General features: G+C 73.2%; 75 protein-coding genes and 3 pseudogenes. 35 read left to right on the top strand and 43 right to left on the bottom strand.

Annotated elements, in window-relative coordinates:
* The 3 genes and pseudogenes from ACGFWJ_RS25795 to ACGFWJ_RS25785 form a co-directional block, all read left to right on the top strand.
* Positions 1–150: pseudogene (locus tag ACGFWJ_RS25795) on the top strand (thioredoxin-disulfide reductase); the annotation flags it as partial.
* Positions 151–431: 281 nt separating this feature from the next.
* Positions 432–665 carry a DUF6223 family protein gene (locus ACGFWJ_RS25790; protein WP_392953729.1) on the top strand — a complete coding sequence of 78 codons (234 nt, stop codon included), beginning with the start codon at positions 432–434 and terminating at the stop codon, positions 663–665.
* Positions 666–708: 43 nt separating this feature from the next.
* Positions 709–1,224 (top strand): DinB family protein, encoded by a 516-nt coding sequence (locus ACGFWJ_RS25785; RefSeq protein WP_392953726.1) that lies wholly within the window; start codon positions 709–711, stop codon positions 1,222–1,224.
* A 47-nt stretch (positions 1,225–1,271) separates the two neighbouring features.
* On the opposite strand, the gene sigJ is transcribed toward ACGFWJ_RS25785, so the two are convergent.
* Positions 1,272–2,150 (bottom strand): RNA polymerase sigma factor SigJ, encoded by an 879-nt coding sequence (gene sigJ / locus ACGFWJ_RS25780; protein WP_392953741.1) that lies wholly within the window; start codon positions 2,148–2,150, stop codon positions 1,272–1,274.
* A 195-nt stretch (positions 2,151–2,345) separates the two neighbouring features.
* On the opposite strand from sigJ, the gene ACGFWJ_RS25775 reads away from it, so the two are divergent.
* Complete coding sequence (locus ACGFWJ_RS25775; RefSeq protein WP_392953724.1) at positions 2,346–3,410, top strand: LUD domain-containing protein; 1,065 nt, start codon at positions 2,346–2,348, stop codon at positions 3,408–3,410.
* Between the two features lie 73 nt (positions 3,411–3,483).
* Here the strand turns inward: ACGFWJ_RS25775 and ACGFWJ_RS25770 are convergent, their stop codons facing one another.
* From ACGFWJ_RS25770 to ACGFWJ_RS25745, 6 genes are all read right to left on the bottom strand, one after another.
* Positions 3,484–4,074 (bottom strand): O-methyltransferase, encoded by a 591-nt coding sequence (locus ACGFWJ_RS25770; RefSeq protein ID WP_392953722.1) that lies wholly within the window; start codon positions 4,072–4,074, stop codon positions 3,484–3,486.
* A 4-nt stretch (positions 4,075–4,078) separates the two neighbouring features.
* The gene (locus ACGFWJ_RS25765) at positions 4,079–4,618 is read right to left on the bottom strand and encodes a hypothetical protein (RefSeq protein WP_392953719.1); all 540 of its coding nucleotides are present in this window, start codon (positions 4,616–4,618) and stop codon (positions 4,079–4,081) included.
* A 303-nt stretch (positions 4,619–4,921) separates the two neighbouring features.
* On the bottom strand, positions 4,922–6,475 hold the full coding sequence (locus ACGFWJ_RS25760; RefSeq protein WP_392953717.1) for a hypothetical protein: 1,554 nt from the start codon (positions 6,473–6,475) through the stop codon (positions 4,922–4,924).
* Positions 6,476–7,055: 580 nt separating this feature from the next.
* The gene (locus ACGFWJ_RS25755) at positions 7,056–7,562 is read right to left on the bottom strand and encodes an NUDIX hydrolase (protein WP_392953714.1); all 507 of its coding nucleotides are present in this window, start codon (positions 7,560–7,562) and stop codon (positions 7,056–7,058) included.
* On the bottom strand, positions 7,559–9,058 hold the full coding sequence (locus tag ACGFWJ_RS25750) for an SDR family NAD(P)-dependent oxidoreductase (RefSeq protein WP_392953711.1): 1,500 nt from the start codon (positions 9,056–9,058) through the stop codon (positions 7,559–7,561). The genes ACGFWJ_RS25755 and ACGFWJ_RS25750 overlap by 4 nt, the downstream gene beginning before the upstream one ends.
* 112 nt (positions 9,059–9,170) lie before the next feature.
* Positions 9,171–10,112, bottom strand: a complete 942-nt coding sequence (locus ACGFWJ_RS25745) for an AEC family transporter (RefSeq protein WP_392953708.1) — start codon at positions 10,110–10,112, stop codon at positions 9,171–9,173.
* Between the two features lie 753 nt (positions 10,113–10,865).
* On the opposite strand from ACGFWJ_RS25745, the gene ACGFWJ_RS25740 reads away from it, so the two are divergent.
* The 4 genes from ACGFWJ_RS25740 to ACGFWJ_RS25725 all read left to right on the top strand — a co-directional run bounded on the left by ACGFWJ_RS25740 (position 10,866) and on the right by ACGFWJ_RS25725 (position 14,472).
* Positions 10,866–11,612: a transglycosylase SLT domain-containing protein gene (locus ACGFWJ_RS25740; RefSeq protein ID WP_392953706.1), complete on the top strand. Its 747-nt coding sequence runs from the start codon at positions 10,866–10,868 to the stop codon at positions 11,610–11,612.
* Between the two features lie 215 nt (positions 11,613–11,827).
* The gene (locus ACGFWJ_RS25735) at positions 11,828–12,502 is read left to right on the top strand and encodes a DedA family protein (RefSeq protein ID WP_392953704.1); all 675 of its coding nucleotides are present in this window, start codon (positions 11,828–11,830) and stop codon (positions 12,500–12,502) included.
* 162 nt (positions 12,503–12,664) lie between these two features.
* Complete coding sequence (locus tag ACGFWJ_RS25730; RefSeq protein ID WP_392953701.1) at positions 12,665–13,837, top strand: sensor histidine kinase; 1,173 nt, start codon at positions 12,665–12,667, stop codon at positions 13,835–13,837.
* Positions 13,828–14,472 carry a response regulator gene (locus tag ACGFWJ_RS25725; RefSeq protein ID WP_392953698.1) on the top strand — a complete coding sequence of 215 codons (645 nt, stop codon included), beginning with the start codon at positions 13,828–13,830 and terminating at the stop codon, positions 14,470–14,472. Before ACGFWJ_RS25730 ends, ACGFWJ_RS25725 begins: the two co-directional genes overlap by 10 nt.
* A 59-nt stretch (positions 14,473–14,531) precedes the next feature.
* Here the strand turns inward: ACGFWJ_RS25725 and ACGFWJ_RS25720 are convergent, their stop codons facing one another.
* Positions 14,532–15,815 carry a hypothetical protein gene (locus tag ACGFWJ_RS25720; protein WP_392953696.1) on the bottom strand — a complete coding sequence of 428 codons (1,284 nt, stop codon included), beginning with the start codon at positions 15,813–15,815 and terminating at the stop codon, positions 14,532–14,534.
* Between the two features lie 203 nt (positions 15,816–16,018).
* On the opposite strand from ACGFWJ_RS25720, the gene ACGFWJ_RS25715 reads away from it, so the two are divergent.
* Positions 16,019–16,648, top strand: coding sequence for a hypothetical protein (locus ACGFWJ_RS25715; protein ID WP_392953693.1), 630 nt, complete (start codon positions 16,019–16,021; stop codon positions 16,646–16,648).
* A 190-nt stretch (positions 16,649–16,838) separates the two neighbouring features.
* The gene (locus ACGFWJ_RS25710) at positions 16,839–18,278 is read left to right on the top strand and encodes a GuaB1 family IMP dehydrogenase-related protein (RefSeq protein ID WP_392953690.1); all 1,440 of its coding nucleotides are present in this window, start codon (positions 16,839–16,841) and stop codon (positions 18,276–18,278) included.
* Positions 18,279–18,367: 89 nt separating this feature from the next.
* Here the strand turns inward: ACGFWJ_RS25710 and ACGFWJ_RS25705 are convergent, their stop codons facing one another.
* Complete coding sequence (locus tag ACGFWJ_RS25705) at positions 18,368–19,042, bottom strand: DUF5995 family protein (RefSeq protein ID WP_392953687.1); 675 nt, start codon at positions 19,040–19,042, stop codon at positions 18,368–18,370.
* 870 nt (positions 19,043–19,912) lie between these two features.
* On the opposite strand from ACGFWJ_RS25705, the gene tyrS reads away from it, so the two are divergent.
* Positions 19,913–21,286 carry a tyrosine--tRNA ligase gene (gene tyrS / locus ACGFWJ_RS25700; protein WP_392953684.1) on the top strand — a complete coding sequence of 458 codons (1,374 nt, stop codon included), beginning with the start codon at positions 19,913–19,915 and terminating at the stop codon, positions 21,284–21,286.
* Positions 21,287–21,400: 114 nt separating this feature from the next.
* Positions 21,401–23,590, top strand: coding sequence for a WD40 repeat domain-containing protein (locus ACGFWJ_RS25695; RefSeq protein WP_392953681.1), 2,190 nt, complete (start codon positions 21,401–21,403; stop codon positions 23,588–23,590).
* Positions 23,591–23,594: 4 nt separating this feature from the next.
* Here ACGFWJ_RS25695 and ACGFWJ_RS25690 read toward each other — a convergent pair whose 3' ends face one another.
* Positions 23,595–24,032 carry a MarR family winged helix-turn-helix transcriptional regulator gene (locus ACGFWJ_RS25690; RefSeq protein WP_392953678.1) on the bottom strand — a complete coding sequence of 146 codons (438 nt, stop codon included), beginning with the start codon at positions 24,030–24,032 and terminating at the stop codon, positions 23,595–23,597.
* 87 nt (positions 24,033–24,119) lie between these two features.
* Between ACGFWJ_RS25690 and ACGFWJ_RS25685 the strand changes: the two genes are divergently transcribed.
* Positions 24,120–25,031 (top strand): zinc-binding alcohol dehydrogenase family protein, encoded by a 912-nt coding sequence (locus tag ACGFWJ_RS25685; protein ID WP_392953676.1) that lies wholly within the window; start codon positions 24,120–24,122, stop codon positions 25,029–25,031.
* Positions 25,032–25,115: 84 nt separating this feature from the next.
* On the opposite strand, the gene ACGFWJ_RS25680 is transcribed toward ACGFWJ_RS25685, so the two are convergent.
* The gene (locus tag ACGFWJ_RS25680) at positions 25,116–27,326 is read right to left on the bottom strand and encodes a HEAT repeat domain-containing protein (protein ID WP_392953674.1); all 2,211 of its coding nucleotides are present in this window, start codon (positions 27,324–27,326) and stop codon (positions 25,116–25,118) included.
* 116 nt (positions 27,327–27,442) lie between these two features.
* Positions 27,443–29,002: a CehA/McbA family metallohydrolase gene (locus tag ACGFWJ_RS25675; protein ID WP_392953671.1), complete on the bottom strand. Its 1,560-nt coding sequence runs from the start codon at positions 29,000–29,002 to the stop codon at positions 27,443–27,445.
* A gap of 433 nt (positions 29,003–29,435) precedes the next feature.
* Between ACGFWJ_RS25675 and ACGFWJ_RS25670 the strand changes: the two genes are divergently transcribed.
* From ACGFWJ_RS25670 to ACGFWJ_RS25640, 7 genes are all read left to right on the top strand, one after another.
* A complete protein-coding gene (locus ACGFWJ_RS25670) occupies positions 29,436–31,199 on the top strand; it encodes an ATP-binding protein (protein WP_392953668.1) in 1,764 nt (587 codons plus the stop codon).
* Positions 31,196–31,603, top strand: a complete 408-nt coding sequence (locus ACGFWJ_RS25665) for a roadblock/LC7 domain-containing protein (protein ID WP_387642822.1) — start codon at positions 31,196–31,198, stop codon at positions 31,601–31,603. Before ACGFWJ_RS25670 ends, ACGFWJ_RS25665 begins: the two co-directional genes overlap by 4 nt.
* 13 nt (positions 31,604–31,616) lie before the next feature.
* Positions 31,617–31,970 carry a DUF742 domain-containing protein gene (locus ACGFWJ_RS25660; RefSeq protein WP_392953664.1) on the top strand — a complete coding sequence of 118 codons (354 nt, stop codon included), beginning with the start codon at positions 31,617–31,619 and terminating at the stop codon, positions 31,968–31,970.
* Positions 31,951–32,568, top strand: a complete 618-nt coding sequence (locus ACGFWJ_RS25655) for an ATP/GTP-binding protein (protein WP_387642820.1) — start codon at positions 31,951–31,953, stop codon at positions 32,566–32,568. The genes ACGFWJ_RS25660 and ACGFWJ_RS25655 overlap by 20 nt, the downstream gene beginning before the upstream one ends.
* 88 nt (positions 32,569–32,656) lie before the next feature.
* The gene (locus ACGFWJ_RS25650; protein ID WP_392953661.1) at positions 32,657–34,102 is read left to right on the top strand and encodes a cytochrome P450; all 1,446 of its coding nucleotides are present in this window, start codon (positions 32,657–32,659) and stop codon (positions 34,100–34,102) included.
* A gap of 554 nt (positions 34,103–34,656) precedes the next feature.
* A complete protein-coding gene (locus ACGFWJ_RS25645; RefSeq protein WP_392953658.1) occupies positions 34,657–35,535 on the top strand; it encodes a helix-turn-helix domain-containing protein in 879 nt (292 codons plus the stop codon).
* 217 nt (positions 35,536–35,752) lie between these two features.
* Positions 35,753–38,566: an ATP-binding protein gene (locus tag ACGFWJ_RS25640; protein ID WP_392953655.1), complete on the top strand. Its 2,814-nt coding sequence runs from the start codon at positions 35,753–35,755 to the stop codon at positions 38,564–38,566.
* Positions 38,567–38,643: 77 nt separating this feature from the next.
* Here ACGFWJ_RS25640 and ACGFWJ_RS25635 read toward each other — a convergent pair whose 3' ends face one another.
* Complete coding sequence (locus tag ACGFWJ_RS25635) at positions 38,644–39,354, bottom strand: lytic polysaccharide monooxygenase (RefSeq protein WP_392953653.1); 711 nt, start codon at positions 39,352–39,354, stop codon at positions 38,644–38,646.
* Between the two features lie 129 nt (positions 39,355–39,483).
* On the bottom strand, positions 39,484–40,167 hold the full coding sequence (locus tag ACGFWJ_RS25630) for a class I SAM-dependent methyltransferase (protein WP_387861750.1): 684 nt from the start codon (positions 40,165–40,167) through the stop codon (positions 39,484–39,486).
* Between the two features lie 123 nt (positions 40,168–40,290).
* On the opposite strand from ACGFWJ_RS25630, the gene ACGFWJ_RS25625 reads away from it, so the two are divergent.
* Positions 40,291–41,430 carry a sensor histidine kinase gene (locus ACGFWJ_RS25625; RefSeq protein ID WP_392953651.1) on the top strand — a complete coding sequence of 380 codons (1,140 nt, stop codon included), beginning with the start codon at positions 40,291–40,293 and terminating at the stop codon, positions 41,428–41,430.
* Positions 41,431–41,512: 82 nt separating this feature from the next.
* Positions 41,513–42,157 (top strand): response regulator, encoded by a 645-nt coding sequence (locus tag ACGFWJ_RS25620; RefSeq protein WP_392953648.1) that lies wholly within the window; start codon positions 41,513–41,515, stop codon positions 42,155–42,157.
* A gap of 68 nt (positions 42,158–42,225) precedes the next feature.
* On the opposite strand, the gene ACGFWJ_RS25615 is transcribed toward ACGFWJ_RS25620, so the two are convergent.
* Positions 42,226–43,626 carry a uracil-xanthine permease family protein gene (locus tag ACGFWJ_RS25615; protein WP_392953645.1) on the bottom strand — a complete coding sequence of 467 codons (1,401 nt, stop codon included), beginning with the start codon at positions 43,624–43,626 and terminating at the stop codon, positions 42,226–42,228.
* 579 nt (positions 43,627–44,205) lie between these two features.
* Between ACGFWJ_RS25615 and ACGFWJ_RS25610 the strand changes: the two genes are divergently transcribed.
* A complete protein-coding gene (locus ACGFWJ_RS25610) occupies positions 44,206–46,773 on the top strand; it encodes a collagenase (RefSeq protein WP_392953642.1) in 2,568 nt (855 codons plus the stop codon).
* A gap of 163 nt (positions 46,774–46,936) precedes the next feature.
* On the opposite strand, the gene ACGFWJ_RS25605 is transcribed toward ACGFWJ_RS25610, so the two are convergent.
* Entirely contained in the window at positions 46,937–47,395 is a 459-nt protein-coding gene (locus ACGFWJ_RS25605; RefSeq protein ID WP_392953639.1) for a hypothetical protein, read from the bottom strand.
* Positions 47,396–47,914: 519 nt separating this feature from the next.
* Between ACGFWJ_RS25605 and ACGFWJ_RS25600 the strand changes: the two genes are divergently transcribed.
* Positions 47,915–48,220 carry a hypothetical protein gene (locus tag ACGFWJ_RS25600; protein WP_392953636.1) on the top strand — a complete coding sequence of 102 codons (306 nt, stop codon included), beginning with the start codon at positions 47,915–47,917 and terminating at the stop codon, positions 48,218–48,220.
* A 58-nt stretch (positions 48,221–48,278) separates the two neighbouring features.
* Here the strand turns inward: ACGFWJ_RS25600 and ACGFWJ_RS25595 are convergent.
* The 4 genes and pseudogenes from ACGFWJ_RS25595 to ACGFWJ_RS25580 form a co-directional block, all read right to left on the bottom strand.
* Positions 48,279–48,434 (bottom strand): annotated as a pseudogene (locus ACGFWJ_RS25595) (nitrate reductase); the annotation flags it as partial.
* Between the two features lie 127 nt (positions 48,435–48,561).
* Positions 48,562–50,736: an RICIN domain-containing protein gene (locus tag ACGFWJ_RS25590; RefSeq protein ID WP_392953633.1), complete on the bottom strand. Its 2,175-nt coding sequence runs from the start codon at positions 50,734–50,736 to the stop codon at positions 48,562–48,564.
* A gap of 149 nt (positions 50,737–50,885) precedes the next feature.
* On the bottom strand, positions 50,886–52,307 hold the full coding sequence (locus tag ACGFWJ_RS25585) for an RICIN domain-containing protein (RefSeq protein WP_392953630.1): 1,422 nt from the start codon (positions 52,305–52,307) through the stop codon (positions 50,886–50,888).
* 313 nt (positions 52,308–52,620) lie between these two features.
* On the bottom strand, positions 52,621–53,886 hold the full coding sequence (locus ACGFWJ_RS25580; RefSeq protein ID WP_392953627.1) for a ThuA domain-containing protein: 1,266 nt from the start codon (positions 53,884–53,886) through the stop codon (positions 52,621–52,623).
* 457 nt (positions 53,887–54,343) lie between these two features.
* On the opposite strand from ACGFWJ_RS25580, the pseudogene ACGFWJ_RS25575 reads away from it, so the two are divergent.
* Positions 54,344–54,478: pseudogene (locus ACGFWJ_RS25575) on the top strand (LacI family DNA-binding transcriptional regulator); the annotation flags it as partial.
* On the opposite strand, the gene ACGFWJ_RS25570 reads toward ACGFWJ_RS25575, so the two are convergent.
* Positions 54,478–54,603: a hypothetical protein gene (locus ACGFWJ_RS25570; protein ID WP_392953624.1), complete on the bottom strand. Its 126-nt coding sequence runs from the start codon at positions 54,601–54,603 to the stop codon at positions 54,478–54,480. The pseudogene ACGFWJ_RS25575 and the gene ACGFWJ_RS25570 sit on opposite strands and share 1 nt — an antisense overlap.
* Before the next feature lie 103 nt (positions 54,604–54,706).
* Between ACGFWJ_RS25570 and ACGFWJ_RS25565 the strand changes: the two genes are divergently transcribed.
* Positions 54,707–55,204 carry a DUF6531 domain-containing protein gene (locus ACGFWJ_RS25565; RefSeq protein ID WP_392953621.1) on the top strand — a complete coding sequence of 166 codons (498 nt, stop codon included), beginning with the start codon at positions 54,707–54,709 and terminating at the stop codon, positions 55,202–55,204.
* Positions 55,205–55,284: 80 nt separating this feature from the next.
* On the opposite strand, the gene ACGFWJ_RS25560 is transcribed toward ACGFWJ_RS25565, so the two are convergent.
* From ACGFWJ_RS25560 to ACGFWJ_RS25550, 3 genes are read right to left on the bottom strand one after another with little or no spacing between them, the layout of a single operon-like run.
* Complete coding sequence (locus ACGFWJ_RS25560) at positions 55,285–56,340, bottom strand: ABC transporter substrate-binding protein (RefSeq protein WP_387861766.1); 1,056 nt, start codon at positions 56,338–56,340, stop codon at positions 55,285–55,287.
* A gap of 46 nt (positions 56,341–56,386) precedes the next feature.
* A complete protein-coding gene (locus ACGFWJ_RS25555) occupies positions 56,387–57,247 on the bottom strand; it encodes an ABC transporter permease (protein ID WP_387642802.1) in 861 nt (286 codons plus the stop codon).
* Positions 57,237–58,061 (bottom strand): ABC transporter ATP-binding protein, encoded by an 825-nt coding sequence (locus tag ACGFWJ_RS25550; RefSeq protein ID WP_387642801.1) that lies wholly within the window; start codon positions 58,059–58,061, stop codon positions 57,237–57,239. Before ACGFWJ_RS25550 ends, ACGFWJ_RS25555 begins: the two co-directional genes overlap by 11 nt.
* 235 nt (positions 58,062–58,296) lie before the next feature.
* On the opposite strand from ACGFWJ_RS25550, the gene ACGFWJ_RS25545 reads away from it, so the two are divergent.
* From ACGFWJ_RS25545 to ACGFWJ_RS25535, 3 genes are read left to right on the top strand one after another with little or no spacing between them, the layout of a single operon-like run.
* Complete coding sequence (locus ACGFWJ_RS25545) at positions 58,297–59,877, top strand: ATP-binding protein (protein WP_392953616.1); 1,581 nt, start codon at positions 58,297–58,299, stop codon at positions 59,875–59,877.
* Positions 59,874–60,560, top strand: coding sequence for a response regulator (locus tag ACGFWJ_RS25540; protein ID WP_387861771.1), 687 nt, complete (start codon positions 59,874–59,876; stop codon positions 60,558–60,560). The genes ACGFWJ_RS25545 and ACGFWJ_RS25540 overlap by 4 nt, the downstream gene beginning before the upstream one ends.
* Before the next feature lie 38 nt (positions 60,561–60,598).
* Positions 60,599–60,730 carry a hypothetical protein gene (locus tag ACGFWJ_RS25535; RefSeq protein ID WP_392953613.1) on the top strand — a complete coding sequence of 44 codons (132 nt, stop codon included), beginning with the start codon at positions 60,599–60,601 and terminating at the stop codon, positions 60,728–60,730.
* Between the two features lie 9 nt (positions 60,731–60,739).
* Here the strand turns inward: ACGFWJ_RS25535 and ACGFWJ_RS25530 are convergent, their stop codons facing one another.
* Positions 60,740–61,246 carry a MarR family winged helix-turn-helix transcriptional regulator gene (locus tag ACGFWJ_RS25530; protein ID WP_392953610.1) on the bottom strand — a complete coding sequence of 169 codons (507 nt, stop codon included), beginning with the start codon at positions 61,244–61,246 and terminating at the stop codon, positions 60,740–60,742.
* 203 nt (positions 61,247–61,449) lie between these two features.
* Between ACGFWJ_RS25530 and ACGFWJ_RS25525 the strand changes: the two genes are divergently transcribed.
* Positions 61,450–62,061 carry a flavodoxin family protein gene (locus ACGFWJ_RS25525; protein ID WP_392953607.1) on the top strand — a complete coding sequence of 204 codons (612 nt, stop codon included), beginning with the start codon at positions 61,450–61,452 and terminating at the stop codon, positions 62,059–62,061.
* 97 nt (positions 62,062–62,158) lie between these two features.
* Positions 62,159–62,977, top strand: coding sequence for a methyltransferase domain-containing protein (locus ACGFWJ_RS25520; protein WP_392953604.1), 819 nt, complete (start codon positions 62,159–62,161; stop codon positions 62,975–62,977).
* A 112-nt stretch (positions 62,978–63,089) separates the two neighbouring features.
* Here the strand turns inward: ACGFWJ_RS25520 and ACGFWJ_RS25515 are convergent, their stop codons facing one another.
* Positions 63,090–63,641: a GNAT family N-acetyltransferase gene (locus tag ACGFWJ_RS25515; RefSeq protein ID WP_387642797.1), complete on the bottom strand. Its 552-nt coding sequence runs from the start codon at positions 63,639–63,641 to the stop codon at positions 63,090–63,092.
* A gap of 85 nt (positions 63,642–63,726) precedes the next feature.
* Positions 63,727–64,722, bottom strand: coding sequence for an aldo/keto reductase (locus tag ACGFWJ_RS25510; protein WP_392953600.1), 996 nt, complete (start codon positions 64,720–64,722; stop codon positions 63,727–63,729).
* A gap of 93 nt (positions 64,723–64,815) precedes the next feature.
* Between ACGFWJ_RS25510 and ACGFWJ_RS25505 the strand changes: the two genes are divergently transcribed.
* Entirely contained in the window at positions 64,816–65,526 is a 711-nt protein-coding gene (locus ACGFWJ_RS25505) for a TetR/AcrR family transcriptional regulator (RefSeq protein WP_392953597.1), read from the top strand.
* A gap of 4 nt (positions 65,527–65,530) precedes the next feature.
* On the opposite strand, the gene ACGFWJ_RS25500 is transcribed toward ACGFWJ_RS25505, so the two are convergent.
* From ACGFWJ_RS25500 to ACGFWJ_RS25445, 12 genes are all read right to left on the bottom strand, one after another.
* Positions 65,531–66,679, bottom strand: coding sequence for a helix-turn-helix transcriptional regulator (locus ACGFWJ_RS25500; protein WP_392953594.1), 1,149 nt, complete (start codon positions 66,677–66,679; stop codon positions 65,531–65,533).
* Between the two features lie 88 nt (positions 66,680–66,767).
* A complete protein-coding gene (gene lanKC, locus ACGFWJ_RS25495; protein ID WP_392953592.1) occupies positions 66,768–69,338 on the bottom strand; it encodes a class III lanthionine synthetase LanKC in 2,571 nt (856 codons plus the stop codon).
* Positions 69,339–69,371: 33 nt separating this feature from the next.
* Positions 69,372–69,527, bottom strand: coding sequence for a hypothetical protein (locus ACGFWJ_RS25490; protein WP_392953589.1), 156 nt, complete (start codon positions 69,525–69,527; stop codon positions 69,372–69,374).
* 34 nt (positions 69,528–69,561) lie between these two features.
* Entirely contained in the window at positions 69,562–69,717 is a 156-nt protein-coding gene (locus ACGFWJ_RS25485; protein ID WP_387642791.1) for a hypothetical protein, read from the bottom strand.
* A gap of 5 nt (positions 69,718–69,722) precedes the next feature.
* Complete coding sequence (locus tag ACGFWJ_RS25480; protein WP_392953586.1) at positions 69,723–69,881, bottom strand: hypothetical protein; 159 nt, start codon at positions 69,879–69,881, stop codon at positions 69,723–69,725.
* Positions 69,882–69,896: 15 nt separating this feature from the next.
* Entirely contained in the window at positions 69,897–70,052 is a 156-nt protein-coding gene (locus tag ACGFWJ_RS25475; protein ID WP_387909761.1) for a hypothetical protein, read from the bottom strand.
* An 87-nt stretch (positions 70,053–70,139) separates the two neighbouring features.
* Positions 70,140–70,715, bottom strand: coding sequence for a GAF domain-containing protein (locus ACGFWJ_RS25470; RefSeq protein ID WP_392953583.1), 576 nt, complete (start codon positions 70,713–70,715; stop codon positions 70,140–70,142).
* A gap of 40 nt (positions 70,716–70,755) precedes the next feature.
* Positions 70,756–71,610 (bottom strand): S8 family serine peptidase, encoded by an 855-nt coding sequence (locus tag ACGFWJ_RS25465; protein ID WP_392953580.1) that lies wholly within the window; start codon positions 71,608–71,610, stop codon positions 70,756–70,758.
* Positions 71,610–74,675: an adenylate/guanylate cyclase domain-containing protein gene (locus tag ACGFWJ_RS25460; protein WP_392953577.1), complete on the bottom strand. Its 3,066-nt coding sequence runs from the start codon at positions 74,673–74,675 to the stop codon at positions 71,610–71,612. Before ACGFWJ_RS25460 ends, ACGFWJ_RS25465 begins: the two co-directional genes overlap by 1 nt.
* Positions 74,662–74,865, bottom strand: a complete 204-nt coding sequence (locus ACGFWJ_RS25455) for an aroma-sacti cluster domain-containing protein (protein WP_392953574.1) — start codon at positions 74,863–74,865, stop codon at positions 74,662–74,664. Before ACGFWJ_RS25455 ends, ACGFWJ_RS25460 begins: the two co-directional genes overlap by 14 nt.
* The gene (locus ACGFWJ_RS25450) at positions 74,862–75,530 is read right to left on the bottom strand and encodes an iron-containing redox enzyme family protein (RefSeq protein WP_392953571.1); all 669 of its coding nucleotides are present in this window, start codon (positions 75,528–75,530) and stop codon (positions 74,862–74,864) included. Before ACGFWJ_RS25450 ends, ACGFWJ_RS25455 begins: the two co-directional genes overlap by 4 nt.
* Entirely contained in the window at positions 75,527–76,582 is a 1,056-nt protein-coding gene (locus ACGFWJ_RS25445; protein WP_392953568.1) for a radical SAM/SPASM domain-containing protein, read from the bottom strand. Before ACGFWJ_RS25445 ends, ACGFWJ_RS25450 begins: the two co-directional genes overlap by 4 nt.
* Before the next feature lie 357 nt (positions 76,583–76,939).
* Between ACGFWJ_RS25445 and ACGFWJ_RS25440 the strand changes: the two genes are divergently transcribed.
* Both ACGFWJ_RS25440 and ACGFWJ_RS25435 read left to right on the top strand, forming a co-directional pair.
* The gene (locus ACGFWJ_RS25440; RefSeq protein WP_392953565.1) at positions 76,940–77,137 is read left to right on the top strand and encodes a hypothetical protein; all 198 of its coding nucleotides are present in this window, start codon (positions 76,940–76,942) and stop codon (positions 77,135–77,137) included.
* 9 nt (positions 77,138–77,146) lie between these two features.
* Positions 77,147–77,551: a type II toxin-antitoxin system VapC family toxin gene (locus ACGFWJ_RS25435; RefSeq protein ID WP_392953563.1), complete on the top strand. Its 405-nt coding sequence runs from the start codon at positions 77,147–77,149 to the stop codon at positions 77,549–77,551.
* Positions 77,552–77,689: 138 nt separating this feature from the next.
* On the opposite strand, the gene ACGFWJ_RS25430 is transcribed toward ACGFWJ_RS25435, so the two are convergent.
* The gene (locus ACGFWJ_RS25430) at positions 77,690–78,700 is read right to left on the bottom strand and encodes a hypothetical protein (RefSeq protein ID WP_392953560.1); all 1,011 of its coding nucleotides are present in this window, start codon (positions 78,698–78,700) and stop codon (positions 77,690–77,692) included.
* 159 nt (positions 78,701–78,859) lie between these two features.
* On the opposite strand from ACGFWJ_RS25430, the gene ACGFWJ_RS25425 reads away from it, so the two are divergent.
* Positions 78,860–79,204 (top strand): hypothetical protein, encoded by a 345-nt coding sequence (locus ACGFWJ_RS25425; protein ID WP_392953557.1) that lies wholly within the window; start codon positions 78,860–78,862, stop codon positions 79,202–79,204.
* Between the two features lie 121 nt (positions 79,205–79,325).
* On the opposite strand, the gene ACGFWJ_RS25420 is transcribed toward ACGFWJ_RS25425, so the two are convergent.
* The 3 genes from ACGFWJ_RS25420 to ACGFWJ_RS25410 all read right to left on the bottom strand — a co-directional run bounded on the left by ACGFWJ_RS25420 (position 79,326) and on the right by ACGFWJ_RS25410 (position 82,573).
* The gene (locus tag ACGFWJ_RS25420; RefSeq protein ID WP_392953554.1) at positions 79,326–79,502 is read right to left on the bottom strand and encodes a hypothetical protein; all 177 of its coding nucleotides are present in this window, start codon (positions 79,500–79,502) and stop codon (positions 79,326–79,328) included.
* Positions 79,503–79,565: 63 nt separating this feature from the next.
* Positions 79,566–81,365, bottom strand: coding sequence for a BTAD domain-containing putative transcriptional regulator (locus ACGFWJ_RS25415; protein WP_392953552.1), 1,800 nt, complete (start codon positions 81,363–81,365; stop codon positions 79,566–79,568).
* A gap of 59 nt (positions 81,366–81,424) precedes the next feature.
* A complete protein-coding gene (locus tag ACGFWJ_RS25410; RefSeq protein ID WP_392953550.1) occupies positions 81,425–82,573 on the bottom strand; it encodes a PP2C family protein-serine/threonine phosphatase in 1,149 nt (382 codons plus the stop codon).
* Between the last annotated feature and the right edge of the window lie 87 nt (positions 82,574–82,660).

Genomic DNA, 82,660 nt, shown 5'->3' with positions numbered 1-82,660 from the left:
TTCGCCGCCGGCGACGTGGTCGACCACACCTACCGCCAGGCGATCACCGCCGCCGGCACCGGCTGCTCCGCCGCGCTGGACGCCGAGCGCTACCTTGCCGCGCTGACCGACGCCGAGACCGTGGCCGAGAGCGCCGCCGTCGCGGTCTGACACCTGCTGTCGGGCATCACGCGGGGAGCAACTGCCACTGGCGGTTCCGGTGGCCGCGGTCCGCCCGGTGCTGCTTGATCGCGGTGGGGGTGGTGACGTCGAGCGATTCCAGAAAGTCAGACGCGCCCCGGGTTGGCAAGATCGCTTCCGGGTGTTCCGCGTGGCGGTGAGTTGACGAAACCCGGAGCGGGGCGGGGAGTTGGGGTCCGGGCGCTGCGCCCGTTCGGCGGGATCCGGGCCGTCGTGGCGGCGCGGAGCGGCCGCTGCCTTGGGTGCGGCGATTGCCGGCACGGCCTTCGGCGCCGTGGTCGCCGCTGTCGTGGCGGCGCGGAGCCGCCGCTGCCCTGGGCGCGGCGATCGCCGGCACGGCACTCGGCGCCGTGGTCGCGGCCACCGCGTCCGGCGGACTCGGCACCGGCAACGGTCTCGGCGGCGCCTTCGTGGCCATGCTGGTGGGCCTGGCCGGCACGGTGCTGTGCGCACGGGAGTTGAGGCGCTTCCGCCGCGTCGGCTGAAATCTCGTCGACCGATCGTCAGCGGTCGGGCAGACTACGCGCGATGACTGAGCGAACCGATACGCCTCCCGCCTGGGACGAGCGCACGCAGCTGACCACCTTCCTCGACTACGCCCGGGCCACCGCACGGTCCAAGTGCGAGGGAATCTCCGCGGAGGACGCCCGGCGTTCGCCGCTGCCCGACTCCCCGCTGATGACGGTGTGCGGGCTGATCAGCCACCTGCGGTGGGTGGAGCACTGGTGGCTCCACGTGGTCTTCTTCGGCGGGGAGGACGCCGGCCCGCTGGTCGACGCCACCGAGGAGGATCCCGACCCGGAGATGCGGACGGCCGTCGACGTACCGCTGGAGCAGCTGCTCGCGGAGTACGAGGAACAGGCCGTCCGCTTCCGGAAGTTGGTCGCCGAGCACGACCTCGACGCGAGGGCCGTCCGCCCGATGCGCGGCGGCCTGCACATGGACCTGCGGTGGGTCCTGCTGCACCTGATCGAGGAGACCGCCCGGCACAACGGGCACCTCGACATCGTGCGCGAGCTGCTGGACGGCCGGACCGGCAAATAGGCCGATTCGGCACCCGGGCCAAGTCGGTATCTAGGCCAAGTCGGTATCTAGGCCGGAGCGTCCGCGTCCGTCCACGGGCGGAGCTTCTCCGGGTTGCGGACGCCCCAGATGTGGGTGATCCGGTCGTCGACGATCCGGAACGCGAACACCGTGACGGTGACGCCGTCGAGTTGGGCGATCAGGCCCGGCTGGCCGTTCACGGTGCGTTCCAGGAACGTCATGGCGGGGATGAAGTGAGCGATGCTGAGGTAGGCGCGGACGATGTTGTCGCGGCCGGTGAGCGGCTCCAGCAGGGCGCCGACCAGGCCGCCGCCGTCGGCGATCACCGTGGCGTCGGGGTCGAGCAGGTCCATCAGCGACCGGACGTCCTGGCTCTCCCAGGCCCGTTTGAAGCTCCGCACGATGCCCGCCTGCGCGCCGGCCGGCGTGGTCGGCGACGGCGAGGAGCGGATCCGGCGGCGGGCCGAGGTGGCCAACTGGCGGCAGGCCGCGGCGGATCGGCCCAGCACCTGCGCCACCTCGGCGAACGGGTACTGGAACACGTCGTGCAGCACGAACGCGACCCGCTCGGCCGGCGTCATCGACTCCAGCACCACCAGGAACGCCATGTGGACCGACTCGTCGAGGGTGATCCGGTCCGCCGGGTCGGCCGCCGCGCCGCCCGCTCCCTCGCGATGGGCGGGCAACGGCTCCGGGATCCACTCGCCCACATAACGCTCCCGGCGCACCCGGGCCGAGCCCAGCAGGTTGAGGCAGATCCGGCCCGCCACCGTCGTCAACCACCCGCCCGGTGACTCGATTTCGGCCCGCTGCCGCTCGGACTGCGCGAACCAGCGGGCGTACGTCTCCTGCACGACGTCCTCGGCGTCGGCCAGCGAACCGAGCAGCCGGTACGCCAGATTGGTCAGCCGGCGACGCTCGCCCATGATCGCGTCCAGGTCGTCGCGGTCGTTGTCCGGCTGGTGGTCCAGGGGGTTCCGCACGCGTCCGTCTCCTTCTCGGTGGCTCTCGTCTCTCATCGGTACGACCGCGCAGGGCGTCGGAATGTGACGTCGCGCCGCCGCGTCACATTTCGCGCGGCTGCTCTGTCGTACTGGTCAGGAAGACGAACGGAGAATCCGATGACCACGTTTCAGGCGATCGCCGACCGCGTCGAGATCCAGGCGTTGCAGGCCGAGTTCACCGACGCGGTGACGATGCGCGACCGCCCCCGCCTCGCCGCGCTGTTCACCGCGGACGGCGTGCTGCGGATGCCCAACATCCCGATCGAGCTCACCGGCCCCGAGGAGATCCGGCTCGGCGGCGAGAAGCTCCAGGAGCAGTGGGTGTTCTTCGTCCAGAACACCCACCCGGGCGCCATCACCATCGACGGCGACACCGCCACCGGCCGCGCCCACATGCACGAGATCGCCCGCACCCGCAACGGCATCGAAGGACTCAACTACGCCATCTACCACGACAGTTACCGGCGCACCTCGGAGGGCTGGCGATTCACCGAGCGGGTCTACGAACTCCGCTACCTGGACACCACCCCGCTCGCCGGATCCGCCCCCGGCGAGACCGCCGAGGCGCCCGCGGCCCGCTGGACCGAACCGGCCGACGCAGACCGCCTGGAGCGGGCGGCCGACGCACTCGCCGCCCGCGGCTTCGGAGTCGAGATCCTGCCGGACCTCGAAGCCGCCCGCGCCCGCGTCCGGGAACTCGTCCCGGAGAAGGCGAGCGTGTTCACCACGGCCAGCGAGACGCTCCGGCTGTCCGGCATCGACGACGACCTCAACAGCGACCAGTACCCCCACTCCGTCAAGCCCCGCGTGCTGACCATGGACCGGGAGACCGAGGCCGACGGGATCCGGCACCTGCTCGCCACCCCCGACGTGGTCATCGGCAGCGTCGCCGCGCTCACCGAGACCGGCTCCCTGGTGGTCGCCTCCGGCAGCGGAAGCCAACTGCCCGCCTACACCGGCGGCGCCGCCCGGGTGATCTGGATCATCGGCGCGCAGAAGATCGTCCCCGACCTGCCCACCGCGCTGCGCCGCCTGGAGGAGCACTCCCTCCCGCTGGAGACCGCCCGCACCGAGGCCGCCTACGGGGTGCCCAGCGCCGTCAACCAGCTGGTGGTGTTCAACAGCCCGACCCGGTTCAGCGAGGGCATCGTGCTGCTGCTCCGGGAGGCGGTCGGGTACTGACGGCGGGCCTCACGCCTCACGGGCCTTACGCCTCACGGTCCTCACGCCTCACGGTCCTCACGCCTCACGGGTTTCACGGGCGGCGGGTGGCCAGCAGGGTGGCGAGGTCCGGGGCGAGCCGGACCTCGGTGGTGAGCAGGGACGGGTGGTCGTACCAGGCGGTGCGGCCGGCGTCCGGACGGCCCTGGTGGGTCGGCGGCCAGGCGGTGAGGGGAGTCAGGTCGTCGACCACCAGGGTGCCCGCCGGGGCCAGCAGGAGATCCGGGTCGGCGGGCGGCGACTGCTTGCCGTTGCCGCCGCCGTCCAGGACCAGCAGGTCGAACGGGCCGTGCGGCGCGATGGAGGTCCAGTCGCCGTGCACGATCTCCAGGTCGGGTACGTCGGCGAACAACTCCCGTACGGCCGCCACTCGTTCGGCCTCGCGCTCCACGCTCACCACCCGCACCCCCGGCCGCCGCCCCGCCAGCAGCCAGCCGAGGCCGACACCGCAGCCCGTGCCCGTCTCGCCGATCCGGCCGGCCGCGCCTGCCGCCAGCGCCTGGAGCAGCCGGCCCTGCTCCGGGCGGCAGGACTGCGTGAAGCCCAGCCGCTCGGCCAACTCGACCGCCCGGACGACAAGTTGGGGGAGGGCGGTGCGGTCGGCGTAGGTTCCGGGAATCGACATGCCGTCAGCATGCCCGACGCAGCAGGATGCCGCGACTGCCCGGGGCCGGGCGGCGGGTGGCGGCGCGCGGGGCTGCGAGATCGATCTCCTCGACCAGCAGCCAGCCCTGCTGGGCGGAGAGCCAGGGGCGCAGGCACACGTCCAGCGCGGTCGGGGCGAGCGCGACGAACAGCAGGTCGGTGGGCAGGGCGTGCAGCAACTCCAGGTCCTGGCCGGCCTGCAGGGCCTCGATCAGCAGCACGGCACCGAAACGGCGGCGCACCGGCGGTGGGGCGGCGAGATCGGCCGCGCTCAGGCGCAGGCGGGTGCGGCGGCCGAAAGCCGACAGCAGGCGCTGGCGCAGTGCCGGGTCGGGCTCGGCGGCGTGCACGGTGTAGCCCGCCCTGAGTAAGCGGCCGGTCAACGCGCCGTCCCGGGCGCCGAGTTCGGCGAGCGCCCCACTGCCGGGCGGACGGTGCCGGGCCACCCAGGCGGCGGTCGCGTCGAGCCGGTCGGCTTCGTAGCGGGCGCCGTCGGCGTCGGGTGCCGCCAGAGTGTCGGTCACGGACATGTCCCGTCGCAGGTTCGAGGGTGCGGGCCGGAATCGACCCTAGCCACCGCCTTCGTTCGTGGTCCACACCACCAGGGGGAAAGTTTACCGTTCACGGTCAATTCAAGGGAAGTGGTACAGAGGAAACATGGGGGAGGGAAGAGAGGAACGCAGGGGGTGTGATGAGGCGTGAGGGGCGGTAGTGGGGGATAGGGCGTGCGATGAATTGACCGGCCGTCAGGCCCGTTGCCGGGGCATGCCGAAGGCCCCGCGCCCGGGCGGTGGCCCGGGCGCGGGGCCCTTGGGGTGGTGCGGTGATCAGGCGGGGTCGGAGAACTCGGTGAAGTCCGGGAGGTCGGAGAGGTCCGCGTCGAAGTCGTCGTCGTAGCGGTCGTCGCGTTCGGCGCGTTCCTCGCCGGGCTCCTTGCGGGCCGGGGCGACCCGGCCGAGTTGCAGGGAGGAGTGCATGCCCGCGCCGACCGAGCTCGCGTCGGCGATGACGCCGTCGGCGGGGTTCTCGCCGTTCGCACCGCTGCCGCCGGCACTGTCGCCGGCGACCTGGCCGCCGCGCCGTTGGGCGCCGCGGATGCCGCTGCCGCCGCCGACCGGGCCGTAGCCGCCGCCGGCCATGGGCATGCCCATCATGCCGCCGGCCATCGGGGGACGGCCGGACAGGCCCGCGGTGCTGGTGCCGGTGCCGCCGCTGCCGCCGGAGCCGCTGCCGCCGACGCCGGAAGCGCCGTCGTGGCCGTTGTCCAGGTTGGTGCCCAGGCGCAGGGCGCCACCCTTGGAGCCGGCGCCGCCGGGAGCGGAGAGCCGGGTGACGAAGCCGCCCGCCATGCCCTCGCCCGAACCCGAGGAGCCGGATCCGGAGCCGCCGCCCGCCCCGCCGCCACCGCCGCCGCCGCCACCGCCGTGGCTGCCGGAGCCGACGGCGCCGAGGTTCGGCCTCTTCAGGCCCAGCATGTCGAGCCCGCTGCCACTGCTGCCGCCGCGCGAGCCTCCGCCGCCGATCGGGCCGAGCTTGGGCGACAGCGCGGCGAACGCGGCGAGTCCGGCGTCGGCCGAGCCGCGGCCTCCGCCGATATGCGAGCCGCTGCCGACCGAGTTGACCCCGGTGCCGGTCGCGAGGTTGGGGCTGAGCGGGTTCGCCACCAGGGAGGCGATGCTGTTCAGCGAGGTCCGGTTGCTGTCCTCGTTGTCGCTGAGGTTGCCGGCCATCTTGTCCATCTTGGCCGCGGTGTCGCGGAACGAGCCCAGGATGCGCTTGAGCACGTCCTCGGCGATGGTCTGCAGGATCTTCTCCGCGATCTGGATGGCCAACCGGCCGAACGGGTCGCCGGACTCGCCCAGCTTCAGGCCCGAGACGATGCGCTTGAAGTCCAGGCCGTGCGACTCGATGTCGTCCGCGCCGCGGCGCAGATCGGCCGCGCAGGAGGCGACCTGGTCGAGGTCGACGCTGAAGCCCTGTCCGTTGGAGTTGTTGGACGGGGTCGGCGCGATCTGCTGCGCCGCCTTGACGATCATGTCCTCGATCGGCTGGAGCAGCGTGTGGGCGAGCCGGCTGACCGCCTGGTTCAGCAGCTGCTTCATGATCTCGCGGCCGAGCCGCAGGACCGCCGCGGAGCTCCACGGACCGGTCGAGGAGGCGGCTGCGAAGCTCGCCTGGATGCTGGCCAGTTGGACGATCGACGCGGTCTTCGCTCCCTCGACCACCAGGGCTGCGGCCCGCAGCACCTTGGATATCGTGTGGCAGGCCTCGACGATCACCTTGGAGTATTTGGTGATGGTGCTCCACAGCTCCGCCAGCCGGTCGGCCGAGGATCCCTGGTACACCTCGTGGAGCATCGTCAGCGCTCTGTCGGCCGTCATCTGGGCGGAGTCCAAAGCGCCCGCGAACTTCTCCAACTGGTCTGCCAGTCGGTTCAGTTCATCTTCATTGGCACCGGGGAACCGTACGCCCAGTAGGCCCACGATGGCATTGAGCCCCGGTGGTAGTTGGATTGCCATGGCCGCCCCCAGCTGCTGCCCGCGGTAAGTCCCTGATAGCGCATTGCGACGATACACATACCGCACGCCGCCGACCACCTGGTAAGCCCCAGTGTTTGCCGCATCGTCAGCGAACCGGTACCTGGCGGCGGTGTGCGCGTGGCGTGGAGATCATGGGGGCGCGGCCGGTCCGGAGCCGGTCCGGGCGCCGCGCGGAAAAGTGCTGAACGGTCGTTCGCGCAGGTCGTGTTGGGTGCGGCAGTAGGCGAACTTTCGGCGTTGCGCGGCGAGCGGTGGCGGGACGAGGGGGTCGTGGGCCGGAGGTGTGCGGCCCGGGAGGCGCGGCGGGCCGGCTCGCAGAATCGGACGATCCGCATCCGCACCATCTGGACCCGGTGTTGCGCGGCGGGAGGGGGGTTTCGCGGCGCGGCGCTACGCGCGGTGAGCGGGAGCTGACGGACCGTCAGGTCGCGTAGCGCCAAGTACCGCCGGGGGCCGGGTGATTCGGCAGCCAGGCGGCCAGGACCTGGGCGGACGGGTAGAACATCGGCTCGGGGAGCGCGTCCACCGGGAAGCGTTCCCAGCCGGCGCACGCGTGCGGCTCGGTGACCAGCGCCTCGGCCAGGCTCGGCGGGGCCAGCACTGCCGCCGTCACCCGGGTGCGGCCCAGCTCGTGGTCGAGCAGCACCGCCAGCACCCGCATCTCCTCGGCGGGCAGCACGATGCCGGTCTCCTCGGCCAACTCCCGTGCCGCGGCCTGCTCGAAGGACTCGCCGGGGTGGTCGACCTTGCCGCCCGGCAGGCTCCAGGTCGGCGGCTCGCCGGCCGTGGTGCGCCGTCCGATCAGCACCCGGCCGTCCCCGGTCGGCACGATCACACCCGCGCCGACCAGCGGCGGAACCGGGTGCGGGCCACCCGCGCCGACCAGCGGCAACGGGTGCGGACCGACCGGGAGTTGAGCTTCCGTCACCACTTGCCCTTCTGGTAGTCCTTCAGGAAGCAACCGTACAGGTCCTCGCCCAGCTCGCCGCGGACGATCGGGTCGTACACCCGGGCCGCGCCGTCCACCAGGTCGAGCGGGGCGTGGAAGCCCTCCTCGTGCAGGCGCATCTTGTCGGGGTGCGGGCGCTCGTCGGTGATCCAGCCGGTGTCCACGGCGGTCATCAGGATGCCGTCGGTCTCGAACATCTCCTGCGCGCTGGTGCGGGTCAGCATGTTCAGCGCGGCCTTCGCCATGTTGGTGTGCGGGTGGCCGGCGCCCTTGTAGCCGCGGTCGAACACGCCCTCCATCGCGGACACGTTCACCACGTACTTGCGGCGGGCCGGGGACGCGGCCATCGCCGGGCGCAGCTGGCTGATCAGGATGAACGGGGCGGTGGAGTTGCACAGTTGCACCTCCAGCAGCTCGATCGGGCCGACCTCGGAGACGGTCTGCACCCAGCTGTTGGTGTCCGCCAGGTCCGGCACCAGGCCGCCGGCGTCGATCGCGGTGCCCGCCGCGATCCGCTCCGGCGAGGCCGAACCCGTCACCAGCGCCAGCGAGGTGACCTCCTCGGCGCTCACCGCGGGCTGCTCGGTGCGGCTCTGCCCGGGCAGCGCGGGCACGTCCACCGCGCCCGAACCGTACCGGCCGATGACCGTGGAGGCGGGCAGCACGCCGGCGGGCAGCGGCGCCGACTCGGCGGCGATCAGCTCGCGGTACGCGGCGGGGGAGCGGCGCACGGTCTGCGCGGCGTTGTTGATCAGGATGTCCAGCGGGCCGTCCGCGGCGACCTCGTCGGCCAGCGCCATCACCTGCGCCGGGTCGCGCAGGTCGATGCCGACCACCTTCAGGCGGTGGATCCAGTCGGCGCTGTCCGGCATCGCCGAGAAACGGCGGATCGCGTCGTTCGGGAACCGGGTGGTGATGGTGGTGTGCGCGCCGTCGCGCAGCAGGCACAGCGCGATGTACATGCCGATCTTGGCGCGGCCGCCGGTCAGCAGCGCGCGCTTGCCGGTCAGGTCGGCGCGGGCGGTCCGCCGCTGCCGGCTGAGCGCGGCGCAGTTGCGGCACAGCTGGTGGTAGAACGCGTCCACCTCGGTGTACCGCTGCTTGCACATGTAGCAGGAGCGGGCCCGCTCCAGGATGCCCGCCAGCTCGCTGGTGGTCTCGGTGCTCAGACCGAACACACCCGCCGTCTCGTCGTCGATCCGGCCCGGCGCACCCGTCGCGGTCCGGGACGTCACCGCGCGGTCGTTGGCGGTCTTGCGGGCCCGGGTCTCCTGGCGGCGGCGCTGCTTCAGCGTGCGGAAGATCCCGCCGACGGCCATCCGGACCCGGATCGCGTCCGGGTGGTCCACGTGGATCTCGTCCAGCTCGGCGATCACGCTCAGGCACAGCTCAAGGCGGTCGGGGTCGATGCCCTTGCCGTAGTCGATGTCGTCCTCGACCGGTTCGGTGCCCGGCTGGCTCTGCGCGTTCGTCACTGCGGATGCTTCCTCTATCTCCCCATGGATACCGGCGAACTCTACGTGAGCGGGCCGGGCCGGGGCGAAGCCTGTGACCTGCCGCACTTCGGTGCAGCACGCCCGAGAGGGCTCAACGTCCGCCCAGTGCCCAGGCGATGCCCGACAGCGTGAGCATCGACAGCACCGTGGAGACCAGGACGGAGGAGCGTGCCAGCACCGGCGCCGCCCCGTACAGCCGGGCGTACACGTACACGTTCTGCGCGGTCGGCAGCGCCGACAGGAGCACCACCGCCAGCAGCTGCGGCCCCGGCAGACGAAGCAGCAGCGCGCCCACCGCCAGCGCGGCCAGCGGCTGGGCGACGGTCTTCACCAATACCGTGACGGCCAGCTCGGCACGGTCCGGACGCTGCGCCGCCGCGCCGGGCGGGGTGTGCAGGGACAGGCCGAGGGTGACCAGCGCCGCCGGGACGGCCGCGCCGCCCAGCAGTTCCACGGAGTGCGCCAGCGGCCCGGGCAGGTGCCAGTGGGCCGCCGAGAACACCGCGCCCAGCCCCGCACCGAGGATCACCGGGTTGCGCAGCGGCAGCAGCGCCAGGCGCCGCAGCCGCTCGGCCGGTCGGGCGGCGGAACCGGTCGCGGAGTCCAGCAGGGCCAGCATGACGGGCGTCACCAGCAGCACCTGGAACAGCAGCACCGGCGCGACGAAGGACGCGTCGCCGAGCACCTGCGCGGCCACCGGGATACCGAGGTTGCCCGAGTTCACGTAGCCCGCCGCCATCACGGCCATGGTCCGCTCGGCGGGTCCGCGCTTGAACAGTCGGCGGCCCGCCAGCAGGGCCAGCGCCGAGGCGGCCAGCGTTCCGGCGGCGAACGCCAGCATCGAGGTGTTGGCGAACCCCGCCAGATCGGTGCGGGCGACCACCGTGAACAGCGCGGCCGGCATCGCCACGTGGAACACGAACCGGCCGAGCACCGACTCGGCGTCCGCACCCAGCAGCCCCGTCCGTGCCGCCAGCCACCCGACCGCAGTCAGCACCCAGATCGGCGCGAACGCCGCGACCAACGCTTCCACCTGACCTCCCGCCGCAGTCAACCAGGCGTGCCCGAACGGTCGTTCGGCGGGGTCGGCGGTGGCCCCCGTCACAGCCGGGCGGCGGCCGTCGGCCGGTTCGGGTGGCCCGGGCCACAGTCGGGTGCGGGTGTGCGGCAGGGCGGTCGGTGGCCCCCGTCACAGCCGGGCAGGGGTGGCCGGTGGCCCCCGTCACAGCCCCGCCGCGACGGGTGGCCGGGCGGCTGCGGTGGGTGGTCGGGGTGAGGGCCGGGTCACAGCGGACGGGCGGTGGCCGGGGTCACAGGGCCCCGCCGCCCGGGGCGGGCGGGAGACCGGTCGGCGATGGCGCGGAACCCTTGGCAGGACTGGGCTCCGGCCCAAATTCCGTGGCGCCGGGCGGGGTTGGCGCTTCCTGGGAGCGGGCTGTGAGGCTGCTCATAAGCAGCTGGGAAAACCGGCCGCGACGACGTGCCAATTCCCTTGGGGCGCAAGGGATGCGGGCCGGTCGCCCGGCCCGGGTCGTCCCATTTCGGGGTGTTTGCAGCCGGGTTGGGCGCTCAGGCAATGTCGTGGTTGTGCCCCGAGCCGTTCAGCTGCTCACGGGGCTTCACGGCGCAGCAGACCGCAGCACGCATGCGGCGCAGCGTCCCCGGTGAGCACGAGCCGCCGGGCCGGCCGTCCCGGGCCGAGGAACCCCCGCAGTCCTGCGGAGGTCCCCCCTTGGCAAAACCGGGTGCGGCGTGACCTGGAACACGACTCTCGGAGGTACCCGAAATGCGACGCATCAAGAACAACCTGGGCCGACTGCCGCAGATCCGCCAGATCCGCATGGGCCACCACCGCATGCCCGACGCCTTCCTCGGCGTGGGCCTGGCCGGTGCCATCGCCGTCGGCGCCCTGCTGCCCGCCACCCAGGCGTTCGCCAGCCCGTCGCCCGCCCCCGCCGCGACCGCTGCGGTCGCCACCGACAGCCAGAGCGCCGCGCAGCAGCCGGCCGCGCCGCAGCCTGCCGAGCAGCCGCAGCAGCAGCCTGCCGAGCAGCCGCAGCCGCAGCAGCAGCCTGCCGAGCAGCCGCAGCCGCAGCCCGAGCCGGCCCCCGCTCCCGCTCCCGCTCCCGCCCCGGCCCCGGCCCCGGCCCCGGCGCCCGCCCCCGCGCCGGCCAAGCCGACCTACGCCAACAACCTGGACGGCTGGATCGCCGAGGCCCGCGACGCGCTGGCCGCCGCCGGCAAGCCCGTCCCGTCCGCGAAGGCGATGCACGCCGCGGCGATCGCCGAGTCCTCCGGCAACCCGAACGCCGTCAACAACTGGGACATCAACGCCAAGAAGGGCACCCCGTCGATCGGCCTGACCCAGATGATCGAGCCGACCTTCCGCGCCTACTCGCTGCCCGGCCACAAGGACATCCGGAACCCCGTCGACAACCTGATCGCCAGCTCGCGCTACTGCGACGCCCGCTACGGCTCCATGGACAACATGGCCGCCGCCCGCGGCTACGGCGCCTACTGGAAGGGCTACTAAGCCGGCTTCCGGGCCAGCTCTGCCCTTCGGCCCCCTGCGGACTCGTTCCGCAGGGGGCCGCGGCATGTCCGGGACCGTTCCGGACGGGGGTGCGGAAACCCGTAATCGGAGTGGGTGGGAAACCGCGTACCGCCGGTGAGCTGCGGATTCCAGGATGAGTGACGACCCCGGGCGAACGGCCCGCGGGCCACCCACTCGTGAGGAGAACCCCGGCGATGCAGCTCATTTCCCTGGCGACCGCTTCCCTGGCGACCGAGCAGGCACCCACCGACGGCGTCGCCGGCTGGGCGGCCGGCCTGGTCGACACCCTCGGCGGGCCCGGCGCCGGACTCGCCATCGCGCTGGAGAACCTGTTCCCGCCACTGCCCAGCGAGGTGATCCTCCCGCTCACCGGCTTCGCCGCCGGGCGCGGCACCCTCAGCCTGCAGTCCGCACTCGGCTGGACCACGGCCGGCTCGGTGGCCGGCGCCCTCGCCCTCTACCTGCTCGGCGCCGTCTTCGGCCGTGACCGGATGCACGCGATCTGGGCCCGGCTGCCCCTGGTCAAGGCCTCCGACCTGGAACGCACCGAGGCCTGGTTCGCCCGCCACGGCACCAAAGCCGTCCTGCTCGGCCGGATGGTGCCGATCTTCCGTAGCCTGATCTCGGTCCCCGCCGGCGTCGAACGCATGGCCCTGGCCCGCTTCACCGCACTCACCGCCATCGGCAGCCTCGCCTGGAACAGCGTGCTGGTCCTGGCCGGCTACGTACTCGGCGACCGCTGGGACGTGGTCGAGGGCTACGTCGGAATCTTCTCCAAGACCGTCCTGGTGCTCGCCCTGATCGCGATCGCCGTCTACCTCGGCCTGCGCCTGCGCGGCCGCGACGCCCGCCACCGCCGCGCCCGCTGACGCCTGCGGCGGGCGGTAGGGGTGGGGGCCGGCGGTGGGTGGTGGGGCGATCGCTGCGGGCAACCGGGGTGTCGCCGATGGCCGGTGGTGGCGATGGTGGCTGTGGCGGCTCAAGTGGCCCGTGGGGGTGGGGTGATCGTGGTGGACAGTAGGCTCCCGTCCATGGGGGAGGGATCGATCGTGGTGGGGGACAGCGTCGCACCGGCGCCGTGGCCGCGGCGCGCTCTCGGCGGGCTGCTGGGGGTGCTGACCGCGCCGCCGGCCGCGCTGTACCTGGTGTTGGCGGGTGCGCTGCTGGGTCCGTTGCTGCCGTGGCCGGGGATCGGGCCGCGGGCCCGGGCCGCGTTGCAGGGCGGGGCCGTCCGGCTGGCCGCCGTGGAACGGGCGCGCCGGGCCGTCTGGTTCGGTGACCGCTTCCCCGTTCACTACCGCGCCGAGGACCGCGAGTTGCTGCGCTACCTGGCCCGTCGCACCGGGGTCGGGCTGGTGGCGGGGCTGGTGCTCGGTCTGATCGGGTTCGGCGCCGTTCTGGTGGTGCTGCTCGCGGCGGGGGCGCTGCGCGGCACGCTGAGTGTGGCCGATCTGTTCGGGCAGGTGCTGCTCGGCGGTGTGCTGCTCTTTCTCGCCGTTCAGGGCCTGGCCTCGCTCGCCGACCTGGACGCCCGGCTGGCCCGCGACTGTTTCGGCCCGTCCGAGGCCGAGCTGCTGCGCCACCGGATCGCCGAACTCGCCGACAGCCGGGCCGCGGTGCTGCACGCCGTGGACGCCGAACGCCGCCGGATCGAACGTGACCTGCACGACGGCGTCCAGCAGCGGCTGGTCGCGTTGCGGCTGCTGCTCGGCCGGGCCCGGCGCGGCGGTGACCCGCAGCGCACCGACGAGCTGCTGCGCCAGGCGCATCGGGAGGCGGCCGAGGTGCTGACCGAGCTGCGCGAGGTCGCCTGGCGGGTCTTCCCGTCCGCGCTGGACACCCTCGGGCTGGACGAGGCGCTGGCCGGCCTCGCCGAGCGCTGCCCGATCCCGCTGCAGGTGCACTGCCCCCGGGAGGCCGGGACGCTGCCCCAACCGGTGCTCACCGCCGCGTACTTCGTGGTCAGCGAGTGCGTCACCAATGCCGCCAAGCACTCCGCCGCCAACACCCTCGAGGTCGTCGTGGAGCGGGACGGCGCCAAGCTCACCGTCCGGGTCGAGGACAACGGGCGGGGCGGCGCGGACCCGGCGGGCGGCGGCCTGTCGGGGCTGCGCGGCCGGGTCGCCGCGCTCGACGGGACACTGCACGTCCACAGCCCCGCCGGGGGCCCCACCGTCGTCACTGCGGAGCTGCCATGCGGGTGATCGTCGCCGAGGATTCGACCCTGCTGCGGGAGGGCCTGGTCCGGCTGCTCGCCGAGGAGGGCCACCAGGTGCTGGCCGCCGTCGGCGATGCCGAGGCCCTGCTCGCGGCGGTCGACGCCGACCCGCCGGACGTCGTGGTGGTCGACATCCGGATGCCGCCCACGCACACCGACGAAGGGGTGCGGGCCGCGGTGCGGATCCGCGGGAGCCGGCCCGAGGTCGGCGTGCTGGTGCTCTCCCAGCACATCGAACGCGGTTACGCCGCCCAGCTGTTGGCGTCCGGCGCGGAGCGGGTCGGCTACCTGCTCAAGGACCGGGTCGCCGAGGTGGACGAGTTCCTGGACGCCCTCACCCGGGTCGGCTCCGGCGGTACGGTGATCGACCCCGAGGTGGTGCGCCGTCTGGTCGTCCGCACCGAGCACGCCGACCCGCTGGCCCGCCTCACCCCCCGCGAACGCACCGTCCTGGAGGCCCTCGCCGAGGGCCACACCAACACCGCGATCGCCGCCCGCCTGCACCTCTCCCTGAGCGCCGTCGAAAAACACCTCAACGCCCTGTTCGACAAACTCGACCTCCCCCGCACCGCCGGCTACAGCCGCCGCGTCCTGGCCGTCCTGCGCTACCTCGGCGCCTGAGCCACGCCTGCGGCCGGTTCAGCGCGAACGATCCGACCGTCCGCGGGTGGCCCGAAGGTTCAGGGACGGTGGGTGAGCACCCGCAGGCGGCAGGGTGCGCAGGCGTGGATGCCGTACGGGCCGTAGCGGTTGATGGGTTCTCCGCAGCCGGCGCACGGGCCGAGGTCGGCGAGGTCGCAGCCGAGGGCGGCCGCGGCCCGGTGGCGTTCTTCGGGGGTGAGGGCGAGGCGGCGGAGTTGTCGGGGGATGGCCAGCAGCCGGTCGGGGACGGTGTCGAAGGTGTGCAGGGACGCGGCGTCGGCGTTGCCCCGGCGGGGGCGCGGGTCGTTGAAGGTGAAGGTCTCCTCGCCGTAGCGGCAGACGGGGTCGAGTTCCTCGCGGGTGTAGGTGATCGCGGCGTCGGCCGGGGCCTGCTCGTCGGTGCCCGGCTCGCTGTCCTCGGCGAAGGTCGCCCTCCAGCGGTCCCGGTCGGCGGCCGGCACCCACATCCTGGAGACGGTGCTGCCGTCGGTCTGCATCGGCACCCGCATCGGAACGAACTCGCCGGTGGCGCTGGCCCCGACCAGCTCGTCCACCTGGGTCGGTGCCTTCTCCGGCAGGCACAGTGCCGGCAGGTACCAGCCGGTGTGCATCTTCCCGCACCACGATCCGTTCACCGGGCAGGTTCGTACGCTGCTCGCGGTGCATTTCCACTGCTGCAGGTGTCGGATTCCGGCGCGGACCACCATCGCCAGCGGTGAGGCGATCTGCCGCCACGACAGGTCGTCGACCCGTGCCCACGGTGCCCGGTCGATCAGTGCGGCACGGTCGCTGCTGGTCACCCACAGCGGCACGATCCCGTGCGCGGCCGCGTTCCGGGAGCGCCGGCGCACCGTCTCCGCGGTGATCGGCGAGTACTGCGCCTCCCAGCCGATCCGGAGCCCGCCCGGCCCGGTGACGAGGACGTCGGTGCGCACCTTGCCGTCGGCGGTGCGGGCCTCGAGCTCCCAGGTGCAGCCGTGGCGGTCGGCGGCGCGGGCGATGCGTTCCTTCATCGCCTTGTGCTTGTCGCTCTCCTCCGCCGTCGGCGTGCGGCGGATCGGCAGGTGTGCGGCGACCCAGGTGGTGCGACCGCGGACGGTGCGGCGCCGGATCGTCATCCAGGGTGAGCGTTCCGCGTCGTGTTCTTCTGCCTCGCACCGGCCTTCGTAGTGGTGCTGGAGGCATTCGAGGAGTTCGCGTTCGCGCTGGTCGATCGGTGCGGTGATCTGGGCCAGGAGCTCTGGTCGGTCGCGGTGGCCGAGGTCGGGCTCGGTCAGGTTGATTTCGATGCCGTATCCGGTGTGGAACACGCCGTTCGCCATGACGAAAGATTGGGAGCTGGGCCGACCCTTTAAACGGATCGTCAAATAATCGAATTCCAGATCGAATCAATGTCGCCATCTCGCCCAGTGGCCGCGGGCCCGCCGGGGGTCGCGCCGCGGCCGCACCGCATCGGCCCGTCCGGCAGCCGGATCGGAACCCTCCAGGCCTGGCCCCGGGCGGGCTCGCGCGCGAGGATGGCGGTATGGATGCGCAGCGGTTCGCCAAGGCCCGCACCGCGCTGCACGCGGTGGCCGAGCACCTGCTGGCCGGTCCGCAGTACCGGGCGGCGGGGACGGTGAGGTTGCGTGCGTATCCGGGTGGGTTCGCCACTCGGTTCGAGCCCAGGCTGCGGGTCAGTGGTGCTCAACTGCTCAGTGCCGGACGGTCGTTGGAGCTCGCGGGGGCGAGCTGCGCGGAACTCGGGGCGCTCGTCGGGATCGTGCCGGGCCGCCCCGAGGGGTTGTACGGGGACGGTTCGGGCGTGGCCCTCGACCAGCCGTTGGAGCTGGACGCGGCGGGTGCGGACGCCGTCGCCGCCTGCTTCGCGCACGGCGACGCCGCGTTGCGGGCGCTGTTCGCGCAGGCCGATCCGGTGCTGTGGCCGGAGCACTTCGATCTGGCGGTGACGGTGGACGAGGTGAACTACGGCGTCTCGCCCGGCGACACCTTCCTGGCCGAGCCGTACGCGTACGTCGGCCCGTCGGCGCCGCGCACCGGCGCGTTCTGGAACGCCCCGTTCGGTGCCGCCCGCACCCTCGCCGAACTGGGCGATCTGTCGGCGACCACGGCTTTCCTGGCGGAGGGCCGGCGGCTCACCTCCACGCTCCTGTAGCTTCCTCCAAGTCGCTTGTGGAGCGGTGGCCGTCCGCTTGTGCCGATCTTCAGGATTCCCGTGTGGGCTGGCCTCCGACCAGGGAATCGGTGAGGATTGAACGCTGGGTGCGGCGCGCCCGGTGTGTCTCATGGCACAGCCGTACCTGCGCCCCAGGTGAAACGTTCCTCCCCAGCCAGAGAGCCTCTTCATGCGCTTCCTGAATGACCTCAAGCCCGCGTACGACCTGACGTACGACGACGTCTTCATGGTCCCCAGCCGTTCCGCCGTGGGCTCCCGGCAGGCCGTCGACCTCTCCTCCCACGACGGCACCGGCACCACCATCCCGCTGGTGGTCGCCAACATGACCGCGATCGCCGGACGCCGGATGGCCGAGACCGTCGCCCGCCGCGGCGGACTGGTCGCCATCCCGCAGGACGTCCCGATCGAGGTCGTCGCCGAGGTGATCGGCTGGGTCAAGCAGCGTCACCTCGTGCACGACACCGCGCTCGCCCTCGCCCCCGGCGACACCGTCGCCGACGCCCTGGTGCTGATGCCCAAGCGCGCCCACGGCGCGGTGGTCGTGGTCGAGGGCGGCCGGCCCGTCGGCGTCGTCACCGAGGGCGACTGCCAGGGCGTGGACCGGTTCACCAGCCTGTCCGAGGTGATGTCCCGCGACCTGCTGCTGCTCGACCGGGACATCGACCCGCGCGCCGCGTTCGACCGCCTCAACGAGGCGCACCGCAAGCTCGCCCCCGTGGTCGCCCCCGACGGCACCCTGGTCGGCATCCTCACCCGCAAGAACGCGCTGCGCGCCACCCTCTACACCCCCGCCGTCGACGCGTCCGGCCGCCTGCGGGTCGCCGCCACCGTCGGCATCAACGGCGACGTCGCCGGCCGCGCCAAGGCCCTGCTGGAGGCCGGCGCGGACGTGCTGGTGGTGGACACCGCGCACGGGCACCAGGAGGGAATGATCGCCGCGCTGCGCGCCGTGCGCGCCCTCGACCCGCGAGTCCCGATCGTGGCCGGCAACGTGGTCTCCGCGGCCGGCGTGCGCGACCTGGTCGAGGCCGGCGCGGACATCCTCAAGGTCGGCGTCGGCCCCGGCGCCATGTGCACCACCCGGATGATGACCGGCGTCGGCCGCCCGCAGTTCTCCGCCGTCCTGGAGTGCGCCGAGGAGGCCCGGCGGCTCGGCAAGCACGTCTGGGCCGACGGCGGCGTCCGGCACCCGCGCGACGTGGCGATGGCGCTGGCCGCCGGCGCGTCCAACGTGATGATCGGCTCCTGGTTCGCCGGCACCCTGGAATCCCCCGGCGACGTCCAGACCACCGCCGACGGCCGCCAGTACAAGGAGAGCTTCGGCATGGCCTCGGCCCGCGCCGTGAGCAACCGCACCTCCGAGGAGTCCGCCTACGACCGGGCCCGCAAGGGGCTGTTCGAGGAGGGCATCTCGCACTCCCGGATGTTCATCGACCCCGCCAGCCCCGGCGTCGAGGACCTCATCGACTCGATCGTGGCCGGCGTCCGCTCCTCCTGCACCTACGCCGGCGCGGCCGACCTCGAGGAGTTCCGGCAGAACGCGATCGTCGGCGTGCAGAGCGCGGCCGGCTACGCCGAGGGCAAGCCGCTGCACTCCAGCTGGGCCTGACGGTCTCGCGCTTTCGGGCTTTCGGGCTTTCGGGCTTTTCGGGCGGGCTCCCCTCGCGGGGGGCCCGCCCGGGTTTGTACGAGGAGGCTTCAGTTGAGCGACAGCGGGGTGAGCAGGGCCCGGCCGACCATGCCGACCGACCCCGACAGCGCGTCCGCCACCAGGCGGTACGCGGGCGGCAGGCGGTGCAGCTCCCACAGCGCCAGGACGGACGCCCAGGCGGCCTCGCGGGCCCGGTCGATGCTCCAGACGCCGACGATGTGCAGCAGCGGGTCACCGGCCGGGAGCGGCAGCAACGTGGCGCGGACCTGCGCCTCCACCTCGGCCAGCAGGGTGTTGATCCGTAGGTAGTCGGCGTGCAGCTGGTCCGGCCGGTGGCCGGTCAGCCGGCAGGTGTCGAGGACGGCGAGCGGCAGGTCGTTCTCGATGTGGGCGTTCATGCCGGCCAGCGCGAACTGCAGCGGGTGGACGTTCGCCGCGCCGCGCAGCTCGAACAACGGCCGCCAGCAGGCCGCCGGCCGCCGCCCCGCCCGGTCGTCGTCGACGGCGGCCAGGTAGCGGGCGGCGAACACGGCGTCGAGCTCCGCCATGGTGGCGGGGTCGTCGAAGTACGCGACGGCGAGATGGTCGCGGACCAGGCGGGTCACGGTCAGGTACATCGCGTTGAAGACGGCGACACCGTCCGCGGCGGGCAGTTCGGTCGAGAGCTCCGTCATCCGGTCGACCACCTGATCGACCGTCAGCACCGGTGTGGTCATGGGCATCCATCCTCCTTCGGTGACGAACCGACAAGCAGATGATGCGCCCACGATGGCAGGGGGCCGGGAGGCTGCCAAGACACGACGCGCGGCGGGGCGGAGGCCACGACCACTTCGGCGGGTGCGGCGAACCGGCCTCGGCCGGGTGGTGGGCGTCCCGCTGTGGCAGTGGCCGACCCGGGCGGCTTTCGCGGCCGGGGAACTCCCGTGTGGGACACGGCCGTTGGGCGGCAGGGTGCACGACCCGGGGAGGGCCGCGCAGGGGGGACCGGTCGGACAGTTCCCTCCCGGTTGGAACGCTGGCTCTCCGATCATGCCGAGTGCAGGGGGCCTGCGACCTCCGGTCGGCCGCGGCGGCTGGATCGCTGACGCTCGGAGTCGTGCTGTGCGTGCAGCGGGCCGGTGACCAGCTACTCACCAGGCCTGTCTTCCTGGCCGCCGATCTCATGGGCGACGTCTGGCACCAACTGCCCAGTGAGGTCTGGGAGATCTGATCGCACGTGGCCCGGGCGGCGAAATAGCCGGGTGCGGGGCGGTGTGGGGATGGTGCATGATGGGGGCTGCGGTGGAGCCGAGGGGCTGCTGCCGCTTCCTGTTCCCGGAGGTTTCACGTGGTGAAGCGATATTAGTGGCGGTCCCCACCGCCCTCCGGCCTGCCTGAAGTGACGGCGGCCGGGCCTCCGGATTTCTTGAACGACCTGTTGCGAATGCCTGTCCGGCTGTCTGCGTGTGCTCAACCGCAGGTGTCGGCGCGGGTGCGGTCGTGGTTTTTGGTGGTGCCGTGTATCGCGGGGCGGGTGCGTCCGACGTCTGTTGTTCCTGTACCCCGAGAGGATGGCCATGGCCGCCACCGCGTTCGACCGCAGCATTGCGTTGATGAGTGAACTGATCGAGAAGGAAGAGGAGTTGAGGGAGGGCCCGGCGCTCGGCCGGTTGCTGGAGGTGCTTGCTGGGCGGCAGCGGGCCGATCTCTCGGGGCTGGAGCCGCAGCGGCAGGCCGCGCTGCTGGGGGCGCGGGCGGCGGCGGTGCTGCCGGGGGAGCGGCAGTTGGCCGAACTGCTCGGTCAGGGGCGGGTGTTGACGGTGAAGTACGGCATCGACCCGACCGGGGCGGAGGTGCATCTCGGGCATGCGGTGCCGATGATCCTGGCCAGCAGGTTGCAGCGGATGGGGCACCGGGTGGTGTTCCTGGTGGGGGACATCACGGCGCGGATCGGCGACCCGTCGGGTCGGAGTGCGGAGCGGCCGCCGCTGACGGCCGAGGACGTGAGCCGCAATGTCGCGACGTACCAGGCGCAGGTCGGTCCGTTCTTCGACTTCGAGCGGGCCGAATTCCGGTTCAACAGTGAGTGGTTGGCGCCGCTGACGCTACCGGACTTCCTCACGGTACTGTCCCGGCTGCCCGCCTCGGCGGCGTTGCAGCGGGAGGACTTCCGGATCAGGCTCGCCGAGGGCAGCGGGCTGACGCTGGCCGAGCTGGTGTACTCGGTGGTGATGGCGCTGGACTCGGTGGAGCTCGTCGCCGACATCGAACTCGGCGGCCTGGACCAGCTGTTGAACCTCCAGATGTGCCGCCGGGTGCAGACCTCGGCCGGTCAGCAGCCGGAGGTGGTGCTGGCGACCGGGCTGATCGAGGGCACCGACGGCACCGGCGCCAAGATGAGCAAGTCGAAGAACAACTACGTCGGGCTGGCTTTCCCTGCCGAGGAGATGTTCGGCCGCCTGATGGCCTGCGCGGACCGGCTGCTGCCGGACTACCTCCGGCTGCTCACCGAACTCGTCGACGAGGAAGTCGAGTTGCTGCTCGCCCAGGCCGCCGACGGCCGCCGCCACCCGATGGCGGTGAAGACCCTGCTGGCCGCCGCCGTCACCGCGACCGTGCACGGCGCCCCGGCCGCACTCGCCGCCCGCGACGCCTTCCGCGCCCGTTTCTCGCAGCGCCGCTTCTCCGACGCCGGCCCGCTGCCCGCAGTGGACGCGGCCCGGCACGGCGCGGCGACCCTCGGCGAGCTCCTGGTGAAGGTCAGCGGGGAACTCCCGAGCCTCAACCAGGTCCGCCGGGTCGCCGAGGCGGGCGGCCTCCGCCTGGTGGTGGAGACTTCCGACGGCGGCCAGCGCATCGTGCCGCTGTCCCGCGCGGACGCCGACGAACGCCTGCTGGTGGTGCTCGGCACCCACGACCTGACGCGGGCCAGCGCACAGCGCCGGGTGTTCCTGCGCTGCGGACGGAAGGTGCTGGAGCTGAGCTGAGACGGCGTCACCAGGTCAACTGCCGCCCGCCGAGACGGGCTGGCCGGGAGATCCGTACGATCGGCTCCCAGCAGCCCGCCTCCGCGCGGGGACAGGACGACAGGGGAGCGTCAGTTGGAGCAGACAACCGCCGCGAGTCCGTACCCGGGCCCGGACGAGATCGACCGGCGGCAGGCGGCCCACCTCGACGCCGTGCGTCGGGGCGACGCCGAGGCCGCCGCCGACCTGGAGGGTGTGCTGTGGCGGGCCGACTGGGCCAGTGGCACCGACCTGGACCCCCGGCTGGTGTGGCAGGCGCACGTCGGACCGGTCGAGACCGCGGCCTGGGGCGAGACCGGGGACGGGCCCGTGCTGGCGTTGGCCATCGCGCTGGACGAGTACCCGCCGGTCGACGCGAAGCTGCGCCGGCACCGGCTGGAGGTGCGGGACGTCCCGACGGGCCGGGTCCGGACCGTCGGTTGCGAGGTGCCGGTCACGTTGCTGGCGGTGGCGGCCGACGCGGTGGAACCGCTGCTGATCTCCGCCCACTGGGACGACACCGTACGGGTCTGGGGCCTCGACGATCTCGCCCTGCGGTGGTCGGCCGACATCGGCGGGAGCCCTTGGCGCATGACCGTCCTCGGCCGTGGTGTCGATGCCCGACTGCTGATGAGGACCTACTGGGCCAGGGACGGCCTCCAGCAATGGGAGTTGGCGACCGGTGCGCCGCTCGACCGCGCGGGCCTGCCGGTCGGTTCCAACCTCAGCACCGCCACCCGCGCCGACGGGCGCCAGGTCGCCCTGGTCACCGATGACGGTGTCCTGTGCTGGGACCCGCAGGACGGCCGGACGTCCCGGCCTCCGGTGCCCGCCGGGATGAGCGACATCCGGGGCGCCACCCTGTCACTGGCGGGCGGACGGGAACTGCTGACCGTCGCCGACGAGTCCCACGTCCTGGGCACCGTCGATGTGGCGACCGGGCAGCCCACGGCCGGCCTCCTCGACGCACACGTGGGCTACCAGGGGGAGAGCCTGACGAACACGCACGGCCGTATCGGGCCGCACCACAACCCGACCGTCGTGGGATCCGCCGTCGCCGTGCCGACGATGTGGAACGTCCACCTCTGGGACGTCGAGACGCTGCGGCCGCTCGGCCCGCCGATCACCGGCCCCGTCGCGCTGGCCGAGACCACCGCCGTCCGCCGGGACGGCCGCGACCTGCTGCTCACCTCCTCGAAGCGGGACGGTGTGGTCGCGCTCTGGGACCCGACCGTCCCGGTGCACCGCGAACCCGGCCACACCCAGCGGCTGGCGGCACTCGCCGTCACCGCACCGGACGGCACCGTGGTGAGCGCCGACGAGGGCGGAACCCTGCTGGCCCGCCGCGCCGCCGACGGCACCCCGCTGGCCCCGCCCCTGCGCACGGGCGTCCAGGTGACGAGGAGCCTGACCGCCTGGGCGGCGGACGGCCGTGCGTACGCCGCCACCGGGTACGGCATCCACATCTTCCCCAACCAGCGCCTGTACCGCTGGGATCTCACCGCCGGCCGCCCGCTGGGCGAACCGGTCGACACGGGCACCGCCGTCGTCCACTGGATCGCCCACCTGCGGCTGCGCGGCGGCGACGCGGTGGCCACCGCCGGCGTGTACCCGCCCGCGGACTTCGACTCCCGCCCGGAGGAGGACACCGAAGAGGACGAGGTCTGGGAGAACGAGATCCGGTTCTGGCACCCCGACGACGGCACCCTGCTCGCCCGGATCGTCGCCACCGACATCGAGTCGGGCATCACCGGTTTTGCTGTCGCGACGCTCGACGGACGCCCGACCGCGGTGGTCTCCTCCCACGCCGAGGAGCCGATCCGGTTGTACAACCCCGACGACCCCACCGCCCCGCCGGACAGCGTCCCGGGCACGGACGGTCACCCCCTGCTGGCCGTCCTCGACGGCCGTTTCGTCGCCGTCCGGTCCGACCAGGGCCACGTGCTCGGCGCCCGCGTGCGCAACTGGCGGCGCTACCCGCACAGCGCGCCCGCCCCCGACGCCACCGTGATCCGCACCTGGCACCGGGACGGCCGCCCCGCCGGACCTGCCATCGAGGACGCCGCGCCCGTCACCGCATTCGCCGCCCGCACCTGGCCCGAGGCGTACATCGCCCGTACGGACGGCACCGTCAGCCTCACCGACCTCAGCACCGGCCGCCCGCTGGCCCGCCCCCTGCGCCTGCCGATCCCCGCCACCACCCTCGCGACCACCCCCGACGGCGCCCTGGCCATCGGGTTCGGCCGCGACGTCGCCCTCGTCCGGCCCCCGCTCCGGCGGTTCTAGCGGCTCAGGCCGCGCCTGCTTCGTGGAGGCGGGTCAGCAGGGCGATCAACTGCTGCTGCTCGTCCGGTGCGAGCGGGGCCAGCAGTTCGGCGTTGGCGGCCTCGGCGAGGGCTCCGCAGCGGGCGAGGGTGGCCGTGCCCCTCGGGGTGACGGTGACGGCGTTCTTGCGGCGGTCGGAGGGGTGGGGGCTGCGCAGGACGAGGCCCTGCTGCTCGAGATGGTTGAGGATGCCGACCATGTCCTTGGGATCGACCGCCAGCCGACGGCCGAGGTCGGCCTGGGTGACGGGCCCGTACTCGGCCGTGGCGGCCAGGACCGCGTGCTGCATGAGCTTCAGCCCCTCCGCCGCGATCGCGTCGGCGACCAGGCCCCGGCCTCGGGCCGCGACACGGCCGACGAGCCACGAGGGCAGGGACTGGATGCGCTGGAGGTCGGAGGTCATGGGCTCAGCCTAGCCAAATCGTTGGACTTCCCCATGATATCCGGATTATCGTTGGGACGCCCAATGAATTCGGATGGGGGAGGTCCTGTGCTGCGCATTCGCCATGAGGCCGGAGTGCTGCTCGCCGAGACGGTCGACCGGCCCGAGGCGGGCGCCGGGGAGGTGCTGATCCGGGTCGAGGCGGTCGGGGTGACACTGCCCGTCGTACGCAAGCTGCGGGAGGGCGGCGGGCCGGCCACGCTCGCGGGCGAGGTCGCCGGGGAGGTCGTCGCGGTGGGGGCGGGAGTCACGGCGTTCCGCGCGGGAGATCGCGTCACCGGACTGTGCTTCGCCGACGCCTATGCCGAGTTCGCCGTGCTGAACGCCGCCATGGCGTCCCCGATCCCGGTCGGTGCGACAGGAGTTGAGGCCGTCGCCCTGGTGCGCAGCGGGCTGGTCGCGCGCGGCGCCTACGAGGCCGCGCGTCCGCAGCCCGGCGAGTCGGTGCTGGTCACGGCGGCGGCGAGCGGCGTGGGCACGCTGGCCCTCCAGTACGCGAAGGCCGGCGGGGCGGCGCGCGTCGTCGCCGCCGTCAGCAGCGCCGAAAAGGCCGACTTCGTACGGGAGTTGGGCGCCGACGAGGTCATTCTGTACGAGGACGCCGACTGGGGCGCGCCGTACGACGTGATCCTCGACGGCGTCGGCGGCGAACTCCTCGGCCGCGCCGTCCGGGCCCTCGCGACGGGCGGCCGACTGGTCGCGTTCAGCTCCGGCGGCGGCACGGTCGAGGCGTACGAACTCCTGGCCCGCGGCGCAACGATGATCGGCTTCCAGATCCGCGCCATCGCCACCGGCAAGCCCGACCTCTACGACCGCTGGCGCCGCGACCTCTGGCACCTCCACGAAGCGGGCACCTTGCGCGCCGCCGTCCACGAACAGATCCCCCTCACCGAGGCCGCCCGGGCCCACGCCCTGATCGAACAGCGGCGCAACCTCGGCAAGGTGGTGCTCGTCCCGTAGTAGCTGCCCGCCGGGCCGACGTGATGTGGCACGGAGCTTGCCGCCGGTCCGGGCAGGGCGATCCGGTCGGTCAGGCCCGGTCGGTCAGGCCCGGTCGGTCGGGTCCTGCTGGGCGTCCGGCTGGTCGAGGCGGGCGAGGGCGGCGCGGCAGGCGCGCTGTAGGTTCTCGTCCTCCTCGATCGTGGTGAACAGGCCTTCGCCCCGGCCGGGCAGCGCCAGTTGGGCCTGAAGTGCGGAGGCGGCCGGGCGGGCGGCGGGGCCCATCCGTTCCAGGCAGGGCACGACAACGCGGCCGGTGTAGGCGTTGTTCTCCCAGGCCGGGAGCAGGACGTTCAGCACCGCCTGGGCCTCGCTCTCGCCGCCGATGTCCCAGAGCGCGGCCGCGCAGTGCACGCCATGCCAGTCCGTGCCTGTGGCTCGCTCCCGCAGGCGCGGCAGTGCGGCGGCGGCCGCGGGGCCGATCGCGCCGAGGAGGTCCGCGACGTCGTCGATGTCGATGGCCCGGAACGGCCCGCCGTCGTCGTCCAGCCCGGGCAGCAGCAGGGGCAGCACCTCGTCCGGGTCGGCGCCGACCGCCCAGAGCGTGGTGATCGCGGCGAGCGCCGTCTCGGCGTTCCCCGGAGCGGCGGGCCCGGCCAGGGCGCGGATCGCGGGCAGAGCGGGTGCCGCCGCCGGCCCGAACTGCCGCAGCGCCCGGAGCGCGTAGCGGACGATCGGCCACTGTTCGTCCCGTACCGCCCGGTCGAGCGCCTCCTCGACCGCGCCCAGCCCCGCCGGGTCCGCCAGGCGTCCCAGCGCGGCCAGGACCCCCGCCACCTCCTGTTCGGTCTGCTCCTGCTGCAGGTCGAACCCGCGCAGCCGGTCGACCAGTCGGGGCGCCAACTCCCCTGCCGCGCCCGGCAGGTGCCCCGCGGCAGGGATCGCCCGCCAGGCATCCACCCCGTCGTCCAGGGCCACCAGCAGGCTCGGCAGGGCCCGCTCGTCGCCGAGACGGGCCAGTGCGAGGGCGGCTTCCTGGTGGGCCCGGCGCAGCTCGCGCTGGGAATGGGCCCACCTGCGGGGCCCGCACTGCTCGCACGGCCCGCCGCACCGCTCGGCAACGAAGGCGGCCAGGGCAGGGCGGGCGGATTCGGCGAGCGGGCCGCACGCGGCGAGGGCGGCGGCGGCCTCCGCGACGACCTGCGGTCGCGGGTCGGCGAGGTGGTCACCGATCAGCGCGATGAGCGGGCCGTGGTCGCCGCGCCAGGACCGGATCAGCTCCTTCGCCATCCGCAGGGCGTCCATCCGGGCGCCCGCGTCCTCGCTGCGCAGTTGCTGGGCCAGCAGCTCGGTGCGTTCGGCCACCCGCCCGTTCAGCACCTCGTGGAAGCTGCTCAGCAGTCCGGTGACCGGCGAGTGGACCTTGCCGTCCCGGTCGAGTTCCTCGAACGCGGCGATGACGTGGGCCGGCGCGCTGCCGGGCTCGATCGCGGGCTGCGGGGTGGCAGGCGTCGGGGCGTGCCACCAGTCGTCGGCCGGGGCGGGCTGCTCGCGCAGCAGGCCGATCGCCGCCCGGACCGCTTCGTCGGCGTCGAACCCGGGCACGCAACGGGCACGTTCGACCAGCGCGCCCAGCCGGACGGTCGGGTCGAGCGCCGCGTCGTCCAGGAGCTCGCCGAACCAGGCCGTCGCGAACTCCGACACCTCCGGCCGCCGCAGGGCCAGCACGGCCGTCGTCCTGAGGACCAGCAGCCGCTCCACCGCGCCCGGCTCGGCCGCGAGCCGCTCGCGCAGTACCGCGAAGGCGCGCTCCGCGTCGTCGACGAACAGCCCGAGTGCCGGGATCGCCGCCTGCCGCACCAGCCGGTCCGGCTCCGCGGTGAACCCGATGAACGCCTCGGCCCGCTCCCGCACCAGCGCCGCCGCCTCGGGGTGCCCGACGTAGTCCCGGTAGGCGTCATCGGCCTCGGCATCCTGGCCTTCGGTGCCCGCGTCCGCACTGTCCTGGGCGAACCGGCGCTCGAACTCGAGGCGCTCGAGCGCGGATCCGCCGATGCTGACCAGCAGCTCGATCACCGCCGCCCGGTCCGGCGCGGCAGCATCCTGCGCCAGCTCGAACAGGAACGGCAGGCTCGCCGCCGTGCATCGGTACACGTCGCCCTGGTGGTGCACGGCGCTGTAGAACCTGCTGCGCGCGTCCCCGCGCGTCTCCTCCTCGGCGGACGCGAGCCCGCGCAGCAGCGCCGGTACCTCCTCCGCAGTGCCGTAGGCGTGGCCGATCTTCGACCAGTCGATCTCGTCAAGTCCCTCGAACATGGCTGGCACTCTGCCCACCGCCACTGACAAGCTCCCGGGAGAGGCAATCGCAGGTGGCTGCTGGTGCCCTCTTCGAGGCGCCCGGGCCACGCCCTGATCGTCGAGCTGTTGGATCGTCAAGATGCGTGCAGCACAATCGGATTGGTGAGTGCCGCCATCGGACCCCACGGCAGGTCGGGGCCCATGGAGTTTCCCTTGCCCGGGGTGCCGTCCGGCTTGGGGTGGCGGACTTCGGCGCGGACGTAGGTGGCGAGGGAGGCGGTGGTGCGCCACGTCACGGTGGCGGTGCCGGTGGTGGGGAGGGGCTCCTGGTGGAGTTGGCCCTCGTCGGTGATGAGGCGGACGGTGCCGTTCGGGACGCCGGTGACGGTGAGGCGGACGTCGACGGGGGCGTCGGCGGGGACGGTGAGCCGTTCGCCGATGGTGGCTCGGCGGCCGTGGCCGGTGGCGGTGAACTCGAGCTGGACGGCGGCGGATTCGGCCAGCCAGGTGTGGCCGGCGCGGAGGGCGGTGAGGAGGGCGGTGCGGTTGAGGTCGTCGGCGAGGACCACGTTGTGGGGGGTGCCGATGGGCTGGGGGGCGCTGTGGGCGTCGCTGTTGCCGAGGGCGGGGAGCCAGTTGCGGCCCTCGCGGAGGGCGGTGGCGAGGTTGGCGTCCCAGGTGTCGACGGCGGATTCGTCGTCGTACGTCCAGGGGCCGTTCCACACCTCGACGGCGTCGGTGTCCTGGTAGCCGAACTTCCACTGGCAGGCGACGTAAGGGCAGTAAGGGTGGGCGGCGACGACGAGGCCGCCGGAGCGGTGGACCTGGCGGGCGAAGCGGGGGAATTGGTCGTCGCGGGCCCGGTAGCGCCAGTCGACGAACTGGCCGGGGGCCAGGCCGAGGGCCAGCCAGTGGCCGTTGCGGGTGGTGATCTCCTCACCGGGGACGATCAGTAGGTCGGGGCCGGCCAGTGGGCCCCAACTTCCGTGCGAGGACGAGGTGTTGTGGTCGGTGGAGACGATGAAGTCGAGGCCGGCGGCGCGTGCCCCGGCGGCGACCTCGGCGGGCAGCCGGCGGCCGTCGGAGTGCACCGTGTGCAGGTGGCAGTCGCCCCGGTACCAGGCGCGGCCGCGGCCGCGGGCCCGCTCCGGCGGGTAGGCGGGGACGAAGGCCGGGCCGGGCGGGCCGAACCGGAGGGTGACCTGAACGGTGTAGGCGAGTCCGGCGGGGGCGACCTGGTAGGGGCCGAGGACGACGTGCCAGGTGCCGGGGTTGATCGGTCCGGGCAGGTAGCCGGGGGTGGCGGTCTCGCGGGACAGGCTGAACTCGGTGCGGAAGCCGCCCGACCACCCGCGGAAGCCTTCGCCGCCGAGGGCGGTGCCGCGTTCGTCGAAGATGCCGATGTCGCACGAGTTGCCGGGTGTGCCGGGCGGGACGGCCGGCCGGTCGTAGCTGTAGGAGACCGCGATCTCCCGTACACCGCGCGGTACTTCGAACGGGAGGTAGACGAAGTCCGGTGCGCCGGTGGGTAGTTGGCCGGTCAGGGTGAGCACCTGGTCCGAGGCGGCGGCGTGCGCCTGGCCGGTGGTGCCCGTCAGGGCGGCGGCGGCGCCGGTGGCCAGGCCGGTGCGCAGCACGGTGCGGCGATCGGTCAACTGGCGGTCGGTGGAAGGGAGATGGGGATCGGCGGGCATGGCGTTCTCCAGAGCGGTCGGCGTCGCCCGGCTGTCTACCCGCCGGGGTGAACCGCCGGTGAGGCGTGGCCCACCGGCAGGTGAGTACTCGGCGTGGTGATGGCGAACCGGTCATGGCCGAACGCGGCTGTAGCACCATCCGGGACGCGGCGCTGAAGGATCGCCGCGCGCGCCGCTCGTCCGGGTGAATCCGGGGCCGGGGGCCGTCGCGGGGTGCGTGGTGCGACAAGTCTGAGAGTCCCGGCGAGGGGCGCACGAACCGTTCGTCCGCGCGTTCGGGAATCCCCTCCTGAAGGGGGTAACTCTGCTGGTGCAAAGGCATTCTGACTGACCGTCAGGCGGATTCGAGCCACCGGCTATGCTGCTTCGCGCCCGGGCCCCGCCGCACCGCCCGGACCCGCGTCTCCATCCCTTTGACCGTATGAGGACACCGATGCTTCGACCCGGATCGTCGCCAGGAAACCGGCTGCCCGCAGCCGTACTCGTCGGCCTGCTGCCCGCGGTCGTGACCGGCGTGACGGTGGCCCTCGCGGCGACCGCCGGGCCGGGGCAGGCGATCTCGGGGATTCTGCTGTGCGGTCTGGTGGGCGCCGCGGCCGTGGCGGCGGCAGGGCTCGAAGCGGTGCGCCGGGGCCGGGCGTTGGAGGAGGCGCGCGCGGCCGGCGCGCGGCAGGAGGAGGACGTGCTCCGGCGGCTCGCCCGCCAGCAGGCCGGCATGATCGACCTGGCCAAGCGGGAACTGCCCGAGGCGATCAACCGGCTCCAGCGCGGCGAGTTCATCACCGACGTGCTCCGCTCCTACGAGCAGCGCCACCTGGCCGACGTCGGCGAGGACTTCCACGAGGCCCGGCACACCGTGGTGCGCTCCGTCCTCGACGCCGTCGACAACGAGGAGGCGATGCGCGAGTCAACCCAGCGCGCGTTCGTGAACATCGCCCGCCGCGTGCAGGCGATCGTCCACCGGCAGGCCGTCGACCTGCGCGAGATGGAGATGCGGCACGGCGACATGCCCGCCGTCTTCAACGACCTGCTGCTGCTCGACCACGGCAACGCGCTGATCGGCCGCCTCGCCGACTCGATCGCCGTGCTCGGGGGTGCCCGACCCGGCCGCCAGTGGAGCCGGCCCGTCCCGCTGTACAGCGTGCTGCGCGGCGCCATGTCCCGGATCCTCGACTTCCGCCGGATCTCACTGCACCCGGTCTCCGAGGTCGCGATCGTCGGCCCCGCCGTCGAACCGCTGATCCACGCGCTGGCCGAACTGCTCGACAACGCCACCCGCTACTCGCCGCCGCAGACCGACGTCCACCTCACCGCCGTCGAGGTGCAGACCGGCATCGCGATCGAGATCGAGGACGGCGGCCTCAGCCTCGGCGAGGAGGGCCGGGCCAGGGCCGAACGGATGCTGGAGGAGGCGCAGTCCGGCATCGACCTCAACGACCTCGGCGAGACCCCGCGGCTCGGCCTCGCCGTGGTCGGCCGGCTGTCCCGCATGTACGGCTTCCAGGTGTCGCTGCGCCCGTCCGCGTACGGCGGCGTGCGGGCCGTGCTGATCGTTCCGCAGCGGTACATCACCACCGCGCCCGCTCCCGCCCGGGCCCACGGCATCGGCCGGATGGCCAGCGGCCACCCGGCGGCGAACCGCAGGACGGACATGCACCCGGGCAACCCGGTGTGGACGCCGCCCGCCGGCGAGCTTGCCACCGAGCCGGCCACTGAGCCGGCCCCGGCCCCCGTCCCCGCCCCGGCCGTCCCGACCCACACGCCGTCCGGCGGATTCGCCGCCGCCTCGGCCTTCCCGGCCGCCGGAGGCTCTGCCGCAGCCCGGCCGCGGGTGCCCGCGCCGTCCCCGTCCCTGTCCCTGTCCCCGTCCCCGGCCCCGTTCCCGGGCGAGGACGACTACCCGGTGGTGACCGAGCGGACCGCCAACGGCCTGCCGCAGCGCCGCCGCCACGCCCCACCGCTGCGCGGCACGGTCGGGCTCGGCGCCCCCAGGCCGCGGCGGGCCACCGCACCCGCTCCCGCCCAGGCATCCGCCTCCGCGCAGGCATCAGCACCCGTACCCGCACCCGTCGCCGAGCCGGTTCAGCCCGGCCTGTGGCTGGCCGCGTTCACCGAAGGCGTCAACGGCACCGCGCCCGGCGCCCCGGCGGACGGCCACCACGCCAGTGAAGAGTCAGCAGGGAAAGGCGAGAAGTGATTCAGCAACGGACCAACATGGACTGGATGCTCAGGGACCTCGCGGAGAGCGTCCCGCACGCCCGGCACGCCATCGTCCTGTCGGCCGACGGCCTGCGGCTGGCCCAGCACGGCACCGACCCGGACACCGCCGACCGGCTGGCCGCGGCCTGCGCCGGACTGCAGAGCCTGGCGCACGCGGTGGGCAGCGAATTCCCGCACGGCGACGGCCGGATGCGGCTGGTGGTGATCGAGGTCGGCGGCGGTTTCTTCTACCTGATGGCGGCCGGCTCCCGGGCGTTCCTCGCGGTGCTCGCCGACGAGGGCGTGGACGCGGGACTGGTCGGCCAGCGGATGCGCGACCTGGTCGCGCGGATCGGCGAGCACCTCACCACACCGGCCCGCACCGGCGAACAGCTCGCGTGACTCGGCGTCCCCGATGAGCAACCAGGACTGGGAACAGGTCGGCCCCGAGCGGTACTTCGTGATCGGCCGGGGACGCGACGGGCAGCCCGCCGCGACGGACTTCGACCTGGTCACGCTGATCCTCGCCCGTTCCCGGCCCGAGCCCGCCATGCCGCCCGAGCACGCGGCGATCCTGGGCATCTGCGGCTCGCCGCTGTCGGTGGCCGAGATTTCCGCGTACCTGCGACTGCCGAACAGCCTGGTCATCGACCTGCTGACCGAGCTGTTCGGCGCACGCCGGATCGAGGCGCGCGCCCCGATCCCGCCGGCCGACCTTCCCGACCTTTCCCTGTTGGAGGCAGTGATCCATGGACTTCAGCGGCTCTGAGCCGGTGCGCGGGCCGCGCGAGGCCGACCTGCTCCCGGCCACGGTGGCCGCCGCCGTCAAGGTCGTCGTGGTCGGCGGCTTCGGGGTCGGCAAGACCACCCTGGTCGGCTCGGTCAGCGAGATCCGACCGCTGACCACCGAGGAGACCATGACCGAGGCCGGCGTCGGCATCGACGACCTGGCCGGGGTGGAACGCAAGCGCGCCACCACCGTGGCGATGGACTTCGGCCGGATCACCATCAGCGAGGAGCTGGTGCTGTACGTCTTCGGGACCCCCGGCCAGGAACGCTTCTGGTTCCTCTGGAACGGCCTGTTCGAAGGCGCGCTCGGTGCGGTCGTGCTGGTCGACACCCGCCGCCTGGAGGCCGGCTTCGACGTGCTGGGCCGGCTGGAGGACCGCGGCGTGCCGTTCGTCGTCGCTGTCAACTCCTTCCCCGAGTCCCCGGCCTACCCGCTCGACGAACTGCGCGCCGCGCTCGACCTGCCGTCGCACGTGCCGATCGTCGAGTGCGACGCCCGCGCCCGGGAGTCGGGACGCGACGTGCTGATGGCGCTGATGCGCTACCTGTACGACCTCGCGGCCCAGCCCGTCGGCTGAAGCCCGGCCCGCCGGCGGAAGCCTGGCCCGTCGGCTGAAGCCCCACACGTCCGTTGACGTCCTGCACCGTACCGATCGGAGACCTCCTGTGATCCCCGAAGAGCGCACGTACAACGGCGCCGTCCCCCCGCCCGGCTGCCCGGCCCACGGTGCCACCCCGCTCCAACGGAGCGACCTGCGGCGGCTGTTCGGGCCGGAGGCCGAGGCCGACCCGGCCGGCCTGTACGAGAAGCTGCGCGCCGAGCACGGCGACGTCGCGCCCGTCCTGCTGTACGGCGACCTGCCGGCCTGGCTGGTGCTCGGCTACTCCGCCAACCTCACCGCGATGCGCACCCCCTCCCGGTTCTCCCGCGACTCCCGCCGCTGGACCGAGTTCCAGGAGGGCCGGGTCGCCCCCGACTCGCCGGTGCTGCCGGTGATCGCCTGGCAGCCGACCTGCTCGTTCGTCGACGGCGAGGAGCACCGGCGGCTGCGCACCGCCGTCACCGACGGCCTGAACGGCTTCGACCGGCGCGGCATGCGGCGTTACGTCACCCGCTTCGCCGACCAGCTGATCGCCGAGTTCGGCGGCACCGGCCGGGCCGACCTGGTCTCCCAGTTCTCCGAGCACCTGCCGATGCTGGTGATGACCCAACTGGTCGGCATGCCCGAGGAGTACGGCCCGCGGCTGGTCGAGGCCGCCCGCGACCTGGTCCGGGGCACCGAGACCGCCGTCGCCTCCAACGAGTACGTGGTGGAGTCGCTGCGCCGCACCGTGGACCGCAAGCGCTCCGACCCCGGATCGGACCTGGTCACCCGGCTGATGGAGCACGAGTCCGGCCTGAGCGAGGACGAGGTGCTCCAGCACCTGCGGTCGGTGCTGCTGGCGGCCAACGAGACCACCATCAACCTGATCTCCGAGACGCTGAAGATGGTGCTCACCGACGGCCGTTTCCGTGCCCACCTGTCCGGCGGGCAGATGACCCTGCCGGACGCGCTCGACCAAGTCCTGTGGGACGCACCGCCGTTCATGCTGGTCCCGGGTCGCTGGGCGACCGGCGACACCGAGCTCGGGGGCCGTCGCATCAAGGCCGGCGACATGCTGCTGATCGGCCTCGCGGCCGGAAACGCCGACCCGGCGGTGCGGCCAGACCTGAACAAGCCGCTGTTCGGCAACCGTTCGCACCTGGCGTTCGGCAGCGGCCCGCACGAGTGCCCCGGCCAGGAGATCGGCCGGGCGATCGCCGAGACCGGTATCGACATTCTGCTCACCCGGCTGCCGGACCTCCAACTGGCGGTCGAGGAGGACGAGTTGGTCTGGCGCGGGAACTGGATGTCGCGGCACCTGACCGGGCTGCCGGTGAGCTTCACCCCGCGCAACGCGCTGCAGCCGCAGGACCCGACCACCACGGCCAGCGCCCCGGTGATCTCCACCCCCGTGCCCGCGTCGCCCACCCCGCCCGCCGGGTACGCTCCGCCGGTCGAGCCCGTGCGCGCGGTGCCGGAGCAGCGTCGCGGCTGGTGGGCCGGCCTGTGGGCGAAGCTGGTGGGCTGACACGCGGCCGACCCCGGTGCCGGGGCGTTGACGTCGGCGCGGGGCCCGGGGCTTGTCCGGCCGATCTTGCCGGGTGCGTGCCGCCGGAACATCCCACCCCCAGTCCGCAACGACTGGGGGAGACGCGCTGATCCGACAAGATCGGCCGGAAAGAACCTAGTCGTGCGGCATTCGGTGGGCATCGGTCGAATGACCAGTCGTCGTGACCTGCTCCGCCCATCGGCCGGCCCCGGGTGGGAGGGCATCGCCGCAGGTCAGGGCGGGTTTCGGCGGCTTGGCGGGTGGCCGGTGAGTCGCCGGTCCGCGTGGGCGGGCGGTTGGCCGCCGCCGTTCCGGGCGGATAGGAATGCTGTCAGGACGAGGGGGCGCGACGCAGCCCGGACGGAATCCGACCGGTGCGCTCCTCGGCCGCCCCTTCCAGGCTCGGACCGTTGCCGGGTGTGAACCCTCGGAGCACCGGTCCCGCACCGATCGGACGTATTCGAACCTTCGCGTGGCGGGAGAGCCGGTCGGGGCCTGTACCGACCTCTGGAACGACACGATGGGACCCTTCCATGCACCACTCGGGCACCAACGCACTCCTGTCCGCCCCCAGCGCTCTCTCGGCATTCGTCCCGGCGCCGCGGCCTGCCCCGGAGGCGGGCTCCGGCGGCGGCATCCTCGACCTGCTGCCCGCATCGGCGGGCGCCGCCGCCGAGCAGTGCGTCTACGTCACGCTGCACCTGGCCGGGCGGGCGGTCCTGCGCCGCCCGCACGCCGAACTGCCCGTCGTACCGGGCGATCTGGTGATCAGTGGCGGTCGGTACCCGGCGAACCTGCTGCGGGGGGCCGACTGCGCGAGCCGGATGTACCGGGTGCCGTGCAAGGTGCTGGGGATCTCCGCGGCCGAGGTGCGAGCCGCCGGCACCCTGCTCGCCCCGGGCTCCACCGGGATCGGGGCGATGGCCTCGCAGTTCCTCGCCGCGCTGGGCGAACACTCCGACCGCCTCGCCCCGCTGGCCCGGATCCGGCTGGCCCGCAGCTCCGCCGACCTGCTCGCACTCCTGATCACGGACCTGCTGGACCAGGACGACCCGGGCCGGGCGGGCGGCTCCGCCGAACTGCTCGCCCGGATCCGGGCCCACATCGAGCAGAACCTGGGCGACCCCGAGCTGTCGCCGGAGTCCGTCGCGGGCGCCCTCTGCATCTCGGTCCGCTACCTCCACCGGCTGTTCCAGCAGGACGGCACGACGGTCGGCCAGTGGATCCGCCACCGCCGCCTGGAAGCCTGCCGCCGCGACCTGGACCGGCCGGCGAACCGCCGGGTGCCGGTGGCGGTCGTCGCGGGTCGCTGGGGATTCATCAGCGCCTCGCACTTCAGCAGGGTGTTCCGCGAGGTCTACGGCCTGACCCCCAGCCAGTGGCAGGGCCGCGCCGACACCCGCCCCGCCTGATCCTCTCCGCGCGCGGAACTGACCTCTTCGCGCGCGGAACTGACCTCTTCGCGCGCGGAACTGACCTCTCCGCGCACTCTCCGTGCACGGAACTGGCCTCACAGCGCACTGCGGGGCGTCCGGTGCCGTCCGCGCACAGCTGCCGGCGGGTGGCCGGGGCGCCGCGTGGCAGGATGGCCGGGACCAGACGGATCCGAAGAACGACGAGGCCAGCGACGTGACGACCGCCCCTGCCGGCGCCGACCTGAGGGGCCCGCGCAGGCCGTCCGGGGTTTCGGCGGCCGTCCGACCCCAGCTGCCGGCGGAGCAGCCACTGCTCGGCCGCGAAGGTGAGCGGGCCAGGATCGGCGAGTTGGTCGAGACGGCGGTCGGCGCGGGCCGGGGGCCGTCCGTGCTGGTGCTGACCGGTGAACCCGGCGCCGGGAAGACGTCGCTGCTCGACCAGGCCGCCGAGCAGGCGGCCGCGCGGGGTGCGCTGGTGCTGCGGGCCCGCGGCAGCGAGAGCGAGCACGGGATCGGCCTGGCCGCGCTGCACCAGCTGCTGCGGCCGCTGCTGGCCGGTGCCGGGCGGCTTCCGGAGATCCAGCGCCGGGCCGTGCGCGGCGCGTTCGGCATCGGGGCCCGGGCCGGGGAGCCGGTCGATCCGCTGCACCTGCGGGTCGGTGTCGCGACGCTGGTCGGTGACGCCGCCGTCCGGCAGCCGCTGCTGCTGGTGGTCGACGACCTCCAGTGGCTGGACCTCGGTTCACTGGACCTGCTGGCCTTCGTCGCCCGCCGGCTGGACGGCGAGGCCGCCGCGCTGCTGGCCGCCGCCCGCGAGGACACCGTTCCGCTGCGGTTCGACCGGGACTTCCCGCAGCTGGCCGCCGGGCCGCTGGACCGGGCCTCGGCCGGGCTCCTGCTGGACGCCCAGCCCGTTCCGCCGTCCGGCCGGGCCCGGTCCCGGATCCTTCAGGAGGCGGCCGGGAACCCGCTGGCCCTGGTGGAGCTCAGCCGTGCCCTCGCCCACGGCCGCGCCGAGTCCGGCGGCAGCCGGACGCTGCCGCTGACCAAGCGGCTGGAGAACCTGTTCGCCGCGGACCTCCCGGACCTGCCGCCGGACACCCGCCGGGCCCTGCTGCTCACCGCGGCCACCGACACCGGCGAGCTGTCCGACGTGGTCGGCGCGGCCGGCGGCCTGGACTGCCTGGCGGCGCTGGAGCCCGCCGAACGCGCCGGGCTGGTCCGCGTCCAGGACGGTCTGCTGCGGCTGCGGCACCCGCTGGTCCGGTCCGCGATCTACGGGGCGGCGTCCTTCACCGAACGCCGATCCGCCCACCTGGCGCTGGCGGGCGCGCTCGGCCACGAACCGGACCGGCAGGCCTGGCACCTGGCCGCCGCCGCGACCGGCCCGGACGCCGAGGTCGCCGACGCCCTCGCCGCCAGCGCCGAACGCGCCCGCAGCCGGGGCGGGCACGCCGCCGCGGCGGCGGCCCTGGAACGCGCCGCCGACCTCACACCGGACCCGGAGCTGCGCTGCCGGCGGCTGCTGGCGGCCGCCCAGTCCGCGATGTTCGGCGGGCATCCGCAGTGGGTGGGCGAGTTGACCGCCCGGGTGCCCGCGACCACCGACCGGCCGGAGCTCTGCGCCCAGGCGGGCGTGCACTCCGGCTGGGCGCTCGGCGTGACGCTCCGTCATGATGCGGCCCTGGATGCCCTGTTGGCGGTCGCCGAGCAGCACTCGGCGACTCTGCCCGGGCTCGCGTTCAACGCGCTCAGCGTGGCCGCGACCTCCGCGTACGCCTCCGGAGACCCCTTCTACCGGTCCGAACTGCGGCGGCTGGCCGAGCCGTTGACGGACGTGCCGGACGCGGTCGGCCGCGCCTGGCTCGCCGCAGCGACCGCCGACCGGGCCCGCGCGCTGGAGCTGTTCGTGGCGGCCCGCGCAACGATGCGGGAGGACGACCTGGGCCACCTCGTCGTCCTCGGCGGCACCGCCTGGTGCCTGGACGAGACGGAGCCCGCCATGGAGCTGCTGGGCCGCGCCCTGGACCAGCTCCGCCGGGCGGGTACGGCCGGCACCAACGCCACCGTCTCGCAGGCACTCGCGCTCGCCCAGTACGAGTCGGGGGCCTGGACGGCCGCGCGCAACAGCACCGAGGACACCCTGTGGATGGCCGCCGAGGCGGGCGCCGACCTGTCCGCCACCGGCACCCGGATCCTGCAGGCCACCCTGGACGCCCGGCAGGGCGACCCGGCGGCCCGGGAACGGGCCGAGGCGGCGGTGCGCGGCCTCGACCTGCGCCGCTCGCTGGCCCTCCAGGTGCGCCATCGGGTGGCGCTGTCGATCGCCGCCACCGCCGCCGGTGACCACGCCGAGGCGTACCGGCAGATCCGGGCCGTGTTCACCAGGGACATCCGGCCCCGGCCGGTGCACTACCACGCCTCGCTGTACTACCTGGGCGATCTGGCGGCGGCCGCCGTGCACGCCGACGAGGCCGCGGACGCCCGGGCGGTGCTGGAGTCCGTCCAGCCCGACCTCGGCGAGGACCGCTCGCCGCGACTGCACGCGATCGCCGAGCGGGCGGCGGCGCTGCTGGCCGAGGGCGAGGACGCGGAACGGCACTTCCGGGCGGCGCTGGCGGATCCGGCCGGGGACAACTGGCCGTTCGAGCGGGCACTGGCCCAGCTGGACCACGCGGAGTGGCTGCGGCGCCGACGCCGGTCCGCCGAGGCCCGACCGCTGCTCGGCGCGGCGCTCGAGACCTTCCGGCGCCTGGACGCCGGGCCGTGGCGCGACCGGGCCGCCGCCGAACTGCGGGCGGCCGGCGCGGACGTGTCGACCGCCGACGCCGGCGCGTCGCAGGATCCGCTCACCCCGCAGGAACAGCGGATCGCCGAACTCGCCGCCCGGGGGCTGACCAACCGGGACATCGCCGCCCGGCTGTACCTGTCGCCGCGCACCGTCGGCTACCACCTGCGGAAGGTGTTCGCCAAGCTCGGCATCCGGGCGCGGGCCCAACTGCGGGACGCGCTGGGCGGGATCGACTGACCGTCATTCGTTCGGCCGCCCGGAGACCCTCCCCCACAGGGGGTCGCCGGGCGGCCGTTCCGATTCAGGGGCGGCTGCTACTTGCAGGCCCCGAGGTCCTCCCAGACGCCCCACTGGCCGGTGCTGCCGGGCTGTTCGCCCTGGGTCCACCACTTGGCGCGCCAGTTGTGGTTGCCGTACGAGGCGCTGTCGCCGCCGTTGTAGACCCGGGCCGGGTCCCACGCCGTGGCCGTGCAACTGCCGTTGCCGCCACCGGGGTTGCCGCCGCCGGTGCCGCCGATGTTGACGTCGATGCAGGAGTAGAACGCGTTCGCGGTGTCGGAGACGTTCCACACCGCGAGGACCTTCTGCCGGCCGGTGTAGCTGCCGAAGTTCACCTGGTGGCTGACGTCCGCCGGGGGCTGGGCGTTGTTGCCGGAGAACTGGGCGATCAACCGGTTTCCGATGAAGTACTGCCAGTTCGCAGTGGCGTGACGGGCCGTCAGGTGCCAGCTGAAGGTCTGGGTGGAGGACACGTTGGCGACCTGCCAGCCCTTGGAGTCGTCGTCCAGCTCCGCGTACTCGGAGTGGCCGCCGGAGCAGCTGAACAGGCCCTTCGGGCCCTCGACGCTCTGCGGTTCGTACTTGATCTGCCCGCAGACCACGACCTCGTTGGCGCACTGCGCCTGGCGGCTGGCCGGGTCGGTGACCCAGCCGTGGGCGCTGGCGGTGCCGGCCGACATGGTCAGCCCGAGCAGCGGGGCGACCAGCGCGCCGATAGCGGCCGTCACCTTTCTGTTTGCCTTCATCTCTCTTTGCCTCCTGATGTGGGGTCAGGGCGCGCGCCTCCCGGCGACCGATCGGGGCGGGGCCGGGAGAGCGGTCATAGGTCTAGACCGGATGCGCCGAGGGAGACGATAGCGGCGTGGCGGGCGCGGTCAAGAGGTCGCGCCGGACGGGTGTTCGGGCAACCCGGGCAGGTGCAGCTGCCAGACCCGGGCCGGGGGCAGGTTCGCCAGCACGGTGCGGCTGCCGGTCGCGCCGGCCCGCAGGTGGGCGGCCACGGTGCGCTCCACCACGGCGTGCCGGTGGAGCTCGGCGCGGGTGGCGAACAGTGCCCGGGCGCGACGGGTGCCGAGGTAGGCGAACCAGGTCAACGTCCCACCGGGGTGCAGAAGTTCGAGATAGCGGGCCATGATGCGATCGACCTGCGCGGGCGTGAAGTTGGTCAGCGGCAGACCGGAGACGATCACGTCGTAGCGCCGGTCGGTGGCCAGCTCCTCCACGTACGCCTGGTGCACCGTCACCCGGGTGGCGGCCTGCGCGGGCACCAGGTCGCGCAGCCGGGCGGCGAAGCGCGGATTGGCCTCGACCACGTCCAGGCGGCTGCCGCGCGGGAGTTGGGGCAGCAGGACGCGGGTGACGGCGCCGGTGCCCGCGCCGGCCTCCAGGACGTCGATCGGGTGCGGGGCGCGGACCCGCACCGGGGCGGTCAGCGCCCGGGCGAGGGCCCGGCTGCTGGGGGCGACCGCGCCGGTGGTGCGCAGGTCGCGGACGGCTTCGCGGAGGAACGCCAGACCGTCGGCCCGGGGCCGCGGCGGCGGAGTGCTCTGATCGGTCATGCCTTCGACGCTAGGAACGCGAAGCGCTTCGGCGATCCGCCGTCAGGCGGCCGTCGGTACCGACGAAAGTCGGTGGTGGGTACGGCCGTTCGGCGATCCCACCGGCCGGGAAGACTGCCTAGCATGGACGCCGTGACGTGGTGGAAGAGCCCACTGTGGGCGATCGCCGGACGGGCGGCGGTGCTGACCTTCCTGGTGGTGGCGATCAACCAGAACAGCGCCAAACTCGGCTACGAGAGCGAGCGGTTGAAGCTCACCCTGGCCGCGGCGTGCTGCGCCGCGTGTCTGACGATTCCTCAACTGCGGTTGAAAGTAGCGCCGGTGGCGACCGTGGTGCTCACCGCATGGTGGGGCTGGCTGGTCGATCTGCTGCTCGCCGCGGTGATGTTCGACCTGGCGGTGGCCCGGCGGACCAGGCTCGCGCTGCTCTGCGCCGCGCTCGCGCTGGCCGGCAACCTGGCGGGCCCGCGGGCCGCCTCGGTGTGGGTCGGGCAGCGGTGGATGTCCACGCTGACGGTGCTGCTGTTCGGCCTGGTGCTCGGCCTGTGGCAGGGCAACCGGCGCCGCCTGGTGCAGACCCTGGGCGGGCAGGTCGAACAGTTGCGGGTGGAGACCCGGCTGCGGGAGGACGCGGCACGTGCCGCCGAACGGTCCCGGATCGCCGCCGAGATGCACGACGTCCTCGCCCACCGGCTCAGCCTGATCGCTCTGCACACCGGCGTCCTCGCCACCCGCGGGGCCCAGCTGCCCGGCCCGGTCGCCGACCGGCTGGCCATCCTCCGCACCACCTCCGTCGAGGCGCTCACCGACCTGCGCGAGGTGCTCGGCGCGCTCCACGACCCGCAAGCGGTGGCGGCCGACGCGCCCGCCGTCCGCGAGGTTGCCGCGCTGGTCGAGGACGCCCGCGCCGCCGGGCAGCAGGTCGCGCTGACCGTCACCGGCCGGGGCCCGGACGCGCCGACCACGCACCGGCTGGCCGCCTACCGGATCGTCCAGGAGGCGCTCACCAACGCCCGCAAGCACGCCGACGGGGCGCAGGTCGAGGTCCGGGTCGACTACCGGCCGCCCGCCACCCTGGTCGAGGTCACCAACGGCGCGGGCACCGCCGCGTCCACCGCCGTCGACTCCGGCTACGGCCTGGTCGGCCTGCGCGAACGCGTCACCGCACTCGGCGGCCGGCTCGACGCCGGCCCGGCCGGCACCGGCTCCTGGCGGCTGTCCGCCCGCCTCCCGCACCCCGCGGCGAAGGACGGCTCCGCGTGAGCCGCACTTCGGCCGCCCGCCCGGGTGTGGGGTGCTCGCGTCGGCACATGCTTTCCGTTCCACCGCTCGAAGGGCGGCTTCGATGATTCGCACCCTGGTCGTCGACGACGACGCACTGGTCCGCCTCGGCCTCACCGACCTGCTCGACGGCGACCCCGGCATCGAGGTGGCCGCGCAGGCCGCCGACGGCCTCCAGGCGATCGAACGGGCAAGCGCTTTCCGCATCGACGTCGCCCTGGTCGACATCCGGATGCCCCGGATGGACGGCATCACCGCCACCGCCCGGCTGCGCGCCCTGCCGTCGCCGCCGAAGGTGATCGTGCTGACCACCTTCGACCTCGACCGGTACGTCTACGACGCGCTGGCCGCCGGCGCCGACGGGTTCCTGCTGAAGGACACCGACCCCGCCGAGATCCTGCGCGCCGTCCACCTGGTCGCGGCCGGCTCCGCGATGCTGCACCCCGCCGCCGCGCGCCGCGTCATCGACCGCTACCACGCGAGCGGCCGCACCGCCGCGACCGCCGCCCGGGCCCGCCTGGAGCGGCTCACCCCGCGCGAACGCGACGTGCTGGCGCTGCTCGCCGAGGGCCTAGCCAACGCCGACATCGCCGAGCGCCTCGCGATGCGGGAGAGCACCGTCAAGGCGCACGTCAGCCGGATCCTCACCGCGCTCACCGTCACCAACCGCGTCCAGGCGGCGCTGCTGGCCCGGGACGCGGCCGGCTGACGGAACGGCGAACCCCGCCGACCGCAGGGGTGCGTTCGACGGGGTTGGCGGCACAGGCAGTCGGAAGCTCAGCTGTCCGAGCGGTTGCTGTCGTCGTAGGTGCTGGTGCCCTCGTCGAGCAGTGGGCCGTTGGCCGGGCTCGGGTGCTTGAGGTGTGCCGGGGCCATCGCCCGCAGGGCGTGGTAGCCGGTCAGGACGATCAGGGTGCCCAGGGCGATGCCGCCGAGCTCGAAGTTTTCGGTGATCTTCAGGTTGACGTTGCCGATGCCGACGATCACGCCCGCCGCGATCGGGACCAGGTTCAGCGGGTTGGTCAGGTCCACCTTGTTGTGGATCCAGATCTGCGCGCCGAGCAGGCCGATCATGCCGTACAGCACCACCGTGATACCGCCGAGCACACCGCCCGGGATGGCGGCGATCACCGCGCCGAACTTCGGGCACAGGCCGAACAGGATCGCGAAACCGGCCGCGCACCAGTACGCCGCCGTCGAGTACACCCGAGTCGCCGCCATCACGCCGATGTTCTCCGCGTACGTGGTGGTCGCCGGGCCGCCGACCGCGGTGGACATCATGGTGGCCGCGCCGTCGGCCATGATCGCGGTGCCCATCTTGTCGTCCAGCGGCTCACCGGTCATCTCGGAGACCGCCTTCACGTGGCCGGCGTTCTCGGCGATCAGCGCGACCACCACGGGCAGCGCCACCAGGATCGCGGACAGCGAGAAGCTCGGGGCGTGCAGCGAGGGCAGGCCGATCCAGTCCGCCTTGCCGACGCCCGAGAAGTCGAGGCGCCAGTGGTCGACGGCCGGGCCGCCGCCCACCGAGGAGTGGATCTGGCCGAAGATCCGGTCGAACAGCCAGGACACCACGTAGCCGAACACCAGACCCAGGAAGATCGCGATCCGCGACCAGAACCCGCGCAGCACCACCAGGGCCAGCCCCGTGAAGAACATCGTCAGCAGCGCCACCCACTGGTCCTGCGGCCAGTACACGCCCGCCGCGACCGGTGCCAGGTTGAAACCGATCAGCATGACCACCGCACCGGTCACGATCGGCGGCAGCACCGCGTGGATCACCTTCGCACCGAAGCCCTGCACCACCGCACCGCACGCCGCCAGCACCGCACCGACCACCAGCAGCGAACCGGTCAGCGTCGCCGCGTCCCCGCCCTGCGCCTTGATCACGGCCGCCACACCCACGAACGACAGACTGGAACCCAGGTACGACGGGATCCGGCCGCTCGTCACCAGCAGGAAGAAGATCGTCGCGACACCGGAGACCATCACCGCGAGGTTCGGGTCCAGCCCCATCAGCACCGGGGCCACGAAGGTGGCACCGAACATCGCCACCACGTGCTGCGCGCCGAGCCCGATCGTGCGCCCCCACGACAGCCGCTCGTCCGGCTTCACCACCGCCCCGGGCTGCGGGGCGCGGCCGTCCCCGTGCAGCTTCCACCCGAACGCGACCTTCATGTCCTTGCCTCGTCTCTGCTGTACCGTGCGAAACCCTGGTGGGCGACCATGCAACCGGTCGCGACATGATCTCGTATCGCGTCCACCGCCCTGACCTCGGGGGATCACCCGACCGGCGGTATCGCAGAACCCACCGTCCCCGGTTACCCACCGTCACTGAAGGCGGCAGTGAAGAGTCGGGGTCGGCATCGACGGCGAATACGACCGTGTCGACCGAACCGTGCGGTACACGTCGCCGGCCGGCACAGCTGTCTACGTGATGAGGCCACATCGGTCGGCGCTCCGAATCGAAGCCCGGCAGGGCCAACGTCCTACTCGTCGGCGGGAGCGCGCCAATCAAGCGGCGGATTTCCGGGACGGTCAGGTCGACCAACTCTCGGCTTCGGGCCGGGCGGTTCGGATCCCCTGGTGGGCCAGGGGCCGCCGCTCTCGGTAGAGGTGAACCGAGACAGGTGACATGTCACACCCTATTGATCGCCCCGCCGGTCTTGTGAGACGGTGCGTCACGCGCTTCGGATGCCTCCCACGTCCCGACGTCCGGGGCGCTCCGTTCGCGCTTCCCCCACAAAGGAATAGACGATGCGTCAGCTCTCACGCATGTCCAGGCTGCTGGCCGCGGCTACCGCGGCAGGCACCGTCCTGCTCGGCATATCCGTCGGACCGAGCCAGGCCGCCCCCATGCCGGTCACCCCCGCACCGGTCGCTGCCGGCCCGCAGCAGCCTTCCGGCAGCTCGTCGGAGGTTCCCGGCAGTCCGTTCGCCGATCCCGAGAGCCCGGGCGCGCCGCAGTCCGGCCGGCTCACGGCCGCGCAGCTGCCGCTGGTCAACCCGCTGTCCGTCACGGCGCCGGTGGAGACGGGCCCGGACAAGGGCCTGGCCAAGGCCGCACCGCGCGCGCTCGCGGCGGGGCCGGTCACCGCCCAGTCGTGCACCCCGGCCGACTTCGCCGGCAGGACCGGGGCCGCTCTGGTGTCCTACGTCAAGGCCTCGACCCCCCAGTGCATCGGCTCGCTGTTCCTGCTCGGCGGCAGCCCGTACGCCTCGGCGCTGTTCCGCCAGAGCCAGATGGCGACGATGGCCGACGCCTTCCAGAGCGCCGCCGCCTCCTACCCCGGCGACAACTCCGCCGCCACCTGGCAGGTCGTCCTGTACCTGCGCGCGGGCTACTACGTGCAGGACAGGGACCTCGCGCACGTCGGCCCGTACGACGCGACGCTGACCGCCGCCGTGACGCGCGGCATCGACGCCTTCCTGGCCGGCCCGCACGCCGCGGACGTCACCGACGCGAACGGCCAGGTCGCCAACGACGTCATCATCCTCACCGACAGCGCCGGGCAGCAGGGCCGCTACCTGAACACCTACCGGCAGGTGCTGAACGGCTACACCAGCGCGTACGACAGCTCGAAGAACCTGCTCACGTACGTCAACAGCGCCCTCGCCGCGCTGGACCGGGGGCACGAGAACAAGTCCTTCGTCGACGCGGTGACCGCGGACCCGGGCATCATCGACACCCTCGACGCGTTCACCCGCACCCACCACGACCTGCTCGGAACCTACCCCGGCTTCCTGGTCTCCAACGCCGGCATCGAGCTGACCCGGTTCGTCAAGTACCCGGCGTTCCAGGCCAGGATCCGCCCGCTGGCCAAGGCCCTGCTCGACAGCTCGTCGATGACCGGCCCCACCGCCCCGCTATGGGTCGGCACCGCCAACGCGGCCGCCTTCTTCGACAAGGACCAGTGCTCCTACTACGGTGTCTGCGACCTGAAGCAGCGGCTGACCAAGGCCGTGCTGCCGATCAGGCAGACCTGCAACGCCACCCTCACCGTCCTCGCCCAGGACCTCACCGCGGCCGAACTCGCCGCCGTCTGCGCCGATCTCAAGGGCGAGGACGCGTACTTCCACAACCTCGTCCGCGACAACGGCCCCATCCCCGGCCAGTACGAGTCGTCCGTGCAGCTCGTGGTCTTCGCGAGCCAGGCCGATTACCAGACCTACGCCGGCGCGATGTACGAGGCGAACACCAACAACGGCGGGGTCACCCTCACCGGGACCCCGACCGACCCCGCCAACCAGCCGGTCTCCCTCATGTACCGGCATCCGAACGAGAACGGATTCACCGCCCGGATCTGGAACCTCAACCACGAGTACGCCCACGTCCTGGACGCCCGCTACGACATGAAGGGCGACTTCTACCAGCAGACCAGCGTGCCCGACCTGTGGTGGATCGAGGGCGTCGCCGAGTACGTCTCCTACACCTACCGCGGCGTCACCGACGCCAACGCCGTGACCCAGGCCCCCAAGCACACCTACCCGCTCAGCACCCTGCTCCAGAGCACGTACCTGAACAGCGACGTCGTCCGCACCTACCACTGGGGCTACCTGGCCGCCCGCTACATGATCGAGCGCTACCCGGGCGTCGTCCAGACCATGCTCGGCTACTTCCGCACCGGCGACTACGCCCGCGCCTACGCCTACTACAACGGCATCGGCACCGCCTACGACGCCGACTTCACCAGGTGGGTCGACACCTGCGCCGCCGACACCTGCCTCACCGCGGGCACCCCGAAGGCGGCCTTCGACGTCGCGGTGCGGGACCTGAACGTCCAGCTGACCGACCGCTCCACCGAGACCGCCGGCAAGGGCAGCATCACCGGCTGGGCCTGGAACTTCGGCGACGGCACCACCGGTACCGCGGCCTCCCCGTCGAAGTCCTACCGCGCTGCCGGTACCTACACCGTCACCCTCACCGTCACCGACAGCAACGGCAAGACGGCCACCACGACCCGGACCGTCACCGTCACCGCGCCGGCCGCACCGGCGGCCTGCACCGACCCCGACGCCCGGAAGCTGGACTACAACTGCTTCCGCACCGGCCGCTCCGCCGACGCCGGAAGCTCGGACATGATGTACATCTACATGCCGGCCGGCACCACCACGCTGACCGTCTCCACCACCGGCGGCACCGGGACCGCCTACCTCTACTACAGCCCGGACCGCTGGGCCTCGAACACGGATTACGCCGCCTCTTCCACGAACAGCGGCACCACCCAGACCGTGACCGTCACCAACACCACGGCCGGCTACCGCTACATCACCCTCTACGGCAAGACCGCATTCAGCGGCGTCACCGTCACCACCCAGTACTGACCGGCGCGTGAGCCCGGATGCCCCGGCTCACGCATCCCCGGGGATGTGTGAGCCGGGGCATCCATGTGGGCCTCTGCGGCGGACGAGATCCATGCGGGGTGCCACGGCGGCCGAGCCCGGGATACCGACAACTCCCGGGCTCGGCACGCACATTGATGAAGCGTCAGCAAGTCACCGGAACTTCCACCACCGGCCGAGTGCCGTATGGGCCGCTTCCCTGCACCGAGAAGGTCGCACGCACTGTCGAACCGCACGGGGCGGTGGCGGTGAAGCCGTTCACCTGCACCGTGGTGGAGTGGAACGGCGTGCTCCCGCTCACGGAGCCGAGCGAGTTGCCGCCGACCACCTCGGCCGACAGGTTGGTGTACAGGGTCTGCCACGACACCGGCCCGTCGGGCGGGCCGGCAAGGCTGATCTTCCCGTAGATCACGACGCTGCTGCCCGTGACGTCTGCGCAGGCGTAGGTCGCCAGCCCGGCCTGGAGAGCGTACTTGCAAGTCGTGACCGTGGCGGTGGCGGTGGCGGTGTCGGCGCCGCTCGCGGCGGCGAAGGCCGGCACGGGCGCCGTGAGCAGGGCGGCGGCACCGGCGGCGCCCACCGCGATGCGGGTGATGCGGTTCATGGTCTTCTCCTTCAGACGATGCGAGAAACCGTTCGGCAGGCACTGTTAGCCATGTGACATTTCACGTGTGCCATGACCCAAACTCTGCCATGCGATTCCAAGGCTCCGGGCCATTCCTGCCTTCGAAGTGCCAGCCCGTCCGAAAGTTCACCCTGGGTGACGCAAATCCGCCCGGCTGGGCCAATGCGGCCACCACCTCGGGCGAACCCGCGTCGAACGCCGGGTGAACCACGGCGTTGAAGAACTCCTGACGAACGTGAGGGTGGCCCAGACCGCAGCCTGACAGGGCCGCTTCGGGCGGAAGCCTCCGAAGGCCAGCAGCCGGAGGCGTTGGCGAACCTGCGGGCAGCCTGTTCCTGCGGCAGTCCACCGGGGTGCCGGAGCCGCCTGCCGGACCTGCCCGGGGCGAATCGCCGTTCAGACCGGTCGGGTGCTCCGGCGCGGATCGGCTTCCGGCCGGGGCCGCGATAGGGGATCACGGGTGGTGGCGCGGGGACGCACCACGAAGGACCAGCGCCCATGCCCCGGCCCACCCGGGCTCAGCGCGCCGCCATCGCCCAGCGGCGGGCGGACGCCGTCGAGCTACGCCTTGCCGGCGCCAATCCGCTGACCGTCGGCCGGAAGCTCGCTGCCGACCCGACCCTGAACTCCGACCGGACCGCGTACCCGTGCGGGTACGGGCACGAGCTGTACGCCAAGGGCCGTCCCGCGCCGGACGAAGAGACCCTGGTTCGGTCCGTGAACCGGGACATCGCCGAGGCCTCGGAGCAGCGGATCGCCTCGTCGCAGGCCGACCCCGGGAGGGGAGGACGACAAGCCCGGTGAGCGCGCACAGCCGGAGAGCCGGCCCGGGTATCGGACTTCGGTCTGATCAGGCTTTGGCCGGGGCGACGAAAGTAGCCCCAAACATGGCCACGACATGCTGCGCGTCGAGCCCGATCGTGCGCCCCCACGACAGCCGTTCGTCCGGCTTCACCACCGCCTCGGGCTGCGGGGCGCGGCCGTCCCCGTGCAGCTTCCACCCGAACGCGACCTTCATGTCCTGCCTCGTCTCTGTGCTCTACCGTGCGAAACCCTGGAAAGGTGGGGGTCGGCATCGACGGCGGGTCTGTGGCAGTGCACCGGTCGGCCCCCCGGCAAGGGGAGGGCGACCGGTGCACTGTGGTTTACGGGTAGGCGATCAGGTTGGCCACGTTGGTGGCCGAGTTGGAGGGGCCGCCGGTGGAGTTGATGACGTGGGCGATGGTGCCGGTGCCGCCGAGCGAGACGGTCACCATGTCGTGGAAGCGGACCGTGGAGCGGTAGGGCACCTCGAAGGAGTGCTCCTCGACCACGGCGGGGTTGACGTTGAAGTAGGCGTAGGAGCCCAGGCCCCAGGCTTCGTGGTTGGTCACGGAGTCGGCGACCTTGTAGGCGGGGAAGCCGCGGGTGGCGCCGTTCATCCAGGCGGCCTGGTTCGGCGGGTCGTAGGGCAGCTCGTTCTGGAAGAAGTAGGTGCGGCCGTTGTTGCCGTTCCAGATCACCTGGGTCTGCTGGTAGTGCTCGACGAACAGGCCGTACAGGGTGACGTTGTTGCCGTTGACGATCAGCCCGTTGGCGGCGGTGTTGCTGGTCCAGCCGACGCCGCTGCCGTGGTCGGCGCGCCACAGCCACATGTGGTCGCCGATGACGTTGTTGGAGTTGACGACCAGCGACTGGGTGGCCTTGCCGACGCCCGCGCCGCCGATGCGGAAGAACACGTCGTGCAGGGAGGTGGGGTTGGCGCTGTGGTCGACGGCGCTCGCGGTGCCGGCGCCGATCTGCATGAGCGTCTGCGAGTTGACGGTGCCGGCGTCGATGAGCAGGCCCGCGACCTTGACGCCGTCGACGTCGGCGACGTTGACGGCGGTGATGCCGTTGTCGGGGATGAGGGTGGCCAGGCCCAGGCCGAGGACGACGGTGTCGGGCCGGGTGATGTTCAGGGTCTGGTTGAGGTGGTAGACCCCGGGGGTGACCAGCAGGTTCTTGCCCTGGGCGAGGGCGGTGTTCATGTCGGCGGCGTCGGCGCCGGGCTTGACGATGTAGAACTGGTCGATCGGCAGGGACGTGCCCTGCTGGGCGCCGGCCCAGGTGATGCCGGTGGTGTTGTTGCGCAGCGCGGGGACGAAGACCTTGTAGGCGCCGGCGGCGTCGACGTACAGGAAGGGCTTCTCGCGCACGACGGGGGTCTGGCCGACGGTGGTGTAGGGCGGGTTGGGGAAGGTGTTGGCGGGGGCGTTGACGTCGCCGACGAACACCATGTTCCAGTTGGCTCCGGCCCAGCTGCCCCACTGGGAGTTGCGGGAGAGCCACTGCTGCTGGGAGCCGGAGTTGATCTGGCCGTCGATCTTCGAGTCGGAGATGAAACCGCCGGAGGACCAGCCGCCGTCGTCGAGCTGCAGGTTGCCGCGCACGTGCATGCGCCGGTACGGGGCGGCCTGCGAGACCGCCCAGCGGTCGGCGCCGCCGGTCGGGTTGACCGAGAGGTTCTCGGCGGAGCGCCAGAAGTTCTGGGTGGCGTTGCCCTGGAACCAGTCGGCCTCGGCGTGCACCGCGCCGTTGATGGTGACGTCGTCGGGGGACAGGCCGAGGCCCGCGACCTGGGTGTAGAAGCCGACGTTGGCGTTGACGTTGTAGCTGCCGGGCTTGAAGAGCAGGGCCTGACGCTGGGTGCCGAACTGGTTGCTCTCCTGCTGGGAGAAGACCTGGTTGAGCTTGGCTTGGATGGTGGCCTGGGGGGTGCTGGGGTCGAAGACGGCGACGTTGGGGCCGAAGTCGGGGGTGCCGGGCGGGTTGGTGGAGGTGGTGCCGAAGGTGAAGGACTGGGCGGCGGTGCCGTTGCAGGTGTACTGCTGCAGCTGGACGGCGTCGGCGGTGGAGGCGGAGGGGATGTCCAGGCACTTGCCGCTGTTGCGGTTGACGAAGTGGTAGGCGCCGGATGCCTCGGGGACGGCCTGCCACTGCTGGTTGAGGCCGCCTCCGTAGGCCCAGAGCTGGATCTTGGCTCCGTCGGCGGTGGAGACGTCGGTGACGTCGAGGGCCTGGGCGGTGTTGGTGGAGGCGTTGATGCGGACGTAGCCGTTGCCGAGGTCCTGGGTCAGCCACTGCTGGGCGCCGGTGCCGTTGCAGGCGTACTGCTGGACGGCGGTGCCATTGGTGGTGGCGGCGTTGGCGGCATCGACGCACTTGCCGGAGTTCTGCGCGACGAGGGTGCTCGCGGTGGTGGGGACGGCGGCGAGGGCGGCGGGGGCGGCGGCGAGGGCGGCGGGGGCTGGGGCGAGCAGGACCGCGGTGGAGGCCAGCAGGCCGGCGGTCGCACTCAAGGGAAGAACTCGTCGGCGCAGCGGAGTGGGGTGCAAGTGGTGTGCTCCTGTTCGGGGGTGATGGAGCGTCGGGACGTGCGGTGCCGAAATAGGGGGTGGGGCGCCCGGCAGGTGCGTGCCGGGCGCCCGGGCGTCCGGTCGGCGGGCGGTCAGGCGGGCAGGTTCCACTGCTGGTTGGCACCGGCGAAGCAGTCCCAGATCTGCAGCCGGGTGCCGTTCGCGGAGGACGGGCCGGTGGCGTCCAGGCAGCGGCCGGAGGCCGGGTTCACCAGGGTCTTGTTCGACTGCGCCTGCCACTGCTGGGCGCCGGTGCCGTTGCAGTCGTACAGCTGGGCCTGGGTGCCGTTGGCGGTGCCGCCCGAGGTCAGGTCCAGGCACTTGCCGAGCGCGCGGATCGTGCCGTCGGTGCCGACCGTCCAGGACTGCGCGGCGGTGCCGTTGCAGTCGTAGAGCTGGATCGCGGTGCCGTTGGCCGAGTTGGCGGCCGCGACATCCACGCACTTGCCGCCGTAGCCGGTGATCTGGCCGGTCCGGCCGCTCGGCGGCGGGGTGGTGCCGCCGGTGACCTGGTTGAAGGTCTGGGCGAACTGCCAGGGGTACTGCGAGGTGCCGCTGCAACTGTCGGACAGGGTGCCGTTGCTGGCGCAGGCCTTGTCGCGGCCCAGGGCCCAGAACGCCAGCATCTGGATGCCGTTGGCTGCGGCGAAGGACTCCAGGGCCTGCGCGTTGGCGGTGGAGAACACCTCGACGGTGGAGTCGTTGACCCCGATCATCGGGGTGTTGCCCTCCATCGCCCACAGCTGCGCGGAGGTCTTGGTGTTCCAGATCTGCCCGAGCTGGGTGTGCAGGGCATTGGCGGCGTTGATCGCGGCCTGGCCCATGTCCATTGCCGGGCCGTAGTCCATCGTCATGATGTTGACGGCGTTGACCGTCAGACCGCGGCTCTTGGCGTTGTTGAGCAGGCTGAGGGAGTTGGACTCCAGACCGGTGGGGTTGACCGGGAGGGTGTAGTTGACGTCGAGGCGCTTGCCGGCCGCGGCCTGCGCCTGCTGGAGCTGGGCGAGCGCCTGGTTGCGGCGGTCGTTCGCGGCGGTGTCGTTGAGGGCGGCACCCTCGATGTCCAGGTCGATCCGGGTCAGGTTGAGCGCATCCACCACCCGCTTGTACTGCGTCTGCAGCGCGGAGACGCTGGTACAGGCCTGGCCCAGCTCGGTGCCGCCGGCGCCGCCGAAGGAGGCGATCACGTCGCCGCCGGCCGCCCGGTGCGCGTTGACCGCGTTGGTCCAGGACGCGTCCGTGATCGAGACGTTGCCGTTGAAGGTGGCGTTGCAGCTGCCGTCGCTGATCACGAAGGCGAGGGTGACGTACTTCAGTCCGGCGTTGCGGACGTCGGTCAGCACCGACGTCGGATTCCACGTCTCCAGGTACGGGGCGGCGAAGTGGGCCGGGAAGCCGGGCCCGGGGTTGGCCGCGGCGGAGGCCGGGCCGGCGCCGGCCACCAGCATGGCCGCGACGGTGGCGGGCAGCGCGACGGCTGCCGCCAGAGTGCGGCGGACAACGGAGCGGATCAAGGCAACTCCTTACAGAGAGGCATGTCTGTGACATGAGCGGGGTCTGGGCTGAGGAGGTCCGGGCTGAGGAGGTCTGGTGCCGTGCACGGGCCGGACAGGGGGCTCTTCCGACCGGGAGCCCCTGCGACAGGGCGCAGGGCCACGGATCAGGAGGCGTAGACCTGGAGTTGGGACACCTGGCCCGCCGGCCAGCCGGTGTTGGCGGTGAACACCGGGCGCACCCGGCCTGCGCGGTGGTGTGCTACGCGCTGGTGCGGGCTGTGCGGCAGCGCCGCCGGGCGTACGGTGACCCGCCCGGCGTGTGCCCGGCGGGTCAGGGCTGTGCGGTGAGGCGGAAGCTCTGGGCGGCGGAGTTGTCGCAGGTGCGCTGGACGAGTTGGACGGAGTTGGTGGCCGCGGTGGTGGCGGCGGTGAGGCACTTGCCGCTGTGGCGGGCGACGAAGTGCTGGGCGCCGTTGGCCTCGGTGACGGGCCGCCACTGCTGGTTGGCGCCGCCGCCGTAGGTCCACAGCTGCAGGGGCGCGTTGTCGGCGGTGGAGACGCCGGTGACGTCGATGACCTGGTCGGGGTTGTTGCGGGCCGCGAGGCGGACGTAGCCGCTGTCGGTGGCGGTGGTGCGGAAGTGCTGGGCGGTGGTGCCGTTGCAGGTGTACTGCTGGATCGCGGTGCCGTTGGCGGTGGCGGCGGCGCGGGCGTCCACGCACAGGCCGTTGGCCTGCGAGGTGAGGGTGTACCAGGGGTCGGTCGTGGCCGGAGCCTTGCCCAGCCACTTCAGCGAGTCGATCAGCATCCGGTTCTGGGTGGCGGAGGCGAAGGTGGAGGAGGTACGGGTGTTGGTGCTGTAGTTCATGGCGTTGTGGCCGAAGTTGGCGTACAGCATGCGGTACTGCGTGTTGGTCCAGATGATCGGGTAGTCGCCGCTGTACCAGGCCTGGTTGGGGTCGCTGCCGAGCGGGAAGCTGGACGGGTCGACCGAGGCCAGGACCTTGATGTTCGGGTTGGCCCGCAGGTTGTTCGACCAGGCGTACCACTCGCTGACGGCCGAGGTCCAGGTCGCCGGCAGCGACGCCGCGGCGGGGTGGGTGCCGTTCTCGGTGCGCAGGACGGCGGTGGTGGGGCCCCAGGTGTTGGAGCGGAAGTTCCCGCTGCCCAGGAACTGGTTGTAGTACCAGTCCCAGCTCGAGGCGTCGGTGGTGAACGCTGAGACGTGGAAGCCGAGCCAGGCGCCACCGCCGCGCATGTACCGCTCGAAGCCGGCCCGCTGGGCGGCGCTCTGCGGGGCGTCGTCGAGGAACAGCACGACGTCGTAGGCGTCGACGCCGCCGTTGGCCAGCAGGTCCCAGTTCGTGGTCGCGGTGTAGGTGAAGTTGTTGGCAGCCGCGGCCTGGGGGAACCAGGCGTTGGCTTCCTTGTCGAAGTCGATGTGGGCGGCGTCCCAGGTGCCGCTGTAGAACGCGATCACCTTGAAGTCCGGTGCGGCGGCGCTCGCGTGAGCGGCGGGGGAGAGCACGCCGAGCAGGAGGGCGATCAGGGCGAGGACGGCTCGGGGGAGCCGCCCGGGGGTGGGTCGGCGGTGCATGGTGTCGCTCCTTCGGTGGGGGTGAGCCGCGGGAAGGGGACGTTCATGGCGTGGTGCCTGGGGGATGCGCCGGCGGTGGGGCTGCCTGTCGTGGGGGCGTGCGAAGCCATGGGTCGGGCGGGGCCGCCGGGGCCTGTCGGCGGGTTGGACGGGTACATCGGTGGGGCCTGGTCGTGCAGTGGGCGGATCGGCGGCGCGAGGGAGTTCCTGGTGCGGTGCCCGGATTCTGCGGTGGCCTTCGGGCTGGCTGTGCGTGAACCTAAAAGGTCTGAACCAGTCACGTCAAGCCCTGTGGATTCGGTTCTTGAATGCTCAATGTGCTTTCAGTGCTTGATCTTTGACGTTTCATCAGCTCTGCCGTTAAGTCTTGACGCCGAGATGTGGGCGCGGTTCACTCGGGGAGGCCGGTCCGGAACCGGCCCCGGCATCACTGCCGACTGCTTGGAGGGCCCGCGAGATGGCTGCCACGATCACCGACGTCGCACGTCGGGCCCAGGTCGGCAAGAGCACCGTCTCCCGGGTGCTCAACTCGGGGGCGGAGGTGGACGCCGCGACGGCTACCCGCGTTCGGGAAGTGATCGCAGAGCTGGGCTAGGTGCGGCAGCATGAACGCCGCGGTCGCAGGCGCAGCCGCTTCGGGTACGGGCCGTACTCGCCGATCGGCAGGTGCGGCTCGATGAACTCCCACTCCGCATCCGTCAGTTGCGCTCGCGTCACGAAGGAGGGCGTAGCGTGGCGACGGTCTCCATCACCCGCGTTCGGGCAGTGGCGGGCGGGGAAGGGCGGCGGCTCGTACTCGAAGGGGCGGGGCCGTGACCAGGTGAAGAGCCCCCGGACCGAGGGCCGCCCGCAGGACACCCGGTGCGGGGGCGGCGAGCCGGTCGACATGGCCACCGGCCGGATGCACATCGACCAGGTCGACGTCTCGCTGCCGGGCTCGCTGCCGCTGGAGTTCACCCGGAACTTCGAGTCGGGTCTGCTGACGGGCCGTTGGATGGGCCAGAGGTGGCGACGAGCACGGCGTCCCGCTCTGGACCACCTGAAGCTCACCGCCGCCACCGGCGCCGAGGCCCGGTTCGTCACCGAAGCCGTCGCCGGGACCGACGGGGCCCAGGTCCTCACCGGCACTGCGGCCGCCGCCGGCCCGTTTCCGGTCGAACGTCTCTATGTGACGGTTTCGGCCATGACCGTCCCGGGCTTACAGGCCCGCTCGGCGATGCCGGCGGGGCCCGTACCCGTTCTCCTCGCCCATCGACCGCTGCAGGATCGCCAGCGGGTCGGCGCTCAACCGCCTGCCGTGCGCCGATTGCTCGGCTGATCCGCCCGCCGCCACTGTCCGCCCGGCGGTCCCGCGCCCGTTGTCCGGAGGGCTCGGGACCGTCACCGGTGACGGGAGGGTCAGCCGGTGGCCTTGGTGGCGAACTCGGTGGTGTAGGTCTTGGACAGGTCGACGGTGGACTCCTTGCCCTGGACGTCCGGGTGGAAGGCGGCCAGCACGGAGAGCACGGTCTCCGGGCCGCCGGGGGGCATCAGGCCGTCGGTGGTGAACATCGGCAGGGTGGCCTTGATCGCGGCCGCGTACTCGGCGGCGCCGCCTTGGGCGTAGTCGGCGGGCATCTGGGCGGCGATCTCCTCCGGGGTGTGGGTGTTCATCCACTTCAGGGTTTTCACGAAAGCGTTGGCGAGCTTCTGGACGGTGTCCTTGTTGCCGTTCACCCAGGCGGTGTTCATGTAGAGCGAGGAGGAGGGGTAGAGGCCGCCGAGCGCGGCCCGGGAGCCTTCGGGGGTGCGCATGTCGTACAGGACGGTGCCGAGTTGCTTGGACAGGATGTTCGCCACCGTCGGGTCGGTGGTCATGCCGGCGTCGATCGAGCCCTGCTGGAGCGCGGCGATGAAGGTCTGGCCGGCGCCGACCGCGATCGGGCTGAACTCGTTCGCGCTGACGCCGTTCTTGACGGCCAGGTACTTGGTGAGGAAGTCGGTGGAGGAGCCGATGCTGGTGACGCCGAGCTTGCGGCCCTTGAAGTCCGCGCCGGTCTTGATCGCGTCGGCCTGCTTGGCGGAGACCACCTCGACCTCGCCGGGGGCCTGGGCGAACTGGACGACCGATTCGACGCTCTTGCCCTTGGCCTGCAGGTCGATGGTGTGGTCGTAGAAGCCCACGGCGCCCTGTACGTCGCCGGCCAGCAGCGCGGTGGTGGCGTTCACGCCGGCCGGCTCGCTGAGCAGTTCGACGTTGACGCCGGCATCGGCGAAGTAGCCGAGCCGCTGGGTCAGCATGGCGGGCAGGTAGATGACCTTGTCCAGGCCGCCGACCATGATCTTGACGGTGGGGCCGTCGACCTTCTTCCCCGCGGGGGCGGCGCCGTTGTGCGAGGTGGCGGCGTCGTTGGCACAGGCGGCCAGCGGCAGCAGGAGGACGGCGGCGAGGGCGGCGGCAGCGGTTCTGCGCATGGTGGGGGGAGCCTCTCGGGGTGAAGGGGGAACGGGTGGGGTGGGGTCAGCGGCCGTCGCCGGTGTCGGCCGGCTTCCAGCGGAACAGCCGCTTCTCGGCGAAGGTCAGCAGGCCCTCGGTCAGCAGCGCGACCACGGCCAGGATGGTCATCGCGGCGTACACGCCGGCCGCGTTGAAGGTGCCCTGGGCGGCGGCGACCATCAGGCCCAGACCCTTGGTGGCGCCGATGTACTCGCCGACGATCGCGCCGATCAGGGCGAAGCCGAAGCTGACGTGCAGGCTGGTGAAGATCCAGGTGGTGGCGGCGGGGATGACCACCTGCAGGGTGACCTTGCGGTTGTCGGCGCCCAGGATGCGGGCGTTGGCGACCAGGTTGCGGTCCACCTCGCGGGCGCCCTGGAAGGCGTTGAAGAACACCGGGAAGAACACCAGGACCACGGCGGAGGCGACCTTGGAGGCGGGGCCGAGGCCGAACCAGATCAGGAAGATCGGCGCCAGCACGATCCGCGGGATCGCGTTCAGCACCTTGACGTACGGGCCGAACACGTCGGCCAGGAAGCGGACGCGGCCCAGCGCGATGCCCAGCAGCACACCGCCGGCCACGCCCAGTACCCAGCCGGTCAGCGCCTCGTACAGGGTGTAGCCGATCTGCTCGCCGAGCGAGCCCTGCGCGGTGCCGTGGGTGATCCACTGCCAGATCTGGTCCCAGATCCTCGACGGCTGGGAGAAGTTGAACGGGTCGATCACCCCGGTGCGGGAGCAGACCTCCCACAGGCCGAGGAAGGCGGCCAGCACGGTGGCCCGGGCCCCGTACACGCCCAATTTGCGGTTGCGGGCGGCCCGTTCACGGATCTCGGTGCGGGTGGCCGCGGGCGCGGCAGGGGCGGGGGCGGTCTCAAGCGGCACGACCCGCTCCTCTCTCACGGGTGATGCGGACCTCTTCGCCCAGCGAGGCCCAGATCTCGCGGTACAGCTCGACGAAGCGCGGCTCCAGGCGGACGGCCTCGACGGTGCGCGGGCGCGGCAGGTCGACGGTGAAGATCTCCTTGACGGTGGCGGGGCCGGCGGTCATCACGACCACCCGGTCGGCCAGCGCGATCGCCTCGTCCAGGTCGTGGGTGACGAAGACCACCGAGGAGCCGGTGCCCGCCCACAGCTCCAGCAACTGGTCGGACATCAGCGCCCGGGTCTGCACGTCGAGTGCGGAGAACGGCTCGTCCATCAGCAGGATCCGCGGGTCGTTGACGAAGGTCTGGGCCAGCGCGACGCGCTTGCGCATGCCGCCGGAGAGCTGGTGCGGGTAGCGGTCCTCGAACGCCGACAGGCCCACCCGGGCCAGCCAGTCGCGGGCCTTCTCCCGGGCCTGCTCGGCCGGGACGCCGCGGAAGCGGGGACCGGCCATGACGTTGGAGAGCACCGTGCGCCACGGGAAGACGGCGTCCTGCTGGAAGACGAAGCCGACGTGCCCGTTGATGCCGGACACCGGCTCGCCGTACACCCGCACCTCGCCCTCGGTGGGTTCCTCCAGGCCGCTGACCAGGGTCAGCGTGGTGGACTTGCCACAGCCGGTCGGGCCGACGACGGCGACGAACTCGCCCGGGGCGACGGTCAGGTCGAGCTCCCGGACGGCGGTGTGCAGGGTGCCGGACGGCGTCCGAAAGCGTTTGGTCGCCCCGGTCAACTCGATCGCCGGGACGGCCCCGGCCTTGTGCGGGTCCACGTGAACCACCTACCTCCTCGGCCGGCTCCCGCGCCGGCCCGCTGCTGTGGACCGGGACGCTACGAGCGGCGGGAGCGGCGCGGGAGCCTTGCGGGCGTATCGCGGCTTTGCGGCGTTGAGGGGTGTTGTGCTCGTTTTGCTTCCGCTACAACAACGGGGGCGGGGGCTGACAGAAACACCCCGGAAACATAAGGTGACCTGCACCCTCGCCCCGCCGCGCCGGAAGGAGACCGCGATGAGGCGCCCCCACTGGCCCCGCCGGGTCTTCGCCCAGCTCCTGCTCGCCCAGACGGTCGTGACCGTCGGCGTCAGCGCCCTGACCGCCGGGCTGTTCCTCGCCCCGGTCAGCCGCGAACTCGACCGCGCGGCCATGCAGCGGGCGCTGGCCATCGCCCAGGTCACCGCCACCGACCCGAACGTCGCCGCAGCCGCGGCCGCCCGCGACTCGGACACCGCCCAGGACGTCGCCGAACGGGTGCGGCGCTCCACCGGAGCCGAGTTCGTCGTCATCACCGACACCGCGGGCATCCGGCTCTCGCACACCGACCCGACCCGGATCGGCCTGCGGGTCTCCACCGACCCCGAACCCGCGCTGCGCGGCGAGAGCGTCACCGCGATCCAGGACGGCACCCTGGGGCGCACCGCCCGCGGCAAGGTGCCGCTGCGCCTGGCCGACGGCCGGATCGTCGGCGAGGTGTCGGTCGGCCTCAGCGACGACTCGATCCGCGGCCAACTGCTGTCGATGGCCGGCGGCATCCTGCTGTGCGCGGGCGCGGGCCTGGTCGTCGGCCTCGCGGCCACGCTGGTGCTCGCCCGGCGTTTGAAGCGCCGCACCCACAACATCGCGGTCGCCGACATCGCCGCCCTGCTGATCGAGCGCGAGGCGATGCTGCACGGCATCCGCGAGGGCATGCTGGCGCTCGACGCCTCCGGCCGGATCCGCCTGGCCAACGACGAGGCGCTGCGCCTGCTCGCGCTGCCGGCCGACTGCGCCGGGCGCACCGTCGACGAGGTCCTGCCGCCGGGCCGGCTCGCCGACGCGCTGACCGGGCGGATCGAGGGCGCCGACCTGCCGGCCGTCCGCGACGAGCGGGTGCTGGTCGTCAACCGGACCGCCCCCGCCGAGGGCGGCGCCGTCATCACCCTCCGCGACCGCACCGAACTGGAGTACCTGGTAAGGGAGTTGGACCACACCCGGGGGCTGACCGAGGCTCTGCGGGCGCAGGACCACGAGCACGCCAACCGGATGCACACCCTGCTCGGGCTGCTCGAACTCGGCCGACACGACCAGGCCGCCGCGTTCATCTCCGAGCAGTCCGGCTCGCACGCCGCGCTTGCCGCCCGGATCGGCGCACAGGTCCAAGACCCGCACCTGGCCGCCCTGCTGGCGGGCAAGGCCGCCGTCGCCGCCGAACGCGGAATCCGGCTGACCGTCACCTCCGACAGCCACCTGCCCGACGCCGCCGTCGACGCCCGCACCCTGGTCACCGTGGTCGGCAACCTGGTCGACAACGCCCTGGACGCGGTGCCGGGCGGCGCCGTCGAGGTGCGGCTGCGCGCCGTCGGGCCCACCGTGCTGGCCGAGGTCGCCGACAGTGGCCCCGGCGTCCCGGCGCACCTGCGCGAGCGGATCTTCGAGGAGGGCTGGACCAGCAAGGGCGCCCCCGCGCACCGCCCCCGCGGCCTTGGCCTCGCCCTGGTACGCCGCCTGGTCGAACGCTCCGGCGGGCGACTCGCCGTCGGCACCGGAGCGCTCGGCGGGGCCCGCTTCACCGTTGAACTGCCCGAGGCCCTGCACACCGTGGAGAACGCATGATCGACGTCCTCGTGGTCGACGACGACTTCCGGGTCGCGGACGTGCACGCCGCGTACGTCGCGAAGATCCCGGGGTTCCGGGTCACCGGGACCGCGCACAGCGCCGGCCAGGCACTGGCCGTCCTCGAACGCGCCCCCGTCGACCTGGTGCTGCTCGACCACCACCTGCCCGACGAAAGCGGCCTGGCCCTGGTCCGACGCCTGCGCGAAGCCGGCATCCGCTGCGACGTCATGATGGTCACCGCCGCCCGCGACGTCTCCACCGTCCACGAGGCGATGCAACACGGCGCCCTGCAGTACCTGGTCAAGCCATTCAGCTTCGCCGGCCTGCGCGACAAACTCACCGCGTACGCCGACCTGCGCCACGCCCTGGCCGGACCCGCCGCCCGGGAGACCTCCCAGGACGAGGTCGACCGGATGTTCGCCGCCCTGCGTACCGCGGCCTCTCCGGCCACCGCCCTGCCCAAGGGCCACAGCGCGCCCACCACCGACCTCGTCCTCGGGGCCCTGCGCGACGCCGGGCAGCCACTGTCCGCCCAGCAGGTCGCCGACGCCACCGGCCTGTCGCGCTCCACCGCCCAGCGCTACCTCAAGCACCTGGCCCGCGACCGCCGACTGCGCCTGTCCCTCCGCTACGGGGACACCGGCCGCCCCGAGCACGAGTACCTGCTCGCGGGCCGCTGAGGCCGACCGAAGGCTGTCCCGTAACGAGGCCCGCGTCCATGGCCCTCTGTGCGATGGCCCGCGCCGAGGTGAACACCGTGCTGGTCGCCGGGAACGCGGTCAAGCGGCACGGGCAGCTGCTCCACCCGAGCTGCCGGGCCGAGGAGCTGCGGCTGCGGCTCACCGGTTGAGCCCGCAGCTCACCTGCGGACGAGCACGCCCTCCTCGACGGCGGCCAGCGCGTCCCGCAGCACGCGGTTCAGCAGTTCCGCCTCGGGGATACGGGCGACGATCCGGGCGTGCGCCGCGGTCACCGCGCGCACGGACTCCTCGGCGACCTCGACCCCCCGGGGCGTGAGGCGCACCCAGGAGCTGCGGCCGTCGCCGTCGTCGGCCTCGCGGGAGACCAGTCCGGCCCCGGCCAGGCGCTTGAGCACGTTGCTCGTGCCGCCGGAGGACAGCAGCAGGGCGTTGGTCAGTTCGGTGGGCTTGAGCCGGTACGGCTCGCCCGCCCGGCGCAGCACCGCGAGCAGCCCGTACTCGGCCTGGGTCATCCCGAGGCGTTCCAGCTCGCGCGCCGCGACCTCGTCGAAGGCGGCGGTCAGCAGGGCGCTGCGCTTGGCCAACTCCAGCGGAAGGCCGGCGATCTCGGGCAGCTGGACGTGCCAGGCCGAGATGATGTCGTCGACGTGGTCCGGTTCGGACATGGCAGCCCTCCTTGCCCCCTCCCTCGGCGCCTCCGCGGACGGGCTCTTCAGGATAGCTCGGCGCAAAGCTTTCCCAGGAGGCCCGGATGCCTCTCCCCAGCCCCTCACCTCCGCTGTTGCCCGTTGCGGCGGGAAGCCACTATCTTCTGCCTCAGGAAAAAGCTTTCCACATAGCTTTCTTGTGGCGCATCAGGGGAGTGATCATGCAGGCTCGAATCGTCGTCGCCTACCACAGCGGGTACGGCCACACCGCCAAGCAGGCCGAAGCGGTCGCCGCCGGCGCCGGCAAGGTCGAGGACACCGCGGTGCAACTGGTCTCGCTCGCCGAGCTGAACGACGAGCTCTGGCGGACGCTGGCCGAGGCCGACGCGATCATCTTCGGCTCGCCCACCTACATGGGCGGCTCCAGCGCGGTCTTCCGCACCTTCGTCGAGGCGACGTCGGGCGTCTGGGGCGACAACATGCAGTGGAAGAACAAGATCGCCGCGGGCTTCACCAACAGCGGCAACATGGCCGGCGACAAGCTGCACACCCTGATCAACATCGCGCTCTTCGCGGCGCAGCACGGCATGATCTGGGTCGGCCTGGCCGAGTACGGAGGCTGGAACACCTCCACCGGTAGCACCGAGGACATCAACCGCCTCGGCAGCTGGCTCGGCGCCATGTCGCAGTCCAACAACGACGAGGGCCCCGAGGTCACCCCGTCCGCCAGCGACCTGCGCACCGCCGAGGTGCTCGGCCGCAGGGTCGCCGAGGTCACCCACGTCCAGCTGCGCGGCCGCGCCACGACCGCGCTCCAGGCGACGGCGGTCTGACGCGGCCGGCTCCGGGACAGCTCCCGCACTCACGTTCCGGACAGCACCCAACTGGAGGCGCGGGGCCGGCCGGTGCGGGCGTGCCTACATTGGAGCCATGACCGATCGGCACCCCACATCGGCGTTCCACACGGCCAACACCGACCCGGCGGTCACGGACCGGCTGATCGCCGCGCTGGACGCCCAGGCCGCCAACCCGGGCGTGCGTCGGCTGCGTGCCTGGGCCCGCGCGGGCCTCGCCGCAACCCCGGGCGAGCGGGCGGTGGACATCGGCTCCGGCACCGGCTCGGAGACCCGGGTACTTGCCGAGGACGTCGGCCCGGACGGCTCCGCGATCGGCGTGGAACCCCACCCGGGCCTGCGCGCCGAGGCGGAACGGCGCGCGGCGGAGGCCGGCAGCCGGGCCCGCTTCGTGGACGGTGACGCGCTCGCCCTGTCGCTGCCCGACGCGGGTTTGGACGCCGTCCGGTGCGAGCGCGTCCTCCAGCACCTGTCCGAACCGGCGCGGGCCGTCACCGAGATCGCCCGGGTTCTGCGCCCGGGCGGCAGGGTCGCGCTGCTCGACACCGACTGGTCCACTTTCGTGCTCCACCCCGTCGACCCGGCGGTCCTGCCCGCGCTGGCCACCATCGCCCAGGGCGCCGCCGCCACCTTCGACGCCGGACGCCGTCTCACCCAGTGGCTCACCGACGCGGGCCTGACCGTCGACCGCACCGGCGCCGACGTCCTCCTGCACGACCCGCGCACTGTCAGCCGGCCGATCGTGCAGGGCCTCGCCACCGCCGCCCTGGACCGGGGTCTGATCTCCGAGGAACAGCGCGACCGGCTGTACGCCGACCTCACCGCCGCCGCCGACCGGGGCGCCTTTCACCTGTCGGTGACGATGTTCGCCGCCGTGGGCCACCGCCCCGGCTGAGCACGCGGACACGGTCGCGACCTGATCGGGGGATCATCCGACCGGCCGGATCGCAGAGCGTGCCCGGGCACTCCGCAGGGGAGTGCCCGGGGCTGTTTCCGAGGCTGTTTCGTTATCGGGTGGGCTTGATTTCGCGGGGCTTCCACTCGTCCGAGAGGAGGCCGAGGACGGCCTGGTCCGCGTACCCGCCGTACGCCCAGGCGGCGCGCCGCAGGGTTCCCTCCAGGACGAATCCGGCGCGGGCCGCGGCGGCGAGCATCGGGGTGTTGTCGGTGAGGGTCTCGAGCTGGAGGCGCTGGAAGCCGCGGACGAGGAATCCGTACTCGCACAGGGTGTGCACGATGTCGACGGCCAGGCCGCGGCCGCGGAACGCGGGGCGCAGGGCGAGGCCGAGATGAGCCGTCCGGCTGTGGGTGTCGATGCCCCAGAGCAGGGCCTCGCCGGCCAGTTCCTGCGACTCCAGCTCGACGACGGAGAAGCAGGCCGCCTCGTCGGACGGCCCGGGCACCACGAACGGGGAGTGGCCCGACGCGGCGGAGATGGGCTGCCAGGGGCGGGAGTCGGCGCGTGACCGGGTGGCCACGTCCTCGTACAGCTCGGAGTGCAGGACCGGGATGTCGCTGTCGTGTCGGGCGCGCAGCCCGATCAATTCGCCTTGAATCACGGGCAATTGGTATCGGCACGGGCGGCAGGTGATCAACCGAGTTACGCCTGCTGTTATGGCGGCCATGCGACGGCCTCGGGGGCGGTCAGCGTTCGCTGTCGAGCTGGGCCATGAACGGGGCGGCGTAGCGGCTGCCGGCGGCGGAGTCGGCGGGGACGGCCCGTTCGATGGCGGTGAGGTCGGCGGCGGTCAGGTCGAGGGTGTCGGCGGCGAGGGCCTCGGCGAGGCGGTCGCGGCGGCGGGCGCCGACCAGGGGGACGACGTCCTTGCCCTGGGCGGCGACCCAGGCGATGGCGACCTGGGCGACGGTGGCGCCCTTGGTGTCGGCGACGGCGCGGAGGGCCTCGACCAGGGTCAGGTTGTGGTCGAGGTTCTCGCCCTGGAAGCGCGGGCTGAAGCCGCGGAAGTCGCGCTCGCCGAGCTCGCGCTGCCGGCTCCAGTGGCCGGAGAGCAGGCCGCGGGAGAGCACGCCGTAGGCGGTGATGCCGATGCCGAGCTCGCGGGCGGTCGGCAGGATCTCGGCCTCGATGCCGCGGGAGAGCAGCGAGTACTCGATCTGGAGGTCGGCGATCGGGTGCACGGCGTGGGCGCGGCGCAGCGTCTCGGCGCCGACCTCGGACAGGCCGATGTGGCGGACCAGCCCGGCCTGCACCATCTCGGCGATCGCGCCGACGGTCTCCTCGATCGGGACGGCCGGGTCGAGCCGGGCCGGGCGGTAGATGTCGATGTGGTCGGTGCCGAGGCGGCGCAGCGAGTAGGCCAGCGAGGTCTTCACGGCGGCCGGGCGGGCGTCCACGCCGAGCGGGGCGCCGAACGCGTCGCGCAGGGCGCCGAACTTGACGCTGATCACGGCGCTGTCGCGGTCGCGCCCGCGCAGGGCGTCGCGCAGCAGCATCTCGTTGTGGCCCATGCCGTAGAAGTCGCCGGTGTCCAGCAGCGTGATGCCGGCGTCGAGCGCGGCGTGGACGGTGGCGACGGACTCGGTGTCGTCGGCGGCGCCGTAGGCGTCCGACATGCCCATCAGGCCGAGTCCGAGGGCGGAGACGACCGGGCCGTCGGTGCCGAGGGTGCGCGTGTCCATGAGAGGTTCCCCGTTCGCTCGGTATCAACGCTAACGAGAGAACCGTAGCACTGGTAATCCAGCGCTAACAAGATTCCGGTAACGTTGCTCCACATGAGCAGTGCCGACACCCCCACCGACCCCCGCGAACGCATCCTCGCCGCCGCCGCCGAACTCCTCGCCCAGGGCGGCAGCGAGGCCATGTCCACCCGCGCCGTCGGCGCCGCCGCCGGCGTGCAGGCGCCGACCCTCTACCGGCTGTTCGGCGACAAACAGGGCCTGCTGGACGCCGTGGTGAACTACGGCTTCGCCCGCTACCTCGCCGAGAAGTCCTCCCGCACGCCCGGCCCCGACCCGGTCGACGACCTGCGCCGCGGTTGGGACCTGCACGTCGGATTCGGCCTCGCCCAGCCCGCCTTCTACGCGCTGATGTACAACGCCGCCCGCCCCGGCGAGGCCGTCGAGGCCGCCGAACGGGCCGGCCGGATACTCACCGCGATGCTGGAACGCGTCGCCCGCGACGGCCGGCTGCGCCTGCCCGTGCCGATGGCCGCGCAGATGCTCCGCGCCGCCGCCCTCGGCGTCACCCTGACGCTGATCGCCGAACCGCCCGCCACCCGCGACGTCGCGCTGTCCGTCCGCACCCGCGAGACCGTCCTCGCCGCCATCACCTGCGCCCCGGCCCCCGCCCCCGAGCAGCTCACCCCCGCCGCCCTCGCCATCGCCCTGGACGCGACCCTGCCCGAGCGGCCGAACCGGTTCACGGCGGCCGAGACGGCGCTGCTGCGCGAGTGGCTGAACCGCTTGATGGATGAGGCCAATTGACTGTTCAGGGCCCGGGGTTGAGGGCCAGCATGATCAGGGCGGTCAGCTCCTGGCGGCGGCTCACCCCGGTCTTGGTGAAGACCGACTTCAGGTGGTCCTGGACGGTGTACGGGGCCATCGCCAGGCGCTGCGCGACCTCGCGGGTGTCGGCGCCGCGGATCAGCAGCAGCGCCACCTCCTGCTCGCGCGCCGTGAGGCCGTAGGCGGCCAGGTGCAGCGGGATGACGTGCGCGGGGGAGGCGGGGGTGGCGACCACGGTGACCTCGTCGGCGGCCGAACCGCAGGCTCGGGCGTCGCGGGCGTCGCGGGCGTCGCGGGCGTCGCGGGCGTCGCGGGCGTCGCGGGCGTCGCGGGCCGGCGAGGCGTGCAGCAGGTACCAGTGGCCGTCGTGGGTGCGGATCCGGACCGGGATCTGCGGGGTCGGCAGGCCGTGCGCGGCGCGGCGGGCGTGCTCGGCGGCCATCGCGATCGCGGTCGGCACGTCGAGCGAGGTGGGGGAGGGGTCGGCGACCCGGGAGAGCAGTTCCTCCGCCGGGCCCGACAGTGTGCGCGGCCGGTTGTGCCGGTCGAGCAGCAGCACGGCGGGGGTGGGGTCGGCGGGCCCCGGACCGGTCGGCGGGAGGTGGCTGGTGCGCAGCGCCTGACCGAGCAACCGGGCTGCGGTGTCGGCGAGTTCGCGCTGCCGCGCCGGGTACGGGCCGCGGTCGGCGGCGCGCATGAAGGCGGCGCAGCCCCACATGCCGCCCGCCGCGTCGAACACCGCGCGCAGCTCGTCGCCGAAGCCGTACCGGGAGATCTGCTCGCGGAACCGGATGCTGTTCTGCGGCGCGCCGCGGCTGGCCCGGCTGAGCGTCTCGGCCTGCACCCCGCTGCTGCGGATCTTCGGGAAGGTGGCGAGGTCGTCCGCCCACACCTCCAGGTGCACCGCGTCCTCGAACTGGCCGAGGTTGAGGTCGTCGCTCTGCACCGAGTTGACCAGCCCGGTGGCCGGGTCGGTCGTGTGCCAGCAGACCGCGTCGAACTCCAGTACGGGGCGCAGGAGTTCATCGGCGTGGCGGAACAGCTGACTGGTGGTCAGGCGCTGCGCGGTGAGTTCCCGCAGGCCTTCGATCGCCGCGCGCGCGGCGGCGCGCTGCGGTCCGCGTAATCCCATGGGCGGACGCTAGCATCTGTGTTCGGGTTGTGGCGACGGTGTGTGCGCAGCTGATCACTGTGCGGCGGTGGCGGCGCGGGCCACCGGCTCACCCGGCCGGGGCGTCGAGGGTGAACAGCAGGTCGGCGCGCGGCGCGAGGACCTGGTCGAGGGCGAGCAGGACGCCGGCCGAGCCGGTCCACAGTTCGGTGCTGTACCGCAGCAGGCCCATGCCGAGGAAGCGCACCGTCCCGTCGTGCGGCACCGCGTGCTTGTACAGCCCGCGGGCGGCCCGGACGGCCCCGGCGCGGGAGTGCTCGTCACCGGCCAGCAGCGCGTGCTCGGCGAGGACGAACGCGAACCCGGCGGCGCCGTTGTACAGGGCGGGCAGCGCGGTGTGGGTGCCGTGCAGCGGGGCGAGCAGGCGCGGCACGGCGGCGGCCAGCCGTTCGTCGGCGACGGTGCGCAGGTACCGGGCGGCGACGTGGGCCAGGCCCGCCGAGCCGCAGTCCAGGTACGGCATGGCGCGCCGGTCCTCGGCGGAGACCGGGAACAGCAGGCCTGGCGCGTCCGGGTCGGTGGCCCGGTCGAGTTCGGCGTGCAGCAGGGCCAGGCCTCTCGGCAGCAGCGAGGTGTCGCCGGTGACCCGGGCGAACTGCTGGTGGGCCAGGGCCAGTCCGGCGCGTCCGTGCAGCAGGCCGGTGGCGTCGTCGGGGCCGAGCCGGGGCGACAGGTCCGCCCCGCCCGGCTGGGCGGTCAGCAGGGCGTGCGCGCGCTCGGCGTGGTGTGCGTCGCCGGTGCGGCGGTACAGCGCGAGGTGGCCCATCGCCAGGCCGGCCGCGCCGCCGGACAGGGTGGCGCTCCGCCCGGTCAGCGGGTGCGCGTCGGCGGTGTCCAGCAGGCTCCGGGCCTCGTCCAGCAGGCCGTGTTCGGCCAGCACCCAGGCGATCCCGGCCAGGCCGACGTAGAGCCCGGGCGCGAGTTCCGGGCCGGCGGCGAGGGCGTCGCGGCGCAGCCGCTCCAGCGCGCCCTCGGGGGCGGCGATGCCGCAGCGGTGCAGCGCGTGCAGCACGCCGGCCGCACCGTAGAGCACGCACAGGGTGTTGGCGGTGTACCCCTGCGGGACGGTCGGGAAGGTCCGCGCCGGGTGCGCCGGGTCGGCGGCGGCGAGCAGCCCGGCAGCGGTGGCGTCGCGCAGCTCGGCGAGGTGGCGCAGCGGGTCGGCGGCGACCTCCTCCGGCGAGGGCAGCGCCGGGTTCTCGCTCGGCGGGTGGTAGCGGGTGGCGCGCTTCCACAGCACCTCGCTGATCGGGGCGCTCCCGGTCAGGTCGTGGTGGAAGTGGGTGAGCGAGTCGGGCGTGCGGCCGGGGGTGTTCGGCAGGCAGCCCAGCAGCAGCATCGCCAGGCCGCTGACGCCGAAGTCGTCGTGGGCGGTGCGGCCGTCCCGCTCCACGACGTGCCGCGGCGCGACGTACCCGGGCGTGCCCATCCGGCCGGGGGTGTCGCCGGGGCCGCAGGCGGTCTCGAAGTCGATCAGCCTGATGCCGTCGTCGGGCGTCACCAGCACGTTGGCCGGGCTGACGTCCACGAACGTCCAGCCGAGGGCGTGCAGGCGTGCCATCGCGGCCTCGATCGCGGCGAGGATCCGTTCGCACCGCGCGTAGTAGGCCGCGAACTCCTCGGCGGTGCTGCCGGTCTTCAGCGCGGGGTGGCTGGTCGGCGGGATCCGGTTCAGCGCCTTGCCCCCGATGAACTCGGTGACCATGAACTCGTGGCCACCCGCCCGGAATTGGGCGATCGGCTCCGGGGCCAGGCCGGGCGCGAGAGCGTGCAGGGCGGTCAGCGTCCGCCACTCCCGGTGCAGCCGGGAGACCGCGTCGTCCTCGCCCTCGCCCAGACCGTGGAACGGGCGGGCCTCCTTGACGAACACCTTCCGGCCGGTGGCGACCTCCACCCCCTGGTAGGCGCCGCCGCCGCTCGAGTGGACGATCGCGTCCCCGACCGAGAAGCCGCGCAGCACCACCGGCCCCTCGGGGCGGGCCGGGACCGGGCACACCGCGAACGGGTCGGCGATGCCCGCCGGCAGCTGGAACGAGGCACCGCGCCGGTCCGGCACCTCCTCGCCACCGGCACCGCGGGTCAGCAGGGTGCGGGTGCCGTCCGCGTCCAGCCGCTCGCGCGTCCGGTACGCCCCGTACCGGTACTGGACGGTCTCGCTGCCCGGGAAGCGGCGGTCCGTCAGGATCAGCGGCCCCTGCTCGCCGTCCAGCGCCTCCCGCAGCGCCTCCATCAGACGGCGGGAAGCGGCGGTGTCCGCCGGGTACGCGGCGATGAACTTGCCGCTCTGCGGCCGGGACGCGTGCTTGCGGTGGACCCACCAGTACCAGTGGTCGGTGGCGAGGTGCTTGAACGCGACGTCCTGCGCGAAACAGATCTCCGCGACGGTGTCCAGCACGGCGGCCGCGCGTGAGCGGCGCGCGGAGACGTGCACCTTCCAGCCGTCCGCGGGCAGCGCGGGCATCCCCTCCCGGTGCCACATCGTCCACACCCCGCTCGCCACCCCCAGCCAGCCCTCGGCGGGCCGGCCCGGCGCGAACGGGTCGCCCTTCGGCGCGGCGGTGTCCAGCGGCGCGTAGTACTCCCGGTCCGCGACGGTGAACTCCGCCGGCGCCTCGGCCATGAACCTCTCCTGTCGGGTGACGGCGGGAGCTGGCTAGACCACCATTTCGGTGGTCGGCGGCCAGCAGTTGTGGCAGGCGGTGTCGTGGGCCTCGACGTCGTCGTCGGTGTCGGCGGTGGCGGTCTCCTGGAGGGAGAGGACGGTCTCGGTCTCGGCGGCGTCGTGGTCGGGGGTGCGGTCGGTGCTCATCGCGGTCTCCCGTGCTCGGATGGGGGTGGATCGGTCAGGCCTGGGGGAGGTGGGTGGCGGTGAAGCTGGTGAGGTCGCCGGTCTGGACGCTGAACGCGGCGTGGGCCCGGACGTCGTCGTCCGCGACGCCGGGCGCTTCCTGGAGGACGCGGACGGCCTCGGCCTCGGCGGCGCTGTCGTCGGTGCTCACGGGCCCTACAGCGTCTCGGTCACGATGATGGTGTTGCAGGCCACGCTGAGGACGCTGAAGACGTGGCCCTCGACGTCCTCGGCCTCGGCGGCGGGTGCCTGCTGGAGGGAGCGGACGGCTTCCGCCTCGGCGGCGGCGTCCTCGGGAACGCGGTCGGTGCTCATATTGGCCTCCGGGGGCTAGGCGACCGTGATGGTCATGGTCTCGGGGGAGCAGAAGACGCTCTGGACCAGGCCGTGGGCCTCGATGTCGTCGGCGGTGGCGGTCTCCTGGAGGGAGAGGACGGCCTCGGACTCGGTGGCGCTGTCCTCGGGGGTGCGGTCGTCGGTGCCCATCGCGGTCTCCTCGTCACTCGGATGTCTCAACTGCCTTGGCGGCCAAGGTAGTTGGCGCCGCTTCAAGGCCGGTTCAGGGCCGGTACATCACCAGTCGGCGCGGTCGCCGATCAGCCGCTGCACCTCGGCGAGCAGTCGCACCGCCCGGTCGCGGTCGCCCGCGGCGAGTGCCGGGGCCGGGCCGTCGACGGCGACCCGCAGGGCCACTGCGGCCTGGCGGGCGAACAGGGCGAGCAGGTCGAGCTCCGGGAGGCAGGCCCGGGTGGGGCCGGGGGCCGGGTCCAGTACCTCCAGGACGCCCAGGACGCGGTCGCCGTGAATGAGCGGGGCGGCCATCAGGGCGTCGGGGACGTAGCCGGTGGACTCGGCGACCTCCTGGTCGAAGGACGTGCTGCGGCGCAGGTTGTCGACGATCATCGGCTCGCCCGAACCGGCCACCCAGCCGGCGATGCCCTGGCCGGCGGGGAAGCGGCGGCCGATCAGGAACTCCTGCCCCTGGCCGGACACCGCCTGGAAGACCAGCTCGAAGGACTGGTGGTCGAGCAGCAGGATCGAACCGGCCTGGGCGCCGAAGATGGCGCGGGCCACATCGACCACCGACTGCAGGAGTTCCGCCACCACGGGATCGGTCGACGGCGCGGCGGGGGCGGTTGACTGGGTCATCTCGACCACGGTCCCTTTCTCACGACGTGCGGCCCGGCGCTCACCGGGTGCCGCCGACATGGACGTTCGCTGCGGACAGGTACAGGGCGTGCTTCAGCTGGAACGGCGTCAGCCTGGGCCGCTCGGACAGGATCCGGGCGCACAGGCCCGCGACGAACGGCGTCGCGAAGCTGTTACCACTGCTGCGCAAGGTGGCGCCGCCGAGCCAGGCCACCTCGACGTTGACGCCGGGGCCGAAGAACTCCACCGGCGGCTCGGGGTTGTACAGGTGCAGATCGGGGTCGTCCTCCCGGTGGCTGCCCACCGAGATCACCGACGAGAACCGCCACGGGAAGCTCTCCACCTGGGCGTTGTGGGCAGACGCGACGATCGTGCTGCGCCCGAAGTACGCCTCGTCGGCCAGCACGTGCAGGTCCTCGAGGTACCGGGTGCGGGTGGTCGACAGGCTCAGGTTGATCACGTCGAAGCCCTGCCGGATCGCCCACCGCAGCCCCGCCAGCAGCACGTCGCCGCTGCCGGTGAAGCGCTCGCCGAGCACCCGGACGCTGTGGATCTCGCAGTCCGGCGCGGCCCGCCGGACGATGCTCGCGCAGGCCGTGCCGTGGCCGGAGACGTCGCCCGGGTCGTCCGCGCCGAGCGCCTCGACCCGGATCGTCCCGGCCTCGTCCTTGCGCACCACGTGCGCGCCCGCCACCGGGCCGACCAGCGGATGGGACCCGTCCACGCCGGAGTCGACCACGCAGACCTGCACGCCCCGCCCGGAACCCCCGACCAGCGTGCCCGCTGCGGGCCGCTCGGGCAGCGCGTCCGCCTCCGTCCGGACGTCCTCGGGGGTCCGGCCGGCGAGGCGCCAGGTCAGGCCGCGCGGGGGCACGGCGTGGGGCACGGTCGTCATCACGAAACCGCCTCTCTGCGGGGATGGTGGCCGGCCAGGGCCTCGGCGAGCCGCACGCCCGGGCCGTGCCCCTTGGCCGCGAATCGGCCGCCGGCCGCGGCGGCGGACAGCAGACGCTGCTGGTCCAGGCCGAGCAGCGCGGCGGTACGGGCCAGATCGGCGGCGGCCAGGCCCTGCAGGATCGGCGAATCCGTCCGGCCGGCCACCTCGACCGCGCCGCGGGCCAGCCGCAGCGCGGGCACCCGGTCGCCGCCGGCGGCCGCCAGCCGGGCCCGCAGACCGTCGCGCTCCGCCAGCGTCGCGAACGACAACCGGCCGCCGGCGCGGGCCCGCTCCTCCTCCAGCGCGGCCAGCGCGGCCCGGGCGGCCCGGCGCTCGTCCAGGTCCAGGTGCAGGCGTGCCATGTCGAGCAGCGCACCGCTCAGCAGCGCGCCCCCGCCCAGCTCCCGGGCGGCCGCGGCCGTCGCCGCCAGCAACTCCAGCGCCTCCCTCGGCCGACCACCGAGCGCCGCCACCGTCGCGCCGAACAGCGGCAGGAACGCCGCCGCCTCCGCGTACCCCAGCCGCTCGGCGTGGTGCGAGGCCTCCGCCAGGCAGGCCGCCGCCCCCGCCCGGTCGTCGCCGAGCGCCAGCAGCACCGCCAGCGGACAGTTCAACGTCACCCGCACCGCCCGCCGCCCCCGGCCCTGCGCGGCCAGCAGGTCCTGGCAGCGCTTTATCGCGGTGGCGGCCGGCACCGGACCGCGCCACAGCGACACCCCGATCGCACCCAGCGCCGACGCCCGCTCCTGCTCGCCGTCCGAACGCTCGGCATGCCGCAGCGCCCGCGCCAGCAACCGGGTCGCCGCCGCGTGCCGCCCGTCGATCTGCTCCTGCTGCGCCAGCCGCAGGCAGGCCCGGGCCTGACCCAACTGGTCGCCCGCCCGCTGGAACACCGGCAGGGTCTCCCGGGCCACCGGCGCGGGCGCCCGCTGCTGGCCGACGGCCGCCAGGCTGAGCCGCGCGTGCGCCGCCTCCACCGGATCGTCCGCACTCGCACCGACCTCGGCGAGCAGCACCCGGCCCGGCTCGATCCGGCCCAGCGCGAGCAGCGCCTCGCCCAGCCGGCGGGCCGCCGGAAGCCGCCCGTCCTCACCCGGGTGCAGCAGCGCGGTCGCCCTGGTCAGCAGCTCCACCGCCCAGCCCGGGTCGGTCCGGGCCGCCGCCCGGGCACCCGCCTCCGCCAGCGCGGTCGCCGCGCCCCGCCGTAGCGCGTCCGTGCGCTCGCCGTGCAGACCCAGCTCGGCCCGGTACCGGTGCGCGCGCTCCAGATGGCCGCCGACCACCGCCGGGCCACCCGCCCGCACCGAACGCAGCGCGGCCGCCCGCTCGTGCCGCTCGGCCCGGCCCTGCTTGGACAGGCACTCGTACGCGACCTCCTGCACCACACCGCTGGCGAACCGGAACGACGCGCCGTCCGCCACCACCAGCCGGTGCCGCCCCAGCCGCCGCAGCGCCGCCGACAGATCGGGACCGGCCGAGTCCAGCGCCGCCAACTCATCGGCGGCGAACTCGCGGCCCAGCACGCACGCCAGATCGACCGCCCGCCGCTCGGCCGGGTCCAACGCGTCCAGCCGGGCTCCGATCAGGGTCTGCAGGGTCAGCGGAACCCCGTCGCCGCTCCCGCTCTTGGTCGCCGGGGCCGCGAGCAGCTGTTCCAGATGCAGCGGATTGCCGCCCGCCCGCTCCAGCAGGTGCGCGGGCGCCGCCCCGCCCAGCGCCCCGGCCAACTGCCGCGCCTCCCGGTCGGACAGCGCACCGAGCGTCAGCACCCGGTGCGGACCGGCCGGGCCGGCGTCCAGCAGCTCGGGCCGGCCCAGCACCGCCACCAGCACCGGGGCGTCCGCGAGTGCCGCCACCACCCGGTCCAGCAGGTCGAGCAGCAACGCGGCCGCCCAGTGCGCGTCGTCGATCACCAGCACCAGCGGCGCGCGCCCCGCCAGCGCGCCCAGCAGCTCGACCAGCGCCGCGCCGGTGTCCTCCGGCGACGGCGTCGGCGTGCCGTCCGCGAGCAGGCCCTGCGCCAGCACCTCCAGGCCGGGCAGCTGCCGGTGGCCGGGGGCCTTGGCCAGCAGTGCGGTGACGGCGTCCGCCAGCGGCTGAAGGCCCGCCTGCTCGCCCGGCGGGCGGCACCGGCCCGCGCCGAACCGGCCGGAGTTGCTCGAGAGTTCGAGCCAGTGCCGGAGCAGCCGGGTCTTGCCCTGACCGGGCTCGCCGCCCAGCACCAGCAGGCGGGCCGTTCGCTCGGTGGCTGTGCGTTCGAACTCCGCGTCCAGCAGCGCCAGTTCGGCTTCGCGGCCGACGAACGGCAGGTCGAGGCGCTCCGGCGCCCTGAGCTCCAGCCCGAGCAGCCGGTGCGCCGTCACCTCCTGCTCCTTGCCCTTGAGCCGCAGCGGCCCGACCTCGACCTCCCGCACCCCCTCGCCCGCGGCCCGCAGGGTGTCCGGACCGATCAGCACCTCGCCCGGCCCGGCGTTCTGCTCCAGCCGCGCCGCGACGTTCACCACCTCGCCGGACACCAGCGCCTGCCGCGCCGACGCGTCCGAACCCGTGACCACCCGGCCCGTGTTGACGCCGATCCGGACCGTCAGCCGTAGACCCAACTCGGCGTGCAGCTCCTCGTTGAGCGCCCGCAGCGCCGCCAGCATCCCGAGCGCCGCGGCCAGCGCCCGCCGGGCGTCGTCCTCGCGCACCGACGGCACGCCGAACACCGCCATCACGGCATCGCCGATGAACTTCTCCACCGTGCCGCCGTGCTCCTCGATCGCCGCCCGCATCGCGTCGAAGTAGCGCAGCGTCACCCCGCGCAGCGCCTCCGGATCGAGCGTCCCCGACAGCGCCGTCGAACCGACCAGGTCGCAGAACAGCACCGTGACGATCTTGCGGCCGGCCGTCTCCGGACCCCGGGCGTCGGCGCGCGGAGTCCCGCACGCCGCGCAGAACCGGGCCTCCACCGGCAGCGGACGGTGGCAGCCCGGGCAGCGCCCGCCCGCCGGATCCGGGCCGAACACGTCAGAAGAGAGCACCGCCCGCCACCTCCGCATGCCCCTGGACCTCCGGCCCGGCCTCCTCCAGCCGGCCCCGCAGATCGGTCAGCAGGCCAAGCTCCTGGTCGGTGAGCGAACGCAGCACCGCGTGCTGCTCCTCGGTGAGGCCGCTCAGGTCGAAACCGGCGGCAGCCAGGGCTGCCAGGGCCGGGTCGGTGCGGTCAGTCATTGCTGTCCTCCTGGATCCGCGGCGAGCTGGTGGAAGAGCCGGGCGAGGATGCCCGCGGTGTGCAGGGCGCTGACAGCGACCTCGGTCTGCTCCGCAGCTGTCAACTCGAGCCGGTCGAGCTGACGTTGGACCTCGGCGAGATGCCCCGCGTCGAGCGCCGCGTGCTCGCGCACCGTCCGGAACGCGGCTTCCGGCAGCCCAGTCCGGGCGGCCAGCACCCCCGCCAGGGCGGGCGACGGGGCATGGCCCTCCAGCACCGCGAGATAGCCGAGCAGCGCGGCCGGATGGCGGTGCTCGATCCGGTAGTACTGCGCGCCCGCCAGCTCCACCACCAGCGGCGGCGGCAACGGCGGTTCCTGCTGCTCCCCGGCCGCCACCAGATCCGCCAACAGCCAGGCGTCGTGCCCCCGTTCCTCCTCCGCGTGGACCGCGAAGTACGCCGCCAACCGCGGCGCCCACTCCTCGTCCAGCCGCGCACAGACCGCCGCGGCGCGCTCCAGCAGCGGGACGGAGGCGACGGTCAGCGCGTGCATCGCCCACAGGTAGTCGATGTAGCGGCCTGTCAGATCGCCTTCCGGTCGCCACAGTTGGGCGCTCGCCCGATGCAGCGCGGGCGCGACCAGCGCCAGCCGGGCGTCCAACGCGCGGGAGGTCGGGACGCTCACACCGGGCTCCCGGGCCGCACCAGATGCGCGTACGGCGCGCAGCCGTAGCGGCGCAGCAGGGCCGCCGGGCCCTGGGCGCGCAGGCGGGCGGCGGAGAGCTGGTCCAGCAGCCGGCCGGCCGCGCCGGCCGCGGCGGCGTCGTCCGGGCCCGGCGCCGCCGGGAGGGCGCGGCAGCCGGCGCAGTAGCCACCCTCGGCGGGGTCGGCGCCACTGCGGGCACGCAACTGGTCCGGCCCGAGGGTGCGGATCAGCCGCAGCCGCGGCGAGTCCAGGGTGCGGCGGCGGACGGCCGGCCAGTCGTCCTCCGCGATGTGCCCGAGCCGCAGGTGCGGCGGGACGGGCCGCAGGTCCACCGTCCGCTGGTTGCAGCAGGCGAGCACCGTCCCGTCGGGCGCGACGGTCGGCCACGCCGCCATCGCGCACGGCCCGCCCGGCCCCGCCACCGTCCGGCCGCGGGTGGCGCGGCCGACCGCGCGCACCTCGTTGACCAGCATCGGCACCCGATCGCCGAACTCCTTGACCACCGCAGCCGTCGCCTCCGCCAGGTACGGGTCGTCCGGGCCGGTACCCGTCAGGTGCAGGCTGACGGGCACCCCCGCGTCCAGCACCTGCGCCAGCACCCGGAACACGTCCGCACGCGAAACCTCGCGCTCGTGCGGGGCGTCCAGGCTGGCCGAGAAGTGGTCGAGCGCCGTGATCGTCCGCAGGATCGGCGCCGGGATCCGACCGCCGTCGCGCGCGAAGAACAACCCACTCAGCATCGAGACCCGCGCCCCGGTGTGCTGCGCCGCACGCGTCAGCTCGTACGCCAGCCCCGGCAGCAGCAGCGGCTCACCGCCGGTCAGCAGCACCACCTCCGGGCGCTGCTCCGGCGTGAACGACTCTACGAATCGCAGGAGTTGAACGCGTCGCGTACCGTCCGGATGCTCGGGCGAGTCCATCGAGGAGGCCGTCGAACAGTGCGCACAGCTCAACGGGCACCGCCGGGTCAGAGCAACCAACAACCCGGCGGCCGGCTCCGGACGCAGACCGAGGATCTCCGACAGCTCCACGTCCGTCCCTCCCCTCCGAGCGAGTGTCACCAGGACTGTGGGGGGCGCCGGTTGCGGGCCGGTACAGGGCCGCATAAGGGGCGGTACATCGGGCCGTTCGATGACCTTGCCGTACGACAGCGTCGCGCGGCCGCGCAGGCTGCTCCGGGCCGGCGGCGCATGGTGTTCGGACGCCTGCTCGAGGGCGGTCCCGCCCCGGGCCGGAGGCCGTCGATCCACCGTCCTGCCAATGCCCGCGGGGGCGGGAGCACCTGTGTTCGGAGAGCAGCTCCATGGGGTGAAGGTCGGTGTCAGCGCGGGGCAGTCCCCCGTATGCTGGCCTGGGTAGCCGTGTCCCGTCCCTGCTGGAGGTCCCCGATGAGCACACTCGACGCGGAGTACTCCGGCTACCCGCCGTTGCGGCCCCGCGTTTCGGTCGAGGAGTTGCTGGCCGCGAAGAACGCCCAGCCGATCCGGTCCCTGGACGACCTCGCCGCCGACACCTTCGAGTCGGACGAGGAACTGGAGGAGTTCCTGGCCTTCACGTACGCCGAGCGTCACCGCGACGTCGCCTGAGCCGCCGCCGTGCAACCTGTCATCCTCGACACCGACGTCGCCTCGCTCTCCCACAAGCGCAAGCTCACCGACCCGCTCGCCACCAGGTTGATCGGCCGCAAGCCGCTGATCACCTTCGTGACCTTCGGCGAACTGACCAAGTGGACCGAGATCCGCCACTGGGGCACCCGCAGCCGCCAGGAACTCGCCGACTGGCTCTCCGGAATGCCGGTCCTGCCCGGCGACGAAGCCGTTGCCGCGACCTGGGGCCGCCTGTCAGCCGCGGGCATCCAGCGCGGACGCCCACGCCCGATCAACGACATGTGGATCGCGGCCTGCGCCCTCACCTACGACCTGCCGCTCGCCACGCTCAACCTCAAGGACTACGAGGACTTCCGAGCCCATCACGGCCTGCGCATCCTCGGCGCGGAGTAGCTACTCCTCCGGGCGCACTGTTGGGCGCGAACGACCTTACGAACCGCAGCAGTTGGGGGCGTCGCATGCCGCCAGGGTGCGCGGGGGCGGTCCATCGAGTGCACGCGACCGCCGGGGCGTGGGGGCCGGGTCGGGGTTTCAGTGCAGGTGGGCGATCCAGGGGTGGTCGTCGGGGTTTCGCATCATGATGAGGATGTTGCGCAGTCCGTCGGCGTCGTGGATCCAGCGGACGGTGTCGATGAGTTCGTCGGCGGCCGCGGCGTCGAGGAGGGGGTCGAGCTCGGCGGGGATGGGGTCGTCGACGAGGCAGAGCCAGGCGATGGCTGCGCTCACTCGGACCTCCGTCGGCCGGGTGGGGTCCTGCCACCAGGCGCGGGTGTGGGCGGTTGTGGTGGGATCGCGTGTCTCCCAGGCCAGTTGGGCGATGGCGAGGACCAGGCTCGCGCGGGTCACCGGGTCGGTCTCGGTGGCGAAGCGGGTGTGCAGGGCGGCCGTGATCCGGTCGCGGGCGGGGACGGCGGCGGCCGCGAGGGCGTAGGCGGTGACGGCGCGGAGCGTCGCGGTGGGGTGGTCGAGCAGGGGCAGCAGCAGGTCCGTGTCGTCGGCGATGGCCTGCTGGGCGGCCTGGACGGACCAGTTGGCGTTGTGGCCGCTGCAATCGAAGACAACGCGGTCAACAGGTTCGCCGGCCCGTAGCAGTCCGGTGCGGGTGCCGCTTCCGAAGTGTGGGCGGCGGGCGAGACTCCCGACCAGGAGGAGGACGTCGGGGTCGGGACGAGCGAGGGCGGTGCGGATCAGGAAGGGGACGGCGAGGGTGCCGGCCGTGGAAGGGGTGCCCTGGTGGCAGACGCTGTTCCACAGGCGGGACAGCGCCCGGTCGGCGTTCTCCGTGTCGCCGTGGCGGATCTGCTCCAGCAGGTGGGGGATCTCGGCGCCGTCGAACCAGTCCCACGGCACCGCGTCGTACTGCGGGCCGTCCTTGACCTCGGCGGTCATCGCGGCCATGACCGTCCGTACGTCGTGCGAGGTGTCCACGTGGGACCCCGGCCGGTGTTCCTCCCAGGTCGCGGCGGTGTCCTTCTCGACCTGCCAGCTCGCGATGACGTCCGCCCACTCTCCGTCGTACGGGTCAAGATCATCAGTGCTCATGGCGACGCACCGTAGTGCCCGCCGCCGACACCGGCCCGGGATCCGTTCGGTGGGCGATTGCGCGGCGCGCGGGTGACCCCGGGGCGGATCCCGCACCGGGCCGTTCGCGGTGGGGAACGGTCTCGAACCATTCCCCTCGTACTCGAATGGCGGTTCTTCATGCGTCGTATCGGCATGCTCATCGCGACCACCCTCGGCGCGGCCGTCCTGGCCGCCGGCCCGACAGCGTCGGCGGACATCCCCCAGCAGCCCGACCAGGCCCCGGCCCCGGCCGAGGCCGGGACACAGACCCCGGCTCAGGACCCGGCCGGGACGCCGACGGAGGACGCCGACGCGAAGAGCTGCGTCAAGGCCGACACATCCCCCTCCGCCGTCACCAACCAGACCGAAGGGGTCGCCCTGATCTTCGACGCGCCCGACTGCACCGGCCACGTACTCGGCGCCATGCTGCCGGGCGAGACCAAGGACCTCACGCTCGGCCAGAGCGTCCTCTTCGTCCAGTAGCGGCCCGCCCACCAGCCGCAAAGCGCCGGCCACCACGACGGTGGCCGGCGCTTTGCGTTCCGTCGGGCGGGCCGGGGTGGGCGCGCATGTGGGTGAGGTGGGGGCTCGCCAGGCGCGACGTTCAGCTGCTCGTGTCGGAGGCGCGCTGCTCGTCGCGCGTGCGGCGCAGCAGGTCGCGACGCTCGTGGATCTCTTCGGGGGTGATCGGGCCGTGTTCGGCCTCGGCGAGGGTGATGAGCTCGTCGAGGTTGTCCCGTTCGAGCCGGAGGGGTCGCTGCGGGTCGGGCCGCTTCGGCAATGTCGCGAGGCGTGGTGATCGAGTGCTTCTGGGTGGGCTCGCTCATGCTCCTCATTCTGGTGCTCACGGTCGGTCGGACGCGGGCCGCTGGAGGTGGGCGTGGAGGTGGGTGAGGCGTGGGAGGGAGTAGTGGGCGGTGTGGGCGGGGGCTTCTTCGGTGGGGCAGAGGAGGACGCCGGCCAGGATGAGGTGTTCGAGGGCGGCGAGGGCGGGGGCGGGGGGGAGGTCGAGGGCGTGGCGGGCGTGGGTGAGGTCGAAGGTGGGGGTCCAGGGGTGGCGGGTCAGGTGGGTGAGGGTGGTGCGTTGGTCGGGGGTGAGGGCGTGCCATTGGGTGTCGAGGCGGTCGCGGAGGCGGGTTTCTCCGACGGCGAGTTCGTCGAGGGCGCGGTGGGGGTCGGCGAGGCGGTCGGCGAATTCGTCGAGGGGGAGGTGGCGGAGGGCGGCGAGTTTGTAGCCGGCCAGGCGGACGGCGGCGGGCAGGAGGCCGCATGCGGTGACGATGCGTTCGGCGGCGGTGGGGGCGGCGTCGACGCGGTGGGTGCCGACGAGGAGTGACAGCAGGGCGAGGGCTTCGGGGAGGGTGAAGGGGGCGAGGTCGGTGCGGTGGGTGGCGCCGAGGCCGGGGAGGGGGGTGCGGCCGGTGACCAGGGCGACGGCGGGGCCGGGCGGTGGGAGCAGGGCGTGGGTGGTGTGGTCGTCGGAGGCGCCGTCCAGGACGACCAGTGCCCGGTGTTCGGCCAGCCATTCGCGCCAGGTCTGCAAGGGATCGGCGGTGTCGGTGGCGAGCAGCCGGGCCAGGTCGGCGGCGACGGCCCGGGGTTCGCGGGCGCGGCCGGTGGCGTCCCGCAGGTGGATGAAGAGGCGGCCGTCGGGGAAGTCGTCGCGCAGTGCGTGGGCGGCGCGGATCGCGAGTGCGGTCTTGCCGACGCCGATCGGTCCGGTCAGCACCACCGGCCGTTCGGCGCGGCGTGCGGCGCGGACCAGTTCCGCGGCCTGCTGTTCCCGTCCGGTGAACGCGGTGGTGTCCGGCGGCAGCACGGTCCGGCCCGATCGCGCGGCGGCACGCGGAGGCGGGGGCGTCGGGCGGTCGGCGAGCAGTTCGCGGTGGCAGGCCTCCAGCTCGGGGCCGGGGGACAGGCCCAGTTCGCGGGAGAGTTGCTGGCGCAGTTGCGCGAACGCGGCGAGTGCTTCGGCGCGCCGCCCGGCGCGGTGCAGGGCGAGCAGGTGGACGGCCTGGAGGCGTTCGCGCAGGGGGTGACGGTCGGTCAGGTCGGTGAGGGCGCCCGCGACCCGGCCGGCGTGGCCGAGCCGCAGTTCGACCTCGGCCCAGTCCTCGACGGCCGCGAGGTAACGGGCGGTCAGTCGTTCGGCGACGGCCCGCAGCGCGGAGGAGTGCCGCAGTTCCGGCAGTGGCGGGCCGGCCCACAGCCGCAGTGCCTCGCCGAGCAGCCGGCCGGCCTGTTCGTCGTCCTGCCGGGCCGCCGCCTCCCGGCCGGACCGGACCAGGGCGGCGAACCGCAGGGTGTCCAACTCCTCGTCGGCGACGTGCAGTTCGTAGCCGCCGGGGCGGTGCACCAGGCGGGCCGCACCGAGTGCCCCGCGCAGGCCGGAGACGTACACCTGGAGGTTCTTGCGGGCGGACCGGGGCGGTTCGTCCTCCCAGACGGCCTCGGTCAGCAGGTCGGTGGAGAGCAGCGTGTTGGGGTGGCCGAGCAGGGCGGCCAGGACGGCGCGCTGTTTGAGCGAGCCGAGGGCGAGCGGGCCGTGGCCGGTCTCGGCGGCGAGCTGGCCGAGCAGGCGGAAGCGCAGCGGTGGGCGCTCGGGGTTCGGGGTGGCGGGGCGGTGATTCAGTCCGGCGATCACGAAGCCTCCTCACCCGCACGGAGCACCGTTGCTGCGCGCGTCCATGACAGGTCAGCCTGTCAGAGGGGTGGGCGCTCCGGGTATCCCAGGTTTCTGGGATGTTCCACGACCCGCGGCCAGGCCAGCGCGAGCAGCGCGGCGTCGTCGTCGGCGCCGCCGGTGGCGAAGGCGCGGGAGTCGCGGTGCAGCCAGTCCAGCAGGGCGACGGGGTCGGGGCCGTCGGGCTGCGACTCCAGGTGGGCGGTCAGGCGGGGGAGCAGCGGGTAGAAGGCGCCGTCGGCGGCGCGGGCCTCGGTGAGGCCGTCGGTGTACAGCAGCAGGGTGTCGCCGGGGCCCAGCGGGACGGCGGGTGCGGGCTCCGCGGCCACCGGGTCGGGGAGCAGGCCGCTCAGGCCGAGCGGCGGGCGCGGGGAGACCGGGAGTTCGGCGACGCCGGTGCCGCGCAGGATCAGCGGCGGCGGGTGCCCGCAGGACAGCCCGTGGGCGGTTCCGTCGGCGGCGATCTCGACCAGGAAGGCGGTGCCGAACGCCTCCGAGTCGTTCAGGTGGCGCCGCAGGCTGGTGTCCATCCGGTCCGCGAGGTCGTCGAGGCGGGCGTGGTCCTGGGCGGCCTCGTGGAACGAGCCGAGGATGACGGCGGCGGTGGCGACGGCGTCCAGGCCCTTGCCGCGGACGTCGCCGATCAGGGCGCGGACGCCGAACGCGGTGTCCGCCACCGCGTACAAGTCCCCGCCGACGCGGGCGTACTGTGCGGCCGCCCGGTACGCGGCGGCGGTGCGGAACGGTCCGACGACGGGCGGCGGCGGCCGCAGGATCGCGCGCTGGGCGGCCTCGGCGACCGAACTGACCTCCACCAGGTGCGCGGCCGCTTGCTCGCGACGGTGCACCAGGAAGACGCCCAGCGCGGCGATGATGGCGATCACCGAGGTGGTGCCGATCGCGGCGCCGATCCGGCCCGGCTCGTCCGGGACGAAGGCCCAGCGGGTGCCGATCGCGAGCACCGCCGACGCCAGGATCATCGGCGGCCGGAACGCCATCGACACCAGGGCCGGCACCGCGACCACCACCGACGGCGTCTGCCAGCCGTCCGGCGCGAACTGCAGGCCGACCATCACGCAGTACATCAGGACGGCGGTCCCCAGCGACACCACCCGCCCCACCCTGCCGACCCCGTACCCCGCGCCGTCCTCACCGCGGTCGGTCCACACCGGCACTCACCTCCCACCCGCCCGCACAACTGCCGCGCAATCCTCCCGCGAGGCAGGGGCCTTGGGCGCGCCGCCACACCGCTGCGC

It is taken from the genome of Kitasatospora sp. NPDC048407 (assembly GCF_043200475.1).
GTDB lineage: Bacteria > Actinomycetota > Actinomycetes > Streptomycetales > Streptomycetaceae > Kitasatospora.
Note: the sequence above shows the minus strand (reverse complement) of the source record. Positions and strands in the feature narration are given on the sequence as shown.

Excerpts from the sequence above, each read along its gene's own strand:
- lanKC (WP_392953592.1), bottom strand. The coding sequence starts at position 69,338 with ATGGCCGAGGCGCCGGCGGAGTTCACCGTCGCGGACCGGGAGTACTAC.
- ACGFWJ_RS25715 (WP_392953693.1), top strand. The coding sequence starts at position 16,019 with ATGGATGCGCAGCGGTTCGCCAAGGCCCGCACCGCGCTGCACGCGGTG.
- ACGFWJ_RS25430 (WP_392953560.1), bottom strand. The coding sequence starts at position 78,700 with ATGAGCACTGATGATCTTGACCCGTACGACGGAGAGTGGGCGGACGTC.
- ACGFWJ_RS25480 (WP_392953586.1), bottom strand. The coding sequence starts at position 69,881 with ATGAGCACCGACCGCGTTCCCGAGGACGCCGCCGCCGAGGCGGAAGCC.
- ACGFWJ_RS25510 (WP_392953600.1), bottom strand. The coding sequence starts at position 64,722 with ATGGACACGCGCACCCTCGGCACCGACGGCCCGGTCGTCTCCGCCCTC.
- ACGFWJ_RS25645 (WP_392953658.1), top strand. The coding sequence starts at position 34,657 with ATGCACCACTCGGGCACCAACGCACTCCTGTCCGCCCCCAGCGCTCTC.
- ACGFWJ_RS25660 (WP_392953664.1), top strand. The coding sequence starts at position 31,617 with ATGAGCAACCAGGACTGGGAACAGGTCGGCCCCGAGCGGTACTTCGTG.
- ACGFWJ_RS25620 (WP_392953648.1), top strand. The coding sequence starts at position 41,513 with ATGATTCGCACCCTGGTCGTCGACGACGACGCACTGGTCCGCCTCGGC.
- sigJ (WP_392953741.1), bottom strand. The coding sequence starts at position 2,150 with ATGGGCGAGCGTCGCCGGCTGACCAATCTGGCGTACCGGCTGCTCGGT.
- ACGFWJ_RS25630 (WP_387861750.1), bottom strand. The coding sequence starts at position 40,167 with ATGACCGATCAGAGCACTCCGCCGCCGCGGCCCCGGGCCGACGGTCTG.
- ACGFWJ_RS25710 (WP_392953690.1), top strand. The coding sequence starts at position 16,839 with ATGCGCTTCCTGAATGACCTCAAGCCCGCGTACGACCTGACGTACGAC.
- ACGFWJ_RS25525 (WP_392953607.1), top strand. The coding sequence starts at position 61,450 with ATGCAGGCTCGAATCGTCGTCGCCTACCACAGCGGGTACGGCCACACC.
- ACGFWJ_RS25455 (WP_392953574.1), bottom strand. The coding sequence starts at position 74,865 with ATGACTGACCGCACCGACCCGGCCCTGGCAGCCCTGGCTGCCGCCGGT.
- tyrS (WP_392953684.1), top strand. The coding sequence starts at position 19,913 with ATGAGTGAACTGATCGAGAAGGAAGAGGAGTTGAGGGAGGGCCCGGCG.
- ACGFWJ_RS25725 (WP_392953698.1), top strand. The coding sequence starts at position 13,828 with ATGCGGGTGATCGTCGCCGAGGATTCGACCCTGCTGCGGGAGGGCCTG.
- ACGFWJ_RS25705 (WP_392953687.1), bottom strand. The coding sequence starts at position 19,042 with ATGCCCATGACCACACCGGTGCTGACGGTCGATCAGGTGGTCGACCGG.
- ACGFWJ_RS25625 (WP_392953651.1), top strand. The coding sequence starts at position 40,291 with ATGGACGCCGTGACGTGGTGGAAGAGCCCACTGTGGGCGATCGCCGGA.
- ACGFWJ_RS25465 (WP_392953580.1), bottom strand. The coding sequence starts at position 71,610 with ATGACGACCGTGCCCCACGCCGTGCCCCCGCGCGGCCTGACCTGGCGC.
- ACGFWJ_RS25635 (WP_392953653.1), bottom strand. The coding sequence starts at position 39,354 with ATGAAGGCAAACAGAAAGGTGACGGCCGCTATCGGCGCGCTGGTCGCC.
- ACGFWJ_RS25490 (WP_392953589.1), bottom strand. The coding sequence starts at position 69,527 with ATGAGCACCGACCGCACCCCCGACCACGACGCCGCCGAGACCGAGACC.
- ACGFWJ_RS25540 (WP_387861771.1), top strand. The coding sequence starts at position 59,874 with ATGATCGACGTCCTCGTGGTCGACGACGACTTCCGGGTCGCGGACGTG.
- ACGFWJ_RS25735 (WP_392953704.1), top strand. The coding sequence starts at position 11,828 with ATGCAGCTCATTTCCCTGGCGACCGCTTCCCTGGCGACCGAGCAGGCA.
- ACGFWJ_RS25520 (WP_392953604.1), top strand. The coding sequence starts at position 62,159 with ATGACCGATCGGCACCCCACATCGGCGTTCCACACGGCCAACACCGAC.
- ACGFWJ_RS25560 (WP_387861766.1), bottom strand. The coding sequence starts at position 56,340 with ATGCGCAGAACCGCTGCCGCCGCCCTCGCCGCCGTCCTCCTGCTGCCG.
- ACGFWJ_RS25440 (WP_392953565.1), top strand. The coding sequence starts at position 76,940 with ATGAGCACACTCGACGCGGAGTACTCCGGCTACCCGCCGTTGCGGCCC.
- ACGFWJ_RS25500 (WP_392953594.1), bottom strand. The coding sequence starts at position 66,679 with ATGGGATTACGCGGACCGCAGCGCGCCGCCGCGCGCGCGGCGATCGAA.
- ACGFWJ_RS25615 (WP_392953645.1), bottom strand. The coding sequence starts at position 43,626 with ATGAAGGTCGCGTTCGGGTGGAAGCTGCACGGGGACGGCCGCGCCCCG.
- ACGFWJ_RS25475 (WP_387909761.1), bottom strand. The coding sequence starts at position 70,052 with ATGGGCACCGACGACCGCACCCCCGAGGACAGCGCCACCGAGTCCGAG.
- ACGFWJ_RS25470 (WP_392953583.1), bottom strand. The coding sequence starts at position 70,715 with ATGACCCAGTCAACCGCCCCCGCCGCGCCGTCGACCGATCCCGTGGTG.
- ACGFWJ_RS25580 (WP_392953627.1), bottom strand. The coding sequence starts at position 53,886 with ATGCACCGCCGACCCACCCCCGGGCGGCTCCCCCGAGCCGTCCTCGCC.
- ACGFWJ_RS25670 (WP_392953668.1), top strand. The coding sequence starts at position 29,436 with ATGCTTCGACCCGGATCGTCGCCAGGAAACCGGCTGCCCGCAGCCGTA.
- ACGFWJ_RS25530 (WP_392953610.1), bottom strand. The coding sequence starts at position 61,246 with ATGTCCGAACCGGACCACGTCGACGACATCATCTCGGCCTGGCACGTC.
- ACGFWJ_RS25505 (WP_392953597.1), top strand. The coding sequence starts at position 64,816 with ATGAGCAGTGCCGACACCCCCACCGACCCCCGCGAACGCATCCTCGCC.
- ACGFWJ_RS25600 (WP_392953636.1), top strand. The coding sequence starts at position 47,915 with ATGCCCCGGCCCACCCGGGCTCAGCGCGCCGCCATCGCCCAGCGGCGG.
- ACGFWJ_RS25610 (WP_392953642.1), top strand. The coding sequence starts at position 44,206 with ATGCGTCAGCTCTCACGCATGTCCAGGCTGCTGGCCGCGGCTACCGCG.
- ACGFWJ_RS25785 (WP_392953726.1), top strand. The coding sequence starts at position 709 with ATGACTGAGCGAACCGATACGCCTCCCGCCTGGGACGAGCGCACGCAG.
- ACGFWJ_RS25675 (WP_392953671.1), bottom strand. The coding sequence starts at position 29,002 with ATGCCCGCCGATCCCCATCTCCCTTCCACCGACCGCCAGTTGACCGAT.
- ACGFWJ_RS25425 (WP_392953557.1), top strand. The coding sequence starts at position 78,860 with ATGCGTCGTATCGGCATGCTCATCGCGACCACCCTCGGCGCGGCCGTC.
- ACGFWJ_RS25740 (WP_392953706.1), top strand. The coding sequence starts at position 10,866 with ATGCGACGCATCAAGAACAACCTGGGCCGACTGCCGCAGATCCGCCAG.
- ACGFWJ_RS25545 (WP_392953616.1), top strand. The coding sequence starts at position 58,297 with ATGAGGCGCCCCCACTGGCCCCGCCGGGTCTTCGCCCAGCTCCTGCTC.
- ACGFWJ_RS25730 (WP_392953701.1), top strand. The coding sequence starts at position 12,665 with ATGGGGGAGGGATCGATCGTGGTGGGGGACAGCGTCGCACCGGCGCCG.
- ACGFWJ_RS25690 (WP_392953678.1), bottom strand. The coding sequence starts at position 24,032 with ATGACCTCCGACCTCCAGCGCATCCAGTCCCTGCCCTCGTGGCTCGTC.
- ACGFWJ_RS25655 (WP_387642820.1), top strand. The coding sequence starts at position 31,951 with ATGGACTTCAGCGGCTCTGAGCCGGTGCGCGGGCCGCGCGAGGCCGAC.
- ACGFWJ_RS25680 (WP_392953674.1), bottom strand. The coding sequence starts at position 27,326 with ATGTTCGAGGGACTTGACGAGATCGACTGGTCGAAGATCGGCCACGCC.
- ACGFWJ_RS25775 (WP_392953724.1), top strand. The coding sequence starts at position 2,346 with ATGACCACGTTTCAGGCGATCGCCGACCGCGTCGAGATCCAGGCGTTG.
- ACGFWJ_RS25720 (WP_392953696.1), bottom strand. The coding sequence starts at position 15,815 with ATGGCGAACGGCGTGTTCCACACCGGATACGGCATCGAAATCAACCTG.
- ACGFWJ_RS25770 (WP_392953722.1), bottom strand. The coding sequence starts at position 4,074 with ATGTCGATTCCCGGAACCTACGCCGACCGCACCGCCCTCCCCCAACTT.
- ACGFWJ_RS25535 (WP_392953613.1), top strand. The coding sequence starts at position 60,599 with ATGGCCCTCTGTGCGATGGCCCGCGCCGAGGTGAACACCGTGCTGGTC.
- ACGFWJ_RS25760 (WP_392953717.1), bottom strand. The coding sequence starts at position 6,475 with ATGACGGCCGACAGAGCGCTGACGATGCTCCACGAGGTGTACCAGGGA.
- ACGFWJ_RS25605 (WP_392953639.1), bottom strand. The coding sequence starts at position 47,395 with ATGAACCGCATCACCCGCATCGCGGTGGGCGCCGCCGGTGCCGCCGCC.